This is a genomic window from Intrasporangium zincisolvens, from assembly GCF_034724055.1.
Taxonomy (GTDB): Bacteria; Actinomycetota; Actinomycetes; order Actinomycetales; family Dermatophilaceae; genus Monashia; species Monashia zincisolvens.
Genome location: NZ_JAWIIL010000004.1, coordinates 169,089 through 282,956 on the forward strand (window position 1 = coordinate 169,089; position 113,868 = coordinate 282,956).

106 protein-coding genes (2 of these 106 running past the window's edge) are annotated in these 113,868 nt (G+C 72.8%); 52 read left to right on the top strand and 54 right to left on the bottom strand.

From position 1 onward, the window contains the following. The 3 genes from RY076_RS13050 to RY076_RS13060 all read left to right on the top strand — a co-directional run. Positions 1-139, top strand: the final stretch of a protein-coding gene (locus RY076_RS13050) for a nitroreductase family protein (protein WP_323098633.1). The gene continues 503 nt to the left of window position 1, outside the view; only the last 139 of its 642 coding nucleotides appear in the window; its start codon lies off the left edge, out of view; it ends in the stop codon at positions 137-139. Positions 140-200: 61 nt separating this feature from the next. Then, the gene (locus RY076_RS13055; RefSeq protein ID WP_323098635.1) at positions 201-2,666 is read left to right on the top strand and encodes a DNA gyrase/topoisomerase IV subunit A; all 2,466 of its coding nucleotides are present in this window, start codon (positions 201-203) and stop codon (positions 2,664-2,666) included. Then, positions 2,663-4,138, top strand: coding sequence for a sucrase ferredoxin (locus RY076_RS13060; RefSeq protein WP_323098636.1), 1,476 nt, complete (start codon positions 2,663-2,665; stop codon positions 4,136-4,138). Before RY076_RS13055 ends, RY076_RS13060 begins: the two co-directional genes overlap by 4 nt. Before the next feature lie 12 nt (positions 4,139-4,150). On the opposite strand, the gene RY076_RS13065 is transcribed toward RY076_RS13060, so the two are convergent. The 7 genes from RY076_RS13065 to RY076_RS13095 all read right to left on the bottom strand — a co-directional run bounded on the left by RY076_RS13065 (position 4,151) and on the right by RY076_RS13095 (position 11,908). Beyond that, complete coding sequence (locus RY076_RS13065; RefSeq protein WP_323098638.1) at positions 4,151-5,029, bottom strand: tetratricopeptide repeat protein; 879 nt, start codon at positions 5,027-5,029, stop codon at positions 4,151-4,153. Beyond that, the gene (locus RY076_RS13070) at positions 5,026-6,036 is read right to left on the bottom strand and encodes a VWA domain-containing protein (protein WP_323098640.1); all 1,011 of its coding nucleotides are present in this window, start codon (positions 6,034-6,036) and stop codon (positions 5,026-5,028) included. Before RY076_RS13070 ends, RY076_RS13065 begins: the two co-directional genes overlap by 4 nt. After that, positions 6,033-7,022: a vWA domain-containing protein gene (locus RY076_RS13075; protein WP_323098642.1), complete on the bottom strand. Its 990-nt coding sequence runs from the start codon at positions 7,020-7,022 to the stop codon at positions 6,033-6,035. The genes RY076_RS13070 and RY076_RS13075 overlap by 4 nt, the downstream gene beginning before the upstream one ends. Then, positions 7,013-7,495, bottom strand: coding sequence for a hypothetical protein (locus RY076_RS13080; protein ID WP_323098644.1), 483 nt, complete (start codon positions 7,493-7,495; stop codon positions 7,013-7,015). Before RY076_RS13080 ends, RY076_RS13075 begins: the two co-directional genes overlap by 10 nt. Further along, positions 7,482-8,369 (bottom strand): DUF58 domain-containing protein, encoded by an 888-nt coding sequence (locus RY076_RS13085; protein ID WP_323098645.1) that lies wholly within the window; start codon positions 8,367-8,369, stop codon positions 7,482-7,484. The genes RY076_RS13080 and RY076_RS13085 overlap by 14 nt, the downstream gene beginning before the upstream one ends. 17 nt (positions 8,370-8,386) lie before the next feature. Next, positions 8,387-9,403, bottom strand: coding sequence for an AAA family ATPase (locus tag RY076_RS13090; protein ID WP_413785779.1), 1,017 nt, complete (start codon positions 9,401-9,403; stop codon positions 8,387-8,389). A gap of 369 nt (positions 9,404-9,772) precedes the next feature. Further along, complete coding sequence (locus tag RY076_RS13095) at positions 9,773-11,908, bottom strand: DNA gyrase/topoisomerase IV subunit B (RefSeq protein WP_323098649.1); 2,136 nt, start codon at positions 11,906-11,908, stop codon at positions 9,773-9,775. A gap of 428 nt (positions 11,909-12,336) precedes the next feature. Here RY076_RS13095 and RY076_RS13100 point away from each other — a divergent pair, with 428 nt between their 5' ends. Together RY076_RS13100 and RY076_RS13105 are read left to right on the top strand one after the other, a co-directional pair. After that, positions 12,337-12,561, top strand: a complete 225-nt coding sequence (locus RY076_RS13100) for a DUF7455 domain-containing protein (RefSeq protein ID WP_323098651.1) — start codon at positions 12,337-12,339, stop codon at positions 12,559-12,561. A gap of 118 nt (positions 12,562-12,679) precedes the next feature. Beyond that, positions 12,680-13,132: a DUF456 domain-containing protein gene (locus RY076_RS13105; RefSeq protein WP_323098652.1), complete on the top strand. Its 453-nt coding sequence runs from the start codon at positions 12,680-12,682 to the stop codon at positions 13,130-13,132. A 190-nt stretch (positions 13,133-13,322) separates the two neighbouring features. Here the strand turns inward: RY076_RS13105 and RY076_RS13110 are convergent, their stop codons facing one another. The 6 genes from RY076_RS13110 to RY076_RS13135 form a co-directional block, all read right to left on the bottom strand. After that, positions 13,323-13,721, bottom strand: coding sequence for a DUF3040 domain-containing protein (locus RY076_RS13110; protein ID WP_323098653.1), 399 nt, complete (start codon positions 13,719-13,721; stop codon positions 13,323-13,325). A gap of 72 nt (positions 13,722-13,793) precedes the next feature. Continuing rightward, positions 13,794-15,053, bottom strand: coding sequence for a DNA polymerase IV (gene dinB / locus RY076_RS13115; protein WP_323098655.1), 1,260 nt, complete (start codon positions 15,051-15,053; stop codon positions 13,794-13,796). Between the two features lie 45 nt (positions 15,054-15,098). Continuing rightward, positions 15,099-15,863 carry a class I SAM-dependent methyltransferase gene (locus RY076_RS13120; protein ID WP_323098657.1) on the bottom strand — a complete coding sequence of 255 codons (765 nt, stop codon included), beginning with the start codon at positions 15,861-15,863 and terminating at the stop codon, positions 15,099-15,101. 72 nt (positions 15,864-15,935) lie between these two features. Further along, entirely contained in the window at positions 15,936-19,934 is a 3,999-nt protein-coding gene (locus RY076_RS13125) for a DNA polymerase III subunit alpha (RefSeq protein WP_323098658.1), read from the bottom strand. Then, the gene (locus RY076_RS13130; RefSeq protein ID WP_323098660.1) at positions 19,931-20,389 is read right to left on the bottom strand and encodes an SAV_6107 family HEPN domain-containing protein; all 459 of its coding nucleotides are present in this window, start codon (positions 20,387-20,389) and stop codon (positions 19,931-19,933) included. Before RY076_RS13130 ends, RY076_RS13125 begins: the two co-directional genes overlap by 4 nt. Before the next feature lie 59 nt (positions 20,390-20,448). After that, complete coding sequence (locus tag RY076_RS13135) at positions 20,449-20,844, bottom strand: DUF6504 family protein (RefSeq protein WP_323098662.1); 396 nt, start codon at positions 20,842-20,844, stop codon at positions 20,449-20,451. A 529-nt stretch (positions 20,845-21,373) separates the two neighbouring features. Here RY076_RS13135 and RY076_RS13140 point away from each other — a divergent pair. After that, a complete protein-coding gene (locus RY076_RS13140) occupies positions 21,374-22,093 on the top strand; it encodes a DUF4126 domain-containing protein (protein WP_323098663.1) in 720 nt (239 codons plus the stop codon). Between the two features lie 47 nt (positions 22,094-22,140). On the opposite strand, the gene metF is transcribed toward RY076_RS13140, so the two are convergent. Next, on the bottom strand, positions 22,141-23,049 hold the full coding sequence (gene metF / locus RY076_RS13145) for a methylenetetrahydrofolate reductase [NAD(P)H] (protein ID WP_323098664.1): 909 nt from the start codon (positions 23,047-23,049) through the stop codon (positions 22,141-22,143). 105 nt (positions 23,050-23,154) lie between these two features. On the opposite strand from metF, the gene RY076_RS13150 reads away from it, so the two are divergent. After that, positions 23,155-24,261, top strand: a complete 1,107-nt coding sequence (locus tag RY076_RS13150) for a polyprenyl synthetase family protein (RefSeq protein WP_323098665.1) — start codon at positions 23,155-23,157, stop codon at positions 24,259-24,261. Positions 24,262-24,328: 67 nt separating this feature from the next. Here the strand turns inward: RY076_RS13150 and RY076_RS13155 are convergent, their stop codons facing one another. Beyond that, complete coding sequence (locus tag RY076_RS13155; RefSeq protein WP_413785780.1) at positions 24,329-24,655, bottom strand: Rv2175c family DNA-binding protein; 327 nt, start codon at positions 24,653-24,655, stop codon at positions 24,329-24,331. A gap of 397 nt (positions 24,656-25,052) precedes the next feature. Between RY076_RS13155 and RY076_RS13160 the strand changes: the two genes are divergently transcribed. The 3 genes from RY076_RS13160 to RY076_RS13170 all read left to right on the top strand — a co-directional run bounded on the left by RY076_RS13160 (position 25,053) and on the right by RY076_RS13170 (position 29,138). Further along, positions 25,053-26,084, top strand: a complete 1,032-nt coding sequence (locus RY076_RS13160; protein WP_323098667.1) for a LysM peptidoglycan-binding domain-containing protein — start codon at positions 25,053-25,055, stop codon at positions 26,082-26,084. Positions 26,085-26,203: 119 nt separating this feature from the next. Then, a complete protein-coding gene (pknB, locus tag RY076_RS13165; protein WP_323098669.1) occupies positions 26,204-28,228 on the top strand; it encodes a Stk1 family PASTA domain-containing Ser/Thr kinase in 2,025 nt (674 codons plus the stop codon). Positions 28,229-28,235: 7 nt separating this feature from the next. Next, positions 28,236-29,138, top strand: coding sequence for a DMT family transporter (locus tag RY076_RS13170; RefSeq protein WP_323098670.1), 903 nt, complete (start codon positions 28,236-28,238; stop codon positions 29,136-29,138). An 18-nt stretch (positions 29,139-29,156) separates the two neighbouring features. Here the strand turns inward: RY076_RS13170 and RY076_RS13175 are convergent, their stop codons facing one another. The 6 genes from RY076_RS13175 to RY076_RS13200 all read right to left on the bottom strand — a co-directional run bounded on the left by RY076_RS13175 (position 29,157) and on the right by RY076_RS13200 (position 36,433). Beyond that, entirely contained in the window at positions 29,157-30,845 is a 1,689-nt protein-coding gene (locus tag RY076_RS13175; protein ID WP_323098672.1) for an alpha/beta hydrolase, read from the bottom strand. Positions 30,846-30,996: 151 nt separating this feature from the next. Continuing rightward, positions 30,997-32,052: a threonine aldolase family protein gene (locus RY076_RS13180; RefSeq protein ID WP_323098673.1), complete on the bottom strand. Its 1,056-nt coding sequence runs from the start codon at positions 32,050-32,052 to the stop codon at positions 30,997-30,999. Positions 32,053-32,065: 13 nt separating this feature from the next. Continuing rightward, entirely contained in the window at positions 32,066-33,502 is a 1,437-nt protein-coding gene (locus RY076_RS13185) for a class II 3-deoxy-7-phosphoheptulonate synthase (RefSeq protein ID WP_413785774.1), read from the bottom strand. A 46-nt stretch (positions 33,503-33,548) separates the two neighbouring features. Further along, positions 33,549-34,211 (bottom strand): response regulator transcription factor, encoded by a 663-nt coding sequence (locus RY076_RS13190; protein ID WP_323099222.1) that lies wholly within the window; start codon positions 34,209-34,211, stop codon positions 33,549-33,551. Between the two features lie 74 nt (positions 34,212-34,285). After that, positions 34,286-35,512 carry a MacS family sensor histidine kinase gene (gene macS / locus RY076_RS13195; protein ID WP_323098674.1) on the bottom strand — a complete coding sequence of 409 codons (1,227 nt, stop codon included), beginning with the start codon at positions 35,510-35,512 and terminating at the stop codon, positions 34,286-34,288. Positions 35,513-35,515: 3 nt separating this feature from the next. Continuing rightward, complete coding sequence (locus RY076_RS13200) at positions 35,516-36,433, bottom strand: lysophospholipid acyltransferase family protein (RefSeq protein ID WP_323098675.1); 918 nt, start codon at positions 36,431-36,433, stop codon at positions 35,516-35,518. A gap of 222 nt (positions 36,434-36,655) precedes the next feature. Here RY076_RS13200 and RY076_RS13205 point away from each other — a divergent pair, with 222 nt between their 5' ends. After that, complete coding sequence (locus RY076_RS13205) at positions 36,656-37,306, top strand: hypothetical protein (protein ID WP_323098676.1); 651 nt, start codon at positions 36,656-36,658, stop codon at positions 37,304-37,306. On the opposite strand, the gene RY076_RS13210 is transcribed toward RY076_RS13205, so the two are convergent. From RY076_RS13210 to RY076_RS13225, 4 genes are read right to left on the bottom strand one after another with little or no spacing between them, the layout of a single operon-like run. After that, positions 37,303-38,016, bottom strand: coding sequence for an endonuclease/exonuclease/phosphatase family protein (locus RY076_RS13210; protein ID WP_323098677.1), 714 nt, complete (start codon positions 38,014-38,016; stop codon positions 37,303-37,305). The genes RY076_RS13205 and RY076_RS13210 overlap by 4 nt on opposite strands. Before the next feature lie 52 nt (positions 38,017-38,068). Beyond that, a complete protein-coding gene (locus RY076_RS13215) occupies positions 38,069-39,046 on the bottom strand; it encodes an ROK family glucokinase (protein WP_323098679.1) in 978 nt (325 codons plus the stop codon). Next, complete coding sequence (locus tag RY076_RS13220) at positions 39,043-39,513, bottom strand: hypothetical protein (RefSeq protein ID WP_323098680.1); 471 nt, start codon at positions 39,511-39,513, stop codon at positions 39,043-39,045. Before RY076_RS13220 ends, RY076_RS13215 begins: the two co-directional genes overlap by 4 nt. 6 nt (positions 39,514-39,519) lie before the next feature. Beyond that, positions 39,520-39,963 carry an SRPBCC family protein gene (locus RY076_RS13225; protein WP_323098681.1) on the bottom strand — a complete coding sequence of 148 codons (444 nt, stop codon included), beginning with the start codon at positions 39,961-39,963 and terminating at the stop codon, positions 39,520-39,522. Between the two features lie 202 nt (positions 39,964-40,165). On the opposite strand from RY076_RS13225, the gene RY076_RS13230 reads away from it, so the two are divergent. Beyond that, on the top strand, positions 40,166-41,956 hold the full coding sequence (locus RY076_RS13230; protein WP_323098682.1) for an AMP-dependent synthetase/ligase: 1,791 nt from the start codon (positions 40,166-40,168) through the stop codon (positions 41,954-41,956). Positions 41,957-41,988: 32 nt separating this feature from the next. Here the strand turns inward: RY076_RS13230 and RY076_RS13235 are convergent, their stop codons facing one another. After that, entirely contained in the window at positions 41,989-43,320 is a 1,332-nt protein-coding gene (locus tag RY076_RS13235) for a hypothetical protein (RefSeq protein WP_323098683.1), read from the bottom strand. A gap of 55 nt (positions 43,321-43,375) precedes the next feature. Next, positions 43,376-43,699, bottom strand: a complete 324-nt coding sequence (locus RY076_RS13240) for a hypothetical protein (protein ID WP_323098685.1) — start codon at positions 43,697-43,699, stop codon at positions 43,376-43,378. Between the two features lie 181 nt (positions 43,700-43,880). Here RY076_RS13240 and RY076_RS13245 point away from each other — a divergent pair, with 181 nt between their 5' ends. After that, positions 43,881-45,647, top strand: coding sequence for a DEDD exonuclease domain-containing protein (locus RY076_RS13245; protein WP_323098686.1), 1,767 nt, complete (start codon positions 43,881-43,883; stop codon positions 45,645-45,647). Positions 45,648-45,667: 20 nt separating this feature from the next. Then, positions 45,668-45,952, top strand: a complete 285-nt coding sequence (locus RY076_RS13250; RefSeq protein WP_323098687.1) for an Lrp/AsnC family transcriptional regulator — start codon at positions 45,668-45,670, stop codon at positions 45,950-45,952. 30 nt (positions 45,953-45,982) lie between these two features. Here RY076_RS13250 and trpD read toward each other — a convergent pair whose 3' ends face one another. Both trpD and RY076_RS13260 read right to left on the bottom strand, forming a co-directional pair. Beyond that, positions 45,983-47,038, bottom strand: coding sequence for an anthranilate phosphoribosyltransferase (gene trpD / locus RY076_RS13255; protein ID WP_323098689.1), 1,056 nt, complete (start codon positions 47,036-47,038; stop codon positions 45,983-45,985). A gap of 4 nt (positions 47,039-47,042) precedes the next feature. Next, complete coding sequence (locus tag RY076_RS13260) at positions 47,043-47,513, bottom strand: PleD family two-component system response regulator (protein ID WP_323098690.1); 471 nt, start codon at positions 47,511-47,513, stop codon at positions 47,043-47,045. A gap of 214 nt (positions 47,514-47,727) precedes the next feature. On the opposite strand from RY076_RS13260, the gene ctaE reads away from it, so the two are divergent. From ctaE to RY076_RS13290, 6 genes are all read left to right on the top strand, one after another. Beyond that, a complete protein-coding gene (gene ctaE, locus RY076_RS13265; RefSeq protein ID WP_323098691.1) occupies positions 47,728-48,390 on the top strand; it encodes an aa3-type cytochrome oxidase subunit III in 663 nt (220 codons plus the stop codon). An 82-nt stretch (positions 48,391-48,472) separates the two neighbouring features. Then, on the top strand, positions 48,473-49,279 hold the full coding sequence (gene qcrC / locus RY076_RS13270; protein WP_323098692.1) for a cytochrome bc1 complex diheme cytochrome c subunit: 807 nt from the start codon (positions 48,473-48,475) through the stop codon (positions 49,277-49,279). A 49-nt stretch (positions 49,280-49,328) separates the two neighbouring features. Further along, on the top strand, positions 49,329-50,432 hold the full coding sequence (gene qcrA, locus RY076_RS13275; protein ID WP_323098693.1) for a cytochrome bc1 complex Rieske iron-sulfur subunit: 1,104 nt from the start codon (positions 49,329-49,331) through the stop codon (positions 50,430-50,432). Next, positions 50,429-52,192 carry a cytochrome bc1 complex cytochrome b subunit gene (gene qcrB / locus RY076_RS13280; RefSeq protein ID WP_323098694.1) on the top strand — a complete coding sequence of 588 codons (1,764 nt, stop codon included), beginning with the start codon at positions 50,429-50,431 and terminating at the stop codon, positions 52,190-52,192. The genes qcrA and qcrB overlap by 4 nt, the downstream gene beginning before the upstream one ends. Before the next feature lie 209 nt (positions 52,193-52,401). Then, the gene (locus RY076_RS13285; protein ID WP_323098695.1) at positions 52,402-52,986 is read left to right on the top strand and encodes a DUF2231 domain-containing protein; all 585 of its coding nucleotides are present in this window, start codon (positions 52,402-52,404) and stop codon (positions 52,984-52,986) included. Positions 52,987-53,206: 220 nt separating this feature from the next. Further along, entirely contained in the window at positions 53,207-53,560 is a 354-nt protein-coding gene (locus tag RY076_RS13290; RefSeq protein WP_323098696.1) for a metallopeptidase family protein, read from the top strand. Between the two features lie 351 nt (positions 53,561-53,911). Here RY076_RS13290 and RY076_RS13295 read toward each other — a convergent pair whose 3' ends face one another. Genes RY076_RS13295 through ctaC form a run of 3 tightly spaced genes read right to left on the bottom strand, consistent with a single transcriptional unit; the run spans position 53,912 to position 56,988 of the window. Beyond that, on the bottom strand, positions 53,912-54,313 hold the full coding sequence (locus RY076_RS13295) for a cytochrome c oxidase subunit 4 (protein ID WP_323098698.1): 402 nt from the start codon (positions 54,311-54,313) through the stop codon (positions 53,912-53,914). 3 nt (positions 54,314-54,316) lie between these two features. Continuing rightward, a complete protein-coding gene (gene ctaD / locus RY076_RS13300) occupies positions 54,317-56,074 on the bottom strand; it encodes an aa3-type cytochrome oxidase subunit I (RefSeq protein ID WP_323098699.1) in 1,758 nt (585 codons plus the stop codon). After that, positions 56,071-56,988: an aa3-type cytochrome oxidase subunit II gene (gene ctaC, locus RY076_RS13305; protein ID WP_323098700.1), complete on the bottom strand. Its 918-nt coding sequence runs from the start codon at positions 56,986-56,988 to the stop codon at positions 56,071-56,073. The genes ctaD and ctaC overlap by 4 nt, the downstream gene beginning before the upstream one ends. Positions 56,989-57,137: 149 nt before the next feature. On the opposite strand from ctaC, the gene RY076_RS13310 reads away from it, so the two are divergent. Together RY076_RS13310 and RY076_RS13315 are read left to right on the top strand one after the other, a co-directional pair. After that, entirely contained in the window at positions 57,138-58,376 is a 1,239-nt protein-coding gene (locus tag RY076_RS13310; RefSeq protein WP_323098701.1) for a cysteine desulfurase family protein, read from the top strand. Then, entirely contained in the window at positions 58,373-58,645 is a 273-nt protein-coding gene (locus tag RY076_RS13315) for a sulfurtransferase TusA family protein (RefSeq protein WP_323098703.1), read from the top strand. The genes RY076_RS13310 and RY076_RS13315 overlap by 4 nt, the downstream gene beginning before the upstream one ends. A 31-nt stretch (positions 58,646-58,676) precedes the next feature. Here RY076_RS13315 and aat read toward each other — a convergent pair whose 3' ends face one another. Together aat and RY076_RS13325 are read right to left on the bottom strand one after the other, a co-directional pair. Beyond that, the gene (aat, locus tag RY076_RS13320) at positions 58,677-59,351 is read right to left on the bottom strand and encodes a leucyl/phenylalanyl-tRNA--protein transferase (protein WP_323098704.1); all 675 of its coding nucleotides are present in this window, start codon (positions 59,349-59,351) and stop codon (positions 58,677-58,679) included. 64 nt (positions 59,352-59,415) lie between these two features. Next, positions 59,416-60,402, bottom strand: a complete 987-nt coding sequence (locus RY076_RS13325; protein WP_323098705.1) for a carbohydrate kinase family protein — start codon at positions 60,400-60,402, stop codon at positions 59,416-59,418. 96 nt (positions 60,403-60,498) lie between these two features. On the opposite strand from RY076_RS13325, the gene RY076_RS13330 reads away from it, so the two are divergent. Continuing rightward, positions 60,499-60,693 carry a hypothetical protein gene (locus RY076_RS13330; RefSeq protein ID WP_323098707.1) on the top strand — a complete coding sequence of 65 codons (195 nt, stop codon included), beginning with the start codon at positions 60,499-60,501 and terminating at the stop codon, positions 60,691-60,693. Positions 60,694-60,805: 112 nt separating this feature from the next. Here RY076_RS13330 and erpA read toward each other — a convergent pair whose 3' ends face one another. From erpA to RY076_RS13350, 4 genes are all read right to left on the bottom strand, one after another. Beyond that, positions 60,806-61,183, bottom strand: a complete 378-nt coding sequence (erpA, locus tag RY076_RS13335) for an iron-sulfur cluster insertion protein ErpA (protein ID WP_323098708.1) — start codon at positions 61,181-61,183, stop codon at positions 60,806-60,808. A 186-nt stretch (positions 61,184-61,369) separates the two neighbouring features. Then, complete coding sequence (locus tag RY076_RS13340) at positions 61,370-62,533, bottom strand: glycerate kinase family protein (protein ID WP_413785775.1); 1,164 nt, start codon at positions 62,531-62,533, stop codon at positions 61,370-61,372. Between the two features lie 46 nt (positions 62,534-62,579). Further along, complete coding sequence (locus tag RY076_RS13345; RefSeq protein ID WP_323098711.1) at positions 62,580-63,764, bottom strand: S-adenosylmethionine:tRNA ribosyltransferase-isomerase; 1,185 nt, start codon at positions 63,762-63,764, stop codon at positions 62,580-62,582. Then, the gene (locus RY076_RS13350) at positions 63,761-64,516 is read right to left on the bottom strand and encodes an SDR family NAD(P)-dependent oxidoreductase (protein WP_323098712.1); all 756 of its coding nucleotides are present in this window, start codon (positions 64,514-64,516) and stop codon (positions 63,761-63,763) included. The genes RY076_RS13345 and RY076_RS13350 overlap by 4 nt, the downstream gene beginning before the upstream one ends. Before the next feature lie 128 nt (positions 64,517-64,644). Here RY076_RS13350 and nadA point away from each other — a divergent pair, with 128 nt between their 5' ends. The 3 genes from nadA (at position 64,645) to RY076_RS13365 (ending at position 68,012) form a co-directional block, all read left to right on the top strand. Beyond that, entirely contained in the window at positions 64,645-65,847 is a 1,203-nt protein-coding gene (nadA, locus tag RY076_RS13355) for a quinolinate synthase NadA (RefSeq protein ID WP_323098714.1), read from the top strand. A 5-nt stretch (positions 65,848-65,852) separates the two neighbouring features. Continuing rightward, positions 65,853-66,674: a metallophosphoesterase family protein gene (locus RY076_RS13360; protein WP_323098715.1), complete on the top strand. Its 822-nt coding sequence runs from the start codon at positions 65,853-65,855 to the stop codon at positions 66,672-66,674. Between the two features lie 72 nt (positions 66,675-66,746). Continuing rightward, on the top strand, positions 66,747-68,012 hold the full coding sequence (locus RY076_RS13365; RefSeq protein WP_323098716.1) for an amino acid permease: 1,266 nt from the start codon (positions 66,747-66,749) through the stop codon (positions 68,010-68,012). An 83-nt stretch (positions 68,013-68,095) separates the two neighbouring features. Here the strand turns inward: RY076_RS13365 and RY076_RS13370 are convergent, their stop codons facing one another. Then, on the bottom strand, positions 68,096-69,460 hold the full coding sequence (locus tag RY076_RS13370) for a dipeptidase (RefSeq protein ID WP_323098717.1): 1,365 nt from the start codon (positions 69,458-69,460) through the stop codon (positions 68,096-68,098). A 95-nt stretch (positions 69,461-69,555) separates the two neighbouring features. Between RY076_RS13370 and RY076_RS13375 the strand changes: the two genes are divergently transcribed. From RY076_RS13375 to RY076_RS13385, 3 genes are all read left to right on the top strand, one after another. Continuing rightward, complete coding sequence (locus RY076_RS13375; protein ID WP_323098718.1) at positions 69,556-70,362, top strand: methyltransferase domain-containing protein; 807 nt, start codon at positions 69,556-69,558, stop codon at positions 70,360-70,362. Positions 70,363-70,459: 97 nt separating this feature from the next. Then, on the top strand, positions 70,460-71,047 hold the full coding sequence (locus RY076_RS13380; RefSeq protein ID WP_323098719.1) for a protein-L-isoaspartate O-methyltransferase family protein: 588 nt from the start codon (positions 70,460-70,462) through the stop codon (positions 71,045-71,047). A gap of 62 nt (positions 71,048-71,109) precedes the next feature. Then, the gene (locus tag RY076_RS13385) at positions 71,110-71,697 is read left to right on the top strand and encodes a DUF3043 domain-containing protein (protein WP_323098720.1); all 588 of its coding nucleotides are present in this window, start codon (positions 71,110-71,112) and stop codon (positions 71,695-71,697) included. A gap of 88 nt (positions 71,698-71,785) precedes the next feature. Here RY076_RS13385 and RY076_RS13390 read toward each other — a convergent pair whose 3' ends face one another. Both RY076_RS13390 and RY076_RS13395 read right to left on the bottom strand, forming a co-directional pair. Further along, complete coding sequence (locus RY076_RS13390; RefSeq protein ID WP_323098721.1) at positions 71,786-73,144, bottom strand: serine hydrolase domain-containing protein; 1,359 nt, start codon at positions 73,142-73,144, stop codon at positions 71,786-71,788. Beyond that, positions 73,141-73,356 (bottom strand): hypothetical protein, encoded by a 216-nt coding sequence (locus RY076_RS13395; protein ID WP_323098722.1) that lies wholly within the window; start codon positions 73,354-73,356, stop codon positions 73,141-73,143. Before RY076_RS13395 ends, RY076_RS13390 begins: the two co-directional genes overlap by 4 nt. Before the next feature lie 305 nt (positions 73,357-73,661). Between RY076_RS13395 and RY076_RS13400 the strand changes: the two genes are divergently transcribed. Genes RY076_RS13400 through RY076_RS13425 form a run of 6 tightly spaced genes read left to right on the top strand, consistent with a single transcriptional unit; the run spans position 73,662 to position 79,360 of the window. Further along, on the top strand, positions 73,662-74,399 hold the full coding sequence (locus RY076_RS13400; protein ID WP_323098723.1) for an SCO2322 family protein: 738 nt from the start codon (positions 73,662-73,664) through the stop codon (positions 74,397-74,399). Between the two features lie 19 nt (positions 74,400-74,418). Beyond that, the gene (locus RY076_RS13405) at positions 74,419-75,495 is read left to right on the top strand and encodes an energy-coupling factor transporter transmembrane component T (protein ID WP_323098724.1); all 1,077 of its coding nucleotides are present in this window, start codon (positions 74,419-74,421) and stop codon (positions 75,493-75,495) included. After that, entirely contained in the window at positions 75,492-77,120 is a 1,629-nt protein-coding gene (locus RY076_RS13410) for an ABC transporter ATP-binding protein (protein WP_323098725.1), read from the top strand. Before RY076_RS13405 ends, RY076_RS13410 begins: the two co-directional genes overlap by 4 nt. After that, entirely contained in the window at positions 77,117-77,989 is an 873-nt protein-coding gene (locus tag RY076_RS13415) for an ECF transporter S component (RefSeq protein ID WP_323098726.1), read from the top strand. The genes RY076_RS13410 and RY076_RS13415 overlap by 4 nt, the downstream gene beginning before the upstream one ends. Beyond that, positions 77,986-78,576: a bifunctional adenosylcobinamide kinase/adenosylcobinamide-phosphate guanylyltransferase gene (locus RY076_RS13420; RefSeq protein WP_323098727.1), complete on the top strand. Its 591-nt coding sequence runs from the start codon at positions 77,986-77,988 to the stop codon at positions 78,574-78,576. The genes RY076_RS13415 and RY076_RS13420 overlap by 4 nt, the downstream gene beginning before the upstream one ends. Continuing rightward, on the top strand, positions 78,569-79,360 hold the full coding sequence (locus RY076_RS13425) for an adenosylcobinamide-GDP ribazoletransferase (RefSeq protein ID WP_323098728.1): 792 nt from the start codon (positions 78,569-78,571) through the stop codon (positions 79,358-79,360). The genes RY076_RS13420 and RY076_RS13425 overlap by 8 nt, the downstream gene beginning before the upstream one ends. A gap of 68 nt (positions 79,361-79,428) precedes the next feature. Here RY076_RS13425 and gcvT read toward each other — a convergent pair whose 3' ends face one another. After that, entirely contained in the window at positions 79,429-80,547 is a 1,119-nt protein-coding gene (gene gcvT / locus RY076_RS13430; RefSeq protein WP_323098729.1) for a glycine cleavage system aminomethyltransferase GcvT, read from the bottom strand. A gap of 231 nt (positions 80,548-80,778) precedes the next feature. Between gcvT and RY076_RS13435 the strand changes: the two genes are divergently transcribed. Beyond that, on the top strand, positions 80,779-82,260 hold the full coding sequence (locus RY076_RS13435; RefSeq protein ID WP_323098731.1) for a leucyl aminopeptidase: 1,482 nt from the start codon (positions 80,779-80,781) through the stop codon (positions 82,258-82,260). 94 nt (positions 82,261-82,354) lie between these two features. Here RY076_RS13435 and RY076_RS13440 read toward each other — a convergent pair whose 3' ends face one another. Then, a complete protein-coding gene (locus RY076_RS13440; protein WP_323098732.1) occupies positions 82,355-82,543 on the bottom strand; it encodes a DUF5302 domain-containing protein in 189 nt (62 codons plus the stop codon). A gap of 132 nt (positions 82,544-82,675) precedes the next feature. Continuing rightward, the gene (locus RY076_RS13445; protein ID WP_323098733.1) at positions 82,676-83,023 is read right to left on the bottom strand and encodes a hypothetical protein; all 348 of its coding nucleotides are present in this window, start codon (positions 83,021-83,023) and stop codon (positions 82,676-82,678) included. Between the two features lie 178 nt (positions 83,024-83,201). Here RY076_RS13445 and lpdA point away from each other — a divergent pair, with 178 nt between their 5' ends. Genes lpdA through RY076_RS13460 form a run of 3 tightly spaced genes read left to right on the top strand, consistent with a single transcriptional unit; the run spans position 83,202 to position 87,411 of the window. Continuing rightward, positions 83,202-84,581 (top strand): dihydrolipoyl dehydrogenase, encoded by a 1,380-nt coding sequence (gene lpdA, locus RY076_RS13450; RefSeq protein WP_323098734.1) that lies wholly within the window; start codon positions 83,202-83,204, stop codon positions 84,579-84,581. A gap of 31 nt (positions 84,582-84,612) precedes the next feature. Beyond that, positions 84,613-86,466: a 2-oxoglutarate dehydrogenase, E2 component, dihydrolipoamide succinyltransferase gene (gene sucB, locus RY076_RS13455; RefSeq protein ID WP_323098735.1), complete on the top strand. Its 1,854-nt coding sequence runs from the start codon at positions 84,613-84,615 to the stop codon at positions 86,464-86,466. A gap of 39 nt (positions 86,467-86,505) precedes the next feature. Beyond that, entirely contained in the window at positions 86,506-87,411 is a 906-nt protein-coding gene (locus tag RY076_RS13460) for a TIGR01777 family oxidoreductase (RefSeq protein ID WP_323098737.1), read from the top strand. On the opposite strand, the gene RY076_RS13465 is transcribed toward RY076_RS13460, so the two are convergent. Continuing rightward, positions 87,389-89,056, bottom strand: a complete 1,668-nt coding sequence (locus RY076_RS13465; RefSeq protein WP_323098738.1) for a serine/threonine-protein kinase — start codon at positions 89,054-89,056, stop codon at positions 87,389-87,391. The two genes, RY076_RS13460 and RY076_RS13465, sit on opposite strands and share 23 nt — an antisense overlap. A gap of 95 nt (positions 89,057-89,151) precedes the next feature. Continuing rightward, positions 89,152-90,225 (bottom strand): Gfo/Idh/MocA family oxidoreductase, encoded by a 1,074-nt coding sequence (locus RY076_RS13470; protein WP_323098740.1) that lies wholly within the window; start codon positions 90,223-90,225, stop codon positions 89,152-89,154. A 57-nt stretch (positions 90,226-90,282) separates the two neighbouring features. On the opposite strand from RY076_RS13470, the gene lipB reads away from it, so the two are divergent. From lipB to RY076_RS13495, 5 genes are all read left to right on the top strand, one after another. Then, positions 90,283-90,960: a lipoyl(octanoyl) transferase LipB gene (lipB, locus tag RY076_RS13475; protein ID WP_323098741.1), complete on the top strand. Its 678-nt coding sequence runs from the start codon at positions 90,283-90,285 to the stop codon at positions 90,958-90,960. A gap of 116 nt (positions 90,961-91,076) precedes the next feature. Then, complete coding sequence (locus tag RY076_RS13480) at positions 91,077-92,039, top strand: ABC transporter ATP-binding protein (RefSeq protein WP_323098742.1); 963 nt, start codon at positions 91,077-91,079, stop codon at positions 92,037-92,039. After that, entirely contained in the window at positions 92,036-93,124 is a 1,089-nt protein-coding gene (locus RY076_RS13485) for an ABC transporter permease subunit (protein ID WP_323098744.1), read from the top strand. Before RY076_RS13480 ends, RY076_RS13485 begins: the two co-directional genes overlap by 4 nt. Positions 93,125-93,239: 115 nt before the next feature. Then, positions 93,240-94,265, top strand: coding sequence for a lipoyl synthase (gene lipA, locus RY076_RS13490; protein ID WP_323098745.1), 1,026 nt, complete (start codon positions 93,240-93,242; stop codon positions 94,263-94,265). Between the two features lie 5 nt (positions 94,266-94,270). Next, positions 94,271-95,002 (top strand): DUF4191 domain-containing protein, encoded by a 732-nt coding sequence (locus RY076_RS13495; RefSeq protein WP_323098746.1) that lies wholly within the window; start codon positions 94,271-94,273, stop codon positions 95,000-95,002. Positions 95,003-95,129: 127 nt separating this feature from the next. Here the strand turns inward: RY076_RS13495 and RY076_RS13500 are convergent, their stop codons facing one another. Then, the gene (locus RY076_RS13500) at positions 95,130-95,612 is read right to left on the bottom strand and encodes an RDD family protein (RefSeq protein ID WP_323098747.1); all 483 of its coding nucleotides are present in this window, start codon (positions 95,610-95,612) and stop codon (positions 95,130-95,132) included. A gap of 177 nt (positions 95,613-95,789) precedes the next feature. Here RY076_RS13500 and glnA (RY076_RS13505) point away from each other — a divergent pair, with 177 nt between their 5' ends. Further along, positions 95,790-97,214 (top strand): type I glutamate--ammonia ligase, encoded by a 1,425-nt coding sequence (gene glnA, locus RY076_RS13505; protein WP_323098749.1) that lies wholly within the window; start codon positions 95,790-95,792, stop codon positions 97,212-97,214. Positions 97,215-97,452: 238 nt separating this feature from the next. Beyond that, positions 97,453-97,755: a hypothetical protein gene (locus tag RY076_RS13510; RefSeq protein WP_323098751.1), complete on the top strand. Its 303-nt coding sequence runs from the start codon at positions 97,453-97,455 to the stop codon at positions 97,753-97,755. 360 nt (positions 97,756-98,115) lie between these two features. On the opposite strand, the gene RY076_RS23665 is transcribed toward RY076_RS13510, so the two are convergent. Further along, positions 98,116-98,667 (bottom strand): excalibur calcium-binding domain-containing protein, encoded by a 552-nt coding sequence (locus RY076_RS23665; protein ID WP_413785776.1) that lies wholly within the window; start codon positions 98,665-98,667, stop codon positions 98,116-98,118. A 106-nt stretch (positions 98,668-98,773) separates the two neighbouring features. Next, positions 98,774-98,902: a hypothetical protein gene (locus RY076_RS13515; RefSeq protein ID WP_323098752.1), complete on the bottom strand. Its 129-nt coding sequence runs from the start codon at positions 98,900-98,902 to the stop codon at positions 98,774-98,776. Positions 98,903-99,168: 266 nt separating this feature from the next. On the opposite strand from RY076_RS13515, the gene RY076_RS13520 reads away from it, so the two are divergent. The 3 genes from RY076_RS13520 to RY076_RS13530 all read left to right on the top strand — a co-directional run bounded on the left by RY076_RS13520 (position 99,169) and on the right by RY076_RS13530 (position 101,241). Continuing rightward, positions 99,169-100,407 (top strand): FUSC family protein, encoded by a 1,239-nt coding sequence (locus RY076_RS13520; protein ID WP_323098753.1) that lies wholly within the window; start codon positions 99,169-99,171, stop codon positions 100,405-100,407. Between the two features lie 85 nt (positions 100,408-100,492). Beyond that, positions 100,493-100,867 carry a YidH family protein gene (locus RY076_RS13525; protein WP_323098754.1) on the top strand — a complete coding sequence of 125 codons (375 nt, stop codon included), beginning with the start codon at positions 100,493-100,495 and terminating at the stop codon, positions 100,865-100,867. Continuing rightward, positions 100,864-101,241 carry a DUF202 domain-containing protein gene (locus RY076_RS13530; RefSeq protein WP_323098755.1) on the top strand — a complete coding sequence of 126 codons (378 nt, stop codon included), beginning with the start codon at positions 100,864-100,866 and terminating at the stop codon, positions 101,239-101,241. The genes RY076_RS13525 and RY076_RS13530 overlap by 4 nt, the downstream gene beginning before the upstream one ends. An 87-nt stretch (positions 101,242-101,328) precedes the next feature. On the opposite strand, the gene RY076_RS13535 is transcribed toward RY076_RS13530, so the two are convergent. Continuing rightward, the gene (locus RY076_RS13535) at positions 101,329-101,733 is read right to left on the bottom strand and encodes a response regulator transcription factor (protein WP_323098756.1); all 405 of its coding nucleotides are present in this window, start codon (positions 101,731-101,733) and stop codon (positions 101,329-101,331) included. A 196-nt stretch (positions 101,734-101,929) separates the two neighbouring features. Between RY076_RS13535 and RY076_RS13540 the strand changes: the two genes are divergently transcribed. Further along, positions 101,930-103,390 carry an MFS transporter gene (locus tag RY076_RS13540; RefSeq protein ID WP_323098758.1) on the top strand — a complete coding sequence of 487 codons (1,461 nt, stop codon included), beginning with the start codon at positions 101,930-101,932 and terminating at the stop codon, positions 103,388-103,390. A 364-nt stretch (positions 103,391-103,754) separates the two neighbouring features. Continuing rightward, positions 103,755-104,768 carry a peptidoglycan-binding domain-containing protein gene (locus RY076_RS13545; RefSeq protein ID WP_323098759.1) on the top strand — a complete coding sequence of 338 codons (1,014 nt, stop codon included), beginning with the start codon at positions 103,755-103,757 and terminating at the stop codon, positions 104,766-104,768. Positions 104,769-104,940: 172 nt separating this feature from the next. Here RY076_RS13545 and RY076_RS13550 read toward each other — a convergent pair whose 3' ends face one another. The 4 genes from RY076_RS13550 to RY076_RS13565 form a co-directional block, all read right to left on the bottom strand. Then, a complete protein-coding gene (locus tag RY076_RS13550; RefSeq protein WP_323098760.1) occupies positions 104,941-106,224 on the bottom strand; it encodes an MFS transporter in 1,284 nt (427 codons plus the stop codon). Further along, the gene (locus RY076_RS13555) at positions 106,221-109,250 is read right to left on the bottom strand and encodes a bifunctional [glutamine synthetase] adenylyltransferase/[glutamine synthetase]-adenylyl-L-tyrosine phosphorylase (RefSeq protein ID WP_323098762.1); all 3,030 of its coding nucleotides are present in this window, start codon (positions 109,248-109,250) and stop codon (positions 106,221-106,223) included. Before RY076_RS13555 ends, RY076_RS13550 begins: the two co-directional genes overlap by 4 nt. Before the next feature lie 30 nt (positions 109,251-109,280). Next, positions 109,281-110,618 (bottom strand): type I glutamate--ammonia ligase, encoded by a 1,338-nt coding sequence (gene glnA, locus RY076_RS13560; protein WP_323098763.1) that lies wholly within the window; start codon positions 110,616-110,618, stop codon positions 109,281-109,283. 120 nt (positions 110,619-110,738) lie between these two features. Further along, the gene (locus tag RY076_RS13565) at positions 110,739-113,069 is read right to left on the bottom strand and encodes an immune inhibitor A domain-containing protein (protein ID WP_323098765.1); all 2,331 of its coding nucleotides are present in this window, start codon (positions 113,067-113,069) and stop codon (positions 110,739-110,741) included. Between the two features lie 254 nt (positions 113,070-113,323). On the opposite strand from RY076_RS13565, the gene panB reads away from it, so the two are divergent. Next, on the top strand, positions 113,324-113,868 hold the 5' portion of the coding sequence (gene panB, locus RY076_RS13570) for a 3-methyl-2-oxobutanoate hydroxymethyltransferase (protein WP_323098766.1). Its footprint extends 355 nt past the window's final position; 545 of the gene's 900 nt are visible here — the first part of the coding sequence; the start codon lies at positions 113,324-113,326; the stop codon falls past the right edge of the window.

The window sequence follows — 113,868 nt, forward strand, 5'->3', positions numbered from 1 at the left end:
CGCGCGCCGGATCGTCGGGGTCGTCTCGCTCGGCTACGTGGTCCCTGGGCCGAAGAGCCCGAGCCTGCGCCGGCACCGCCGGACCGGCTCCGAGGTGGCCCACTGGGGCCGTTTCGGCGTGGCAGGTGAGCCGACCTGATCGGCCTGCGGGAAGATGGGGCGTTCACCCGACAGCGGCACGGCAAGGAGCAGCACCCGGCATGGCGCGACGCACGACCACCACGCCTCCCCCTGAGGACTTCGAGGAGAAGATCGTCGGGATCGACGTCGAGGAGGAGATGCAGAACGCCTTCCTCGAGTACTCCTACAGCGTCATCTACTCCCGGGCCCTGCCCGACGCCCGTGACGGGCTGAAGCCCGTCCAGCGGCGGATCCTCTACGGCGCCAACGAGCTCGGCCTGCGCCCCGACCGCGGCCACGTCAAGAGCCAGCGCGTCGTCGGCGAGGTCATGGGCAAGTACCACCCGCACGGCGACCAGGCGATCTACGACGCCCTGGTCCGCATGGCGCAGCCGTTCACGCTGCGCCTGCCGCTCGTCGACGGCCACGGCAACTTCGGCTCGCTCGACGACGGCCCGGCAGCCGCCCGGTACACCGAGGCGCGGATGGCCGACGCCGCCCTGCTCATGGTCTCGGGACTCGACGAGGACACCGTCGACTACGTCCCGAACTACGACGACACCCAGCTGCAGCCGGGCGTCATGCCGGCCGCGTTCCCGAACCTGCTCGTGAACGGTGCCGCCGGCATCGCCGTCGGCATGGCCACGAACATGCCGCCGCACAACCTCGTCGAGGTCATCGGCGCCGCGCGCCACCTCATCGCGAACCCGACGTGCTCGCTCGACGAGCTGATGAAGTTCGTGCCCGGCCCCGACCTGCCGTGCGGTGGCAGGATCGTCGGGCTCGAGGGCATCCGCGACGCCTACCTCACCGGCCGCGGCAGCTTCCGCACCCGCGCCACGGCCCGCATCGAGTCGATCACCGCGCGCCGCAAGGGCATCGTCGTGACCGAGCTGCCCTACCTCGTGGGCCCCGAGAAGGTCATGGACAAGATCAAGGACCTCGTCCAGGCCAAGAAGCTGCAGGGCATCTCCGACCTCAAGGACCTCTCCGACCGCACGCAGGGCCTCAACCTCGTCATCGAGATCAAGAACGGGTTCAACCCCGACGCGGTCCTCGAGCAGCTCTACAAGCTGACGCCGATGGAGGAGAACTTCGGCATCAACAACGTCGCGCTCGTCGAGGGCCAGCCCCGCACCATGGGCCTGAAGGACCTGCTCAAGGTCTACGTCGACTTCCGCACCGACGTCGTCCGGCGGCGTACGTCCTTCCGGATGAAGAAGGCCCAGGACCGCCTCCACCTCGTCGACGGTCTGCTCATCGCGATCGTCGACATCGACGAGGTCATCCAGCTGATCCGCTCGTCCGACGACGCCGGCACGGCCCGCGCGCGGCTCATGGACGTCTTCGACCTGTCCGAGCTGCAGGCCAACTACATCCTCGAGCTGCAGCTGAGGCGCCTGACGAAGTTCTCGCGCATCGAGCTGGAGAAGGAGAAGGAGACCCTCGAGCAGACCATCGAGGAGCTCCGGGCCATCCTCGAGAACGACAAGCTGCTCATGAAGCTCGTCTCCACCGAGCTGGCCGACGTCGCCAAGTCGCACGGCACGCCGCGTCGCACCGTGCTGCTCGAGGGCTCCGGCCAGAGCGCGGCGGCCGCTGCCGCGTCGCCCCTCGAGATCGCCGACGACCCCTGCTGGGTGCTGCTGTCCTCCACCGGGCTGCTGGCCCGCACCGGGTCCGACGAGCCGGTCACCGCAGAGGGGTCGCGCTCCAAGCACGACGTCGTCGTCGGCGCCGTGCGCACCACGGCCCGTGGGGAGTTCGGCCTGGTCACCTCGGCTGGGCGCATGGTCCGCCTGTCCGCCCTCGACCTGCCGACGCTGCCGCCGACCAACGGCGCCCCGAGCCTGTCCGGTGGCGCGCCGCTCGCGGCGTACGTCGACCTCGGCAAGGGCGAGGAGCCGCTGACCATCGTGCCGATCGGCGCGGAGGCGCCGGTCGTCGCGCTCGGCACCGCGAGTGGCGTCGTCAAGCGGGTCACGCCCGATGCCCCCAAGAGCAACGACTGGGACGTCATCAGCCTCAAGGACGGCGACTCCGTCGTCGGTGCCGCCGTCGTCGATCGCGACGACCTTGACCTCGTCTTCCTCACGACCGACGCCCAGCTGCTCCGCTTCCCCGCGAAGTCCGTTCGCCCGCAAGGCCGCTCGGCCGGTGGCATGGCGGGCATCAAGCTGGGTGGCTTCGGCCGTGCTGTCTTCTTCGGCGTCGTTGACCCGACGCGCGAGGGCATCGTCGTGACCTCGGCCGGCTCGTCGGGAGCGCTGCCCGGCACCGAGGGCGGCTCGCTCAAGGTGACGCCGTACTCCGAGTACCCGGCCAAGGGCCGGGCCACCGGCGGGGTCCGCTGCCACCGCTTCCTCAAGGGAGAGGACACCCTCGTGCTCGCCTTCGCCGGCAACACCCCGGCCCGCGCCGCGGCGGCCAACGGCGTCGCCATCGACCTGCCACCGGCCGACGGCCGGCGCGACGGTTCGGGCGTCCCGACGAACACCGTCATCGGCGCCATCGCCGGTCCCCCGTCGGCGGGCCCGGCGTCGTGACGCCCCGCCCCGCCGACACGTCGGCCCCCGGACCGGAGGAGGAGCGCGGCGCCGCAGCGGTGCCCGACGACGCAGCCGAGGTGACCGAGTCGGCCGACACCGCCCAGCAGCCCGACGACACCGACGAGGACTCGGCTGCCGGCGCCGAGCCCGAGGGCCCGGCCACGATGGCCGACGCCACCGACACGGCGCCCGCAGGGCCGGACGGGCAGGAGCCGGGCGCCGAGGAGTCCCTGGCGCCCTCCGACGACGCCGAGTCTCCCGAGGACGACGAGACTCCCGAGGAGACCGAGGACGACGAGACTCCCGAGGAGACCGAGGACGACGACGATCCCGAGCACGCTGATGTCGTGGCCGCCGCCGAGAAGTCGGACGGGGCCGTGACGACTGCCGAGCCCGCGGCCGAGCCCGTGCCCGAGGACGGGCACGACGCCCATCCGGCCACGACGGGGCACGGTGAGCCCGCGAGCGACGCGTGCTCGGTCCTCTTCGACCACGACGGCACGAGCGCCTACGGAACGGCCGCACGCGCCCGGTTCTTCGTCGCCGTCGAGCAGCCCGGCCCGTGGGGCCGCGACGCCGCGCGCGAGTCGCACCTCGACCGCGAGCTCGGCGCCGAGCTCGACGCGCGCACCGCCCAGGCCGGCGGGCGGTTCATGCTCATCCGCAAGCCCGGTGGCCACCCCGCCAGCGACGCGCCCCGCACCGTCCTGCTCGCCCACGCCGGTGCCCGGCCGGCCGACGCATGGCTGCTGCGGGCGACCGTCACGAGCATCGGCGACCTGCTCGGCCTCGACTGGGGCGCCCTGGCGCGCGGCAGCCGGGCCATGGTGCGCGCGTCGCTGCCGGGCGCCGAGCCCGCCGAACCGACGCTCCTCGTGTGCACGAACGGCCGCCGCGACGTGTGCTGCGCCGTGAGGGGCCGTCCGCTCGCCGTCCACGCGGGTCGGGTGGCACCCGGGCGCGTCTGGGAGGTGTCGCACACCGGCGGTCACCGGTTCGCCCCGACCGCCGTGCTGCTGCCCTGGGGGCAGACCTACGCCCGGCTCGACGACCCGGCTGCGGAGTGGGTGCTCGGTGCCAGCGCCACCGACCACACCCCCGAGGAGCTGCTCGGGCCGCAGCACGACCGCGGTCGCTCCTCCCTCGAGCCGGCCGCCCAGTGCGCCGAGTCGCACGTGCGGGCCCTCCTCGGCGAGACGCACCTGCCCGCGCTCTGGGCCGGGGGCGCCGAGCCGCGGCCCGCCACGACCCGGCCCGACCAGCCCTCGGACGAGACACCGCCCGACGCCTGGCTCGTCCCGGTGACCCACGAGGACGGACGCGTGTGGCGCGTCCGCGTCGAACGTGCTGCCGGCGGGCTGTCGCGCCCGGAGTCCTGCGGCAAGAAGGCCGTGCCGGTCCACGAGTACCGCGTCACCGTCGTCGCCGGCCCCTCGCCCGCCGCGTCACTCGCCCAGCCACAGCCCTAGGAGGAAGGGCCTTCACCAGGGCTTGGGGTAGGTCTGGCCGCCGTCGCCGGGCTGGATCCGGTCGTCCTGGCCCTGCTGCTGGTTGCGCTCGATGGTGTTCTGGCGCTGCTGCTGCTGGAGGTAGTCCTGTTCCTCCTGGCTCGGCGTCTGGTTCGGGTCGGGCGTCGGGGTCGGCTGCGGCGTCGGGCCGGGCTGCGGCTGGTCCTCGTTGCCCTGCCCCTGGTCGGGTGGCGCGTCGGCGTTCTTCTGCTCCATCCGCTGCTGCGCCTGCTGCAGCTGGTCACCGGTCTGCCCGCCCTCGGGAGCGTCGCACAGCGGCGGCCGCTCCTTGGTGATGCGGATCCCCTTGTCGTAGAACTGCTTCCACTCGTCGGTGCGCTCACGGGCCTTGGCGTCGTCGCCAAGCGCCTCGTAGGTGAGGCCGAGGTTGACCCGCACCTTGCAGTCGTCGATCCCACCCTTGGGGACCAGCTCGAAGGCCTGCTCGAACCACGGGCGGGCCAGCGCGTAGTGGCCGGTCAGGATGTGCGCGTCGCCGACGGCGAACGGGGCCCGGAACTGCTCGACGACGTTGACCCAACCCTGCCGCTGCGCCCACGTCATCGTGCGCTCGGCGTCGCCGGCCGTGTACGCGTCGAGCGTGCGGTCGTGGACGACGTTGAGCGTCAGCAGGCGCGCCGCGACGAGGACGAGAAGCACGGCGACGGGCAGGGAGGCCAGCACGAGGCGGCGTCGGCGTCGCCGCACCTGGGGCGGTCGGGGCAGCAGGTCCGACCGCTCCCCACGGCCGCGCGCGCCACCCGGGAGCCGCGAGCGCAGAGCCGCCAGGCGTCCGCCGGGGCGAGGGGTGTCCTCGGGAGCGGGTACGGGTCGGTCGAGCAGCGAGGTCATGACCCCACCTCCTTGCGTCGGCGGGTCTGGGCCAGCGCTGCGGCGCCCGCGCCGACCTCCCACGCCGCGATCCCCGCGAGGCCGACAAGCGCGATCCAGTAGAGCTCGCGCCGAGCCGCGACCTTCTGCTTCTCCACCTGCTCACTCGTGCCGAACTGGGCGAGGTCGACGTCGGCGAGCGCCTCGTCGACCCCGTCGCCGGACTGCCGGTGCACGTACGGGACGCCGAGCTGCTCGGCGATCTGGCGCAGCGTCGGCTCGGAGATGACCGAGCGCGCGTCCTCCCCGGTCGAGGGGTCCTTGATGTAGGAGGAGCTGGAGTCGAACCGCGAGCGTGTCGACTTCATCCGGCCGCCGTCGCTCGTGCCGTAACCGAGCACGGCGCCGCCGTTGACGAGGGCGTGGTCGATCGCGAACGGCGTCGGCGGGTCGGGCGCGGTCTGCTCGCCGTCACCGAGGTAGTAGACGATCCGGCCGCGCTCGGGGGTGCGCTGCCGAGCCTGCTCGAGCAGCGTCTTGAGCCGGTCGTTCGCCTCCGTGACCGAGGACCCGTGCGAGTACTCCGACGGCTCGGGCATGAGCGTCTGGAGCGCGGCGTCGAGCGCGTTGGTGTCGGTCGTCAGGGGCAGCCGGACGCGGGTGGCCTGGTCGAAGGTCACGACGCTGTAGCGCGCCCCGGGCAGGCGTTCGGCGATGGCCGCGATGTCGGCGGCGACGCCGGCGATGCGGGGCTGGCCGTCACCGTAGTCCTCGGCGATGATGCTGCTCGTCGTGTCGACGACGAAGTAGACGTTGAGGTTGGCCGCCGTGGTGTCGACCTGGTCGCCCGGCACCCCGGGGCGCAGCGCCGCGAGACCGAGCAGGACGACCCCGGCGGTGAGGCGCCAGTGGGTGGCCCGCGACTCCCCCGGCGTCGCCCGGGACGACGGGTTCCACCACACGGCGGCCAGGCCCGCCACGACGAGGACGAGCAGGACCGGCCACGGGAGGACGGGCAGCAGGCTCACGTCGACCACCTCCGGCTCGCTCCCACGACCCCGACGAGCCCCACCCCGGCGAGGAGGATCGGCACGGTCGGGTTGTCGGAGTAGAGCGCCCGGGCCGCGGAGTCGATGATCGTGGCCTCCTGGGCCTGGACCGCGTCGACGATCCCCTTGATCGCCGCCGGGTCGCTCATCGGGTAGTACTGGCCGGCCGTACCCGTGACGACCTCGCGCATCTCGGCGGCCTCGTCGTCGGGCCCGTCCTCCTCCGGGTTGAGGCCGTAGACACGGACGCCCTTGGCCTTGGCCAGCTCTCCCGCCTCCGGGAGGTCGATGATCGGGCGCCCCGCCACGTGGTTGTCGGTGGCGAAGACGACCGAGCGGGCCCGCTGGAGGTCGACGCGGTCGAAGCTCGACACGCAGGTCGCGAGGCCGTCGCCGATGAGGGAGGTGCCGCGTCCGTTGAACGTGCCGGCGAAGAACGACTCCTGGTCGGGGTCGCCGCCCAGCGCGGCGGCCGCCGTGTCGAGCTCGTCGTTGATGAAGTCGTAGTCGTCGGTGAGCGGGAAGACCGTGGCGGCCGAGGAGTTGAAGATGACGAGGCCGATGCGCTCGCCCTCGAAGCTGCTGACGAGCGTCTTGAACGTGGCCACGAGCTCGGCGTCGTAGGCGGCCATCGACCCGGAGATGTCGAGGCACAGCATGATGTCGCGCGACCGGGTCTGCGGCTTGTCGATCGTCGCGTCGAGGGGACGCGCCGCCCCAAGCAGTGCCGCGCATGCGAGCAGGGCCGCGCTGCCGGTGAGCACGCCCATCCGGACCCGGTGGACGCGCAGGGCGTGGCGGAACTCCGGCAGCTCGGTCAGCGCCCGCGAGTTGGCCACGGCCGCCCCCGCGCGTGCGGCGCGACGCACCCGGAGCCGGTACACGGCGAGCGCGGCAGCCGCGACGACGAGCAGGCCGACGGTGAGTACGGCCGGCCACTTCAGGTCGAGGGAGGTCAGGCCCATCGCGCCACCACCTGCTTGGCCACCTCGCCGGCGCCGGCCACGGTCTGCGCCTCGTGCGGTGCGAACTCGCCCGGGTAGAGGCGACCCACGACGTGCGAGACGGGCGTGAACCGCTCCCCCGAGGCGGTGAGCTCGGTCAGGGTCATCGTCGGCGCGTGGACGCCGGAGACCTCCTGGACGAAGTGGCGCACGAGGACGCTCAGCTGCTGGTGGGCCCGCCGCTGGGTGATCTCGCCCGCCGCGGCCCGACCGAGGACGACGTCGATCTGGTGGGTGTAGTCGGCGCGCAGCCGGGTCAGCCGGTCGAGGGTGATCCGCGGCGGCACGACGACCCGGCGACGCCGCGTCGACCAGAGCACCCACGCGTACCAGAGCGCGACCAGCGCGAGGGTCGCGATGCCGAGCCAGAGCCACCGTGACGCGTACGGGTCCGGGGCGTAGAAGCCGGGCGGCGGCGCGTCAGCGGCGTGCACGACGCTGCCTCTCGAGCAGGGCGAACACCGTCGGCACGACCTCGTCGCTCGACCCGAGCCGGGCGTGGTTGATGCCGCGGCGGTCGAGCAGGGTGGCCGTGCGGTGCACCCGCTCCTGCACCGTCCGCGCGTACGCCGCCCGCACCTTTCGGTCGAGACGCACGAGCGTCGGCAGCGTGTAGGTGTCGGCGACGTCGTAGGTGGTGCGGTCGCCCTCGACGGCGGTCGGGTCGGCGTCCTCGACGGTGAGCCACAGGATCTCGTGCTGCACGTGGAGCCGGCGCAGGAGGTCGTCGAGAGCGGGGTCCAGGTCGCGGTCGTCGGAGACGACGAGCAGCACGAGCCGGCGACGCACGTTGCGCACGACCCACCGCAGCTGGGTCGCGAGGTTGCTCTGGTCGCCGTCGAGGCGGGTCGCGGCATCGACCGCGCGCAGGAGCAGCTCGAGGTGGGCCTCGCTCCCCCGCAGCTCGTGGGACACCGTCGTGGACGCCGTGCCACGCACGAGGCCCACGAGGTCGCCGTGCCGCTGGGCCAGGTAGCCGACGAGCCCGGCGGCCGCGATCGCGACATCCTTCTTCGTCTCGCCGCTGCGGGTCGTCGCGGCCATCCCCCGACCGGTGTCGACGACGAGCATGAGGTTCTGCTTGCGCGTGGCGACGTAGCGCTTGACGAGCGGCGACTGGTGGCGCGCCGTCGCCTTCCAGTCGATGTCGCGCACCTCGTCGCCGGGCACGTACGCCCGCAGGTCGTCGTAGTCGAGGCTGCGCGCGTGGAAGACCGACGCGTACTCGCCCTCCAGGAGGCTGCGCGACCTCCGGCGGGCGTGGACGAAGAGCTTGCTCTTCACCCGGGTCAGCAGCGTCGTCGGCATGGTGGCTCCCACCCCGGTCAGGGAGTGCGGATCCCGCCCACCATGGCGTCGATGACGCGCTCGACCGGCACCTCGTCGGCCGCGGCCTCGAACCCGAGGGTGACGCGGTGGCGCAGCACCCGGTGGGTCAGTGCCTTGACGTCGTCGGGGACCACGTGGTTGCGGCCGTCGATGAGGGCCCGGGCCCGCGCGGCGCTCGTGAAGGCGATGCTCGCCCGCGGGCTCGCCCCGAAGTCGACGTAGCCGGCCAGACGCGGCTCGATGTAGTCGCGCGGGTGGCGCGTCACGTACGTGACCCCGACGACGTAGTTGACGATCGCCGGGTCGATGTACACCCGTGACACGAGGCCCTGCAGCTGCTTGACGTCGTCGGTCGAGACGACCGGCGTGCCCGGTCGGGCGTACACCCCGGCGTCGATGCGCCGCAGCACCTCGGCCTCCTCGGCCGGCGACGGGTAGTCGAGGACGTCCTTGAGCATGAACCGGTCCAGCTGGGCCTCGGGCAGCGGGTAGGTGCCCTCCTGCTCGATGGGGTTCTGGGTCGCGAGGACGAGGAACGGGTCCGGCAGGGCGTAGCTGCGGTTGCCGATCGAGGTCTGCCGCTCCTGCATCGCCTCGAGCATCGCCGACTGGGTCTTGGCGCTGCTGCGGTTGATCTCGTCGAGGAGCACGAAGTTGGCGTGGACCGGGCCGAGCTGGGTCTCGAAGGCGCCGGAGTGCTGGTTGTAGACCTGCGTGCCGACGATGTCGCTCGGCAGCAGGTCGGGCGTGCACTGGATCCGGTGGAACCGGCCACCGACCGCCTGCGCGACGGTCTGCGCGGCCGTCGTCTTGGCCAGACCCGGCACGCTCTCGAGCAGCACGTGGCCGCCGGTGAGCAGGGCGATGAGCAGGGTCTCCTGCAGTCGGGCCTGCCCGACGACGCGGGCCGCGAAGGAGCCCGAGATGGCGCCGATGCGGTCGGCGGCCCAGCGCAGCTCGTCGGGCGAGAGGTAGCTCGTGGCCGGCACGGTGCGCTCCGGGGCCTCGTCGATGCGGGCCACCGCGACGTCCTCGTCGGGGACCGGCGGGCCCGCCGACAGGTGGTCGGGCTCGACCGGCGCGACCGGGTCGTCCTGCGCCGACGCGGTCGCGGAACCTGTGGCGTCGACCGGCACCTCGACGGTGAAGCTCTCCCCCTCGGTGCCCGCACCACCCTGCGAACGCCCGGCGGGACCCGCCCAGCGCTCGTCGCGCTCCGCGTCCACCGAACCGTCGGCACCGCCGTTGCCCACCATCGACACCCCTTCTCGACGACAACGCCGGAGGGAGCCCCGCCGGCACGCACATGGTAAGCACGCCACCCCGGGCGGCGTCCCGCGGACGCCCAACCCGGCGGCGTCCTCAGACGCCCCCAGGCGCCCTCAGGCGTCGATGCGCTCCCGGTCGACCTCGGACGCGGACCCGATGATGAAGTCCTTGCGCGGGGCGACCTCGTTGCCCATGAGCAGCTCGAAGACCCGCTCGGCGGCCTCGAGGTCGCGCATCGTCACCTTGCGCAGCGTGCGGTGGCGCGGGTCCATCGTCGTGTCGGCCAGCTGGTCGGCGTCCATCTCGCCGAGGCCCTTGTAGCGCTGCATCGGCTGCTTGATCTTCTTGCCCGACTTCTCGAGCCGGGCCAGGGTGCGGCGCATCTCGACCTCGTTGTAGGTGTAGATGAGCTCGTTCTTCTTCGCGCCCGCGTTGATGACCTCGATGCGGTGCAGCGGCGGCATCGCCGCGTAGACGCGGCCGGCGTCGACGAGCGGTCGCATGTAGCGGAAGAAGAGCGTCAGCAGCAGCGTGCGGATGTGGGCGCCGTCGACGTCGGCGTCGGTCATGATGATGACCTTGCCGTAGCGGGCCGCGTCGAGGTCGAAGCTGCGGCCCGAGCCGGCGCCGATGACCTGGATGATCGAGGCGCACTCGGCGTTCTTCAGCATGTCGGAGACCGACGCCTTCTGGACGTTGAGGATCTTGCCGCGGATCGGCAGCAGGGCCTGGAACTCCGAGCTGCGCGCCTCCTTGGCGGTGCCCATCGCCGAGTCCCCCTCGACGATGAACAGCTCGGAGCGCTCGACGTCGGTGGTGCGGCAGTCGCGCAGCTTCGAGGGCAGCGTCGAGCTCTCGAGGGCGTTCTTGCGTCGCTGTGTCTCCTTGTGCAGCCGCGCGCTGATGCGCGACTTCATCTCCGAGACGACCTTCTCCAGCAGCAGCGAGGCCTGGGCCTTGTCGCCGCGCCTGGTCGAGGTGAGGCGCTCGGTCAGCTCCTTCTCCACGACCTTGGCGACGATGGCGCGCACGGCGTTGGTGCCGAGGACCTCCTTGGTCTGGCCCTCGAACTGCGGCTCGGCGAGGCGCACCGTGACGACCGCGGTCATGCCGGCGAGGATGTCGTCCTTCTCCGGCTTGTCGTTGCCGACCTTGAGCCGGCGGGCGTTGACCTCGAGCTGCTTGCGGAAGACCTTGACGATCGACTGCTCGAAGCCGGCGACGTGGGTGCCGCCCTTCGGCGTCGTGATGATGTTGACGAAGGACTGCATCTTCGTGTCGTAGCCCTGGCCCCAGCGCAGGGCCACCTCGACGCCGCACTCGCGCTCGAGCTCGGTGGGCGTCATGTGGCCGTTGACGTCGAGCACCGGGACCGTCTCGGTGAAGGTGCCCGAGCCCTCCAGGCGCCACACGTCGGTGATCGGGGTGTCGGGGGCGAGGAACTCGACGAAGTCGGTGATGCCGCCGTCGTGCTGGAAGACGTCCTCGATCGGGCCCTCCTCGCCCGGCGTGCCCTTGAGCCGGCGGTCGTCGCGGATGACGAGCCGGAGGCCGGGGACGAGGAACGAGGTCTGCCGCGCGCGGCCGAGGATGGCCTCGTAGTCGAGCTCGGCGTCCTTGAGGAAGATCTGCCGGTCGGGCCAGAAGCGCACCCGCGAGCCGGTCACACCGCGCTTGGCCTTGCCGACGACGGGCAGCGCGCTCTTGCGCTCGTACGGCGTGAACGACGCCTCGGGCGAGTGCGGTGCGCCCTGGGCGTCGGTGAAGGTGCCGGGCTCGCCGCGACGGAAGCTCATGCCGTAGGTCTTGCCGCCCCGGTCGACCTCGACGTCGAGCCGTGCCGACAGGGCGTTGACGACCGAGGCGCCGACGCCGTGCAGGCCACCGGTGGCGGCGTAGGAGGCGCCACCGAACTTGCCGCCGGCGTGCAGCTTGGTGAAGACGACCTCGACGCCGGACAGGCCGGTGCGCGGCTCGATGTCGACCGGGATGCCGCGGCCGTTGTCGCGCACCTCGATCGAGCCGTCCGAGCCGAGGATGACCTGGATGTCGGTGCAGACGCCGGTCAGCGCCTCGTCGACGGCGTTGTCGATGATCTCCCAGAGACAGTGCATGAGGCCGCGCTGGTCGGTCGAGCCGATGTACATGCCGGGACGCTTGCGCACGGCCTCGAGGCCCTCGAGGACCTGCAGGTGACGCGCGGTGTAGTCGCCGTTGCCGGAGGGGGCGGGGCGGGAGGCGGAGGCCACGGGTGTCGGTTCTCTCTCGTTTCGTCGGACTGCTCGCCGGCGGCGGGAGGGGGCTTCACGGGGAGTCCACGGAGGGTCCACCGGTCCCGGCCGGCACCCTGCAGCCTAGCCACCATCGCCGACGACCCTTCGGAGGCTCGCGGCGACGGTCGCGGGCCCCTTGCGGGTATGGACCAGGCGCCGGCGGAGGGGGGCCGAACTGCGAGGCATCCGGACCGTCATCGGCTCCGAACCCTCGACAGTCCATAACGATCCGGGAATCTTGCGGGGCCCTTGCAGCCGAGCGTGCCATCGGGGAAGCATTCCGCGTGATTCACTGTTGGAACAGCCGCGAGGACGACGGGCAGCCGCAGGAGCCCCGAGCCTCGAGGACGCGGGACATCCCTCCGGGGAGGTCCCCGAGGAACAGAGAGAAGGCGAGCACTGAGATGACGACAGCACTGGCACCCGAGTTGACTGCAGCAGACCGCTGCGACCGGTGTGGCGCCCAGGCCTACATCCGCGCCCGCCTCGTCGGCGGCGGTGAGCTCCTCTTCTGCGCACACCACGGCCGTCAGCACCTCCCGGCGCTGGCGGACAAGGCCGTCGACATCCACGACGAGACGGCCCGACTGGTCGAGACGCAGGCCTCCGCCTCGGTCGACGAGCGCTGACCGGCAGGTCCGGAGCGCGGCAACGGAGCCCACGGACGCGATGCGTCCACCACACGTCCCAGCGGTCCCGACCGGCTGACCCGTGATCACCGAGACCAATCTCCTGATCCTCGTGGCCATGCTGGTCGGGACCGCTGGCGTCGTCGTGCCCGTGCTGCCCGGGCTCCTCCTGGTCTGGGGTGGTGTCCTGGCGTGGGCGCTGCTGCGTCAGGACGCGGCCGGCTGGGTCGTCCTCGCCGTGGCGACGGTCCTGCTCGCCGTGGGCATGACAGCCAAGTACCTCGTGCCCGGCCGGCGGATGACCAGCCGCGGCGTCGACTCGACGTTCGTGGCGATCGCCGCACTCGTGGCCGTCGTCGGCTTCTTCGTCATACCGGTCATCGGCGGACCGCTCGGCTTCGTCCTGACCGTCTACCTGCTCGAGCGCATCAAGCACCGCGAGCACGCGCGCGCCTGGTCGGCCACCCGCGAAGCCGTGCGCGCCGTCGTCACGAGCACCGGCATCGAGTTGCTGACGGCGGTCGGCATCCTCGTGACGTGGGTGGCGGGGGTCTACCTGACGCGTCCGTGACCGGGCGTCTCACTCGTGTCTCCCACACATCTCCCACGCATCTCCCACGTGGCGCTTCTCACACCGACGTCTCCGCGGACGCGCCTGACGTTCCGGACATCCCGGACCCGCGGACAGGGCGGGGACGTGCACGAAGGCCGCCCTCCCGACGGGATGGCGGCCTTCCGTTCGTGCGGTCGTCGCAGTGGTGTCACCACTGGTCGCGGCGACGCTTCTCCCAACGCTCCTCGAGGCGCTCCATGAAGGTGCCCTGACGCGAGCTCGCCTTCTGCCGCCCGGCGGGGCGCGGCTTGGGCGTGCCGTCGGCGTCGACGGCCGCGAGGCGCGTCTTCGAGGGCGTGATCGCGTAGACGATGCCGGCCACCATGATCGCGAAGCCGACGGCACCGAGCCAGATCGTGCTGCTCATGGCCGAGAAGACGACGAGCGCCAGGCCCGCCACGCCCGCGATGACTCCGGCGACGATCCTGCCTCGCCCGGCGCCACGCGACTTGGTCTTGCGGATCCGCGACGCGAAGCGCGGGTCCTCGGCATAGAGGGCCTCCTCCATCTGCTGGAGCAGGGCTTCCTCGTGTTCCGAGAGTGCCACTAGGCACCTCCCTGTGCGATCTCGACTGTCACCAATCGTATTCCGGCGACACCCGACTGGGGTCTCTTTCCCTCAGGATAGGTCCCGCGTCTCACGATGGGAACCCGAGGTCGGGTCACGCATGAGGCTGGCCGGCCGCACCGACCCGGCACCGAAGCGAGCGCTGGCCCGGTCGACCGCGCGGTCGGCGTCGCGCCACCCCTTCTCCGGCTCGTCGAGGCGGGCCTGGATGGGGGCGTTCTCGGTCGGGACGAGCCCCTCGAGCCGGACGCCGACGAGGCGGATGCGGGCCCGCTGGAGGCCGAGGCGGTCGTAGAGCTCGCGGGCGGTGGCGTAGATGTCGCGCGAGACGTCGGTGTGGTGGCGCAGGGTCTTGGCCCGCGTGATCGTCGTGAAGTCGGCGAACCGAACCTTGATCGACACGGTGCGCCCCGACATCCCGGCCGTCCGGGCCCGGGCCGCGGTGCGGTCGGCGAGGCGGAGCAGCTCGCGGTGGATGCGGACCGGGTCGTCGATGTCGTGGGCGAAGGTCTCGTCGGCCCCGATCGACTTCTCGCGGCGTTCCGGCACGACGTGCCGGGGGTCACGGCCCCAGGCGAGGTCGTGCAGGTTGCGGCCGGCGACGTCACCGAGGGCGCGTTGGAGGGTCTCGACCGGCGTGTGGGCGAGGTCGGCGACGGTGCGCAGGCCGAGCCGGTGCAGGTGCTCCTCGGTCTTGTCGCCGACACCCCAGATGGCCGCGACCGGCAGCTGGTGGATGAAGGAGACGACCTCCTCGCGCGGCACGACGATGAGCCCGTCGGGCTTGGCGAGGTTCGAGGCGAGCTTGGCGACGAACTTCGTCGGCGCCACCCCGACCGAGCACGTGATGCCCTGCTCGTCGGCGATGGTGTCGCGCAGCCGCTCGGCGATGGTGGCCGGGCTGCCGAGGCGCCGTATCGCGCCGGAGACGTCGAGGAAGGCCTCGTCGAGGGAGAGCGGCTCGACGGTGTCGGTGACGGTCGCGAAGGTGGCCATGACGGCCTCGGAGATCGCGGCGTAGCGCCGGTGGTCCGGCTCGATGACGACGGCCTGCGGGCACAGGCGCCGGGCCCGGGCCATCGGCATCGCCGAGGCGACCCCGAAGGCGCGTGCCTCGTAGGTGGCCGACAGCACGACCGAGCGGCCGCTCGCTCCCCCGATGATGACCGGCTTGCCGCGCAGGTCGGGCCGCGAGATGAGCGAGGCCGACGCGTAGAAGGCGTCCATGTCGACGTGCAGGACGGTGCACCCGGCGTCGTCGGGCGGTCGGCCGTCCGGACGCGTCGGAGCCGTGAACTGGCGGCGGCTCACCGGCGGCACCCCGTCCCGGCGGGCGCGTCGGCAGCGGCGGGCCCGTCAGTCGCGGCGGGCGACGACGTGCAGGGCATTGCCGAGCGTGCGGAGGAACTCGCGGCCGGGACCGGAGACGAGCAGCTCGTCGAGCTCGACGAGAGCCGCCCGGTCGGCGTCGGAGTCGACGAGGGAGGCCGGCACGAGGTGGCCGACGATGTTGGTGCCGCGGACCTGGACGTCGGTGAAGCCGGCCGCACCGAGCAGCGCCTCGAGCTGGTCGGCGTCGAAGCGGCGCGGGAGCGGGTCGGTGCCGCCCCACCGGCCGGACGGGTCGACGAGCGCGGCGCGGGCCTGGGCGAACTCGCCGGCGATCGCCTTGGCGAACACGACGGCGAGCCGGCCTGAGACGAGCAGCGACAGGACGCCACCGGGTCGCAGGGCCGCCGCGAGGGCGCGCAGCGTCGCGTCGGGGTCGTCGACGAACTCGAGGGTGCCGTGGCAGCAGGCGAGGTCGACGGAGTGGTCGGCGAGGACGCTGGCGAGGGTGTCGCCGTCGCCCTGGACGCCGGTGACCCGGTCGACGATGCCGGCCTCGCGAGCACGCCGGGCCAGGGCCGCGAGCGCGTCGGGGCTGGGGTCGACGACGGTGACGCGGTGGCCGGCCTCGGCGAGCGGGACGGCGACGCCGCCGGTGCCGCCCCCGAGGTCGAGGACGTCGAGCGGACGGCCGAGCCGGTCGGCGCACTCGCTCGCGATGCGTCCGACGGCGGACACGACGGCCGAGGGCCGGACTCCGCCGCGTCGCTGGGGGCGCTGCTCGTCGGGCACGGGGTCCTCCGGGGAACGTCGGTCGCGTGGTTGCGCAGGTGGTCGCGCGGGTGGTTCGTGTGCATCATCACCCTAGTGCCCCGAGCTTCCCGGGCTCGCGTGCCACAGCTTGCGCGGCGGGCCACCGACGCCACCGACGCCACCGACGCCACTCGGGTCGGTCGGGACGAGCCCCGCCGTGCCCCGGGCGCCGCGCACCTCCTCGCCCGCCGGGCGGATGTCGGCGTACGGCGACTGCCGGAAACCCGAGGCGTGGACGAGGACGCGCCGGCCCTCCGGAGTCTCGCCGACGCCGGAGCCCGGGCCCTCGAGCGCACCGGCGCGCTCCCACGCCGCGCGGTCGGCCTCCTCGAGGGCCGCGTGGACGGCCTCGACGCCGCCGGCGGTCCACGCCTCCTGCAGCGCGGACAGCTCCCACGCGCCGGTGGCCCGGATCGAGACGCCCCGCGGGCCGGTGCGCCGCACGAGGCCGCGGGCGAGGATGAGCCAGGAGTGGAACACCGTCGCGGCGTACGGGCCCTGGACGTCCTCGAAGAAGGTGAGGTCGGCCGGGCCGCTGGCGTCGTCGAGGGTGAGGAACACGACGCGGCGCCCGGAGCGGATCGGCGGGGTCTGGGTGGCGACCTTGACCCCGGCGACCCACACCTCGCGGCCGCTGCGACCCTCGAGCAGGTCACGGGCCCGGGTGACGCCGAGGGTGTCGAGCAGCGGGCGGTAGAAGTCGACGACGTGGCCCGACGCGTCGAGGCCGAGCACCTCGAGCTCGGCGCGGACCCGCTCGGGGCCGGTCATCTCGGGCAGGCCGCTCGTGGCGGTGAGCTGGGGCGCGTCGCCGAGGTCGAGGGTCAGCTGGGTGGCGAGGTGCTCGGGCACCCCCGCGGACGCCTGCGACTGGGCCGCCGCGAGGGCACGGATGTCACCGGCGGCCGACACCGACGTGACCCGCCCACGCGACCTGCCGGCGGCTGCGACCCGGCGACCGGACCGGCGCTGCGAGGAGGACCACCGGTCGAGCTCGGCGACGTGCAGGAGCAGGTCGCGCCGGGTGACCCGGCCCCGCCGACCCAGGCCGCTGCGGGCCCGGCGGGACAGGCCGCCCGCGTCGTCGAGACGTGACGGTCCGCCGAGGTCGATGCCGTGGATCGAGTCGAAGGCCCCGGCGAGGACGAGCCGCTCGGCGACCGGGCGCGAGACCTGGGCCCGCTGCCAGAAGTCGGACAGGCTCGAGTACGGCTGCCCGGCGACGACGCGGGCGACCTCCGCCTCGCTGATGCCGTGGACGTCGGCGAGCGAGAGACGGATGGCCTCGCCGCCGTCGTCGGTGCGCTCGTACCGGTACGTGCCGGTGGAGGCGTTGACGTCGAGGCCGAGGATCGTGACGCCGAAGGCGCGGGCGTCGTCGAGGATGAGCCTCTTGGGGTACATGCCGGGGTCGTGGGTGAGCACGCCGGCGAGGAACGCGGCCGGGTGGTGGGCCTTGAGGAAGGCCGACTGGTAGGTCGGCAGGGCGAAGGCGGCGGCGTGCGCCTTGCAGAACCCGAACGAGGCGAACGCCTTGAGGACCTCCCAGATGCGGTTGACGTCGGCGGGCGCGTAGCCCCGGGCCCTCGCGGCCGGGCGCCACCACGCCTCGATCCGCTCCTGACCGGCCGGCGTGCCGAGGGCGCGGCGCACCTCGTCGGCGTGGGCGAGGCTGACGCCGGTGGTCTCGGCGACGATCTTGAGGACCTGCTCGTGGAAGACGACGACGCCCTCGGTCTCCTCGAGCGCCGGGATGAGCGTCGGGTGCAGGTAGGCCGGCTCCTTCCAGCCCTGGCGGGCGTTGAGGAACGGCACGATCATGTCGCTCTTGACCGGGCCGGGCCGGAACAGCGAGATGTCGACGATGAGGTCCTCGAAGGTCCGCGGGCCGAACTTGCCGATGAGCTCGCGCTGCCCGGGGCTCTCGATCTGGAAGCAGCCGAGGGTGCGGGTGGAGCGGATCATCTCGAAGGTCGGCTCGTCGTCGAAGGGCACCTGCTCCTCGTCGTCGAGGTCGACGCTGACGCCGTCGACGCGCTCGACCTCCTCGACGGCGTGGGCCATCGCCGACTGCATCCGGATGCCGAGGACGTCGAGCTTGAGCAGGCCCATCTCCTCGACGTCGTCCTTGTCGAACTGGCTCATCGGGAAGCCGAGCCAGCTGGCCTCGACGGGCGTGCGGTCGAGCAGGCCGGAGTCGGACAGCACGACGCCGCACGGGTGCAGGGCGATGTGCCGGGGCAGGCCGTCGAGGCGCTCGACGATGTCGAACATCAGCTGCAGGCGTGGCACGTCGAGGCCGGACGCCCGCAGCTCGGGCAGCTCGGCGAGCGCGTGGCGCACGTTGCGGGCGGCGATGTGCGGGAACGCCTTGGCCATGGCGTCGATCTCGGGCGGCGGCAGGCCGAGCGCCGCCCCGGCGTCGCGGATCGCGTGGCGCACCCGGTAGGTGTCCATCATCGAGACGCACGTGACACGCTCGCCGCCGAAGTGCTCGAGGATGCGCTCGTAGATCTCGGTGCGGCGGGCCGACTCGACGTCGATGTCGATGTCGGGCAGCTCGGCGCGCAGCGGTGAGCAGAACCGCTCCATGAGGAGGCCGTGGCGCATCGGGTCGACGCCGGAGATGCCGAGCAGGTAGTTGACGAGCGAGCCGGCGCCGGAGCCGCGGGCCGCGACACGCACGTCCATCTCGCGGATGAGGTCGCACACCTGCGCGACGGTGAGGAAGTACGTGGCGTAGCCGAGGGTCTCGATGACGCCGAGCTCGTCCTCGAGGCGGTCGCTGACGGCGGTGAGCTCGGGCCCGGACCGGTCGGGGTAGCGGGTCGCGATCGACTCGCGGCAGCGGCGCGCGAGCACGTGCTGCGGGTTGGTGCCGGGACGGATGCCGAGGACGTCGGGCTCGGGCAGGTGCACCGAGCCGATGCCGAGGTCGGCGCGCGGGTCCTGGACGCACTGGGTGGCGAGGGACGTCGTGCGCGCGACGAGCTCGTGGGCCTGTTCGCGGGCCAGCGCCCCACCCCCGACGAAGCCGGGGCCGGACACCTGGACGACGTCGAGGGCGAGCGCGTGCATGACCGGTGTCGGCGCGAGGTGGCCGGCGGTCGTGACGCGGTCGAGGTGGCGGGTGTCGAGGGCGACGAGCCGGCGGGCGGCGTCGAGGACGTCGACGACGGCGGCGTCCTGGGGGTCGGCGTGGCGCACCGCCGCCGTGAGGACGGTGGGCACCCCGACCTCGCGGGCGAGGGCGAGCATCCGGCCGGCCTGGCCGAGGCTGCCTGGTAGGTGCTCCGGTCCGCCGTGGCAGACGAGCTCGACGACGACGGCCCCGGGCGGCAGCTGGGCGACCCACCGTTCGAGGGCTGCCCGGGCCTCGCCGTGGCGGCGGGCGAGGACGGCTCGGCCGACGTCGGAGTCGGGCCCGAGCAGGACGACGAGGGGCGCGGGCCCGGCGTCGGGGCGGGCGTGCTCGGCGTCGGGACGGGCGTGCTCGGCGAGGAGGCCTGCCGTCGTGACCGGTGTGCCGCGCTCGCCACGCAGGTGGGTGGCCGTGACGAGCCGGCACAGGGCCGCCCACCCGAGCCCGGGCGCGAGGCCGCCGGCCTGGCCGCGGGCCAGGACGGTGACGCGGGGCAGGCGCGGGTCGACGAGGGCGCCGCCACGGACCGGGGTGCGGACGTGCTCGGCCCGAGGCGGGCGACCGGCACCCGGCGGCTCGACCGCGAGGTCGACGCCGAGGACGGGCGCGAGGTCGTGCTCCATGCAGGCACGGACGAACTTGACCGCCCCGTAGAGGCCGTCGCGGTCGGTGAGTGCGAGCGCCGGCTGCCCCCAGGCGGCGGCCCGCTCGACGAGCTGGCGCGGCGTGGCGGTGCCGTAGCGCATCGAGTAGCCGCTCGCGACGTGCAGGTGGACGAAGCCGTCGCCGCCGCGAGCGGCCCTGACCGATGAGACCGATGAGACCGACGAGACCGATGAGACCGCCAGGCCCGTCGTGCCGATGGCCGTGCCGGTGGTGCTGGTGCTGGTGGTGGTCGTGCTCGTCATGCCCGGCTCGCACGGCTCCTCGACCCGGACGAGACCGGGGTGATGGTCCGTGGCAGCGGCACGGCGAGCGGCACCCCGAGCAGGTCCTGGACGATCTCGAGGAACATCTCGGCCTGGCGGAGCAGGTCGTCGGCTTCACGCGGTGCGATGTGGCCGCCGCGGTCGACGACGGACCGGCGCGCGGAGCACGCGGCGAAGAAGGCGGCCCACTCCCCCAGCTCGGGGGCGACGACGGGCAGCACCTGCCAGACGCTGCGGGGCCGGGACCGTGGCGTCGGTGCCGTGCGGGCCGCGACGAGGGCGGCGGCGGCGCGGAGGGCCCCGAGGTGGGCGTCGCGGTAGCGCTCGGTGGCCTCGCTCGCGCGGCAGGCCGACTCGAGGGTGTCCCTCGAGCGGTCGAGCAGGGTGAGCACGGCGATCGAGATGGGTGGGCGGTGCAGGGGTGCGGCGGCCACGGGTCGGCTCCTCTCTCTCATAGAGGCAGGTACGGGTGCAGAGGCGGGTGCGACGGACATCAGTCGGCGACCCGGACGAGAGACCAGTGGTCGCCACGCGGGGACGCGTCGTGGGCGAGGTCGTAGACCCCGGGCGTGAACGACCACCCCGGGCTCGCCTCGACCCGCCAGACGTGCTGCTCGCTCGCGGCCGCGACGAGCGTCTCGCCGGGCCGCACCTGCGACTCCTCGGCGTCGAGCGCGTCGTGCCACCAGGCCCGCCGCTCGCGCCACTGGGCGAGGACCTCGCGCACGACGTAGAGGCGGCCCTTCCAGATGAAGGCCTCGGGCCGCTCCCGGGCACCCGCGGCGGACCCCTCCTGCTGTCGGTCCCACCCGGACTGCCCGGACTGCCCGGACTGCCCGGACTGCCGAACCGGCTCGGACTGCTGCTCGGACCGGACCCTGACCTGCACGACATCACTGAACCTGCGCACCACGACACGTCTCCCTCGGACACGTCGAAGCGGGAAATCACGACCCAGGCCGCCCGCGCCCCACACGGACAGCCGACACCCCAACCGACGACTGGACTGAACGATGATCGTTCGAACATCTGTTCGAACACCATCAGCGTAACCCCTGCCGCCGACACCGTGTCAAGGCGGTCGACGCCCCGCCGACGACCCAGCCGGCGACCCGCCGACGACCCGCCCGGTTCCGGCTGGTCCGTCCCTTTCGACCGGAGCTGAGTACCAGTGCTCAGGAGCCCCGCGACGGGCTCGGCCAGAGTGGGAGCACACCACGGGCCCGGTCCGTGGCCGGAAGGGCGCAGGGGTCCCGTCCGTCCACGCCCCGGGCCCGTCCTGCTGCCGCGAGACCCGCCGCCCGCCTCCCCTTGCGCCGGCCCGGGGAATACGGGAGCGTCGGCAGCGTTGGACCGGTGCTCGGCCCTCGGCCGGGCACGACCGGACACCGGCCGACCGGCAGACAGCAAGGAGTCACGTGGGCGCCGAGCTCATCCCCATGGCCTTCACCACCGGGTGGGGCAGCGGCATCAACGCCTACGCGGTCGTGCTCGTCCTCGGGATCGCCGACCGCTTCCTCCACGTCGGGCAGATCCCCGACGCCCTGGGCCGCACCGACGTCCTCGTCGGCGCCGCGATCCTCTTCGTCCTCGAGCTCGTCGCCGACAAGATCCCCTACGTCGACTCGGTGTGGGACTCGGTCCACACCGTCGTGCGCCCGGCCGTCGGCGCGACGATCGGCTACCTCATCGGCCACGAGACCGCAGGCCTCGCCGCCGCGGTCGGTGCCGCCACCGGCGGCGTCACGGCGCTCGTCTCGCACGGCGTCAAGGCCGGGCTGCGCGGCATCATCAACACCTCGCCCGAGCCCGCGAGCAACATCGTCGTCAGCACCGGCGAGGACATCACGGTCACCGGCGTCACGGCCCTCGCCATCGCCCACCCGTGGGCCGCGGCGACGATCGCGCTGCTGCTCCTGGCCGTCGGCGCGTTCATCGTGTGGAAGCTCGCGGGGCGCCTGCGCCGGCTCAAGCGCCGCTACGACGCGTGGGGCGAGCGCGTCGGGATCGCCACCCCGACCGGACGCGGCGCACCCACCGACGACGCCGCCCCACCGGGCGTCCGGCCTCCCCGGCGTCGGGCCGACCCGACGCGCCCGCTCCCGACGGACGACGCGGAGCGCGGGCGCCCCGGCTGACGTGCTGACGAGCTGACGAGCTGACGAGCAAACGTCCGCTGGTGCCGTCAGAGCCGGCCGAAGACCTCGAGCGTGGCCGAGGACCGGTTCATGGTGATGAAGTGGATGCCGGGCGCGCCCTCGTCGAGGAGGCGCTGGGCGAACTCGGTGGCGATGGCCATCCCCTCGGCGCGCACGCCCGCAGCGTCCTCGCCGTGCCGGTCGAGGCGGTCGGTGACGGCCCTCGGCATCGGCTGGCCCGCGAGCTCGGCCATCCGGACGACCTGGCGCGCGTTGGTGATCGGCATGATCGCCGGCACGACGGGCAGCCGCGACCCGCGTCGGGCCAGCTCGTCGCGCAGCCGCAGGTAGTTGTCGACGTCGAACACCATCTGGGTGATGGCGAACTCGGCCCCGGCCCGCTCCTTGCGGACGAGGGTCTCGACGTCGTCGGCGGGGTCGGCGGACTCGGGGTGGCCGTCGGGGAAGGCGGCGACGCCGACGGTGAAGTCGCCGAGCCCGCGCACGAGGCCGACGAGCTCGTCGGCGTGGTCGAGCCCCTCGGGATGGGCCACCCACGGCCGGCCGAGCCCGCCCTGCGGGTCGCCGCGCAGCGCGAGGATGTTGCGCACCCCGGCCGAGGCGTACGCCCCGACGATGCCGCGCAGCTCGGACACCGAGTGCCCGACGCACGTCAGGTGCGCCATCGGCGTCAGCGTCGTCTCCTCGAGGATCCGCTGGGTCAGGCGCACCGTGCGGTCGCGGGTGCCGCCGCCGGCACCGTAGGTGATCGACACGAAGCTCGGCGAGATCTTCTCGAGGCGCCGGACGGCCTCCCACAGCTGCACCTCGGCGGCGTCGTCCTTCGGCGGGAAGAACTCGAAGCTGAAGGTGGGGGTGTCGGCGGCGATCATCGCCGGGATGGACCGGGTGAACCGCTCCGCCCGTGCCATCGAGGATGCCGTGCCGTGCGCCATGCCGCTCACCCTAGGCGCCCGCCGTCCGCGGCGTGCGGCCTGTTCACGGGACGGTCGCGCGCCCGCGTAGGCTGACCACGAATCCCGACTCGCTCGACTCGCTCGATGGAGGAGCCCGTGCAGACCCCCACCGACCTCGACGTGCTGCGCCGTCGGGTGCAGCAGGCGATCGACGGCCAGGTCACGGGAGCCACGACGGCGCTCGCGGCCATCGGCGAGGAGACCGCGCCGCTCGTGACGGCCGTCTCGGGCCTGCTGTCCGGCGGCAAGGGCCTGCGCGCCGGGTTCCTCTACTGGGGCTACCGCGCCGCGGGCGGCGCCGACTCCGACGCCCTGGTGCGCCTCGCCGCGAGCATGGAGTTCTTCCAGGCCGCGGCCCTGCTCCACGACGACGTCATGGACCGCAGCGACACCCGACGCGGCAAGCCGTCGGCGCATCGCTCGGTCGCCACGCTGCACACCGACCACGGCTGGTCCGGCGACTCCGACCGGTTCGGCGAGGGCACGGCGATCCTCGCCGGCGACCTCTGCCTCACGTGGTGCGACGAGCTGTACGCCTCGTGCGGCCTGCCCGCGCCCGAGCTGGCCCGCGGCCGCGCCCTCTTCGACCTCATGCGCACCCAGCTCATGGGCGGCCAGTTCCTCGACCTGCTCGAGTCGGCCCGCGGCTGGGACGGCCTCGACCTCGACGCACGGGTCGCCTCGGCGCGCAAGGTGATCCGCTTCAAGAGCGCCAAGTACACGATCGAGCACCCGCTGCTCATCGGCGCCCTCGTCGGCGGCGCCCCCGACGAGGCCCTCGGCGCGCTGTCCGACTACGGTCTCGCGCTCGGTGAGGCGTTCCAGCTGCGCGACGACCTCCTCGGCGTCTTCGGTGACCCCGAGGCCACCGGCAAGCCCGCGGGCGACGACCTGCGCGAGGGCAAGCGCACCGTTCTCGTCGCCCACGCCCTCGACGCCGCGTCCGGGCCGGACCGTCACCTCGTCGAGTCGCTCCTCGGCCGCGACGACCTCGACCTCGCCGGCGTCGAGCGGATCCGGTCCGTACTCGTCGGCACCGGCGCCGTCGACCGTGTCGAGGCGCTCATCTCCGAGCTCGCCGACGCGTCCCGCGGCGCCGTCGCGCGGGCCCGGGCCACCGGAGTCCTCGAGGACGCCGCGCTCGACGTCCTCGAGGGACTCGTCGAGGTCTCGACCGCGCGCCACGCCTGACCGGAGGCACCGCCACAGCTCAGGCGTGGCGTGGCCGACACGCGTCAGTGCGCCGACGCGTCAGGGCTCAGAAGGCGAGCTCCTGGGCGCGCCGGCGGATCTCGGTCTTGTGCCCGGCGCGGAGGGCGTCGATCGGCGCGCCCTCGACGGGCAGCGTCGGGTCGGGGGTGAAGAGCCACTCGATGATCTCGTCGTCGTCCATGCCGCCGTCGGCGAGGACGGTGAAGGTCCCCCGCAGCTCGGGGCGGGGGCCGGTCTCGTCGATGAACTTGGCCGGGACCGAGGTGACGCGGCGCTCACCGACGCGCACGGCGATGACCTCGCGGTCGGCGATGAGGCGCCGCACCTGCGACAGCGGCACGCCGAGCCGCTCGGCGACGTCGGGGACGGTCAGCCACTCCCCGACGAGGTGCTCGAGTCGCTCGAGGGCGCGGGCGTCGGTGGTGTCGCCGGAGTCGGCGGCGGTGTCGGGGTTCGGGCTCTGGCTCACGTCGTCAGAGTCTGCCACCCGTGGCCGGTGTCGCGACACGGCCCGGGGGCGTGAGCGCCTCGCCCGGCGGTCCCACACCCCATGTCCTCGAACGCGGCTTCTGTGCACTTCGTCGGAATTACACCCGTGTATTTATACTTTAGCGCTCAATTATGGAATCACCATGCGCTACCGTCACACACGTCACACCACTCACAGTCGTCGCACCACCCCCCCGAACTCGTACGCCTGAGCACCACCAGCCCCTTCCCGAGTGCCCCTCCACACGTCCTTGCAACCGGGCCCAGGAAAGGACCACCCCATGCCCTTCGCCGACGTCGCCGCGCTGGCGCAGCCGCCCCACGCCGTCGTCGTGCCCGTGAGCACGACGCCGTGGAAGACGATCGCCGTTCGACCCGGCGACACGCTGTGGCACCTCGCCATCGCCCACCGCACGACGGTGCGAGCGCTCGTGGACAAGAACCGCCTGGCCGCCGGTGGCAGCCTCATCCACCCCGGCCAGAAGCTCCTCGTGCCCGGCTCCCCCGCCACGGCCGCGGCGCCGAAGCCGGCCACCAAGCCCGCGCCGAAGCCCGCCCCCAAGCCGGCCACCAAGCCGGCGCCGAAGCCCGCCACGAAGCCGGCGCCCAAGCCGTCCGGCACGACCACGCCGACCCCGTCGGTCCCTGCCGGCGGCCTCGTCCACGTCGTCGTCCGCGGCGACACGATGTCGGGCATCGCCGCGCGGTACAAGGTGTCGCTGACCAAGCTGCTCGCCGCCAACAAGCTCAAGGACGCCGGCGTCATCTACATCGGCCAGCGCATCGTCGTGCCCGGCGTGACGAGCGCCCCGGCTCCGGCGACGCCCGCCCCGGCCCCGACCCCGCCGAGCGGCTACACGACGCCGACGAAGACACAGCAGGCCGTCGCCGCCAGCAAGGCCGAGCTGGCCGACCGCGACGTCCCGAGCCGCACCGAGACCTCCGACCTCATCCGGGCCACGGCGACCCGCAACGGCGTCGACCCCAAGCTCGCCCTGGCGATCGGCTGGATCGAGTCCGGGTGGTACCAGCGCGCCGTGTCCTACACCGACGCCGTCGGCGTCATGCAGCTGATGCCCATCGCCGGGACGTGGGCCTCCCAGCTGGCCGGACGCTCGCTCGACCGCTACGACACCCAGGACAACATCACCGGCGGCGTGCTCATCATCCGCGCCCTCATGGCCACGGCGGACTCCCGTGAGCAGGCCATCGCCGCCTACTACCAGGGCCTCTACTCCGTGCGTACCAAGGGCCTCTACGAGGACACGAAGAAGTACGTCGCAAACGTCCTTGCGGTCTACGACCGCATGTGACGCTCCCACCCCCCGGGAGCCCCCAGAAGACCGCGGCCCCGCACATCCATCCCCACGGGTGTGCGGGGCCGCGGCTCGCCTGCACGGGATGCGGCCGTGCAGCCCGTAAACTCCTGCCCGTGACGTCCAGCGTGGCGGACGCCCTCGTCGGTCGGGTGATCGACGGCCGGTACCGCATCCTCTCCCACCTCGCGGACGGAGGCATGGCCTCCGTCTACGTGGCGCTCGACGGACGCCTCGACCGCGAGGTCGCGGTCAAGATCATGCGCCCGGGGCTCGCGGTCGACGACGTCTTCGTCGAGCGGTTCCGCAGCGAGGCGCGCTCGGCCGCGCGGCTCAGCCACCCCAACGTCGTCGCGGTCTTCGACCAGGGCGAGGACCACGGCGACGTGTTCCTCGCGATGGAGCTCGTCGAGGGCAAGACGCTGCGCGACGTCATCCACGAGGAGTCGCCGCTCACGGCGCGCGAGGCCCTGGCGATCCTCGAGCCGATCCTGCTGGCCCTGCGCGCCGCGCACACGGCCGGGATGATCCACCGCGACGTCAAGCCCGAGAACGTCATCGTGCGCCACGACGGCGAGGTCAAGGTCGCCGACTTCGGCCTGGCCCGGGCCATCACCAACCAGACCGCGACGAGCCAGACCGGCGTCCTGCTCGGCACCGTGTCCTACCTCTCGCCCGAGCAGGTAGAGCGCGGTCAGGCCGACGCCCGCAGCGACGTCTACGCCGCGGGTCTGCTCCTGTTCGAGATGCTGACCGGCCGCAAGGCGGTCACCGGCGACACCCCGATCCAGATCGCCTACCAGCACGTCCACGGCTCGATCCCGTCGCCCTCGACGCTCGTGCCGACCGTGCCGCAGTCGCTCGACGACCTCGTCGCGCGGGCCACCGCGCTCGACCCCGACCACCGCTTCGACTCGGCCACGGAGTTCGTCGCCGCCCTGCGCCACGTGCGTCGCGGCCTGACTCCCATCGAGCTCGACCGACGCGGCGGCGCGAGCAGCGGCGACACCGCCGGCCTGCCCTCCAGCGGTCCCGCGCCCCGCCCGGGCGACCCGGTCGAGGCTCGCGACGGCGGGGTCATCGACGCCGTGACGGGGGCCGTCGCCGCCCCTTCGACGCGTCGCGACGCCGCATCGCCCACCGACCGCACCGACCGCACCGACCCTCCGCAGCGTCCGCGCCTCGCCGGGCTGCCCGTCCATGAGGACGGCCCCGTCATCGAGCGCACCACCGCGATGCCGCTGCAGCGCCGCCGGCGCTCGCGCTGGCCGTGGTGGCTCGCCGCCGCCCTGCTCGTGCTCGGTGGCGCCGGTTCCGGCTGGTGGTTCACCGCCGGCCCGGGTGGCACGACCGTCGTGCCCGGCCTCGTCGGGCAGCCGGTCGCGCAGGCGCAGGCCGGCCTCGCGGCCGCGTCGCTGTCGATGGACGAGCAGGACGAGTTCTCCGAGACCGCCGCCAAGGGCACCGTCCTGCGCGTCGAGCCCGCCGCCGGCACCGAACTGTCCAAGGACTCCACGATCCGCGTCGTCGTGTCCAAGGGCCAGGAGCGCTACACCGTCCCCAAGCTCGTCGGCACCAAGGCCTCCGAGGCCGCGGGCGTCCTCGGGCCGCTGACGCTCGCGATCGGCGACACGAAGCAGCAGTGGAACGAGACCGTCGCCAAGGGCCGGGTCATCTCCCAGTCGCCCGACCCCAGCGCCTCGGTCAAGCGCGGCACGCGTGTCGACCTCGTCGTGTCCAGGGGCCCAGAGCCGATCAAGGTCCCCAAGGTCGCCGGCACCCCGTTCGACGCCGCGTCCGCGAAGCTGGGCGGGCTCGGTTTCGTCGTGCGCCGGGGCGCCGACGTCAACAGCGACTCCGTGCCCGCGGGCAGCGTCGTGAGCCAGGACCCGGCGTCCGGCACCCTGCACCGTGGCGACACCGTGACGCTCGTCGTGTCCAAGGGTCCGGTCATGGTCCAGGTCCCGAACGTCGTCGACCAGCCCGACGCGGCGGCCGAGAAGGCGTTGACCGACCTCGGGTTCAAGGTCGAGAAGCAGTACCCCTTCGGCGACCTCTTCGAGAAGAAGGTCCGCGCGCAGGACCCGCCCGCCGGGGCCACGGTGCCCAAGGGCAGCACGATCCACCTGACGATCGTCTGAGGCTCCCGTGCGGCCCTCGGCGCGCTCGCGCCTCGCGACGATCCTGCTCGTGTCCCTGACGGCCGTCTGGGGCTCGACGTTCTTCCTCATCCGCGACCTCGTCGCCCACGTTCCGCCGATCGACTTCCTCGCCGTCCGCTTCGCCATCGCGGCCGTCGTCATGGTCGTCCTCTTCTGGCGTCCGCTCCGGGCCCTCGACCGGCGTCAGGTGCTCGTCGGCGTCGGGCTCGGCGCCCTCTACGGCCTGGCCCAGATCGCCCAGACCGTGGGCCTGGCCACGACGCCCGCGTCGGTGTCCGGCTTCGTCACCGGCACCTACGTCGTCCTGACGCCGCTGCTCACGGCGGTGCTGCTGCGCGAGCGGGTCTCGGGCTCGACGTGGCTCGCCGTGGGCCTGGCCACCGCCGGTCTCGCCCTGCTGTCGCTGCGCGGGCTCACGGTCGGGCCCGGCGAGGCCGTGACGCTGCTGTCGGCGCTGCTCTACGCCCTGCACATCGTCGGCCTCGGCCGGTACAGCGCCTCGGAGGTGGCCACCGGGCTGTCCGTCGTGCAGATGGTCGTCATCGCCGTCATCTGCGGGGTCGGCGCGGTGCCCGGCGGCATCGTCCTGCCGCAGACGCCGGGCCAGTGGGCCACGGTGCTCTACATGGTCGCCTTCGCGAGCATCCTCGCCCTGTGGGCCCAGACGTGGGCCCAGGCCCACCTGCCGGCGACCCGGGCCGCGATCGTCATGACGATGGAGCCGGTGTTCGCGGCGTCCTTCGCCGTCGCCCTCGGCGGCGAGTCGCTGACCTGGCGCATGGTCGTCGGGGGCGCCCTCGTGCTGACGGCCATGTACGCCGTCGAGATCGTCGCGACGCGCCGGCGTCCCCGCGAGCTGCCCGCCGAGGCCTTGCACCACGAGGTCTGACGGCCGGACGAGGCCCCGTCAGTCGACGTGGGCCACGGCCTCGCGCACGGCCGTCAGGACGGCCGGCGTGATCCCCTCCGGGCGCAGGACCGCGTTCCACGCGTCGGCCTGCTCCTCGGTGTACTTGTGGCCGAACCCGCCCGGCACGCCCGTTGAGAAGGGGAGGTCGGCGGTGACCTGCCAGAACGTCACGAACGGGATCCACACCATGTCGAGCGTGTCCGTGCCGGGCGGCTCGCCGACCCAGTCCGGCTCGCTGAGGATGAGGTTCGGGCTCCACCAGACGATCGGGTCCGACGCGTGCATGAGGTAGAGCACGCGGTTGCCCTCCCAGGGCCGGCCGTCGGGTGGGATGTCGGCGCTCGCGTCGCTGGCGAACCGCACCGTGCGCCCGTCCTTGTAGACCGGCTGGATCTCCGGGCTGCCGGAGTCACGGTCGTCGCTGAACTCACGGAACAGGGTGTTGAAGTTGGGCGGGCCGACGAAGACCGTCCCGACGGTCCGGTTGCGCAGGTCGAACTCGCCGCTGAAGGCGGTCTCCCCACCGAAGGAGCCGAGGCTCTCCCCCGCGACGTAGAGCCGGGGCCGGTGGTCCTGCGGCAGGCCGATCCAGTGCTCGTAGACCGCGTCGAACAGGGCCCGTCCGGCCTCCCGGGCCTTGGACTGGTCGACGAGGTAGGAGATCCACGACGGCAGGTAGGAGTACTGCATCGCCACCGCCGCCGAGTCGCCGCTGAGGTACTCGAAGCTGTCGATGAGCGCAGGGTCCACCCAGCCGCTGCCGGTCGTCGTGATGACGACGAGGTCCCTGCGCTCGAAGCCGCCCGCCCGGACGAGGTCGTCGACCGCGAGGCGGGCGCGTGCCTCGGCGTCGCCGGCCGACTCGAGGCCCGCGTAGGTGCGGATGGGCTCCTTCGCCGGACGGTGGACGACCGACTGGATCTGGGCCGCCGACGGACCGGACGCGGCGAACGTGCGGCCCTCGCGCCCGAGGGTGTCCCACGGCACGACCGACCCGGGCCCGCCCGAGCGAAGCGCCGTCGTCGGCTGCGTCACTCCCTCCTCGGTGATCCCGTTGCGCACGGAGAACATCTCGTCGGCCGCGGTGCGCAGCCCGTCGAGCAGCAGCCCCGTGACGAGCAGGTACACGACGGCTGCGGCGAGGCCCCAGCCGACGACGTTCGCCGCGCGCGGGCCGATCCAGCGCCGGAGCAGCCGGGCCAGGCGGCGGTAGAGCGCCCGCACGCCGCGGCCGGCCGCGAGCAGCAGGCCGAACAGCACGAGGGCGACGAGCGGCGACAGGACGACCAGGACGATGTCGTACTCGTCGATGCCCATGATGCGGCGGATCTCGGACTGCCAGTACTGGCCGAAGCCGAACGCGACGGCGAGCAGGACGCCGCCCGCGACGAGCGACCTGCGCCACGAGCCCGACCGGGGCGTGCGGACCGGCCGGTCGGCGAAGGCGCGCCAGATCCAGGCGACGAGCACGCCGAGCCCGTAGCCGATGGCGCCGGTGATGCCGCAGACGATGCCCTGCAGGAGCCCACCTCGGGGCAGGAGCGACGGGGTGTAGGACACCGCCGCGAAGACGACGGCGCCCCAGCAGCCGGGAAGGGTCAGGTGGGCCCAGCGCACCAACCGGTCGAGCACGCCGGTGGGACGCGCCGTCGGCGGCGTCGGGGCGGATGCACCCGCGTCCGACATGTGCTCATCCGGATCTGTCTGGCGCACCACGGCGACCTCCTGGACGTCCAGGTCTGTCCCTGACTGCCCCAAACGTAGGTCTCGGACACGTGACACACTCCGCAAACGCGGAAGAGTCACCCTGGACGTATGACCCGCGCCGGTCGGCGCCTCAGCGCGTCGGCGGGTGGCGCAGCAGGCCGGTGAGGACGTCGGTCGCAGCGTCGGTGGCGGCGTCGTCGACGTCGAGGTGCCAGACGAGGCGCACCGCACCGGGGCCGACCGCGTACGTGCGCACCCCGGCGTCGAGGGTGGCTGCGACGAAGGCGGCGGACGTCCACCCGGCGGCCGCGACGTCGACGATGACGATGTTCGTCTCGACGCTCGCGAGGTCGACGGAGCCGGGTGCCGCCTCGGCCATCGCCTCGGCGGCCCGGCGGGCTCGCGCATGGTCGTCAGCGAGCCGTTCGACGTTGTGCTCGAGCGCGAACAGCCCTGCAGCAGCGAGGATCCCGGCTTGGCGCATGCCTCCACCGAACCGCTTGCGCCAGATGCGCGACTCGGCCATCGCGTCGGCCGAACCGACGAGGACGCTGCCCACCGGTGCGCCGAGGCCCTTGCTGAGGCACACCGACACGGTGTCGAACTCACGGCCGTAGTCGGCGACCGGCACGCCGGACGCGACGTGGGCGTTGAAGAGCCGCGCCCCGTCGAGGTGCATCGCGACCCCGCGCTCGCGCGTCAGGGCCCGCGCCCGGCGGATCTGCTCGAGCGACTGCACGGTGCCGCCGCCGAAGTTGTGGGTGTTCTCGACGACGAGCAGGGCGCTGTTGACCTGGTACGGGCCCGCGCCGGTGACCATGAGGGCGGCCGGGTCCTCGGCCCGGAACCGCCCGCGCTCGGACACCCACGTGCGCGAGGTGATGCCCGAGAGCACCGCCGCCGCGCCGAGCTCGGCCCGCACGACGTGCGCGAGGGAGTCGGCGACGAGCTCCTCGCCCGGGCGCACGTGCAGCCGGATGCCGAGCTGGTTGGCCATCGAGCCGGACGGCGTGAAGAGCGCCGCCTCGTGGCCGAGCAGGCCGGCGACCCGCTCCTCGAGGGCCCGCAGCGTCGGGTCCTCGCCGAAGACGTCGTCGCCGACCTCGGCCGCGGCCATGGCGGCCCGCATCGCCTCGCTCGGTCGCGTCAAGGTGTCGCTGAGCAGGTCGGCGCGCAGGGCCGTCACGGTCGGGGCCACCTCAGGCCTGGCTGAGCATCTCGGCGACGAGGAACGCCAGCTCCAGGGACTGCTGGTGGTTCAGGCGCGGGTCGCACACCGACTCGTACCGCTTCTCGAGGTCGGAGTCGATGATCTTCTCGGCGCCACCGAGGCACTCGGTGACGTCGGTGCCGGTCAGCTCGACGTGGATCCCGCCGGGCACCGTACCGAGGGACTGGTGCACCTCGAAGAAGCCGCGGACCTCCTCGACGATGTCCTCGAAGTCGCGCGTCTTGTAGCCGGTCGAGCTCTCGAAGGTGTTGCCGTGCATCGGGTCGCAGATCCACGTCACCGTCGCGCCCGAGGCGGTCACCTTGTCGACGATCGCAGGCAGCGCGTCGCGGATCGTGCCCGCGCCCATGCGCGTGATGAACGTCAGGCGGCCCGGCGTGCGGTTCGGGTCGACCTTGTCGATGAGGCGCAGCACCTCGTCGATGTCGGCCTTGGGCCCGAGCTTGACGCCGATCGGGTTGCTGATGCGCGAGACGAAGTCGACGTGCGCGCCGTCGAGCTGGCGGGTGCGCTCGCCGACCCAGACGAAGTGGCCCGACGTGTCGTACAGGCGCCCCGACCGGGAGTCGATGCGCGTCAGCGGGCGCTCGTAGTCGAGCAGCAGCGCCTCGTGCGCCGCGAAGAACTCGACGGTGCGCATCGCGTCGAAGTCGGCACCGCAGGCCGCCATGAAGCGCATCGCCTTGTCGATGTCCTTGGCGAGCTTCTCGTAGCGCTGGTTGGCCGAGTTGGCGACGAAGCCGCGGTTCCAGTCGTGCACGTGGCGCAGGTCGGCGAAACCGCCGGTCGTGAACGCGCGCACGAGGTTCAGCGTCGCCGAGCTCGCGTGGTATGCGCGGACGAGCCGCTGCGGGTCGGGCACACGGGCCGTCTCGTGGAAGGCGAAGTCGTTGACCATGTCACCGCGGTACGCGGGCAGGGTGACGCCCTCGCGGGTCTCGACGCCGGACGAGCGCGGCTTGGCGTACTGGCCGGCCATCCGGCCGACCTTGACGACCGGCACCGACGCGCCGTAGGTCAGGACGGCGGCCATCTGCAGGATCGTCTTGATGCGGTCGCGGATGTTGTCGGCCGTCGCGGACGCGAACGTCTCGGCGCAGTCGCCGCCCTGCAGGACGAAGGCCTCCCCGACGGCGGCCGAGGCCATCCGCGCGGTGAGGATGTCGCACTCGCCCGCGAAGACGAGCGGCGGATACGACGCGAGGGTCTCGATCACCTCGGAGAGCGCAGCCGTGTCGGGCCACGAGGGCTGCTGCCCGGCCTCGAGCTCGGTTGCTGCCGCCGTGAGGGCGGCGAGGGCCTCGGACCCGTTCGCGGGTTCGAGACCGACATCGGCGGTGACGGTCCTCATGTTCACCCGATCAGGGTAGACGGCACGCGCCCGTGCTCCGTGCCGGGTCCGCATCCCGATACCTCCACCCGCACGGCGTCGGGCCCTGCGCCGCTGTCCGTCACTCCCCCGGTTCGGGTCGTCCCTCGAGGTCGAGGCCGCGCTCCATCGCGAACCGGACCAGCTCGACGCGGTTGTGCATCTGCAGCTTGCCGAAGATGTTCTGCACGTGGTTCTGCACGGTGCGGTGCGACAGGAACAGCGTCGCGGCGATCTCCTTGTAGCCCATGCCGGTCGCGACGTACTTGAGGATCTCGGTCTCGCGGTCGGTCAGCTCGGGCACCTCCCGCTCGGGGCTGGCCGAGCTGCGGGCCCGACGGAACTCGCCGAGGACGAGCCCTGCCAGACCCGCCGTGAAGACGGGGTCGCCCGCGGCGGTGGCTCGCACGGCGGCGAGGAACTCCTCCCGGCCGGCGCTCTTGACGAGGTAGCCGAGCGCTCCGGCCTTGACGGCCTCGAGGACGTCCTGGTGGTCGCCGGACGCCGACAGGATGAGCACGCGCGTCGGCACCCCGGCCGCTGCCAGGGCGGCGCACACCTGCGACCCGCTCAGCCCGGGCAGGTTGAGGTCGAGGACGAGGACGTCCGGCACGGTGGCCCGGGCGCGGGCCACGGCCGATCGCCCGTCGTCGGCGGTCGCGACGACCTCGAACCCGGCGTCGGCGAGGTCGCGGGCGACGGCGTCGCGCCACATCGGGTGGTCGTCGGCGACGACGACGCGGATGCGCGCCGCACCGTCCGGGTTCGGGTCGGATGTCCGGTCGCGCGTCGGGTCGGGCGGCGTGGCAGCGTCGTCGCTCACGGTGCTCCTCGTCGGTCGTTCCGGCCGCGTCGGGCGGGCCGGTCGGGTCGGTGGGAGGGGTGGGAGGCCCGGCGCGGGACGCGCAGCTCGACGGTCGTGCCGCCCGCCGGACCCGAGGTGATGACGGCGCCGCCGCCGAGATCGGTCAGGCGCCCCCTGATGCTCGAGGAGACGCCGAGTCGGCCCTGGCCCACGGCCTCCTGGAGCCGGGCCTCGCTGAGGCCGCGCCCGGAGTCGCGGATCGTCACGGCGACGTCGCGGCCGTCGTCGTCGAGCAGCACCCAGGCGCGGGCACCCTCGCCGGCGTGCTTGCGGACGTTGTCGAGCGCGGCCTCCACTGCGGCGACCACCTCGTCGGCGACGCGTCGGGGCAGCAGCACGGGGTCGGCGGGCGACACGAGCTGGACGTCGTCGGTCTCGACGTGGCGCAGCAGGGTGCGCAGGTCGGCGTCGCCGCTCACGGCGCGGCCCACCTCCGAGAGGTCGGTCTGGCTGACGAGGGTGCGCAGGATGCGCTCCTGCTCGCCGGCCATGGCCCCGAGCGTGGCCGACTCCCCGCCGAGGTCGGTGGCGCGTCGGTGGATGAAGGAGAGGGTCTGCAGGACGCCGTCGTGCACGGTGCGCGCGAGGCGGTCGCGCTCGGCCCGGGCGGCGTCGAGGCGCATGGCCTCGGCGAGGGCGGAGTGGCTGTCCCGGGCGAGGTCGACGCAGTACCCGATGCACCCGCCGAGGAGCAGCCCGAAGATCGAGTTGGACACGGTGTTCGCGGTGGGCTGCACGACCTCGACGAACGAGCTCGCGGCGACGAGGCACGCCGCCGCGACACCGCCGCGCCAGCCGCGCAGGATCGCGAAGCCGACGACGGCGGCCGAGGGCCAGATCGAGGGCAGCGTCTTCGCGCCGGCGGTGATGACCTCGGGCGTGTCGACGAGCCGGGTGGCGAGGATGGCGCCGCATCCGATGGCGAGCTCGACGGTATAGGCGCGGACGGTGCGCATCGGCCGGACGGTCTGCACGGCGGTCCAGCCCGCGAGCACGCCGAGCACCACCACCGCCACGGACAGGTGGGCGACCCCGGCGCGTCGCTCCCACACCGAGTACACGGCGTAGACGAGGGCGAGGATCCGGAACACGTCGACGGCGCGCCACAGGCCGCGCACGACGACGTGCTCGTGCAGGGCCGGGCCCACGGGCGCCTCGGACCCGCCGGTCGCGACGGACATGGGTCAGGAGGCCGCCACGACAGGGCCGCCGTCCTCGTCGGAGTCTGCGTCCTCGTCGGAGGCGCGGCCGCTCTCGGAGCCGTCGGTGCGGTCGGTGTGCGACGACGCCCCAGCCGTCGCGGCGCGCACCACGCGCTCGTTGCCGTCGGCCCCCTCGGCCGCGTCGAGCGCCTGCTCGAGCTCTGGCGCGGCGCTGCCCGGCTTGGCGGCCTCCTGCAGCTCGCGGGCCTTGGCCTTGGCGGCGGCGACGAGGCGGTCCTTCATCGACGTCGCGTACATGTCGACGTACTCCTGGCCGGACAGCAGCATCAGCTCGTACATGACCTCGTCGGTGATCGAGCGCAGGACGAAGCGGTCGTCCTCCATGCCCTCGTACCGGGAGAAGTCGAGGGGCTTGCCGACGCGCACACCGATGCGCATGATCCGCGGGATGACCTTGCCCGTCGGCTGGGCCTTGTCGGCGCCGATCATCGCGATCGGGATGACGGTGACCTTGCCCTCGAGGGCCATGCGCGCCATCCCGGTGCGGCCGCGGTAGAGGCGGCCGTCGGGCGAGCGGGTGCCCTCGGGGTAGATGCCGAGCAGCTCGCCGCGGCGCAGCACCTTGAGGCCCGAGTTGAGGGCCGCGTTGCTCGCCTTGCCGCCCGAGCGGTCGACCGGCAGCTGCCCGACGCCCTTGAAGAACGCGGCGGTGAGGCGGCCCTTGAGGCCGCGGCCGGTGAAGTAGTCGCTCTTGGCCAGGAAGGTGACCCGGCGAGACACGACGAGCGGCAGGAAGATCGAGTCGGAGAAGGACAGGTGGTTCGAGGCGAAGATCGCCGCACCCGTCTCGGGGATGTTCTCCTCCCCCTCCACCCAGGGGCGGAAGAGGAGCTTGATGATCGGCCCGATGACGACCATCTTGAGGAACCAGTAGAACACCCGCGCACCCCTCCTGACTGTGACCGCTCGAACTCTACGGCACTCGCGCACGCACAGCGCCGCATGCGAGGATCATGAGGTCCAGCCGCACCGTCGCCAGGAGCCCACCGTGCCGGTCCCCACCGAGGTCGCCGCCACCCCACGCGGGGCGTCCTGGTCGCGCCTCCCGCGGCGCAGCGCCGCCGTCGTCGTCCACCTCGCCGCAGGGATCGGGAGGCTGTCGTGAACGACCGGGACCTCGACGACGAGTTCGCACGGATCATCGCCGGCTGGGACGCCGAGGCACCCGACCCGCTGCCGCGCCGCACACCGACCGCCGACGCGGATGCGACGGAGGCGCCGGATGTCCCGGACGCCACCGGCGACGCCACCACCGGCACGGCGAGCACGGCGAGCACAGACGCGCCGGTCCCCACCGACGACGTCCTCACCGACCCTGCGTCGAACCCCGCGCCCGCCGCGGACCCGGCCGCGCCCGGCGGCTCGGGCAGCCCTGCGGGCGCGGGCGGTTCGGACGTCCTCGACCTTCCGATCGCCTCGACGACATCGCACGTCTGGCGCGGTGGCCCGCCGAAGCGTGACGACGCCGACGCGCTCCTGGACCGGGTCGGCACCGACGAGCCCGACGACGACCACTTCGTGCCGCCCTCGGAGATCGACCTGCCCTCTGCCGAGACCGACCCGATGTTCTGGGCCATCGTCGGCGGCCTCGTCGGTGGTCCGCTCCTGCTGCTCTACGTCCTCTTCTTCGACCGCGACGGCAGCGGCTGGTGGGTCGTCACGGCGCTCGCGATGATCGTCGTCGGCTTCGTCCTGCTCGTGCTGCGCGGCGGCACCGAGCGCGACCCGTTCGACGACGGCACCCGCGTCTAGCCCTCCACGCCCTTCGGCACGAGATCGACCCAGAGGGGCCGGTGGTCCGACGCGACGGCGACGTCCGCGGCAATGGCCCGCTCCAGCGCGTCACGCCCACCCGGACGGTGCGGATCGCCCGGATCGCTCGGATCGCTCTGTGCCGCAACGAGATCCGGTACGGCCAGCACCGCGTCGATGGCCACCGACGGCGAGGCCGCGGGGAACGTCGGCTCGTCCGGGAGCACCGGAGGCCAGTGGCGTGTCAGCACGCGGCGCGCGTCACCCTCCGGTCCCTCGTTGAGGTCGCCGGCTACGACGCTGCGGGCCGGCAGCGTGGCGACGAGGTGCTCGGCGTGGCGCACCCGCTCCCCCGACCTCAGCCCGAGATGGATGCTCACGACCGTCACGGACGCGTCGGGCGGCCAGCCGTCAGGGGTCACCGTGACACCCGCCCAGCCGCGCGTCCGGTCCGGGAACCGCGTCCGCAGCCGTCCATGAGGGGAGGCGACCACCGCGACCCCCGGAGCCGTCAGGACGCTGGTTCCTCCGGTGCCGAATCTGCCTCTGCCCCAGTGCATCCCGCACTCCTGGGCGAAACGGGGCAGGCGCACCTCGGTGGTCAGCCGGCGTGGCACCTCCTGGAGGCACAGGACGTCGGGCGCCACCGCACGCACGACCCGGGCGGCGGCTCGACGGTCGTCGAGGAAGTCGCGGACGTTGTACGACATGACGCGCAGGGGCCGGACCCGCCCGGCCCCCGTATCCGACGTCACTGCGGAGTCACTGCCCGGTGCGCGCCAGCTCCGCCGCGCCGATGAGGCCGGCGTCGCTGCCGAGGACCGCCCGCACGATCCGCGCCTCCGGGCGGTAACCGCGCCCGGGCAGCTGGCGACGGAAGGCGTCGCGCGCCGGCCCGATGAGCATCTCGTCGGCCGCACTGACTCCCCCGCCGATGACGAACAGACCGGGGTCGAAGGCGGCGGCGAGGTTGGCCATCCCCACGCCCAGCCACTCGCCGATGTCCGCGAGCAGCTCACGGGCCGTGGCGTCCCCGTCACGGGCGGCTTCGGTGATGAACGGCCCCGTGAGGGCGCCCTTGTCACCACCCAGGCGCGCCAACAGGTCGACGACAACGGGCGAACCAGCCTCGATCATGGCCCGCGCCTCGCGCACGAGGGCGTTGCCGCTCGCGTACTGCTCCCAGCAGCCGCGGTTGCCGCACTCGCAGCGAGCGCCCTGGGGGACGACCTGCATGTGGCCGAACTCGCCGGCGATGCCGTACCGACCACGTTGCACCCGGCCGTCGATGATGAGGGCGCCACCGATGCCGGTGCCGAGCGTGATGACGACGACGTGCGACTCCCCGCGCGCCGCGCCGAACGTCGCCTCGGCCCACGCCGCGGCGTTGGCGTCGTTGTCGACGGTGATCGGCAGCTCGATGCGACCGGCGAGCGCGTCGCGCAGCGGCTCGTTGCGCCACGACAGGTGGGGTGCGAAGACGACGGTGGCGCGGTCCTCGGCGACGAACCCCGCCGCACCGATGCCGACCGCGACGACGTCCTCGCCGCTGTCGGCGCGCACCTGCGCGAGGAGGTCCTCGACCGCCTCGACGATGGTGTCCTCGACGACGCGCGGCGAGGTCGAGCGGTGCGGCGTGTCGCGCCGGACGCGGTGGGAGATGCGTCCCTGCTCGTCGACGACGCCGCCCGCCACCTTGGTGCCGCCGATGTCGATGCCGATCGCGAGTCCGGTGCTCACTCGGGCGTTCCCTTCCCGTCGTCGCCTGCCGCACCCGCGGCGCGGTCGCGGCGCTCGCGCTGAGCCGTGGCGAGGTCGCGCAGTGCAGTGGCGGCCAGCCCCACGACGTCGGCGAAGCGCTCGATGGCGTCCGGCTCGATCCGCTGGACGAAGGCGATGAGCTGGCAGACGGGGCAGACGGCGCACGCCGCCGGCGTCCGACCCCCGCAGGTGCACTCGTGCGCGTCGGCGCCGGAGGTCTCGCCACGGTCACCGGCCGGAGCCGAGCGGCTCGAGGCCGACGCGCCTTCCGGGCCGGTCTCGTCCGTCGCGTCGTCCGTCGCGTCGTCCGTCGGCTGGTCCGCTGCGGCACCCGCGCCGCCCCAGCCCCGGGAGGAGAGCAGGTCGACGAGCAGCGCGGCCTCCTCGGCGACCGAGCCGGTGGCGTCGCTGCGCGGCTCGCGCGTGTCGGTGTCCTCTGGCGTCACGGTCGATCAGGCCTCGACGCGCTTCTTCAGCTCCTTGAGGGCGGTGTCGACGATGACCTTCTCCGCCTTGCGCTTGAGCAGCCCGATCATGGGGACCTTGACGTCGACGGCGAGCCGGTAGGTGACGCGGGTGCCGTCGCCGTCGGTCGAGAGTGTGTACGAGCCGTTCATCGCCTTGAGCACCTGCGCCGAGACGAGGGACCACGACACGACACCGGTGCCGTCCTCGACGACGTCCCACTCGTAGTCGAGGACGTAGGTGTCCTTGATGGCGCCGGCGTCGAGCGTGAACTCCACCTGGTCGGCCCAGCCGTCGCCCTCCTCCGCGAGCACCCGGACGTCCTTCACCTCGCCCGCCCACTCCGGATAGGCCTCGAAGTCGGCGATGACGTCGAGCACCTCGCCGGGCGGTGCGGCGATGACGATGGAGGACTCGGTGCGATCGGCCATGCGCCGAAGGCTATCGCGCCGGGGGACGCGGCCCCGTGTGCCGCCGCGGGGCGTCGTGGGAGGATGGCGGCGACGGCGCGTCCGTGCTCGTGGACGCGCCGGCCCGACCGGGTCTCCGGTGCTGTGACGACGGCGACGTGGCCATCACGGTTACCGCTCGGTAGTGTCTGTCGCAGCCCGGCCCCGGCCAACAGGAGTGTCAGTGAAGGACAACGTCGTCGCACCGCTCGCCCCCGTCACGACGGAGGGGAGCCTCGCCCAACTGCCCCGTCGCAACGCGACCGAGGCGCCGAACGAGACCGCGTTCTCGATCAAGCGCCCGTCCGGCGGGTGGGGCCAGGTCAGCTGGACCCAGTTCGCCGACGACGTCGACGCCGTCGCGCGTGGCCTCGTCGCGGCCGGGGTGCAGCCGGGCGACCGCGTCGCCCTCATGTGCCGCACCCGCTACGAGTGGACGCTCGTCGACTTCGCCGGGTGGGCGGCAGGGGCGGCCGTCGTGCCGGTCTACGAGACGTCCTCCGCCGAGCAGGTGCAGTGGATCCTGTCCGACTCGGGCGCCCGCTTCGTCGTCGTCGAGACCCCGGCCCACGCGTCGGTCGTCGAGCAGGTGCGCGCCGACCTTCCCGGCCTCGCCGACGTGCTCGTCATCGACGACGGAGCCCTCGACGACCTGCGTGAGCGCGGCCGCGACGTGCCCCAGACCGACCTCGACGCCCGCCGCGACGGGCTCGACCGGAGGTCGGTCGCGACCATCATCTACACGTCCGGCACCACCGGCCGTCCCAAGGGCTGCGAGCTGACCCACGGCAACTTCCTCGACCTCGCCGAGAACGCCATCGGCAAGCTCGGCCAGGTCGTCCTCACCGACAACGCGTCGACGCTGCTCTTCCTGCCGCTCGCGCACGTCTTCGCCCGCTTCATCGAGGTGCTCTGCGTCGCCGGCAAGGCGCGCATGGGCCACTCGTCCGACATCAAGACCCTCCTCGACGACTTCGCCGGCTTCCAGCCGACGTTCGTCCTCGCCGTGCCCCGCGTGTTCGAGAAGATCTACAACTCCGCCGAGGCGAAGGCCTCCGGCGAGGGCAAGGGCAAGATCTTCCTGCGGGCCGCCACCGTGGCCATCGCCTACAGCGAGGCCCTCGACGAGGGCGGACCAAGCCTGTCCCTGCGCCTGCAGCACGCGCTCTTCGACCGGCTCGTCTACGGCAAGCTCCGCGCCGCGATGGGTGGCCAGGTGCGCTACGCCGTGTCCGGCGGCGCGCCGCTCGGCACCCGCCTCGGCCACTTCTACCGTGGCATCGGCGTGCTGATCCTCGAGGGCTACGGCCTGACCGAGACGACGGCGCCGGTGGCCGTCAACACGCCCGATAAGGTGAAGATCGGCACCGTGGGCTACCCGCTGCCGGGCTGCGGCATCCGCATCGCCGAGGACGGCGAGGTGCTCCTCAAGGGCGTCGGCGTCTTCACGAGCTACCACAACAACCCCCAGGCCACGCAGGAGGCGATCGTCGACGGCTGGTTCCGCACCGGCGACGTCGGCGAGCTCGACGACGACGGCTACCTGCGGATCACCGGTCGCAAGAAGGAGATCCTCGTGACGGCGGGCGGCAAGAACGTCGCCCCGGCCGTGCTCGAGGACCGCCTCCGCGCCCACCCGCTCGTGTCGCAGTGCATCGTCGTCGGCGACCAGAAGCCGTTCGTCGGGGTCCTCATCACGATCGACGAGGAGATGTGGCCGGGCTGGGCCAAGACCCACGGGCTCGAGGACGTCACCATCGAGCAGGCGCGGACCCACCCGAAGGTGCTCGAGGCGCTCCAGGCGGCCGTCGACCGGGCCAACCAGGCGGTGTCGCGCGCCGAGTCGATCCGCAAGTTCGCGGTGCTCCCCGGCGACTTCACCGAGTCCAACGGCTACCTGACGCCGTCCCTGAAGCTCAAGCGCGCCGTCGTCATGAAGGACTTCGCCGAGGACGTCGACAAGCTCTACGCCTGATACCCGGCGCAGGAGGCGTCGGCCCCGACGCGTCAGCCCTGGCGCAGCAGGGTCCGCAGGCGCGCCTGCCACCACCGCACCAGGGCGGCACGGTCGGTGCCGAGCTCGGCGCGCAGGGCCCGGTCGGCGACGGCATCGGGGTCACCGACGGCGTCGGCCGGCACCGCCAGGCCACCTGCCGCGGCACGGTAGAACTTCACGACCCCGGCCGTGCCGTAGCGGTCGGCGAGGGTGCGCAGCACGAGCAGGCTCTCGCCGTAGGCGACGGGGAGCCGCCCCGTCGAGGGGTCGAAGGCGGAGTCCGCGGGCAGGCCCTGCGGGAGCCCGTCCGCGCGGGCCGCGTCGAGGGCCGGGGCCACCACCGTGGCCTCCGGGAGGTCGACGGCGCGGTACCCGACGAGCTCGGCGAACCCCTCCGACAGCCACAGGGGCACCGGCCGTGTCGTCGAGGAGCGCACCGTGGCATGCGTCAGCTCGTGGGTCATGACGACGTCACGTCCGGCGGGACGCAGCGAGTCCCACGGGCCGGGAACGACGACGATCCGGTCGGCGCCGGCAGGGCTGCCCGCGACGAGCGGCCCGTCCGTCGCGGCCGCGACGCCCTCGAGGTCGCTGGCCTGGCGGCCCAGGAGCCGGGCCGCGTCGGCGTCGGTGGCCGGTGCCACCCAGACCGCGGGCCGGGACCGTCCCCAGACCGCGGCGACCCGCGCGCCCGCAGCGACGGCGCGGCGCTGCACCTCGGCGACACGGCCCGCGGAGCCGACGGCGAGCACGAGGGCGCGGTCGGTGCGCCGGACCACGAGGCCGGGCAGGTCCCACGGCTGCGGCCGGTCGGCAGGCCGCGAGGCCACGACCGTGACCGCCGCGGGATCGGCGGGGTCGGCCCTCACCGTCAGGTCGAGGTCGAAGGTTCGCGGCGCGGTGTCGAAACCCTCGAGCCGGTACGTCGAGGTGACCCTCACGTCCCAGTCGACCTTCGTTCCGCGCGGCGCCGGGACCGGGGCGCTGCGCTCGCGGACCCCGGCCACGGTCACGTCGCCGGCGCGCATGGCGACCATGCGCGCCAGGACCGCCGTCTGCGCCGCGCGCAGCCGGGGGTCGCCCGCGTCGAGGTCGGCGAGCCACGCGGCGCGGTCGCCCCTGCCGGCCGCCGCGGCGCGTCGCTCGGCGAGGGCCTGGACGGCGCGTGCCCGGGCACCCGCCCACGCCTCGGGCGTGACGTCCGCCGCGGCCGTCTCCGAGGCGACCGCGGCCGTCGTGCTCGTGGACCGGGTCGTGGCCACCGCTCCCCCGTCGGGTGACGAGGAGCAGGCGGCGGCCGTCGCGACGAGGACGCCGGAGGCGACCACCGCGACGAGTCGCACGCTCCCGGCCCTCACCACCGCGCCATCGTGGCACGCGGGGCTGGGTGCCGAGCCGTCAGCCGGCGTGGCGCGCCCGGTCGGCCGCCGAGGGCAGCGGGTCGAGCACGGCGCTGGCGGCGTTGGCCGTCGCGGTCGTGACGAGGCCGGCGCCGAGCAGCGCCGAGACGGCACGGCGTTCGGCGCGGTCGAGCGGCGCGGTGCGCACCTCGTCGTCGGGGGTGTCGGGCACCCGGTGCTGGTGGTGCGCCCGGGTGGACGCGGGACCGGGAGCCCGCACGGGGCGCGGCACCGTCACGATCGGCAGGGCCGACAGCGCGGTCACCATGCAGTCCGCGCAGTGGACGCCCCGGACGGGGCAGGTCTGGCAGTCGACGAGCATTCTTGGCCACCCTTCTGTCTCTCGTTGCGATGTGTCACCGGACACGCTAGGAGCCACCACCGACACCCCGCCCCACGACGTCGCGGCCACGGCACGCGGCGTGCGGAAGTCCCACGGCCGCAAGGGCGTTGCCCGGCCTGCCTCCGCGGTGATGTCGGCACCGACCCCTACCGTCGATGCCATGCACTCCTTCCAGGCCACGTTCGACGACCTCGGCACCCCGCTGGCCGGCGTCACGTTCGTCGTCGTGGACCTCGAGACCACCGGCGGTTCGCCGGCGCAGTGCGGCATCACCGAGATCGGCGCGGTCAAGGTCCGGGGCGGCGAGGTCCTCGGGGAGTTCCAGACCCTCGTCAACCCGGCCGAGCCCATCCCGGCCTTCATCTCGGTCCTCACCGGCATCACCGACGGCATGGTCGCCGACGCCCCGCGCATCGACACCGCCCTGCCCGCGTTCCTCGAGTTCGCCGCGGGCAGCGTCCTCGTCGCGCACAACGCCGGCTTCGACATCGGCTTCCTCAAGTCGGCGGCGTCGCTGACCGACAACCCGTGGCCCGGCTTCACCGTCCTCGACACGCTGCAGCTGGCCCGCCAGCTCGTCGTGCGCGACGAGTCGCCGAACCACCGGCTGTCCTCTCTCGCACAGGTCTTCGGCTCGCCGACGACCCCCGACCACCGCGCCCTGCACGACGCGCGCGCCACGGTCGACGTGCTGCACGGGCTCATCGAGCGCGTCGGCAACCTCGGCGTGCACACCCTCGAAGAGCTCGCCAGCTACACGTCCCGCGTCACGCCGGCGCAGCGGCGCAAGCGCTTCCTCGCCGACCCGCTGCCCAGCGCGCCCGGCGTCTACCTCTTCAAGGACGCCCAGGGCCGCGTCCTCTACGTCGGCACGAGCCGCGACATCCGCACCCGAGTCCGCACCTACTTCACGGCGTCCGAACAGCGCAGCCGGATGGCCGAGATGGTCCGCCTCGCCCAGGCCGTGCACCCCGTCGTGTGCCAGACCTCCCTCGAGGCGCAGGTCCGAGAGCTGCGGCTCATCGACGAGCACCAACCGCGCTTCAACCGCCGGTCCAAGGACGGCCGGCGCCTCTCGTGGGTCAAGCTGACCAACGAGCGATTCCCCCGCCTGTCCATCGTGCGGCGGGTGCGAGACGACGGCGCCCACTACATCGGGCCGTTCCGCTCGCGCGCCACCGCCCAGGCCGCCGTCGACGCCGTGCACGAGGTGGTGCCCCTGCGCCAGTGCACCGGCCGCCTCGCCGGTGGTCGCGGCTCCGCGTGCGTCCTCGCCGACATGGGCCGTTGCGGTGCGCCGTGCACCGGGGCGCAGACCCCCGACGAGTACGCCGTCGTCGCCGCGGGGTGCGCCTCCATCTTCACCGGCGACGCCCGCCCCGTCGCCGACCGGCTCCGGGCCCGGCTCGAGGAGCTCGCCTCGCAGGAACGTTTCGAGGACGCCGCCCGCGTCCGCGACCGCTTCCTCCAGCTCGTCCGCGGGGCTGCGCGCGCGCAGCGCATCACCCCGCTGACCCGCTCCCCCGAGATCGTCGCGGCCCGGCGCAGCGACGCCGGCGGCTGGGAGCTCGTCGCCGTCCGCCACGGTCGCCTCGCCGGCACCGCCGTGAGCCCGCGCGGCGCCGACCCGATGCCGTTCGTCCGCTCGATGCAGGCCACCGCCGAGGTCGTCGAGGCGCCGACGCCCGAGCGGCCCGCCGCCCTCACCGAGGAGACCGAGGTGATCCTGCGCTGGCTCGAGGCCCCCGGCGTGCGCATCGTCGAGCTCGACGGCTCGTGGACGTGCCCGGTCGGCGGCGCCGGGGCGGTCCGGCTCGAGCTCGAGCCGGCCGTGGCGTCGGCCCGCGACGCCGTCGGCTTCGACCACGACGTCCCGGCCCCCACCGCGTCGGGGCACCGGCGCCACGGCCTGCGCCGCGCCGGCTGACGACGGCTAGGGTGTCTCCCGTGATCACCGCCATCGTCATGATCAACTGCGAGGTCGACCGGATCCCCGAGGTCGCCGAGGCGATCGCGAACATCCCCGCCGTCTCCGAGGTCTACTCGGTCACCGGCGACGCCGACCTCATCGCGATGGTGCGGGTGCGGGCCCACGAGGAGTTCGCCGACGTCATCGCCGACCGCCTCAACAAGGTCGAGGGCGTCGTCGGCACGTCGACGCACATCGCCTTCCGCACCTACTCGGCCCACGACCTCGAGGCCGCGTTCAGCCTGGGCCTCGAGGGCGACTGACGCGACGCCGCTGACGCTGCTCGCCGCCGGTCAGCCTCGGGTCGCCGCGACCCAGCGCTCGACGACGCGCGTCGCCGAGCCGTCGTCGATCGCGGCCGCCGCACGCTCCATCGCGGCGCGCAGGTCGGCGTCGAAGTCCTCCTGACGCGCGCCGGAGTCGGGCCGGGTCAGGGCCAGCGCGATGCCGGCGTTGAGCAGCACGGCGTCGCGGACCGCACCCGTCGCGCCCGCGAAGACCTCGCGGACGACACCGGCGTTGTGCTCGGCGTCGCCGCCACGCAGCGCCTCGATCGGGTGCAGCGACAGGCCCAGACGGGTCGGGTCGACGACGCGGTCGCCGACCTCACCGTCGCGCACCCACCACACGGTCGTCGTCGTCGACACGGTCACCTCGTCGAGGCCGTCGTCGCCGCGGAACACGGCGGCGTCCTTGCCCCGGCCGGCGAAGACGCCCGCCAGCAGCGGGGCCATCCGCGCGTCGGCGCAGCCCACGGCAGCGTAGGTCGGCTGCGCCGGGTTGGTCAGCGGGCCGAGGAAGTTGAAGGCCGTGCCGATGCCGAGGTCGCGGCGCGGGACGGCCGTGTGCCGGAAGCCCGGGTGGAAGGTCTGGGCGAAGCAGAACGTGATGCCGGCCTCGTGGGCGACCTCGACAACGCGCTCGGGGGTCAGCGACAGGTCGATGCCGAGCGCCTCGAGGACGTCGGCGGAGCCGGACGACGACGACGCGGCGCGGTTGCCGTGCTTGACGAGGCGCACCCCGGAGGCCGCGACGACGATCGCCGACATCGTCGAGATGTTGACGGTGTGGGCGCGGTCGCCGCCGGTGCCGACGATGTCGACGCTCGGGCCGGGCACCTCGATGCGACGGGCGTGGGCGAGCATCTGCTCGGCCAGGCCCTGCATCTCCTCGATGCTCTCGCCCTTGGCGCGCAGGCCCATGAGGAAGCCGGCCACCTGGGCCGGGGTCGCCTCGCCGGCCATGATCTGGTCCATGGCCCACGCGGCCGTGCCGCGGTCGAGGTCACGCCCGGCGATGAGGTCGGCGTAGACGGAGGGCCAGCTCGTCGTCGTCGCGTCCGAGGTCATGCGCTCAGGCGCTGGTGGCGCCCGCGCGCGCGAGGGTCGTCACGGCGGCCGTCAGCGCGATCGGGTCGAGCGGGTGCGGCACGGCGAGGTCGGCCTGCGACCACGCGGCCAGCCAGCTGTCCTGGGGCCGGCCGGTGAGCACGATGATCGGCGGGCACTCGAAGATCTCGTTCTTCAGCTGACGCGCCAGGCCCAGGCCGCCGACCTTGGCGGCCTCGCCGTCGAGCACGAGGATGTCGAAGCGCTCGCCCTCGACAGAGCTGATGACCGCGTCGGCCGTGGCGCACTCGTGCCAGCGGACCACCTCGACGTCCTTGGCGGGACGACGGCCGACGGCAGCCCGGACGGCGTCGCGCGTCGTGAAGTCGTCGCTGTAGAGCAGGACGCTGACGCGCGCCACCCGGGGCGTGCCGGCCGTCGACGCCACGACGTCGGTGGAGGTGCCCTGGGCTGCGGTGTCGTTCGAGGCGGTCATGCGGCAGATGCTACCGGCCCGCACACGCGCGGCCGCAGGACCCTCCCGCCGGTCGGGACGCCGTCCCGTGCCGCCCGCCGGGCGGTGGCTCGGCGGGCGAACCGGACGTATCGCGCCCTCCCCCTCGGCGACGTGTCGGAATGGTCACGAATCCTCGACAGGGCGGTCGCAATCGGGGGGGTCGCTCGCCACCCCCGACATGAATGTGGGAATAATGTCCAACGTGGCGACAGCATCAGCAGTTCCTTCCAGCGCAGTAGCGAACCCGGCCGCTCACGGCCCGGCGACCCGCCCGAACATGGTTGCCGTCGGCACCATGGTCTGGCTCTCCAGCGAGCTCATGTTCTTCGCGGGTCTGTTCGCGGTGTACTTCCAGCTCCGCTCCGTCCGGGGCGACCTCTGGGCCCAGCAGACCGAGAAGCTCAACCTGCCGTTCGCGAGCGTCAACTGCCTCGTGCTCGTCATCTCCTCGGTGTGGTGCCAGCTCGGCGTCTGGAAGGCCGAGCGTGGCCACAAGGCCCGCACCGGCCGCCTCGTCGACATCAAGAACTGGGGCATGCGCGAGTGGTACGTCCTGACCTACCTCTTCGGCGCGTTCTTCATCGCCGGCCAGGTCATGGAGTACGCCGAGCTCGTCAGCGAGGGCGTCACGCTGAGCTCCGACGCCTACGGCTCGGTCTTCTACATGGCGACCGGCTTCCACGGTCTGCACGTGACCGGCGGCCTCATCGCGTTCCTGCTCATCATCGCCCGCACCTTCACGACGCGTCGCTACACCCACGCCAACGCGACCGGCGCCGTCGTCACCTCGTACTACTGGCACTTCGTCGACGTCGTGTGGATCGCGCTCTTCGCCACGATCTACATCCTGCGCTGACCCCACCGCCTCCGAAACCCTTCCGGCGCATGCCCCCTCGCACCACTCCGACCGTGACCCCCTTGGACGACAGGAAGACACAGTGAAAGCCTTGGCCGCCCGACGCCGACACCCCGCCGCGATCGCGGTGCTGCTGCTGCTCGGCCTGCTCGTGACCGGGGGCGCCTACTCCTTCCTCGCCCCCAAGGACGCCAACGCGGCCGCGTCCGTCGCTGCCGACACCGTCGCCGAGGGCAAGGACCTCTTCCTCGCCAACTGCGCCAGCTGCCACGGCCTCAACGCCCAGGGCACGAAGTCCGGCCCCTCGCTGGTCGGGGTCGGCGCCGCGTCCGTCGACTTCCAGGTCGGCACCGGCCGCATGCCGCTCGCCGGCCCGAACATCCAGGCCCCGGTCAACAAGGTGAAGTTCTCGCAGGAGCAGATCAGCGCCCTCGCCGCCTACGTCGCCTCGCTCGGCTCGGGCCCGGCCGTCCCGGACTCGAAGTACACGACCGTCATCGAGCCCGGCTCCGCCGAGGACAACAAGGCCATCGCCGAGGGCGGCGAGATCTTCCGCGTCAACTGCGCCATGTGCCACAACTTCGCCGGCGCCGGTGGCGCGCTGACCCGCGGCAAGTACGCGCCGTCGCTGCAGGAGACCACCCCGACGCACATCTACGAGGCCATGCTCACCGGCCCGCAGTCGATGCCCGTCTTCAACGACACCAACCTGACCCCCGAGGCCAAGCAGAAGGTCATCTCCTACCTCAAGGCGCAGGAGAACGAGACCAACGTCGGCGGCCTGACGCTCGGCAACCTGGGCCCGGTCTCCGAGGGCCTCTTCGCGTGGGTCTTCGGCCTCGGCATCCTCATCGCCTGCGCCGTCTGGCTCGGCAAGAAGGCCGCATGAGCACCCACTGCATCGTCCAGATCACGCACGACGACAGGACCACCACCCGATGAACGACAACGAGACGACGGACACCGGAGCGGGCAGCGCGCTCGCCCACGGTTCCGAGTCGGGCGCCGTCGAGCGCCACGCCGACGCCGCAGCGGACCTCTTCGAGAACCCGGGGCTGCCGCCGCACGTCCACCGCGCCGCCGACGACGACCCCGCCGCCGCCAAGCGCGCCGAGCGCCAGGTCGCGACGCTGTTCGGCCTGTCGATGCTGGCCACGCTCGTCTTCCTCGTCAGCTACTTCGCGATCCCCGACGAGGCCACGTTCTTCTTCCCGGGCATCGGCAAGGCCAAGACGCAGAACGTCGTCCTCGGCCTCTCGCTCGGGTTCGCGATCTTCCTCATCGGCATCGGCGCGGTCCACTGGGCCAAGACGCTCATGTCCGACGAGGAGATCGTCGAGGAGCGCCACGTCCAGGCCTCCACGACGCAGCAGCGCGCCAAGGCCGTTCAGGTCGTGTCCGCCGGCGTCGAGTCGACGCAGATGAACCGCCGCCCCGTCCTGAAGTACACGCTCGGCGGCGCGCTCGGCCTCTTCGCCCTCCCCCTCGGCCTGCAGGTCGCCGGCTCGCTCGGCCCGGTCACCGTCGACGAGCTCAAGCACACGATCTGGGACCCGAAGGACAACGGCGGCAAGCCGATCCGCCTCATGCGCGACCCGGAGATGACGCCGATCCGCCTCGACGAGGTCACCCTCGGATCGGTCTTCCACGTCATGCCGGAGACCCTTCAGAAGTACATCGACGAGGGCAAGCACGTCCTCGAGGCCAAGGCCAAGGCAGCGGTCATCCTGATCCGCCTCGAGCCTGACCTGATCAAGGTGCAGAAGGCCAAGGACTGGGGCGTCGACGGAGCCGTCGCCTACTCCAAGATCTGCACCCACGTGGGCTGCGCGGTCGGCCTCTACGAGCAGCAGACGCACCACCTGCTCTGCCCCTGCCACCAGTCGACCTTCGACCTCACCGAGGACTGCGCCGTCATCTTCGGCCCGGCCAAGCGGCCGCTGCCGCAGCTGAAGATCACCGTCGACGACGCCGGCTACCTCGTCGCCCCCCAGGGCTTCCTCGAGCCCGTGGGACCGAGCTTCTGGGAGCGTGCACGATGAGCACCATCAACGAGTCCCGTCCCGCCGACGCGCTGCGTTCCGGCGACCGTCAGGCCGACGCCGAGGCGTCGGCCACCAAGCCGCTCGGCGGCATCGCCGGCTGGGTCGACGACCGCGTCGGCGCCGCCAAGGGCGTGTCGTTCCTGGCCAAGAAGGTCTTCCCCGACCACTGGTCGTTCATGCTCGGCGAGATCGCGATGTACTCGATGATCGTCTGCCTGCTGACCGGCGCGTTCCTGACGTTCTGGTTCGTCCCGAGCGCCAGCCAGGTCGTCTACGACGGCTCGTACGTGCCCCTCCAGGGCGTGACGATGTCCGACGCCTACCGCTCGACGCTCGACATCTCGTTCGACATCCGTGGCGGGCTGCTCATCCGACAGATCCACCACTGGGCGGCGCTGATCTTCGTCGTCTCGGTCTTCGTGCACATGGCGCGCGTCTTCTTCACCGGCGCCTTCCGCAAGCCGCGCGAGATCAACTGGGTCTTCGGCACCATCCTGTCGATGCTCGCCTGCATCGAGGGCTTCGCCGGCTACTCGCTGCCCGACGACCTGCTCTCGGGCACCGGCATCCGCGCGATGAACGGCTTCGTCCAGTCGGTGCCGGTCATCGGCTCGTACATGAGCTACTTCATCTTCGGCGGCGCGTTCCCGGGCGAGGCGATCATCCCGCGCCTCTACTCGGCGCACGTCCTGCTCATCCCGGCGATCCTCGTCGGCCTCTTCACGGCGCACATCCTGCTGGTCTTCGTGCACAAGCACACCCAGTTCCCGGCGCCCGGCCGTACGAACAACAACGTCGTCGGCTACCCGCTCCTGCCGGTGTACATCGCCAAGGCCGGCGGCTTCTTCTTCATCGTCTTCGGTGTCATCGCCCTCATCTCGGCGGTCGTGACGATCAACCCGATCTGGGCCTACGGCCCGTACGACCCGTCGCCGATCACGGCCGGCTCCCAGCCCGACTGGTACATGGGCTTCGCCGACGGTGCGCTGCGTCTGCTCCCCGGCTTCCTCGAGTTCGTCTCGTGGGGCAACTTCACGTGGAGCATGAACATCTTCCCCGGCTCGATCCTGCTGCTGCCGATCATGTGGACGATCATCGGCGCCTACCCGTTCGTCGAGGCCTGGGTCACCGGTGACAAGCGCGAGCACCACCTGCTCGACCGCCCGCGCAACGCCCCGACGCGCACGGCCGTCGGCATCGCCGGCATCACGATGTACGTCGTGCTCTTCTTCGCCGCCGGCAACGACCTCATGGCGATCAAGCTGCACCTGTCGATCAACGACATCACGCAGACGCTGCGGGTGCTGTTCTTCGTCGGCCCGGTCATCGCCTTCATCGTCACCAAGCGGATCTGCCTGAGCCTGCAGCGGGCCGACCAGCAGAAGGTTCTCCACGGCCGTGAGACCGGCACCATCTGGCGCTACGCCGACGGTCGCTTCGAGGAGATCCACGCACCGCTGACGCCCGAGGAGCGGTGGGTGCTCGTCCAGCACGAGTCCCCCGAGCCCCTGGCGCTCACGGCGGGCAAGGACGCCAACGGCGTCGACAGCCCGATCGCCCGCAAGGAGCGGCTGCGCGCGAAGTTCTCGCACTTCTACTTCAGGGACCGCGTCGCCCCGGTCACGCCGTCCGAGCTCGAGGCCGCGCACCACGACCACGGCGGCCACGCCGCCGCCCCGGCGGGCGAGCACGAGGCCATCGAGGCCGGTGCGGGCAGCGAGCGCGAGACGATCAAGGCCGACCGCCACCACGACTGAGGCCACCGTCCTGCCGCCCGACGCACCGCGTCCGGTTCGCCCGAAGGCCCCGACCCGCACCGGGTCGGGGCCTTCGGCGTCCCCGCCGCAGCACCGGTCCCGACGCGCCGACCGCACCCTGCTCTGAGAAACTTCTCAGAACCGGACGAAAGGGTCTGCTCGGGTGACCGGCGCTCCCGGTGCCCTCCCCCACCTCGAGAGGTACATGCATGCTCGACACGATCTTCGGCCTCCCCGTCCATCCGCTCGTCGTCCATGCGACGACCGTCATCGTTCCCTCCGCGGCCGTGGCCGTCCTCCTCGCCGCGGTGTGGCCTCGGTTCCGTCGCTGGGCCGGCTGGCTCCCGCTCGCGCTGTCGGTGCTCGCCGTCGTCCTGACCCCGCTGTCGACCCAGTCAGGCGAGGCCCTCGAGCGCCGCGTCGAGCACAGCGACCTCATCGAGCAGCACTCGGAGCTGGCCGACGGCCTCCTCCCCTGGGTCATCCTCCTGCTCGTCGGCGCCGCAGCGCTCTACGTCGTCGCGCGCCGCGAGCGGGCAGCCGCCGCCGACGCGACCGACGGGGCGACCGATGGCGCGACGGCACCGGCCCCGCCGGTGGCGGCCGAGCGCGTCGCGCCCGCGGCGGTGCTGCCGCGCTGGCTGCTCGTCGGCGCGGCCGTGGTCGGCCTCGTCGCCGCCCTCGGCACGTCGGTGCAGGTCGTCCGCATCGGCCACAGCGGCGCCCAGGCCGCCTGGTCCGACTCCGTGTCGCAGACGCCCGCCCCGCAGGGCGGCGACGGCGACGGCAACTGAGGGCGGGCGTGCCCTGACCTCGCCGACGAAGCGTCCTGCGCCCGCACTCGTCCCGTAGGACCCCCACGACACCGGAGACGGCCCGTGGAGGCGCTCAGCGCGCTCCACGGGCCGTTCTGCGTGCGTGGAGCGTCCCCTCGGGCTTCCGTCTGCCGCCGCGGCACTCCGGTGCTGCTGCGGCCGCGACGGTGCGGGCCACCCGCCGTGCGAGACTGCTGCCGTGCAGCACCTGTCCGAGGCGGAGTTCGAGCAGGCCGTCGGCGACGCCCTCGACACCATTCCCGAGGACCTGGCCCGAGCCATGGACAACGTCGTCGTCCTCGTCGAGGACGAGCCGCCGGCGCACGACGCCGAGCTGCTCGGCATCTACGAGGGCACGCCGCTCACCGAACGCGGCGAGTGGTGGTCGGCCGGCTCGCTGCCCGACCGGATCACGATCTTCAAGGGGCCCCTCGAGCGGATGTGCACCGACCTCGAGGAGCTGCGCGAGGAGATCGCGGTCACCGTCGTGCACGAGGTGGCCCATCATTTCGGCATCGACGACGAGCAGCTGCACGAGCTCGGCTGGGGCTGACCTGTCTCGTGCGGTGGACACTTTGCCCCTGCCCGGGGGCACCTGCCCTTTACGGCCCCGCCCGGAGGATCTACGGTCGTAGGACCGACCACCGATCGGATGGAGGTGCAAGCGAGGATGTTCTCTCCCACACGATCGCACCACGAGCCCGAGGGTCCGTGACGCACGTGGCCAACACGAAGGGGAGGGTCCTGCGCCCTCCCCTTCGTCATGTCCTGGACCAGATATCCCGACCAGATGTCCTGACCCGATGTCCTGACCCGGATGTGCGCCGCCGCCGGGACGCGGAACGGGCCCGGTCGCCAGTGGCGACCGGGCCCGTTCCGGTGTCTGCGGGTGTCTGCGGCTGCCTCAGATGGAGTACTCGCCCGAGAAGGACTCGAACACCCAGAGGACGACCGCGGGGATCGCGAAGAACACGCCGATGATGAACAGCCACCAGCCGATCGCGAGCCCGGCGAACATGATCGCGCCGGAGGCGCCGAGCCACAGCGGCGTCCAGGAGCTGGCGACGAAGTAGCCGTAGTTTCCCTCGGCCTCCTCGATCTCGCCGCTCGCGTTGTCCTCGGGACGCAGCGGCAGCTTCTTGCCGGTCATCCAGAAGTAGAAGCCGGACAGGGCGAAGAGGGCACCGGTGAGGACCAGGGCGGTGACGCCGATGGGCTCCTCCCACTTGGACCAGAACCCGTAGATCAGCGTGACCGGGACGAAGAAGATGAACAGGTAGACCAGCAGCTTGGTCTCGACGCGCATCGGTCAGTCCTCACGCTTGTCGGTACGGGCGGGGGTGGTCTCGTGCTCGACGTCGGCCGGGCCCATCACCTGCGTGAGGGTGCCCTGGTCGGCCACCGGCCGGACGCCCGCGGCGGCCTCGGGGTGGTGCAGGTCGAACGCGGGGCGCTCCGAGCGGATGCGCGGCAGCGAGGTGAAGTTGTGCCGCGGCGGCGGGCACGAGGTGGCCCACTCGAGCGAGGCACCGTAGCCCCACGGGTCGTCGGACTCGACGAGCGGAGCCTTCCGCCAGGTCTTCCAGACGTTGTAGATGAACGGGATCATCGAGGCGCCGAGCAGGAACGCACCGCAGCTCGAGACGATGTTCGCGGCCTGGAAGCCTTCCTCCGGCAGGTAGTCCGGGTAGCGACGGGCCATGCCCTCGATACCGAGCCAGTGCTGGATGAGGAAGGTCGTGTGGAAGCCGATGAAGAGCATCCAGAAGTGGATCTTGCCGAGCCGCTCGTCGAGCATCCGGCCGGTCAGCTTCGGCCACCAGAAGTAGTAGCCGGCGAACATCGCGAACACGACGGTGCCGAACACGGTGTAGTGGAAGTGCGCCACGACGAAGTAGCTGTCGGACAGGTGGAAGTCGAGCGCCGGGCTGGACAGGATGATGCCGGTCAGGCCGCCGAAGAGGAACGTGACGAGGAAGCCCATCGCCCACAGCATCGGCGTGGCCATGACGACCTTGCCGCCCCACATCGTGCCGATCCAGTTGAAGAACTTCACGCCGGTCGGGACCGCGATGAGCATCGTCATGACGGCGAAGAAGGGCAGGAGCACCTGGCCGGTGACGTACATGTGGTGCGCCCAGACGCTGGCCGACAGGGCCGCGATGGCGATCGTGGCGAAGACGAGGGTCTTGTAGCCGAAGATCGGCTTGCGCGAGAAGACCGGCAGGACCTCGCTGATGATGCCGAAGAACGGCAGCGCGATGATGTACACCTCGGGGTGGCCGAAGAACCAGAACAGGTGCTGCCAGAGCATGGCACCGCCGTTCTCGGCGTCGAAGATGTGCATCCCGAAGCGTCGGTCACCACCGAGGGCGAACAGCGCCGCGGCGAGGATCGGGAAGACGATGAGCACGAGCAGCGACGTGATGAGCGCCGTCCACGTGAAGATCGGCATCCGGAACATCGTCATGCCGGGCGCGCGCATGCACACGATCGTCGTGATGAAGTTGACGGCGCCGAGGATCGTGCCGAAACCGGCGAGCGCGAGGCCGAAGACCCAGAGGTCGCCGCCGAGGCCGGGGCTGTAGGACACGTCCGACAGCGGCGCGTAGGCGAACCAGCCGAACGCGGCCGCGCCCTGCGGCGTGAAGAAGCCGGCCGAGGCGATGAGGCCACCGAAGAGGTAGAGCCAGTAGGCGAACATGTTCAGGCGCGGGAACGCGACGTCCGGGGCGCCGATCTGCAGCGGCATCAGCGCGTTCGTGAAGCCGGCGAAGAGCGGCGTCGCGAAGAGCAGCAGCATGATCGTGCCGTGCATCGTGAACAGCTGGTTGAACTGCTCGGGGTTGTCGACGACCTGCAGACCCGGGGCGAACAGCTCGGCCCGGATGAACAGGGCCATGATGCCGCCGAGCAGGAAGAAGACGAACGAGGTGATGAAGTAGAGGTTGCCGATGACCTTGTGGTCGGTGGTGGTGACCCACTTGACGAAGGTCTGGCCCTTGAGGCGCGGACGCGGGGTGGCGGCCGGGACCGAGGCCTCACGGTTGAGGGTTGCGGACGTCATTGGTTGCTCCCAGTACGAGCGGGTGCGGGGATCTTGTCGGCGTCGGCGGGCACCATGTGCTCACGGCTGACGTCGACGGGCACGAGGCCGCTCTGGCCGATGTCGGCGAGGTGCTTCATCTGCTGGTCGTACTCATCCTGGGTGACGACCTTGACCATGAACAGCATCTGCGAGTGGTAGGCGCCGCAGAGCTCGGCGCACTTGCCCTGGAACTCGCCGGTCTGCGTCGGGGTCAGCGCGAAGGTGTTCGTCTTGCCCGGGAGCATGTCCATCTTCATCATGAACGACGGGATCCAGAAGCTGTGGATGACGTCGCGGGCGTTGAGGATGAACTGGACCCGCTTGTTGACCGGGAGGTAGAGCACCGGCATCTGGGCGCGCTTGCCCGTGCTGCCGTCGAGCTCGGTGTGGACGCCGCTCTCGTGGACGTTCGCCGCGATGTAGTTGAAGTCCCAGCTCCACTGCTTGGCGACGACGCTGATCTGCAGGTCGGGCTTCTTGCTCGTCGTGTCGATGAGCGCGGCCTCGTCGCGGGCGGTGTAGAAGAAGAACACGGCGACCATGAAGACCGGGACCACCGTGTAGAGCAGCTCCATCGGCACGTTGTACCGGAGCTGAACCGGGAGGGTCTCGTCGCCCTTGCGCTTCCGGAAGCGGATGGCGGCGTAGAGCATGAGGCCCCACGTGATGGCGCCGACCGCGAGGACGGCGATCCAGCTGCCGACCCAGAGGTCGGTGACCGTCCTGCCGCTGTCGGAGACCGCCTCCGGGAGGAACCCGTTGGAGAGCTGACCCTGACAGCCGGCCAGCGCGAGACCGGAGACCGCGGCCACCGCCGCGACCCGGAACGCCCTGCGTCCCCGTCCTGCCGAGGTCACCGCCGGCGTGGCCGGGGTGTCGTCGTGCTCAGGCACCAGGTGCACCTTTCTTGCCGTTCGTGTGCGCGCCGGGCGCGCCACTGAGCGCTTCCCGTCATCCGTCCGCGGGCAGCCTCTGCCCACATCCCCGAACCCTACCGCCCTGCCACAGACGTTGTCCGGCAGGGTACGGCTAACGTTGCGGCGTGGTCAGTCACGATCCGGGCACGAACCCTGGACCCGCTGGGCAGGTCGGTGAACACGTCGGTGGGACGGCCACCACGCCCCCCGCGCGGCGCCTCCTCGACGCCGCCGCCGGGCCCCTGCACCCGACCGCCCGCGACACCCTCGTCGCCGCCGTGGACGCCGGTTGGGCCGACCCGGCCCGCCTGCACTCCGAGGGACGCCGGGCACGGGCCCTGCTCGACCGCTCGCGCGAGGTGGTGGCCGCCGGTCTCGGGGTGCGTCCGGGCGAGGTGAGCTTCCTGCCGAGCGGGCCCGCGGCGATCTCGCGCGCCGTCGAGGGGATGCTGCACGCCGCGCGCCGGCGCGGGGCGCGCACCGTGGCCTCGGCGGTCGAGCACTCCGCGGTGCTCGTGCCCGCCCGGGCCCGCGCGTCGTCGGTCGATGACCCGACCCTGCTCGCCGAGGTGCCCGTCGACGCGCTCGGCCGCGTCGACCTGGACGCGTGGGCGGCGGCCGTGGCGGAGCCCGGCACCGTCGTCGCGGCGCTGCAGAGCGCGAACGGGGAGGTGGGCACGCGCCAGCCGGTCACCGACGCATACGAGGCGTGCCGGCGGGCCGGCGTGCCCCTCGTCGTGGACGCGTCGGCCTCGCTCGGGCGCGACGACGTGCCGGAGCACTGGGACGTCCTCGTGGGCGACGCCCGCACCTGGGCCGGTCCCCCGCTCGGCGTGCTCGTGGTCCGCGAGGGCGTGCGCTGGCACTGGTCGGGGGCCCGGGCCGACGTCGAGCACGGCCGCACCGACGTCGTCCCGTGGGTCCCGGTGGCCCTCGCCGCCGCCGAGGCGTGGCAGCAGACGCAGGCGACGCGCGTGCCGGACGCCGCCACGACCTCGCGGCTCGTGTCGCGGGTCCGCGACGCCGCGGCCGGCGTGCCCGACACGCAGGTCGTCGGCGACCCGGTCGACCGCCTCCCCCACGTCGTGACGTTCTCCAGCCTCTACGTCGACGGCGAGGTCGTCGTCGGGGCCCTCGACGCGGCCGGGTTCGCCGTGGCCAGCGGGTCGGCGTGCACGTCGAGCACGCTCGAACCGAGCCACGTCCTCTCGGCCATGGGCGTGCTGACGCACGGCAACGTCCGGGTCACGCTGCCACTACCGGCCGTGTCGCCGGGCGTCACCGCTGACGTCGACGCCTTCTGTGCCGCGCTGGCCCCGACGGTCGCCGCGGTGCGGGCCAGCCTCGGGGTGGGCGACCTGTGAGCCACTCCCCTGACTCCACGGAGTCGCCCGAGACGGCGGACGTCGTCGACGCCCGGGGCGAGCGCTGCCCGCTGCCGGTGATCCGCCTGGCCCGGCTCGTGCGTGACGACCCCACGCCTCGTGTCGTCACGGTCCTCGCGACCGACCCGGCCGCCGCGCACGACGTGCCCGCCTGGTGCCGGATGCGGGGGCACCGGTTCGTCGGCGCACGCGACCGCGCAGACCACACCGCCTACGACGTCGAGGTGCTCGCGCCCGAGACTCCCTGATCACCGGTCAGGGCGTCGGTCGGCACGTCGGTCAGCGCCAGGGCTCCGGCAGGGGCGCCCGCAGCGCGTCGGGCAGCATCGCGAGGTACTCGTCGCGGGTCACCTCGAGCACGCCGAGCGTGGCCAGGTGCGGCGTCTGCCACTGGACGTCGACGACCCGGCGCGGGTCGCCGTCGGCGCGGAGCAGCTCGCACAGGCCGACGAGGGCCACCTTCGAGGCGTCGGTGACGTGGTGGAACATCGACTCCCCCGCGAACAGCCCGCCGATCGCGACGCCGTAGAGGCCCCCGACGAGCCGGTCGTCCTGCCACGTCTCGACCGAGTGCGCCCAGCCGGCCCGGTGCAGCTCGGTGTAGGCGCGCGCGATCTGGGGCGTGATCCACCGTCCCTCGCGGTCGGGTTCGGCGCACGCCGCCACGACGTCCTCGAACGCCGTGTCGACCCGCACCTCGAACCGGCCCCGGGCCTTGCGCAGCGATCGGGTCACCCGCAGGCCGTCGGGGCGCAGGACGCCGCGCGGGTCGGGCGACCACCAGCCGATCGGCTCGGCACCGTGGTCGCCGATACCCATGGGGAAGACCCCGATCGAGTACGCCTCGTAGAGCGTCGGCACCTCGAGGTCGGCGCCGATGCCGATGAGGTCCTCGCCGGGCGGCACCCGGTCGAGGGCGAAGTCCCAGGCGGTGGGCGGGGGCGGGGTGGGCACGGGTCCGCTCGTGGGTTCGGGGGGCGTCGGGGGTCTCGTCGGGCTAGCCGTCAGCGTCCGGCCGTCACGGGCGCGGGCACCGGATGTGCGGACCGATCTCGTCGGCGGACTCCGCGCCGTACGCGTCGGCGAGCCGCTCGAGGAAGCGCGACTGGGACAGCGCGTACTCCTGAGTGCCGATGGTCTCGATGACGTACGTCGCGAGCATCGAGCCGAGCTCGGCGCACCGGCGGACGGGCAGGCCCGCCCCGAGGCCGGTGATATAGCCGGCACGGAAGGCGTCACCGACACCGGTGGGGTCGGCCTTGCGCACCTCGCGGGCGATGCCGACCTCGACCGGCTCCTCGCCCCGGACCCGGACCGTCACGCCGTCCTTGCCCCGGGTCTTGACCTGCACGCGGACGCGGTCGGCGAGCTCGTCCTCGCTCCAGCCTGTCTTCTGGCAGGCGAGGTGGCTCTCGTACTCGTTGGTGAACAGGTAGTCGGCGCCGTCGATGAGGCGCGCGATGGTCGGGCCGTCGCAGAACGCGAGCTGCTGGCTCGGGTCGGCCGCGAAGGGGATGCCGCGGCTGCGGCACTCGTCGGTGTGGCGCAGCATCGCCTCGGGGTCGTTGGCGCCGACGACGACGAGGTCCAGGCCGCCGACCCGGGAGGCGACCGGGGCCAGCTCGATGTCGCGGGCCTCGGACATCGCGCCGGCGTAGAACGTCGCGATCTGGGCCATGTCCTTGTCGGTGGTGCAGATGAAGCGGGCCGTGTGCTGCGACTCGGAGTAGTGCACCGACGCGCAGTCGACGCCGTGCCGCTCGAGCCAGGACCGGTAGTCGGTGAAGTCCTCACCCACCGCGCCCACGAGGATCGGGCTCTGGCCGAGGTTGGCCATGCCGAAGGCGATGTTGGCCGCGACCCCTCCCCGCCGCACCTGGAGGTCCGAGGTGAGGAAGGACAGCGAGATCTTGTCGAGCTGCTCGACGACGAGGGAGTCGGCGAAGAGTCCGTCGAAGGTCATGAGGTGGTCGGTGGCGATGGAACCGGTGATGGCGATCTGCACACGGAGAACCTAGCGTGACTGGGGACGACCGGGGCGCGCCGCACCTACTTGCCGGTACCCCTGTGCCCGCCCCCGAGCCGGAACTAGCGTTGGTGCATGGATACGGCGCTGGAGTTCCCCTCCCCCAGGGACGAGCTCGACTCGGGCAGCGTCTCCGAGCTCGTGATGGACTGTCGGGACCTCGACCTCCCTCACACCGCTCCGCGGGCCTGGCAGCCCCGGCACGTCGACATCGAGGTGCCGGACGACGCGGAACGGCTCATACGGGGTCTCGACGACTACGGCAGCTAGCCGGCTGACGTGGACGGCGCCGGACATCGCGAAGGGCCCGACCGGTGCGGTCGGGCCCTTCGGCGGTCCTGCGGGTGCCGGCGAGGGCCGGCGCCTCGTGCGGCGCTGCGACTCAGCTGAAGGAGTCGCCGCAGGCGCAGCTGCTGCCCGCGTTGGGGTTGTCGATGGTGAAGCCCTGCTTCTCGATGGTGTCGGCGAAGTCGATCGTGGCGCCCTCGAGGTAGGGGCTGCTCATCCGGTCGACGACGACCTCGACACCGTCGAAGTCGCGCACGAGGTCACCGTCGAGGGTGCGCTCGTCGAAGTAGAGCTGGTAGATCAGGCCGGAGCAGCCGCCGGGCTGGACGCCCACGCGGAGGCGGAGGTCGTCGCGACCCTCCTGCTCGAGGAGGCTCTTGACCTTGGTCGCCGCGACGTCCGTGAGGACGACACCGTGGGCGGGAGCCTCGGTCTGGGCCTCGGCGGGAGAAGCGTTCGTCTCGACACTCATGTGCTGGTCCTTCGCGTCGTGGTGCACGGGTCAGGAGTGACAACCCGTGGCGCGCCGGAAGTGTTCCCGGCTCGTCAAGGATACGTCGAGGGGGCCCGTGCGCACGCAACCCGGCCCCCGGCAGGTGCCCACGATGCGGACGCGCCGTGCTGCGAAGGCGTCCGTGAGCGGGCGCGTCGGCGGCCCTCAGCGGGCCGGCGACCACGTCCGCGCGACCCGGGCCACCCGGGCGGCGAGGCTCGCTGCGGGGTCGGCGAGCGAGCCGGCGACGTCGGCCGGCTTCTCGGCCACGGGGTACACCCCGGAGAGCCCGGCCGCCATGGCCTCGCGGCGCCCGACGACCGCCTGTCCGGGCACCGCGACCGCGGGAATCCCCACCGCGGCTGCCGCCTCGGCGACGCCGACCACGACCTTGCCCTGCAGGGACTGCCAGTCGAAACGCCCCTCGCCTGTGACGACGAGGTCGGCCGCGGCGACGAGCCGGTCGAAGCCGACGGCCTCGAGCACCGCGCCGACGCCGGACGCGTGCCGCGCCCCGAGGAGGAATAGGGCGTAGCCGAGCCCGCCGGCGGCACCGGCGCCGGGCTCGCGCTCGGAGCGGATCGCCGTGCCGGTGAGCAGGTCACGCGCCGGCGGGCGCACCCGCGCCACGACGCTCGCGAAGTGACCGAGCGCGTTCTCGAGGCGCTGCGCGTCCTCCTCGCTCGCTCCCTTCTGCGCCGCGAAGACGGCGCTCGCGCCCTTGAGACCGAGCAGCGGGGAGTCGACGTCGCTCGCGACGACGAGCTCGACCCCGCGCAGCCGCGCCCGGGCGGCGTCGAGGCCCGCGACGTCGTCCGCGTCCACCGCGGCGAGGGCGAGGCCCCCGCGGGCGAGGCGTTCGCGCGGGCCGGCGCCGAGCGCGGCGAGCAGCCCCGCGCCGGCGTCGTTGGTGCCCGAACCGCCCAAGCCGACGACGATCCGTCGGGCCCCCGCCTCGAGGGCGGCGAGGACGAGCGAGCCGACCCCGAACGTGGTGGTGCGCGTCGGGTCGCGCTCGTCGGGGGCGAGCAGGTGCAGGCCGGCGGCCTGGGCCGACTCGACGTAGGCCGTGCGACCGGACGGCTCGTCGACGAGCAGGACCGTCGCGGGCACCTCGCGCCCGAGCGGGTCGGTCGTGACGACGCCGAGCACCTCGCCGCCGAGCGAGGCCGCGAGCACGTCGACGAAGCCGGGGCCGCCGTCCGAGAGCGGCACGAGGGTGAGCGCGTCGTGCGGGGCGCTGCGCGACCAGCCGTCGGCCATCGCGGCCGCGGCCTGCGGGGCGGTCAGCGTGCCGGTGTAGCAGTCGGGCGCGAGGATGACGTGCACGCGACGCATCCTCCCACCCGCCCGCCGCGGCCCCGGCCGGGGTGCGTCAGGGCCGGCGCGCGGGCAGGAAGAGGCCGGCGTCGCCGAACTCGTGCCAGCCGTACCGGTGGGCGAGGGCCTCGTCGTAGGCCGCCTGCGTCAGGGCCGGGCCGGCGACCGACTCGACGAGCAGCAGGTGCGAGGCCTCCGGGTCGTGCCAGCCGGTGACGAGACCGCCGACGACGCGCACCGGACGGTCGGGCCCGATGACGAGGTCGGTCCAGCCCTCGGCGGCGTGGACGGTGCCCGACGCGTCAGTGGCCGACTCGAGCGCCCGCGTCGCGGTCGTGCCGACGGCGACGACGCGTCCGCCCCGGCTCCGCGCGTGGTCGACGAGCGCGGCGGTGGCGTCCGGCACGCAGAACCACTCGGGCTGCGGCGCCTCGCCCGCCTCCTGCGAGGACACCCCGGTGTGCAGCAGCACCGGGGCGACGAGGACGCCGGCGGTGACGAGTCGGGTCACGAGGTCTGCCGTGAAGGGGCGGCCGGCACTGGCCATCTCTGCGCTGCCCGGGACCCTCGCGAACACGGTCTGGTAGGCGGCGAGGGGGTACCGGTGGGCCAGGTACCCGTACGCGATCGGCCGGCCGACCCGGTCGAGCCCGGCGAGCAGCTCGCCGACGTCGTGGGCCGCGGACGGGTCGTCGGTGCCGGACGCGTCGGTCGCGAGGACGGCCGCGCGCCAGAGGCGGTTGCCCTCCCCCGTGGGCGAGGACCCGTCCTCCGGGTAGGGCGCCTCGAGGCGCAGCCCAGCCCGCAGCACCGTTGACGCCGGCTGCGTCGATGCGTCCGTGCCGCGGGGTGCGAGGTCCACCTCCACGACGTCGCCGACGGCAGCGTCGAGGAGAGGCGCCGACGCGTCGGGCGACGTGCGCAGCTCGACGACGGCGGTGCTCTCGTCGAGGGCCGTGGCGACGTGGAGGACCACGGGCCCTCGGCGCTCGAGCTCGGCATCGACCTCACGGGCGCAGGTGGCCGACGTGTTGACGACGAGGACGTCACCGGGATGCAGGTGGTCCCCGATCCGGTCGAACCCGGTGTGCGTGACCGTCGGCCCCGCCGGGGTGCCTTCGGCGACGAGGAGCCGGACGGCGTCGCGGCCGCCGGCGCGTTCCTCGGGTGGGGTGGCGGCGGTGAGGTCGCCGGTCGAGCGGAAGTGGGTGGAGGGGGCGTGGCGCAGCAGCGTCGTCACCGGGCCACCACCCGGCCCGCGTCGGGCGTCCCGGCCGCCGCCACGACGTCGGCAGCGACGAGCCGGCCGCTCGGCGGGCGCGTGTCCAGGAGTGCCAGCACCGCCGGCACCGCGACCTGCTCGGGCAGCGGCCGGTCGCTGATGTCCTCGCCCGGGAACGCGTCCTGGTGCATGCCGGTGCGCATGTCGCCGGGGTCGAGCGCCCAGGCCCGCACGCCGGGCACCTCCTCCCCCAGCGTCAGGGTGAGGTGGTCGAGCGCCGCCTTGGAGGCGCCGTAGGCACCCCACGTCCCGTAGTGCCCGACGGCGGCGTCGGACGAGAGCGTCAGGACGGCGCCCGTGGCCTGCTCGAGGTCGGGCAGGAGGGCGCGGACGAGCTCGTGCGGGGCCAGGACGTTGACGGCGAGGACCGCGGCGAGGTCGTCGCCCGTCACCTCGCGCAGGCCGCGCATCGGGAGCGGGCCGAGGGTGCTGGCGTTGGCGACGAGCAGGTCGAGGCCGGCTCCGTCGCTGGTGGTCCGCACGGCGTCGACGACGTCGCGGCGGTGCACGGCGTCGGAGACGTCGCCGGCCACGCCGACGACGGCACCGGCCCTCGCGCCCGACGCACCGGAGCCGATCTCGGACACCGTGCGGTCGAGATCGGCCGTCGTGCGGGCCGTGAGGACGAGGGACCAGCCCCGGTCGGCGAGGGCTGCGGCGAGGGCGCGGCCGAGACCGCGGCTGGCGCCGGTGACGAGTGCGATGGGCATCGGGATCTCCTGGTTCGTGGTCGAGAGCCACAGCGTCAGACATCAAGTGAGCTTGAGGTCAAGAGGCGACCCGTCCACGGCGTCGGGCCCTGGCACGACAGCCGCGCGCCGCGGCATACGATCTGGGCATGACGACGGCACCGGCACCGCTGCCCCTCCTCGTGCTCGGCCAGGGCACCGACCTGCACACCGAGCGCGGCGTGGAGTGCCCGGGCGACCTGCCCGCGCCGTCCGACCCCGGACTGGTGGAGCGCGCCCGTGCGGCGAAGGCCGCGCTCGGGGACCGCGTCTTCGTGCTCGGGCACCACTACCAGCGCGACGAGGTCATCGAGTTCGCCGACGTCACCGGCGACTCCTTCAAGCTCGCGCGCGACGCCGCGGCCCGGCCCGACGCGCCCTACATCGTCTTCTGCGGCGTGCACTTCATGGCCGAGTCGGCCGACATCCTCACGAGCGACGACCAGACCGTGATCCTGCCCGACCTCGCCGCCGGGTGCTCGATGGCCGACATGGCCGCGATCGCCCAGGTCGAGGACTGCTGGGACCAGCTCGCGGCAGCCGGCGTCGCCGAGCAGACGATCCCCGTCACGTACATGAACTCCTCGGCGGCCATCAAGGCGTTCACCGGCCGGCACGGCGGCACGATCTGCACCTCGTCCAACGCCCGCACTGCCCTCGACTGGGCCTTCGAGCAGGTGGGCGGCGTCGGGCTGGACGGCGGCGGCACCGGCAAGGTGCTCTTCCTGCCCGACCAGCACCTCGGCCGCAACACGGCGGTGCGCGAGCTCGGCCTCTCCCTCGACGACTGCGTCGTGTGGGACCCGCACCGCCCCAACGGCGGCCTGACGCGAGAGCAGCTCGAGGCCGCCCGGATGATCCTCTGGCGCGGGCACTGCTCGGTGCACGGGCGGTTCTCCGTCGAGGCCGTCGAGGTGGCCCGCCGGGACATCCCCGACGTCAAGGTCATCGTGCACCCCGAGTGCCGGTACGAGGTCGTCGAGCTCGCCGACGAGGTCGGCTCGACCGAGAAGATCATCCAGACGATCGCCGCCGCGCCCGACGGCACGTCGTGGGTCGTCGGTACCGAGCTCAACCTCGTGCGCCGCCTCGCCGCGCAGTTCCCGAACCAGCGGATCGCCTTCCTGGAGAAGAACGTCTGCTACTGCTCGACGATGAACCGCATCGACCTCCCCCACCTCGTCTGGGCGCTCGAGTCGCTCGTCGAGGGCCGCGTCGTCAACCCGATCCGCGTCGACCCGACCGTCGCCGCCGAGGCGCGCGCCGCGCTCGACCGGATGCTCGCCCTGCCCGGCAAGACCCACAAGGACTGACGCGGATGCGGCCACCGCTCGACCGCATCGCCATCGTCTCCGACGTCCACGGCAACGTCACGGCCCTGGAGGCCGTCCTCGCCGACATCGAGGCGCGCGGCATCACCCGCGTCCTCAACCTCGGCGACGTCGTGGGCAAGGGACCGCGCGGCTCCGAGGCGATCAAGCGCACCCGCGAGACGTGCGAGCTGACCGTCCGCGGCAACTGGGACTCGCTCATCGGCGACTGGGAGGGCTACGTCGGCCGGGGCGACGTCCCAAGGTTCGAGGCCGGCCAGTGGACGCGTGACGAGCTCACCGACGAGGACGCCGCCTGGCTGTCGGGGCTGCCCAACGCCCACGACCTCGTCATGAGCGGCAAGCGGATCCGCCTCTTCCACGCCTCGCAGACGAGCGAGTTCGTGCGGGTGCGCTGGGAGCACACGATGGATGAGTTCCGCGGCATGTTCACCAACACCGACTTCACCGGGCCCTGGGCGCCCGCCCTGCCCGGGCACCCCGCGGACGCGTGGCCGGAGGGGACGACACCCGACGTCGTCGGCTACGGCGACATACACGGCACCTACCTCGAGGTCGACGAAGGACTCCAGCTCTTCAACGCCGGAGCCGTCGGCAACCACCTCGACGACCCCACCGCGCCCTACTGCATCCTCGAGGGCGTCACGGACTCCCTTGCCCCCCAACCTTTCTCGATCCAGTTCGTGCGCGTGCCGTACGACATCGAGGCGGAGGTCGCGGCCGCCCGTGACCTCGGCATGCCCGGCGCCGAGGCGTACGCCCTCGAGCTGCACGAGGGCATCTACCGCGGCCGCGGCTCCGACTCCTGACTGCGCGTCGAGGACGCCTTCGAGGCCTGCGGTCGACGCCCGTCGCGGCCCGTTCTCGACGTGCGGTCGCCGGTGCCACCCGTGCTCGTCATGCGGATGCTCGGCGAGATGGCCACGGCCAACCCGGACACCGGCTCGTTCTCGACGTACGCCGACCGGGCGCTCGGCCGCTGGGCCGGCTTCTCGGTCGGCTGGCTCTACTGGTGGTTCTGGGTCCTCGTCATCCCGTGGGAGTCGATCGTCGCCGGGCAGATCGCCCACGGGTTCTTCCCGGGCGTGCCCGAGTGGGCGTTCTCGGCCGGCATCCTGCTCGTGCTCGTCGCGACGAACCTCGTGTCGGTCACCAGCTACGGCGAGTTCGAGTTCTGGTTCGCCCTCGTCAAGGTCGTCGCGATCGCGGCGTTCATCGTCGTCGGCGTGCTCGCCATCGCGGGCGTCCTGCCCGGCGACGGGGCGTCGGGGCTGACCCAGCTGACCGCGCACGGCTTCGCGCCCAACGGCTGGAACGCCGTCGTCACGGCGATCGCCATCACGATGTTCTCGTTCATGGGCACCGAGATCGTCACCATCGCGGCCTCGGAGTCCGGCGACCCGGTGCGCGGCATCCACCGGGCGACCAACTCGGTGATCTGGCGCATCGGCACCTTCTACCTCGCCTCGATCTTCATCGTCGTCGCCCTCGTGCCGTTCCCCGTCTTCGCGGCCGGGAAGGGCTCCGGCGGCCACGAGATCGGCACCTACGGCGAGGCCCTGACCGCCATGGGGATGGCGCCCGACACCGCGTACACGATCGTCAACGTCATCGTCCTCACCGCGGTCTCCAGCTGCCTCAACTCGGCGCTCTACACCGCCTCGCGGATGGTCTACTCGCTGGCCGTCCGGGGCGACGCGCCGGCGTCGTGGGCGCGCACGAGCCGCACCCGCGTGCCGGCCCGGGCCGTGCTCGCCTCCACGGCCGTCGCGGCGCTCTGCCTCGTGCTCCACTACGGAGCGTCGGGCACCGGGCTGTTCGACTTCCTCCTGCTGACCTCGGGAGGCATCGCCCTCGTCATCTACCTCGTCATCGCGGCGTCGCAGCTCGTGCAGCGCCGCCGGGCCGACGCCCGCGGCGAGCGTGCCCCCGTCCGGATGTGGGCCTTCCCGGCCCTGACGTGGGCCACGATCGCGTTCATCGTCGTCGTCATGGCGGTCATGGCGTTCGGGCCCTCCAGCCTCGAGCTGTACTGGACGCTCGCGCTCAGCGCCGCCACCGTCGCCGCGGGGCTCATCGTCCAGCGACGACACCACGGCCGGCTCGGCCGGCTGGACGCCGACGACGAGCCCGCCCGCGCGCACTGACGCGAGCGCAACGGGCAGGTACGACGAAGGGGGCGGACGCCACGGCATCCGCCCCCTTCGTCGTGGGCCCGGTGGCCCGGTCCTCAGCGCGGCATGGCGCCCAGGCGGGCCAGCAGGAGGGCCTCCGCCTCGCAGACGCGCGCGAACTCCTCGAGGTGCAGCGACTCGTTGGCGCCGTGCGCGCGGGTGTCGGGGTCCTCGACGCCCGTGACGAGGATCGCGGCGTCGGGGAAGCGTGCGGCGAAGTCGGAGATGAAGGGGATGGACCCGCCCACGCCCATGTCGACCGGGTCGACGCCCCACGCGTCGGAGAAGGCGGCGCGGGCCTGGTCGTAGACGGGCCCCTCGGCGTCGGCCGCGAAGCCGGAGCCGTGCTCCTCCAGCTCGACGGTGACCTTCGCGCCCCACGGGGCGTTCTCGAGCAGGTGCGCGCGGAGCAGCTCGAACGCGGCGAGGGGCTCCTGCGTCGGGGCCAGACGCATCGACACCTTGGCCGCGGCGCGCGCGGCCAGCGTGTTGGACGCCTTGTCGACCGAGGTGACGTCCATGCCGATCGTCGTGATCGACGGCTTGTTCCACAGCCGCGTCAGGATCGAGCCGGTGCCGATGAGCTCGACGCCGTCGAGCAGGCCCGACTCCTCGCGGAAGCGCGCCTCGTCGTAGTCGAGCTCGGCCGCCGTGCCCTCGTCGAGGCCCTGGACAGCGACGTCGCCCCGGTTGTCGTGGAGCGTCCCGAGCAGCCGGATGAGTGCGGTCACGGCGTCCGGGGCCGCGCCACCGAACATGCCGGAGTGCACCGAGTGGTCGAGCGTCTCGACGCGGACGACGGCCCGGACGCCACCGCGCAGCGTCGTCGTCAGCGCGGGCTCGCCGATGGCCCAGTTGCCGGAGTCGGCGATGACGATGGCGTCGGCGGCGAGGCGGTGCCCGTGCTTCTCGAGGATCGCCGGCAGCGACGCGGAGCCGTACTCCTCCTCGCCCTCGACGAAGACCGTGACGCCGACCGGCAGGTTGCCGGCGTGGGCCCGCAGGGCGGCGACGTGCGCCATCACCCCGGCCTTGTCGTCGGCGGCGCCGCGGCCGTAGAGGCGGCCGTCGCGCTCGGTGGGCTCGAACGGCGCACTGTCCCAGTCGGCGTCGTCGCCGGGGGGCTGCACGTCGTGGTGGGCGTAGAGCGTGACGGTCGGGGCTCCCTCGGGCCCGGCGAGGTGGCCGATGACGGCCGGGCGGCCGCCCTCGACGACGACCTCGACCTCCAGCCCCTCGCGCCGGAGCAGCTCGGCGACAGCCTCTGCGCTGCGCGCGACGTGGCTCTGGTCGAAGCTCGTCGCGGAGACGCTCGGGATCCGCACGAGGTCCTCGAGGTCGGCCCGCACCTGTGGCATGAGCTGGGCCACGCGGTCGCGGATGGCGCTGATCTGGTCCTGGGAGAGCACGTCGTCGGTCACAGGCCGACCCTACCGACCGCCGGAGCGCGCTTCGCGCCGGCCGACGCCGCGGGTGGCCGCGCGGGCCGGACGCGCGTCGGTTAGGTTCTGGCGCCGTGGGAACGAACGCCTTCACGCCGGGACAGGGCCCGTGGCTGCACCGGCTGGGCAACCTGCGCAACGTCGTGCGCCAGGAGATGGTGACGCGCCAGCTCGCCGCGCACCTGCCCCGAGGGCCCCTGCGCGTGCTCGACGTCGGCGCCGGACAGGGCACGCAGGCACTGCGCCTCGCCCGGCTCGGGCACAGCGTCACGGCCGTCGAGCCCGACGCGCGGATGCGCGCGTCCTTCGAGCAGGCCGCCGCCTCGCTCGAGCCCGGGCAGCGCGACCGCGTCACGCTCCTCGCCGGCGACCTCGCCTCCCTCGCCAGCGTCACCCGACCCACCGCCTACGACGTCGTCATGTGCCACGGCGTGCTCATGTACCTGCCGGAGAGCCGGTCCGCGATCGCCGCGCTCGCGCGCCGCACGGCGCCCGGCGGGATCGTGTCGATCGTCGCCCGCAACGGCGCAGCGATGGCGTGGCGGCCCGCCGCGCGCCGCGACTGGGCCGGCGCCGCGGCACTGCTCGACGAGATCGACGAGGCGCGTGCCGAGGGCCGGGATGCTCGCTACCGCAACGAGATCGGTGTCGACGCGCGCGCCGACACCCTCGAGTCGCTGACGGCCGACTGCGCGGCGAACGGCCTCGCCGTCCAGGCCTGGTACGGGGTGCGCGTCGCCTCGGACACCGTCCCGGTCGACGAACCGGCGCCCGACGCCCAGACCCTCGGAACGCTGCTCGACCTCGAGGAGCGGCTCGGCCGCACCGACCCCTACCGCGCGCTCGGCACCCTGCTCCACGTCGTCGCCGCGCCCGCCTGACGCGCCACCACGCGCCACCACGCGCCGGTCCGACCCGAGGCCCGGCCCGGCGACCGTCCCCGTCGACCGGGGCGGACGTCGGTGGTTGACTCGGTGGATGGATCGGGTGGACCGGGCCTTCGAGGCGGTGCCGCGGACCGGGTTCCTGCCCCGCGCCGCGCGCTGGCGGGCCGGCCACGACGGCCCCATCCTCATCGGGTACGGGCAGACGAACTCGCAGCCGCGGACCGTCGCCGACATGCTGCGCCTGCTCGACGTCCACCCCGGCCAGCGCGTCCTGGACGTCGGGGCCGGCTCGGGGTGGACCACGGCGCTGCTCGCCCACCTCGTCGGACCCGACGGCGTCGTCGTCGGCGTCGAGCTCGAGCCCGACCTCGCGGCCTGGGGCGGCGACAACCTCGCCCGGTGCCACGCGCCGTGGGCCTCGATCGCCGTCGCGGAGCCCGGGGTGCTCGGACGGCCCGACCGCGGCCCCTACGACCGCATCCTCGTGTCGGCCGAGGCGGCCTCGCTCCCCCGGGCCCTCGTCGACCAGCTGGCCGACCCCGGCCGGATGGTCGTCCCCGTCGCCGGCACGATGCTCCTCGCGGAGCTGGTGGACGGCGTCGTGACGACGAGCGGGCACGGTCGGTACCGCTTCGTGCCCCTGCGGGAACGACGGGAGGGGACGCTGGGACACGAGTGAGGCGTGCGCCGGGCGGGGTGGACGATTCCGGACCAGCCCCGACCCTCGCCTAGAGTGGTCCCGTGTTCGGACGCAAGAAGACCCTCAACGACGAGCTCGCCTCCTCCTCCACCGCGGTGCAGGACTCCGAGGCGCGCCCCGGCGCCAAGAACCGGCCCACCCCGAAGCGCCGTGACCAGGAGGCCCTCAACAAGCGTCCGCTCATCGTCACCGACCGCAAGGCCGCCGGCAAGCAGGACAAGACGGCCCGCCGCGAGGCGATGGCCACCCAGCGAGCGGGCATGCTCGCGGGCAACGAGAAGTACCTCCCGGCCCGCGACAAGGGCCCGCGACGTCGCTTCATCCGCGACACCGTCGACGCCCGCTGGAACATCGGCGAGTTCATGCTGCCGGTGATGCTCCTCGTGCTGCTGCTGAGCTTCGTGCGCACGACGTGGACGCTCATGCTCGTCTTCGTGCTCGTCTACGGCCTCATCCTCGTCGCGATCGTCGACGCCTACCTCATGTGGCGCCGCACCCGCACGAAGATGGAGGCCAAGTTCGGCGGCGCCGAGAAGGGCGACGCCTGGTACGCGATCATGCGGGCCTTCCAGATGCGCCGCACCCGGATGCCCAAGCCGCAGGTCGCCCGCGGCGAGCAGCCCCGCTGAGGCTGCCGAGAACGAACCCGAGAGCCCTCGGACGCCGACCGGCGTCCGAGGGCTCTTCGCGTGGTGGTCCGCGACGCGTTGGTGCAGGTCAGTGCTGCAGGTCGGCGAACGCGAGCGGCTCGCGGGTGACCGCGTACGTCGCGAAGTAGAGCTTCTCGACCGACCCGTCGGCGGCGCGCACGACCTCGAGCACCTCGCCGCGCTCGCGCCCGGCCGCGGCGCGGTAGCGGTCCGGGCCCTCCGGTTCGAAGCGGGTCTCGGACAGGGCGTCGTCCTCGGACAGGCGCGACCACAGCCGGCCCTCCCGCACGAAGAACGTGATCGGCGACCCCTCCGACCACCACAGGCCGAGCAGCTCCTCGAGCTCGGGCCGCGGGGTCTCGGGGACCCACGCCGGCGCGAGCGCGGGCTCGGTGTCGAGGACGGCCTCGACGAGGTCGGTTGCGAGGGCGAGCGTCAGGGCGCCCGACGTGCAGTTGGCGAAGACGACCGCCCCGACGGCGTCGCGACGCCGGACGCGCAGGCCGGTGAGGTAGCCCGGCATCGCGCCGCCGTGGCCGACGTACACCCGGTCGCCACGCCGGCCCATGCCGAAGCCGAGCCCGTAGGCGCCGGACCAGCCGTCGACGTCGGTCATGATGAGCGGCCGGCACATCTCCTCGACCGTCTCGGGGGCGACGACCCGCTCGTCGGGGCTCGCGACGTAGGCGGCGTACCGCGCCATGTCGGCGACGGTCGACCACAGGCCGCCGAGCGGGGCCGTGGCGTTGAGGGTGAAGAGCGGCTCCTCGGTGGCGGTGCCGCGGTACGGGTCGACCTGGTAGCCGCGGGCCCGGTCGGGTGTCGGGGCCAGGCCGGTGCGGGTCATGCCGAGGGGCGCGAGCACGCGATCGCGCACGACGTCCTCCCAGCCACGGCCGGTGACGGTCTCGACGACGTGCCCGAGCAGGCCGTAGGCGAGGTTGGAGTAGTGGAAGGCGTGATGGGCCGGCAGCACCTGCTCGGCGTCCTCGACACCGGCGAGGAACGCCTCCTTCTCCGGCGCCGACAGCGACTCCCAGATGTTGCCGACCGGCTCGCGCTGCAAACCGGACGCGTGGGCGAGCATCTGCCGCAGCGGGACCCGCGCGTGGCGGGTGCCCGGCAGGTAGGTGCCGAGCTCGTCGTCGAGGGTGAGCAGGCCGTCGTCGCGCAGCGCCATGACGGTGAGGGCGGTGAACGTCTTGGTCACCGAGCCGATCATGAACTGCGTGTCGTCGTCGGCCGGGCGCGACGCGTCGCCGAGCTCGGCGGAGCCGACGTGCCCGGACCACACGAGCACGCCGTCGCGCACGACACCGGCACTGACGCCGGGCGAGCGCCACGTGCGCTGCGCCGTCGTGACGCGTCCGAGCAGGTCGCGGGACAGACCCTCCGACAGCGTGCCGGGGACGACCGGTGCGCTCACTCGGCGGCCCGCAGGCTCATCGGGCCGTAGACGACGGCACCGGCCTCGCGCAGCGTCACCGACTCGACACCGTGTCCGAGCAGGTCGCGCCACGTCTCACCGAGGTAGTTCTCGGCGTCGCCCTGGGTCGGGAAACCGGTCGTGGCCAGCCCCTCCCCCTCCATCGGCTCACCGTGCGCGTCGAGGTACAACCAGGACCAGTCTCCGCTCATGCCCGTCACCCTAGACGCCCACCGGACGCCGACTGACGCCGACGGGGCCTGGTCGTTTGACGCGTGGCCCGGGCGCGTGCCACGGTTCGCCTAACCGATGGACGTCGGGGCAAGCCGGTGCGACTCCGGCGCTGACCCGCAACCGTGACCCGGAACTGCGCCCCACAGGGGCGTCGCGCCGGCAGCCGGAAAACCCACGCCCGTCCGGCTCCCAGTCAGTCTGTCGTGGAATGCGGACCGGAGTCACCGAGGACGGCTCAGTTGGTTCGGGGCCCGGCACGGTGTCCGACCGCAAGGAGGAAACCGTGTCCACCGTTGCCCGCACCCCGCTCCGGGTGCTGCTCGCCGTGCTCGTCGCCGCGGCCGTCACCATGCTCACCACCGGGCCCGCTCAGGCGGCCGCCTACCGGTTCTGGGGCTTCTACCAGCTCTCGAACGGCCAGTGGACATTCGCGCAGAAGGGCTCGGACCAGACCGTGCCCGCCGACGGCAGCGTCGACGGCTGGCGCTTCGCGGTCGGCGACGAGAGCTCGACCCGGCTCCCGCGCGCCGTGCTCACCTTCGACGCCATCTGCGCCTCGACGCCTGCCGTGTCGGGCTCCAAGCGCGTCGGCGTCGTCGTCGACTACGGCCGCCCGGCCGACGCCGAGGACGCCGCGACGCCCCCGGCTCCCCAGGCTGTCTGCGCGGTCGTGCCCACGACCGCGACGAGCACCGACGTGCTGGCCAAGGCCGGCGAGCTGCGCATCGAGAAGGGCCTCGTGTGCGCCGTCGCGGGCTACCCGGCAACCGGCTGCGGCGGCCCCGTCAAGCAGGTCAGCGCCGAGGCGAAGGCCGCGGACACTCCGGTGACGATCGCCGCACCCGCCGCGTCGGCGAGTGCGACGCCCGCGGCCGGCGACACCAACGTGCCCGGGACCCCCGTGAGTGCGGCACCGTCCTCGACCGGCACGACGGTGGCCTGGGTCCTCGTCGCGCTCGTCGTCCTCGCGCTCGCCGGCTACCTCGTCGTCCGGTCGCGGCGCTCGCGCTCCGACGCCTGAGGCGGGTGACCCGACGGCGATGCGACCCCGTGCGCGGCTCCTGCACCCCGCAGCCTGGTGGCTGTGGGGGCTCGGGCTCGCCACGGCCGCGTCCCGCACGACGAACCCGGCAGTGCTGCTGCTCGTCATCGCCGTCTGCGTCCTCGTCGTCACCGAGCGTCGCGACCCCGCCACCCCGAACCCGCTGCCGGGCTTCCTCGCCATCGCTGCCGTCGTCCTCGCGTTTCGCGTCTTCATGACCGCGCTGCTGGGCAACGGTGTCCACGGCGAGGTCGTCATCGTGACCCTGCCGCGGGTGCCGCTGCCGGACTGGCTCTCGGTCATCCGTCTCGGCGGGCCGGTCACGCTCGAGGCGCTGCTCTTCAGCCTCTACGACGCGCTGCGCCTCGCCGCGGTGCTCGCCTGCCTCGGCGCCGCCAACGCCCTGGCCACCCCGCGCCGGCTGCTGCGCTACCTGCCGGCCACGCTGTACGACGTCGGCACGGCCGTCGTCGTCGGCCTGACCTTCGCCCCGCAGCTGCTCGCCGACGCGCGCACCGTCCGGTCGGCGCGCGCCCTCCGGGGCCGGGACGCCCGCAGCCTGCGCGAGACGGCCCGCCTGACCGTGCCGGTGCTCGAGACCGCCTTCGAGCGCTCGCTCGGGCTCGCCGCGTCGATGGAGTCGCGGGGTTACGGCCGCGCCGTGCACAGCAACAGCGGCACGCGTCGGCTCGCCAGCGGCCTGGCCCTGCTCGGCCTCGTCGGCGTCCTCGGCGGCCTCTACGGGCTCCTCGACGCGTCGGCCGGCGGGGCGCTGGGGCTGCCGCTGCTCGTCGTCGGCGTCGTGCTCGCCGCGAGCAGCCTCGTCGTGGGGGCGTCGCGCGAGGGCAGGTCGGGCCACCGCCGCGACCGCTGGGAGTGGCCCGAGACCCTCACCGTCGTGGCCGGCGCCGTGCCGGCCGTGGTCCTCGTCGTGGCCGGGCTGCGCGGCTGGGACGGCGTCACGCCCACCCAGCGCGCCGCGCTGCCGGCCGTGCCGATCCTCGCCGTCCTGGCCGTGCTCGTCGCGGCCCTGCCGGCGTGGCTGACGCCGCGCCCCCGGGAGGTCATGCCGTGATCAGCTTCGAGCACGTCAGTGTCACCTACGCGGGGGCCGAGGCCCCGAGCCTCGTCGACGTCACCCTCGAGATCCCCGAGGGCGAGCTCGTCCTCGTCGTCGGCCCCACCGGCAGCGGCAAGTCGACCCTGCTGCGCACGGTCAACGGCCTCGTCCCGCACTTCAGCGGCGGCACCCTGAGCGGGCGCGTCGTCGTCGACGGCCTCGACACGGCCGCGCACCGGCCCCGCGACCTGGCCACCGTCGTCGGCCTCGTCGAGCAGAACCCCTCCTCGACGTTCGTCACCGACGTCGTCGAGGACGAGATCGCCTACGGCATGGAGACGATGGGCCTGGACCCCACGACGATCCGCCGTCGGGTCGAGGAGACGCTCGACCTCTTCGGCCTGACACCGCTCCGGGCCCGCGCCCTCGGCACCCTGTCTGGCGGCCAGCAGCAGCGCGTCGCGATCGCCGCCCTCTTCGCCGCCGGGCCGCGCGTACTCGTCCTCGACGAGCCGACGTCGGCCCTCGATCCCGTTGCGGCAGAAGAGGTCCTGGCCTCGCTGCACCGCATCGTCCACGACCTCGGCGTCACCGTGGTGCTGGCCGAGCACCGCCTCGAACGGGTCGTGCACCACGCCGACCGCGTTCTCCTCGTCGACGACGGCCACGTGTCCGAGCTGCTCGACCCGGCCGAGGCCATGGCGCTGTCGCAGATCTTCCCACCCGTCGTCGGGCTGTCCCGGCTCGCCGGGTGGACGCCGACGCCGCTGTCGATCCGCGATGCCCGGCGTCGGGCCGCGTCGCTGCGCGAGACGCTCGGCGCGCGCACCCCTCCGGACCACCCCGTGCGGTACGCGGGCTCCGTCGCGGGCGGCGCGGCGCTCTCGCTGGAGCGCGTCGCCGTGCGACGCGCCGGACGCGTCGTGCTCGACAGAGTCGACCTCGAGGTGGCGCGGGGGTCGGTCACGGCCCTCATGGGCCGTAACGGCGCCGGCAAGTCGACCCTGCTCGGCGCGGTCGCGGCGCAGCACCGGCTCGCGGGTGGGCGGGTCCACGCCGGGGCCGGCGGCGACGACCCGCACGCCCTCGCTCCCCGCGACCGGGTGCGCGTCGTGGGGCTCGTGCCGCAGCAGCCCGAGCTGCTCCTCTACGCCGACTCCGTGGCCGCCGAGTGCGCTGCGGCCGATGCCGACTTCGGCGTCCCCAAGGGCACCGCCGCCGCCGTCCTGTCCCGCATCGCCGACGGCATCGACGCGGACACGCACCCGCGCGACCTGTCCGAGGGGCAGCGTCTCGAGCTCGCCCTCGCCGTCATCCTCGCCGGAAGCCCCGAGGTGCTCCTGCTCGACGAGCCGACGCGCGGCCTCGACTACGGGGCCAAGCAGCGGCTGTGCGGCGTGCTCGCCGGGCTGGCGGCGAGCGGCACGACGGTCCTGGTCGCGACACACGACGTCGAGCTCGCGGCCGAGGTCGCCGACCGCGTCGTCATCCTCGCCGACGGCGATGTCGTCACCGACGGCCCGGCCCGCGACGTGCTCGCCTCCTCCCCCGCCTTCGCCCCGCAGGTGACCAAGGTGCTGCTCCCGCAGACCTGGCTCACCGTCGGCGAGGTGGCCCGGGCCCTCGGGCGGACGGCGTGACGACCGGCGCCCCCGCCTCGCGCGCGGTGCGGACGCCCGTGCCGGCGTCGCGACGCGTCATCCCCCTGCGCTGGCCCGCTGTTCTCGCCGTCGCCGCCGTCGGCCTGGTCGGCCTGGCCGCCTTCACGTGGCCGTTCTTCGCACCCGGCCAGGTGGCGACCGACCACGGCAACGACGCGCCGTGGTTCTTCGCCGTGCTCCTCGGCCTGCTGGCCGTCGTGTGCCTGGCCGAGGTGACGGCCGGACGGCTCGACGCCAAGACCGTCGCCGTGCTGGGTGTCGCCGCCGCCGCCGGTGGCGCGCTACGGCTGCTCAGTGCCGGCACCGCTGGCCTGGAGCCGATGTTCTTCGTCGTCATCGTCGCCGGGCGCGTGCTCGGGCCTGGCGTCGGGTTCGTGTCGGGTGCCCTCGCGGTCACCACCGGTGCCCTCATCACCGGAGGCGTCGGGCCGTGGCTGCCCTTCCAGATGGTGTGCTCGGGCGCCATCGGCCTCGGCGCCGGGCTGCTGCCCGTGCCTGCCGGGCACCGCGCCGAACGATGGGCGCTGGCGGGCTACGCGCTCGTCACGGGACTCGGCTACGGCGTGGTCATGAACCTCTGGTTCTGGCCCTTCCTCGGGGCGAGCGCTCCGGTCGGCATGGGCTTCGTGCCCGGTGCGCCCCTGGCCGTCAACCTCCAGCACTACGCCGTCTTCTACGTCTCGACCTCGCTCGCGTGGGACCTGCCACGCGGCCTGCTCAACGCGGCGCTCGTGGTCGCGGCGGGGCCGGCCCTGCTGCGGGTCTTCCGGCGTGCCGCACGACGCGCGGCCTTCGACGCCCCGGTGCGTTTCGAACCGCGTCGGGACTCCGTCGGGGGGTCGCCGTGACGCGTCGGGCCGCGAGCACGACGATCGTCACCGGCCCGGTCCGCAGCGGCAAGAGCCGGCACGCCGAGGACCTGCTCTCGGGGTACGGCGACGTCACGTACGTCGCCACGGGGCCCGTCCCCGGGCCCGACGACGTCGAGTGGCGCGAGCGTGTCGAGGCGCATCGCGCCCAGCGGCCCGACACGTGGCGCACGGTCGAGACCGACGACGTCGCCGGCGTCCTCGCCACGGCGAGCGGCCCGGTCCTCGTCGACTGTCTCGGCACGTGGCTGACGAGCGTCGTGGACGCCGTCGGCTGGGACGACCTGGACGCTGCTGCGACCGAGGTGCGCCGACGCGCCGCCGTCCTCGTCGAGTCGCTTTGTGCCGCAACGGTCCCCGTCGTGGTGGTCACCAACGAGGTCGGCTGGTCGCTCGTGCCGACGACGGCCTCGGGTCGCTTCTTCCAGGACGAGCTCGGCCGGTTCAACGCGGCCGTGTCGGCCGTGGCCGCGCAGGTCCACCTCGTCGTCGCCGGGCGCGTCCTCGACCTCTCGCAGGCGCCCGTCGTGCCTTCTCATCCCGGGCCGCGGACCCTCGATGCGTGACGCCTGGCGCCTCGCCTTCGGCACCTTCACCGCCCTGCGCGTGCCACCCCCGGCGTCGGTGGGGCCGCGCGAGCTGTGCCGGGCCCTGCTCCTCGCGCCGGTCACCGCGCTCGTCTACGTCGTCGCCTGGGTGGCCCTCGGGGTCGCGGTCCTGCTGGGCGCCGTCCCGGCCGCGGTCGGGTCCGTGCTCGCCCTCGTCGTCGTGGCCCTCGGGTCACGGGCCTTCCACCTCGACGGCCTGGCCGACCTCGTCGACGGCCTGACCTCGGGCCACGACCCGGCGCGCTCCCTGGAGGTCATGCGGCGCGGCGACACCGGGCCCGCGGGCGCGGCAGCCCTCGTGCTCGTCCTCGGCCTCGACGCGGCGGCACTGACCTCGCTGCTGCCCACGGCGGTCGGCGTCGCCCTGGCCGCCGTCGCGCTCGTGGGCAGCAGGGTCGCGCCGGCCGTCTGCGCGCGGAGCGGGGTCCTCGCGGCACGGCCGGAGGGGCTGGGGCGGTCGGTCGCGGGCACCGTCAGCCGTGGCGCCCTCGTCGCGCTCGTCGCCACCTGCACCGTGGTCGGCGCTCTCGCCACCGCCCTCGCTGCCGAAACGCAGCCCGGAGTCGGCGTCGGTGCCGCGGTGGCCACCGTGCTCGGCGCGGCCACCGGGGCGCTCGTCGTGCGTGCCCACGCCGTGCGACGCCTCGGCGGCGTCACGGGAGACGTCGTGGGCGCCGCCGTCGAGGTGTCCCTCGCGACCGCGCTCGTCGTCGCGTCGGTCGCCGTGCGCCTCACGTCCTGACCTGCTGGTGACGAGAGAGTGCCCACCCGACCAGAGGGTCGAGTGGGCACTGTCTCCTGCTGCGGGCGTCAGGCCTCGCGGACCTGGACCTGCACGAAGGGGGGCTTCACGACCGTCGCCTCGACGGCGCGGCCGCGCACGTCGACCGACACGGTCGTGCCGTCGGCGACGTCGGGGGCCAGCAGCGCGAGCGCGATGCCCTGCTTGAGCGTCGGCGAGAACGTGCCCGAGGTGACCTCACCGACGGTCTCGCCGTCGCGGCTCACCTCGCAGTGCGCCCGCGGGATGCCGCGACCGGTGACGAGCAGGCCGCGGGACAGCCGCGTCGGGGCCGCCTTCTCGGCGACGAGCGCGTCCTTGCCCCAGAAGGCGTCCTTCTTCCAGCCGACGGCCCAGCCGGCACGAGCCTGCACGGGCGAGATGTCGAGCGAGAGGTCCTGGCCGTGCAGCGGGTAGCCCATCTCGGTGCGCAGGGTGTCGCGGGCGCCGAGCCCACAGGGCAGGCCCTCGAACGGCTCGGCCGCGGCGACGAGGGCGTCCCAGAGCGCGGGCGTGTCGTCCCAGCGGGGCACGAGCTCGTAGCCGCGCTCGCCGGTGTAGCCGGTGCGGCAGACGATGACCGGGCGACCCTCCCACTGCGCCTCGACGAACGACATGTAGTCGTGGCCGGTGGGCAGGCCGAGCGACTCGAGCACCTCGTCGCTCTTCGTGCCCTGGACCGCGATGACGCCGTACTCACGATGCCGGTCGGTCACCTCGATGCCCTCGGGCGCGGCCGCGCGCAGACGGCGCACGACCTCGGCGGTGTTGGCGGCGTTGGGGATGAGGAAGACGTCGTCGTCGGCCCGCAGGTAGGCGATGAGGTCGTCGACGACGCCACCGGACTCGTCGCAGCACAGTGTGTACTGGGCGGACCCCGGCTCGATGCGGCGCAGGTCGTTGGTGAGGCACGCGTTGACGAAGTCGGCGGCGCCCGGGCCCGACACGGTTGCCTTGCCGAGGTGGCTGACGTCGAAGATGCCGACGCGCTCGCGCACCGCGGTGTGCTCGCGGACGACGCCGCCTCCCGGGTACTCGATCGGCATGTCCCAGCCGCCGAAGTCGGCCATCTTCGCGCCGAGGGCGACGTGGCGGTCGTGGAGGGGCGAGGTGAGCGGGGAGGTCGTCCCCGACGGCGCTGTCGTCATGCCGCTCAACCTACCGCCCGGGCGTCACCGGCCCCCGCCCGCCGCCTCCTGCGAGGACGCGGGGTCGCGGCTCGTTATCATCGGCGCCGTCGCCACCGGATGCCGAGACCACACGACGGGCCGTGCGCCGGGGCGGCACCAGGACGCGCGCACCCGTGCGGCGCCCGCCGACCATCGTCGTCGCACCACGCCCGTGGACCGACCGGCACCACCGTCCAAAGGAGGCCCCCCGTGGCCCAGCTGACCATCTCGAACCGCTCGGCCGCCGACACCGCCGGTGACGCGCTCGTCGTCGCCCTCGTCACCGGCGACGACGGCGCGACCCTCGCCCCGGGCCACGACCTGCCCCGCAAGGCCGTCGCCCACCTGACCTCCGCCGTCACCGAGCTCGAGCTGGCCGGCAAGGTCGGCGAGGTCACGACGCTGCCCGCGGTCCCGGACGTCAGCGCCCGCCTCGTCGTACTGGCCGGGGTCGGCGCCCTGACGGCCACACCCGACGCCGGAGCCCTCGAGGACGTCCGCCGGGGCATCGGCGCTGCTGCGCGCGCTCTCGCCGCGAAGAAGAAGGTCGTCGTCGCGGTCCCCGGCACGTCCGTCGAGGTCGTCGCCGCCACCGCCGAGGGCGTCGCGCTCGGTGCCTACACGGTGTCGAAGGTCGGCTCCGAGTCCGCCTCGGCCGACAAGCAGCCCGCCTTCGCCCTCGTCGGCCCCGGTGACGCCGCCTCGCGCCGCGTCGTCAAGCGCGCCGCCGCGCTCGGCACGGCGATCGCCTACACCCGCGACCTCGTCAACCTCCCGCCGAACCTGCTCTACCCCGAGACGTTCGTCGACTCGCTGGCCGAGCGCGTCAAGGGCTCGAAGGTCAAGCTCAAGTCCTACGACATGAAGGCGCTGCGCGCCGGTGGCTTCGGCGGCACCGTCGGCGTCGGCCAGGGCTCGGTCAACGACCCCCGCATCGCGGTGCTCAGCTACTCCCCGTCGCGCCCGAAGGCCTCGATCGCCTTCGTCGGCAAGGGCATCACCTTCGACTCCGGCGGCCTCTGCATCAAGCCCGCGGGCGGCATGCTGACGATGAAGTGCGACATGGCCGGGGCCGCCGCCGTCGCCGGCGCCGTCCTCGCGATCGCCGAGCTCGGCCTGCCGATCGCCGTCACCGGCTACCTCGGCCTCGCCGAGAACATGCCGAGCGCGACGGCCCAGCGCCCGAGCGACGTCGTGACGATGCGCGGCGGCAAGACCGTCGAGATCCTCAACACCGACGCCGAGGGACGCATGGTCCTCGGCGACTGCATCGCCCTCGCGTCCGAGTCGACGCCCGACGCCATCGTCGACATCGCGACGCTGACCGGCGCCCAGGTCATCGCCCTGGCCGACACCGCGGCCGTCATGGGCAACGACGACGCCTTCCGCACCCGGGTCCTCGACGCCGCCCAGGGCGCCGGCGAGGCGATGTGGCCCATGCCGCTGCCCAAGGAGCTGCGCGGCGGCCTCGACTCGGCCAACGCCGACCTCGCCCACAAGGGCGGCCCGGAGGGCGGCATGCTCACGGCCGGCCTCTTCCTCGGCGAGTTCGTCGGCACCGGCATCCCGTGGAGCCACATCGACATCGCCGGCCCGGCCTACAACGACAAGGCCCCGAACGGCTACTCCCCCAAGGGCGGCACCGGCTTCGGCGTCCGCACCCTCGTGGGGATCGCCGAGTCCTACGCCTGACGCGTCCCGGCGGCCCGCACGTGCAGGAGGCCACGTCCCCCATAGGGACGTGGCCTCTGCCGTGTCGGTGTCGCTGGCTGTCGCTGGCTGCCGGTCAGCCGCCGGACTTGCGGCGGAACATCTGCTGGTTCTTCGCCGGTCCGTGCGCGCCGTGCACCTTCGAGCGGTCGTGGTCGTCGGAGACGTCCTTGCCGCCGTGGGCGTGCTTCTTGTCGAGGGCGGCCCGGAACTTGGCCTTCATCTCCTCGTCCGGGCCCACCGGGGCGCCTTCCTGCTTCGACATTCGAGTCCTCCTGGATGCGGGGCGGGACGCGCCGGAACGGCACGGTGCGGACGTCTCAACCCTGTCAGCAGGACCGACGCGGGTCCACCCCTTTGCCCGGCGCGTCGCGTCGGGCAGCGCGTCGGGCGTCCGTCAGGCGTCGCCCTGGCGCTTGCGGGTGTTGTACTCGCGCATGCGGTTCGGGTAGCCGGTGTGGTTGACGTCGTAGGCCGGGACACCGAGGCGTCGGGCCAGCTCGAAGGCGTCCTTCGGGGTGCCGACGGCGCGCCGGGTCCACTCGCCGTCCCAGGCGATGAGCACGACGGTCGTCGTCGTGACGCTCGTGGCCGGCTCGACGTAGGCCTCGACGCCGCGACGCGTCTCGGCGAAGGTGCGCAGATGGGTCTCGACGGCCTTGCGGTCGATGTCCATGGCGGGGCCGTCCGACCGCCCGAGGCGCGCGGACACCTTGCCCCCGGAGCGTCGCGAGAACCAGCCCATGGCGGCACTGTACGTGGTTCAGCCATGCCTACAGGCAGGTCCGAGCCGTGTCCGGGGTGAGTCCGAGGTGAGAGCCCCGGCAGGCGTGACCTGCCTGTGACGTCCCTCGGGATCAATGACAAGATGCTCTTGCACCCACACCCCCGGGTGCCCACCACATCTGAAGGAGCGCACCCACATGTCGGCTGACGCCGCAGGCGACTACGACGTCGTCATCCTCGGTGGGGGCTCGGGCGGATATGCCTGCGCCCTCAGGTCGGCAGAGCTGGGGCTCTCCGTGGCCCTCGTCGAGAAGGGCAAGCTCGGGGGCACGTGCCTCCACGTCGGGTGCATCCCGACCAAGGCCCTCCTGCACGCCGCGGAGGTCGCCGACACGGCGCGCGACGGCGCACACTTCGGCGTCAAGACCACCTTCGAGTCGGTCGACATGTCGGGCGTCAACTCGTACAAGGACGGTGTCGTCTCCCGCCTGTACAAGGGCCTGCAGGGCCTCGTCAAGGCCGCCAAGATCGAGTACGTCGAGGGCTCAGGCGTCCTCGACGGCCCGAACACCGTCGTCGTCGGCGACCGCCGGATCACCGGCCGCAACGTCGTGCTCGCCACCGGCAGCTACCCGCGCACGCTGCCCGGCCTCGAGATCGGCGGCCGGATCATGACGAGCGAGCAGGCCCTGACCATCGACCACGTCCCGGCGCGCGTCGTCGTGCTCGGTGGCGGTGTCATCGGTGTCGAGTTCGCCTCGGTCTTCAGGAGCTTCGGCTCCGAGGTCACCGTCGTGGAGGCGCTCCCCCGCCTCGTCGCGGCCGAGGACGAGGCGATCAGCAAGCAGCTCGAGCGCTCGTTCCGCAAGCGCAAGATCGCCTTCAAGACGGGCGTCCGGTTCACCGGCGCGACGCAGTCCGGCGACGTCGTCACCGTCTCGCTCGAGTCGGGCGAGACCATCGAGGCAGACCTGCTGCTCGTCGCCGTGGGCCGTGGCCCGGTCACCGAGGGCCTCGGATTCGAGGCCGCCGGCGTCACCGTCGACCGCGGTTTCGTCCCCACCGACGAGCGCCTGCGCACCGGCGTCCCCGGCGTCTACGCCGTCGGCGACATCGTGCCGGGCCTGCAGCTGGCCCACCGCGGCTTCGCCCAGGGCATCTTCGTCGCCGAGGAGATCGCGGGCGTGGCCCCGGCGGTCATCGTCGAGAGCGGCATCCCCCGGGTCACCTACTGCGACCCCGAGATCGCGAGCGTCGGCCTCACCGAGGCCCAGGCACGCGAGGCGTACGCCGAGGTCGAGACCTACGAGTACAACCTCGGCGGCAACGGCAAGTCCCAGATCCTCGGCACGCAGGGCTTCGTCAAGCTCGTGCGCGAGAAGGGCGGCCCGGTCGTCGGGGTCCACATGATCGGCGCACGGATGGGCGAGCAGGTCGGCGAGGCGCAGCTCATCGTCAACTGGGAGGCGCACCCCGAGGACGTCTCCGGTCTCATCCACGCGCACCCCACGCAGAACGAGTCGCTCGGCGAGGCACACTTGGCCCTGTCGGGTAAACCGCTGCACGCACACGCTTGAGCCAGTAACTGGGAAGAGGAGAGAACACGTCATGTCAGAACGCGTGACCATGCCGGCCCTGGGTGAGTCCGTCACCGAGGGAACCGTCACCCGCTGGCTGAAGAATGTCGGGGACAGCGTCGAGGTCGACGAGCCGCTCCTCGAGGTCTCGACCGACAAGGTCGACACCGAGATCCCGTCGCCCGTCGCGGGCACCCTGCAGGAGATCCTCGCGCAGGAGGACGACACCGTGCCGGTCGGCGCCGACCTCGCCGTCATCGGCGACGGTGCGGCCCCCGCCGCCGGCGGCGACGCCCCAGCGGCGCAGGAGGCCCCGCAGCAGCAGGCCCCGCAGCAGGAGCAGCAGGCCGCCCCGGCGCCCGAGGCACCGAGCACCGACCAGGAGCCTCAGGCCGCCACGAGCGAGCCCGAGGCCGCGCAGGCCGAGCAGCCGCAGGCCGCGGCGTCCTCGTCCGGGGGTGGCGAGGGCCAGACGGTGACCATGCCGGCGCTCGGCGAGTCCGTCACCGAGGGCACCGTCACCCGGTGGCTCAAGGCCGAGGGCGACGAGGTCGCCGTCGACGAGCCCCTCCTCGAGGTCTCGACCGACAAGGTCGACACCGAGATCCCCTCCCCCGTGGCCGGCACCCTGACCAAGATCCTCGTCGCCGAGGACGAGACCGTCCCCGTCGGCGGCGACCTCGCCGTGATCGGTGGCGCCCCCGCGGCGGCTCCCGCCCAGGAGACCCCGAAGCAGGAGACCCCGAAGCAGGAGGCTCCTGCACCGGCTGCTCCGGCGCAGGAGGCCCCGAAGCAGGAAGCCCCCGCGCAGGCTGCGCCCCAGGCGCCCGCCCAGGCGGAGGCCGAGTCGGCCGAGCAGCAGGCTGCCGGCCTGCCGGCCGACGCCGAGCGTCCCGCAGCGCAGCAGTCGCCCGAGGGCTCCGCGCCCGCCGCGTCGCCCTCGCGCGACGACGCCGCCGCCTACGTGACGCCGCTCGTGCGCAAGCTCGCGCAGCAGCACGGCATCGACCTCGGGTCGGTCACGGGCACCGGCGTCGGTGGCCGCATCCGCAAGCAGGACGTCCTCGACGCCGCCGAGGCGGCCAAGGCCCCGGCTCCCGCGGCCCCGGCTCCTGCCGCGTCGGCTCCGGCCCCGGCCGCAGCCCCGTCGGCACCCGCCACGGGCGCGGCGGTCTCCCCGAAGCGCGGCACGCGCGAGAAGATGAGCCGCCTGCGCAAGGTCATCGCGGCCCGCATGGTCGAGTCGCTGCAGGTGTCGGCCCAGCTGACGACCGTCGTCGAGGTCGACCTCACGAAGATCGCCCGTCTGCGCGCCAGGGTGAAGGGCGACTTCGAGGCCCGTGAGGGCACGAAGCTCAGCTTCCTGCCGTTCCTGGCCCTGGCCGCCACCGAGGCGCTCAAGGCCCACCCGATGGTCAACGCGAGCATCGACGGCGACGAGGTCGTCTACCACGGCACCGAGAACCTCTCGATCGCCGTCGACACCGACAAGGGCCTCATCGTCCCGGTCGTCAAGAACGCGGGCGACCTCAACATCGCGGGCCTCGCCCGGGCCATCGCCGATGTCGCGGCGCGCACGCGCAGCAACAAGATCACGCCCGACGACCTCGCCGGTGGCACCTTCACCATCACGAACACCGGCAGCCGTGGTGCGCTCTTCGACACCCCGATCATCAACCAGCCGCAGGTCGCGATCCTCGGCACCGGTGCCATCGTCAAGCGTCCCGTCGTCGTCACCGACGCCGACGGCGGCGAGACCATCGCGATCCGCTCGATGATGTACCTGGCGCTGTCCTACGACCACCGCATCGTCGACGGCGCGGACGCCGCTCGCTTCCTCGGCACGATGAAGGAGCGTCTCGAGGAGGGACGCTTCGAGGCCTGAGTCGGGCGATCGCCCCGCAGCGCCCATAAGGTGTGAACCATGACGAAGCGCGTCGCCATCACCGGCTCGTCCGGACTGATCGGCGGCGCGCTTCGTCGTCACCTCGAGGCCCGTGGCGACGAGGTGGTCAGGCTCGTGCGGCGCGATCCCTCCGGCCCCGGCGAGGTGCGGTGGGACCCCTCGCGCGGTGAGCTGGATCCCGTGGCACTCGAGGGCGTCGACGCCGTCGTCAACCTCGCCGGTGTGGGCATCGGCGACAAGCGCTGGGACGCCGCGTACAAGCGTGAGGTCGAGCGCAGCCGCACCGACGCCACGGGGACGGTCGCGCAGGCCCTCGCCCGGGCGCGCGGCCGGGGTGCGAACCCGCGCCTGGTCAACGCGTCGGCGGTCGGCTACTACGGCGACCGTGGCGACGAGGTGCTGACCGAGACGAGCGCCCCGGGCGGCGACGTCCTGGCCGGCATCGTGACGCGGTGGGAGGCCGCCGCCGACCCGGCCCGCGAGGCGGGGGTGCCGGTGGCGTGCGTGCGCAGCGGACTCGTCATGAGTCCCGACGGCGGCGCCTTCAAGCCGGTGCTGCTCCTCGCACGGCTCGGCCTCGCCGGGCCGATGGCCAGCGGCGACGAGTGGTGGCCGTGGATCACGCTCGTCGACGAGGTGCGCGCCATCACCCACCTGATCGACCAGCCCCAGCTCACCGGGGCGTTCAACCTCGCGGCGCCGGGGTCGGCCCGGCAGGGGGAGATCGCCAAGGCCATCGCCGCGGCCCTGCACCGGCCCGCCGTGCTGCCCGCGCCGCGCCTGGCCCTGCGGGCGGTCGTCGGTGAGTTCGCCGACTCCATCGTCGCCAGCCAGCGGGTCGTGCCCGAGGCCCTGCTGGGGGCCGGGTTCACCTTCGAGCACCCGGACCTCGAGGCCGCGGTCAGCTGGCTGGTGCGCGGCTGATCGACTCGATCCGCCACCCCTGCGCCGGACGCACGAGGTGGAAGTCGAGCAGATCACCCTCCTCCGGCGCTCGCGCCGCCCGGGCGCCGGCGTCGGTGACCACCGTGTAGGCGGTCCAGTCGACGCGAGCGCGTACGACAGCGGTCGGCGAGCCGGGGGCGGCGGGCGCGAGACCCGAGGCGGCAGCAGGCACGTACGTGGCGGTGGCCACCTCGAGCCGCAGGCCCTCCCACCGTGTTCCGGTCGAGCGCAGCGTCTGCACGACCTGCCGGTCGGAGGTCCAGCTGGGTCCGCCGGCGCGGTGCACCGCCGCGAGTCCGGCGACGTCACGACCGACGAGCGCGCGCGTGCGGGCATCCCCGAGGACCTGCATCAGCTCGGCGGCGTGGTCGGCCGGCGCGGTCGGCGACCGGAGCAGCGCAACCGGGTCGGGGGCCGGGCGGTCGGCCCCGGTCGGCGCGACGCGCGTCGTGACCGCGGGCGCGGGCGGTGTCGTGGGACGCGTCGTGGGCCGCCCGCCGGCGGGTGACGGGGCCGGCGACGCAGGCCCCGCGGTGGCCGCGACGACGGTCGTTCCGGGCACCTCGGGGCGGTCACCGCCCGCACCATCACGCGAGGCGACCGCCCAGCCCGCCAGGCCCACGGCCACGACAGCCGCACCCACGAGCGCGACGAGCGGACGGCGCAGGGCGCGGACCACCCGCTGCGGCGCCACCGGCGTCAGGACGGACCCGACCGCCGACGCGACGCCTGCGCCCGACAGCCAACGCGGCCGACGTCGCCGGTGAGGTTCGCTCGCCGGGGCCTCGTCACGGGCCTGCGCGCGCAGGCGGTGCGTCAGCGCCGAGGCGAGGTCGGCGCTGAGCACAACCTCCACCGGGTCGGCGGCTGCCGCCTCGTAGAACAGCCGGGCGAGCGTGTCGGACGAAGGACGCTCACCAGGGTCGGGGTCGATGCACGCACCGATGGCGTCGGCCAGCTGTTCCCCGACGTGGGAGGCCACGACGTCGCGGTCGAGGCGCAGCATCGTGTCGGGCGCGCCGTTGCCCGTGGCGCAGAACCAGGCCAGGGCGCCGAGCGCGTACACGTCGCTCGCCTCGGACGGCGGCGCGCCGGCGACCACCTCGGGAGCGACGAATCCCGACGTGCCCCAGACCTGCTCGTCGACAACGCCGGCAAGGCGCGCCGCGCCGAGGTCGAGCAGGACCGGCCGGCCGTCGGGGGTCACGCTGACGTTCGCCGCCGAGATGTCACCGTGCAGGCCGCCGGCGCGGTGCAGCGTCGCGACCGCGTCGCACAGGGGCGTCAGGACGGTGACGATCTCACCCGTCCGGAGGTGACCGCGGGCGTCGACCATCGCAGCGAGGGCCACGCCGTCCACGCGGTCGAACACGAGCGCCTCACGGCCGTCCTCGAGCGGGACGACCGACCGCAGCGCCACGAGGTGCTCGTGGCGGACTGCGAGGAGCACCTGCTGCTCGGCGACCGACCGCTCCGACACGGCGCCGTCGTGCGGCACCTTGACCGCGACCCGGCGGCCCGACGCGTCGACACCCGCCCACACGACCGCGGACCCGCCGGCACCGATGACGGCGTCGAGCCGGTGGCCGGGGACCTCGGGCGTCTCGTGCTCCTCGTCGCTCACCCGGTCATCGAAGCAGAGCCGCCGACGGCGCCGCGGGCGTCGTCCACAGGGCCGCGGCCGGCCGGGTGAGGGCTCGGGTAGTGCTTGGTCGGCCCTCAGTCGGGGCTCTGGCCCGGGGTCACCACGTCGACGACGCGTCGGTCGCGGGCGCTCACGCGGGCGGCGTCGATGACGGCCAGCACGTGCACGGCGTCGCGCGGGTCGACGGGCATCGTCGCCTGCGGGTCGGAGGTCGCGAGGGCGCCCACCACGGCCCGGTAGAAGTCGGCCTGGTCGGCGTCGGTGACCACCGGGCCCGGCTCGCGCTCGTCGCCGCGCACGACCCAGCCGACGGCGTCGCCCTCGTTGAAGAACTCGGTGAAGGAGCTGACGTCGTCGAACTGCTTGCCGATGACGTACGCGCCGGCCGACCCGTTGACCCGCGCACGCGGCCCGGGCGCCCCGTTGACCGAGCTCGAGATGACGTGGCTCACGACACCCGAGGTGTGGCGGCACGCGAGGAAGGTGTCGTCCTCGCCGACGGTCGTGCGGGCATCGAGCTCGGCGTACACCGACTCCACCTCCCCGTGCAGCAGCACCGCCTGGTCGACGAGGTGGCTGTGCAGGTCGAGCAGCAGCCCGCCGCCCTCGTCCGCGCCCACCTGCTCGCGCCAACGCTGCTTGGGCACGGGCCGCCAACGGTCCCAACGGTATTCGGCGCGCCAGATGTCACCCACGAGGCTGTCGTCACGCACGATGCGCAGTGCCGCCAGCTCGGGGTCGAAGCGTCGGTTGTTGAAGACGGTGAGAGGCACGCCGTGGTGGGCGGCGAGGTCGACGACGCGCAGGGCGCTGCTCGCGTCGACCGCCAGGGGCTTGTCGACGACCAGTGGCAGCCCGGCCTCGATGACGGCCTCGGCCTGCTCGCCGTGCACCCCGCTCGGCGAGGCGAGCACGACGAGGTCGAGGTCGACGCCGAGGAGAGCCTCGAGGTCGGGAACGACGTCGGCCTCCGGGTGGTCGGCCCGCACCTGCTCGGCCCGTTCCGCGCTCGACGTCGACACGGCTGCGAGCGTCAGACCGGCCCGCGTCAGCAGCGGCGCGTGGATGCCGCGCCCGGCCGATCCGTACCCGACGAGTCCGACCCGGAGAGAGCGGTGGGGGCGGGCGGCGGGGTCGCTGTCGGGCATGCGACCACCCAACCACACCGGCGCGGACGCCCTCGCCGTGCGGCGTACGCTGACGCCATGCGTTTCGTGCACCTGGGCCTCGACCCCGACTTCGTCGACTACGAGCAGGCCTGGCAGGTGCAGCGCGACACCCACGCCAAGGTCGTCGCCGGCGAGGAGCCCGACACCGTCTACCTGCTCGAGCACCGCGCGGTCTACACGGCGGGCAAGCGCACCGAGCCGCACGAGCGACCCAAGGACGGCACGCCAGTCGTCGACGTCGACCGCGGCGGCAAGATCACCTGGCACGGCCCCGGCCAGATCACCGGCTACCCGATCGTGCGGCTCCCTGCCCCCATCGACGTCGTCGGCTACGTCCGCGCCCTCGAGGAGATGATGATCCGCGTCTGCGCCGACTTCGGCGTCGAGGCCGGCCGCTCCGAGGGCGAGAGCGGCACGTGGATCGCCGCCGACGACCGCGGCCCGCGTCGCAAGATCGGCGCCATCGGCATCCGTGTCAGCCGGCAGGTGGCGATGCACGGGTTCGCCTTCAACTGCGACCCCGACCTGTCGTGGGGCGAGGTCATCGTCCCGTGCGGCATCCCCGACGCCGGCGTCACGTCGCTGTCGGCCGAGCTGGGACGGCGCGTCCCCGTCACGGAGGTGCTCCCCCACGTCGAGAAGCACCTCGCCGACATCCTGCCGACGCTGCGGCCGAACCGACGCGCCCTCGCCGGCGCGACCGAGGGCGCCTGACCGACGCGTCCGACCCCCGTCTGACCGACGCCGGACGCGCGGCGCCTGACCTCGCCCGCCGGACGCGTCCGGCCCCCTAGGGTGTGCTGCACCAGCCGGTCCACCCAGGGGGTTCGATGGACGTCGCCGTCCGCACCGTCAGCTTGCGCAAGACCTACCTGAGCCGAGGCGCGCGACGCGTGGCCGTCCAGGGCCTGTCGATGGCCGTGCCGCTCGGCGGGGTGCACGGGTTCCTCGGGCCCAACGGCTCGGGCAAGACGACGACGATCCGCATGGTCCTCGGTCTCGCCCGGGCCGACTCGGGCACAGCGGAGGTGTTCGGCGAGCCGGTGCCCCGCCGGCTGCCGCACGTCATCGACCGGGTCGGCGCCATCGTCGAGTCGCCGAAGTTCTTCCCCGCCTTCACGGCCCGACGCAACCTCGAGCTGCTCGCCGGGGGCATCGGGGCGCCGCGCCACCGCGTCCAGGAGGTCCTCGAGGCCACCCACCTCGGCGACCGGGGACGCGACCGCTACGCCGGGTTCTCGCTCGGCATGAAGCAGCGCCTCGCCATCGCAGCGACCCTCCTGAAGGACCCCGACCTGCTCATCTTCGACGAGCCGACCAACGGCCTCGACCCGGCCGGCATCCGCGAGGTGCGCGACACGATGAGATCCCTTGGCGCACAGGGCAAGACGGTCCTCGTGAGCTCGCACATCCTCGCGGAGGTCGAGCAGGTCGCCGACACCGTCTCGATCATCGGCCACGGCCGTCTGCTCGCGGAGGGCCCGGTCAGCGAGATCCTCGGCGGGGCCGGCACCTCCCAGGTGCGCGTCGGGGTCGCGTCGCCGGAGCGGGCCGAGCAGGTGCTGCGCGAGGCGGGGTTCACCGCGACCCGTGACGGCGAACACCTCCTGGTCGGCGCCGAGGACCCCTCCTCGGTCACCCGGGCGCTCGCCGGGCACGGCCTGTACGTCAGCGAGCTCGTGCCGGTCCGGCCCGACCTCGAGTCGGCGTTCCTCGCCCTCACCGCCGACGAGGGCCTCGGGAGCGAGGCCGACCGGGAAGCCGGCGGCGACACGAAGGGAGCCACGGCATGAGCGAGACGCTCCTGTCCCCCGACGCACGCCCGCGCTCGGACGTGCGCCCCACGGGCACGTCGTTCGCCGGGCTGGTCGGCGTCGAGCTGCGCCGTCTCTGGTGGCGTCGCCTCACCAAGGCCGTGCTCGCCGGCGTCGTGCTCTTCGTCCTCGCAATGGTCTACAACGCTTACAACTCCTCGACGCCGGAACGGCTCGCGCAGCAGCTCGACCAGTACAGGATCATGCTCGAGGACAACAAGCGGCAGCAGGCGGAGATGAAGGACCAGCTGCCGCAGATGATCCAGGACTGCGAGGCCCAGCAGACGCAGGAGCGCCAGGCCAGCAACGACCCCACCCTCGACCTCGGCTGCTCCACCATCGGCACGATCCAGGGCCCGACCCTCGAGGAGATGGGCATCGTCGTGCCCCTCGCCGACTCGATCACCGAGGCCGCGATGGAGCCGCTCGTCTCCGTGCTCGGATTCCTCGTGCTCATCCTCATGGGCAGCTTCGTGGCGGCGGAGTTCACGACCGGGTCGATGGCCAGCTGGCTCACCTTCAAGCCGCGCCGGGTGCAGGTCGCGGCCAGCAAGCTCGTGGCCGCCGCCATCGGCGCCACGGCGCTCGCCGGGCTCTCGGTGGCGCTGCTGGCCCTCGGGGCGCGGATGGTCGCCACCGTCAACCGGCCTGGCTCGGACCTCCAGCTGCCCGACCCGCCCCCGCTCGACGAGTCGCTCGGGCAGCTCGTGCTGCGCGCCGTCGCCCTCGTGCTCGTCGCCGGCGTTCTCGGCGCGGCCCTGGGCCTGCTCATCCGGCACACGGCCGCGGTCGTCGGCGTCCTGCTCGGCTACGTCGTGCTCGTCGAGGGCTTCGCCGTGCACGCGCTGCTCCAGGGACGCCTCACCCCGTTCGCCGTGGTGCCGAACGCCTTCGCGTTCCTGCAGAAGGGCTACGCGTACATGGCACAGACGTGCACCGCCGATCGGTGCACGTACGCCGAGCAGAGGGTCGGCTACACGCACGGCTGGGTCTACCTGCTCGTGGTGGCCGCCGCCGTCGTCGGTGCGGCCGTGCTCACCTTCCGGCGTCGCGACGTGAGCTGACCTCCGCCACCGATGCCGAGGCGTCGGGGCCGCCCACAGGGCACGGGCGTGGTCGGGAGCGTCGTTCGGGAGGCGTAACCTGTCCGCAGCAGGAAGTCCCGACCAAGGAGCCCGTGTGTCTGTCGTTCCCGACGGCCGTCGTCTGCTGCGCGTCGAGGCGCGCAACGCCGAGACCCCCATCGAGCGCAAGCCCTCCTGGATCCGCACGACCGCCAAGATGGGCCCGGAGTACACGGCCCTGCACTCGATGGTGAAGTCCGAAGGACTGCACACGGTGTGCCAGGAGGCCGCTTGCCCCAACATCTTCGAGTGCTGGGAGGACAAGGAGGCCACCTTCCTCATCGGTGGCGACGTCTGCACCCGGCGCTGCGACTTCTGCGACATCGCCACCGGCCGGCCCACCTCGCTCGACCTCGACGAGCCCCGACGCGTCGCCGAGTCGGTGCGCCAGATGGGCCTGCGCTACTCGACCGTCACCGGCGTCGCCCGTGACGACCAGCCCGACGGCGCCGCCGGCCTCTACGCCGAGACGATCCGCCAGATCCACCTGCTCAACCCGAACACGGGCGTCGAGATCCTCCCGCCCGACTTCGGCGCCAAGCCCGAGCTCGTCGGCCAGGTGTTCGACGCGCGCCCGGAGGTCTTCGCGCACAATCTCGAGACGGTGCCGCGCATCTTCCGCCGCATCCGCCCGGCGTTCACCTACGAGAAGTCGCTCAAGGTCCTCTCGATGGCCCGTGAGGCGCAGCTGGTCACCAAGTCCAACCTCATCCTCGGCATGGGCGAGACCGACGCCGAGATCGAGGAGGCCATCCGCGACCTGCACGACGCCGGCTGCGACATCCTGACGATCACCCAGTACCTGCGCCCGTCCAAGCTGCACCACCCGATCGACCGCTGGGTCAAGCCCGAGGAGTTCGTGCACTGGTCCGAGGTCGCCGAGCAGATGGGCTTCAAGGGCGTCATGGCCGGCCCGCTGGTGCGCTCCTCGTACCGCGCCGGGCGACTCTGGGCCACCGCGATGCGCAAGTGGGGACGCGAGATCCCCGCGCACCTGTCGCACCTCGCCGAGGCCGCGGAGTCCCCCGCCCGCCAAGAGGCGGCGTCGTTGGTGGCCCGCGCCCAGAGCGCCGTATCCTGAGCACCATGGCACGCAACAAGGACGGCGCCTCGAGCGCGCCCACGGACAAGAAGCCGGGACGGCTGTCCCAGATCCGCGACGTCTACCGCGCGGCGCACGCGACGGACCCCACCATCGGCTGGTGGATGCTCCTGTCGTTCCTCGTCGTCCTCGGCGTCCTGCTCGTGGCGGGCCTGCTCCTGCACATGACGATCATCTTCACGATCTTCGGTGTGCTGTTCGGCATCCTCGCCGCGACCATCGTCCTGAGCCGGCGTGCCGAGAAGGCCGCCTACTCCCAGATCGAGGGCCAGGCCGGCGCCGCCGGCGCGGCCCTCACCTCCATCCGACGCGGCTGGTACACCGACCGCGAGCCGGTGGCCGCCGACGTCGCGCGAGCCGGTGACATCAGCTCCGCCGCCATGGTCTACCGCGCCCTCGGCCGACCGGGTGTCGTGCTCGTCGGCGAGGGCCCGACCGGACGCGTCCAGAAGCTGCTCGTGGCCGAGAAGAAGCGCGTCGAGCGTGTCGCCCCCGGCGTCCCGGTCACGACGATCCGCGTCGGCACCGGCGAGGGCGAGGTCCCGCTGCCCAAGCTCGCGAGCAAGGTCCAGCGCCTCAAGCCGCAGATCACCAAGGACGAGATGGCGATGGTCAACAAGCGCCTCAAGGCCATCGGCGGCCTGCGCGCCCCGCTGCCCCCGGGCGTCGACCCGGCCCGCGCCCGCATGGACCGAAAGGCGCTCCGCGGCAAGTGACGCGGCACGTGACCTGGCTCGTGTCCAGCACGTGACCCACTGAGGCAAAAGAGCAGCTCGTCCCCTGCGGACGAGCTGCTCTTTGCGATGTCGGGGGACGAGCTGCCCTTCGCTGCTCCCCCGGTGGTCAGCGGGTTCGGACGATGACGGTGTTGGGGACCTTGTCGTGCAGGCCCCGCCCGTCGCGGTCCCAGACGATCGCCGGGATGAAGAGGCACAGCAGGACGGTGCGGACCAACGCCTGCACCGGGTGGACGCGGTCTCCGGACAGCGAGCGGACCTGGAGCCCGGCGACCCGGTGCCCGATCGTCGTGCCGAGCGTGCCGACGAGCAGCAGGTTCATGACGGCGAAGATCCCGAGCACCACGAAGTTCTGGCTCCCCGTCGCCGGCGGGACGGAGAAGGGCAACGGCACCCCGAACAGCCCGCGCGCGATGAGCGTCGCGAGGGCCCAGTCGACGAGGACGCCGACGAGCCGGATGCCGAAGCCGGCCACCGACCCGACGCCGCTCGGCGGCAGGCCGAGCGCCCGTCCGCGCCAGTCGTCGGGCTGCTGCGTGCGCTCTCGCGGGCCCTGCAGCCACGAGCCGAAATCCTTGCGGTCCACCACGGCAACAGCGTAACGAGACACGGGCCACGGCCTTTGCCCGGGCCTGTCCATCCGTAACACCGGCGAAACATTCGGGTCATGGCAGGGAAACTGCGACTCGCTAGGGTCGTTCCCGACAGCACGAGGCCGTCGCCCTGCCTTGCCCGGCGACGACCTCGCCCCACATCAGGAGGTTGGATGTTCAGCTCAGCTGACGAGGTCCTTGCGTTCATCAAGGACGAGGACGTCAAGTTCGTCGACATTCGGTTCTGCGACCTGCCCGGCGTCATGCAGCACTTCAACGTGCCGGCTGAGTCGGTCGACGAGGACTTCTTCACCGTGGGCCAGATGTTCGACGGGTCCTCGATCCGCGGCTTCCAGGCGATCCACGAGTCCGACATGAAGCTCGTGCCCGACCCCGCCACGGCGTTCATCGACCCCTACCGCGTCGAGAAGACGCTGGTCATGAACTTCTCGATCCTCGACCCGTTCACGGACGAGCGCTACAGCCGCGACCCGCGCAACATCGCGAGCAAGGCCGAGGAGTACCTCAAGTCGACCGGCATCGCCGACACCGCCTACTTCGGCGCCGAGGCCGAGTTCTACGTCTTCGACGACGTGCGCTTCGAGACGAAGCAGAACGCCGGCTACTACTTCATCGACTCCGTCGAGGCCGCGTGGAACACCGGTCGCGAGGAGGAGGGCGGCAACAAGGGCTACAAGACCCGCTACAAGGGCGGCTACTTCCCCGTCTCCCCCGTCGACCACTTCGCCGACTTCCGCGACAAGATCTGCCTCGAGCTCAAGGAGGTCGGTCTCAACGTCGAGCGCAGCCACCACGAGGTCGGCACCGCGGGCCAGATGGAGATCAACTACCGCTTCAACACGCTGCTGCACTCCGGCGACGACCTCATGAAGTTCAAGTACGTCGTCAAGAACTCGGCGTGGAAGCAGGGCCACACGGCGACGTTCATGCCGAAGCCGCTCTTCGGTGACAACGGCTCGGGCATGCACACGCACCAGTCGCTCTGGAAGGACGGCGAGCCCCTCTTCTACGACGAGCGCGGCTACGGCGGCCTGTCCGACCTCGCCCGCTGGTACATCGGTGGCCTGCTCAAGCACGCGCCGTCGCTGCTCGCGTTCACGAACCCGACGGTGAACTCCTACCACCGCCTGGTCCCGGGCTACGAGGCACCGGTCAACCTCGTGTACTCGGCCCGCAACCGCTCGGCCTGCGTGCGCATCCCGATCACGGGCACCTCGCCGAAGGCCAAGCGCATCGAGTTCCGCGTGCCCGACCCGTCGGCCAACCCGTACCTGTGCTTCGCGGCGCAGCTCATGGCCGGCCTCGACGGCATCAAGAACCGCATCGAGCCGCCGGAGCCGGTGGACAAGGACCTCTACGAGCTGCCGCCCGAGGAGCACGCCGCCATCCAGCAGGTGCCCGGCTCGCTGCCGGCCGTGCTCGACGCGCTCGAGGCCGACCACGAGTACCTGCTCCAGGGCGACGTCTTCACCGAGGACCTCATCGCCGCCTGGATCGAGTACAAGCGCAAGAACGAGGTCGACCCGATCCGCTTCCGCCCGCACCCGCACGAGTTCGAGATGTACTTCGACATCTGAGCCACGTAGGAATCTGACCTGCAGAAACGCCGCGAGGGTGGCGTTCTAGTCCGCGCCCGCTCCGCAAGATGCAGAGTTCGCGAGTCCGCTCGTGCTGCCAGCACCCCCGCAACGGCAGCGCGGGCGGACTCGTCTGCGTCCGGCCACATGTGGCCGTAGGTGTTCAACGTCATCATGGCGCTCGCGTGCCGCAGGCGGCGCTGGACGGCCTGGTCAGCGCGCCACCGAGGGTCACTCGGTGCCGGAAGAACCCGATGCCTCGCCCGACTCTCCCTTCGCCGGTTCGAGGCGAGGATGGCGCAGCTGCGGCAGCGACCGTGACGCGCGCCAGGTGGGCATCAGCCCGAGCGAAGAGCTCGAGCGTGATCGCCGGTCAGAAGTGCCCGCCGACGATGATGTTCGGCGTCCCTTCCGTGAAGCCGCCCGGATCGTCCTTGCCGCATCGGGTGCAGCGGCGGAACTGCCCACCGGTAGGAGCGTGCTCGGTCCGCCATTTGTGATGGAGATTGAGGCGACAGAGCAAGGGCTTGCGCGATCGTGAGCCTGCAGCGGTCATGTTCTACTCCGGTTCACCCGGCCGCGCCTTCACCGGCGTTCGGGGTCCTATCGGTAACGGATCTTCAAGTGATGGTTCATGGCGCGGATACGACCAGGGGTTGTCGGCCTTGTCGCGCATCTGCTTGGTCCACCGCAGCTCCTGAGCCCGCAGCGCTGGCAGACCAGCATGTCCTTGTCGCCGGGCTTGGTGCGGAACATGTGCCCCATGACCCGGCAGGAAGTTCCTGAATCCCACCTTCTGAGTCTCCTCGCCAGCGGGCGACCTCGCATGGGTTCTGTGTGCACGGTGGTCGTTGGTCGTGCCCGGCTGGGGCGTTGACCGGGCGTGGGCCAGCGAGTGCGGCTACTCGCAGGCGATACCGTCACCCTCACGGTCGAGCTTGCGGGAGTACCCTGGCTCCCCGCGTGGATCGAGGCGGCGCCGGCAGCGCGGGCAGCCGTGCAGTTCGGGCAGTAGACGTGCCCCGTGGCTGCAGGGGCTGGCGTGGTACTGGCGGCAGGCTTCGGGGTCACGCCGGGTGGGGGGCTCGCGGCCGACCTCGGAACGGTCGAGCCGACCGTGGGTGCGGTCGTGGCGGTAGATGCCTGCGCGTCGGTGGGGAGCTGCTGGCAAGGGCAGGTGGACAGGATGCGGGCGATGGCGTCGCGCTCGGGAGCGTTGACCCACAGGTGGTACTTGGCCTTGATCGCGATCTGCCGGGCCACGTGGGTGCAGCGGAAGCTCTTGTTCGGGCGGGAGCCACGAGCGGCGTTCGAGGCGCCCTTCTGCATGTTCAGGTGCCGGGGTCAGACGTCGAACAAGGTTCAGCGACATCTGAGCCGAGCGCCGCTGGTCCACAGCGACATCCGCGAAGGGCGTCCGACCTGCCTCGTGCCTGCTGGCACCTGGCAGCATCGGGTGCCCTTTCCGTCGGCCTCGCACATCGCGTTGAGCGCACGCGACCGGGCCTCGATCGACGCGTTCCACGACGCGGCGCTGGCCGCGGCGCCTGCCGGGGGCGTCAGGGCTCGAGGTCGGCAGGCTCGACGCGCGTGGTGGTGCCCGGACTGAACGTCCGCGACTCGACGACCTGGAGGGCGAGCAGGAGCCCGCCGAAGAGCAGTGGAGTGGTGAGCAGCAGTAGGCTCATGAGGGTTCCTCGTGTGGACGGTTGCGGACGTCGGTGCGACTGGTTGGTCGTCCCCACCCGAGGAGACGTCGTCCCCCACGGCGTACCCGGTGACCGGGCTGGGCAACCACCGGGACGGCCCTAGGCAACCACCGCCGACCGAGCCGGCCTGGTGGGTATGGTCGCGGTCGCCAGCAACCACGTGCGGACGGGGCCGCACCCTCACGAGGATGCCTGATGTCCCCTCACCCTCCCCTCCCTTCGTGTCGGTGCGCCCGGGTGCGCCCATGAGTGACTGGCGCGCCGACGCACGAGTCCGCGTCCGCGCGTTCGGCACGGCCCTGCACCGGGCCGGGCCGGAGCGCGATGCCCTGCTCCTGCTGCTCAAGGCCGCCCTTGCGGCGGTGCTGGCATGGCAGTTCGCCCTGCACGTGCTGGACAGCCCGATCCCCTTCTACGCCCCGATGGCGGCCCTGCTCGTCGTCGACCGCACGATGGTGCGCTCGATCGCGGGCAGCGCGCAGCGTGTCGCTGCGGTGGTGCTCGGGCTCGGGGTCGCGTGGCTGGCGGCGACGTGTTTCGGCGCGACGTGGTTCACGGTGTTCGGGGTGACGCTCGTGGCCCTCGTCATCAGCCGCTGGTCGCGGCTGGGCACGCACGGCTCGCAGGTCCCCTCGATGGTCCTCCTGTCACTGATCACCGCCGGCGGGACCGACGAGCAGTTCACCTACCTGACGATCGTCGAGACCATCGCCGGAGGCATCATCGGCGTCGCGACCAACGCCGTCGTGCTCACCCCGCTGCACCTGACGAAGCCTCGTCAGCGGGTCGCCGCGCTCGCACGACAGGTGCGCGAGCTGCTCGGCGACATCGCCACCGGGCTCGACGGCGAGTGGGACGCCGACTCCGCGCGCCGCTGGTACCAGCGTGGCAACGAGATCACCGACAAGGCGCCGCTCGTCATCGACGACATCGAGACCGGCCGTGAGAGCACCCGGTTCAACCCGCGGGCGAACCTGCGCCCGGCGATGCCGGACTGGGAGGGCTACGCGCACACCGTGGCCGCGCTGCGTCGCTGCCTCTGGCACGTGACCGGGGTCGCGCGCACCCTCGTCGACACCGCGGACCCCGACCGCGCCCAGCCGGTGCCCTCCCCCACCTTCCTCGGCCGGTACGCCGATGCCCTGCGCGCCACCGGTCGCGCGGTGAGCCGACTGGGGCGGAGCGACGACGGCGACGGTTTCGACGCGGCCGTGGAGCAGGCACGTGCCGTCCTCGTCGAGCTGCGCGACGAGGTGCGCGAGACACCGCTCGACGATCCCGACCAGTGGCCGGTGTACGGCTCGCTCATCAGTGACGCGCTGCGGGCCCTCCAGGAGCTCGAGGACGCGCGCGGGCGCGCAGCGGTGCCGATGCCCGGCCCCGTGCCACGGCCGGTGCAGCGGGGCGCCCTGTTCGGTCTGGTGCCCCGACGGCGCGCCGACGAGGCGGCTCCGCCACGCGGGCCCGGGGACGGCACGGGATGATCCTGGGAGGATGCCCGGGCCGGCTCGGCCTCGGGTGCACGCCGCGACCAGGGGCGGTGCCGATGGACGACCAGGAGGAGGCCCGGTGACGCAGGACCGCGACCCGCGCGAGCGATTCCCCCGCTCGGTGTACGCCGACGGCGAGGAGCCCGACCCGAGGTTCAGTCTCGCCAACGAGCGGACGTTCCTCGCCTGGATCCGCACGGCCCTCGCCTTCATCGCCGCCGGGCTCGCCATCGAGGCGCTGCAGGTGCCCATCACGCAATGGCTGCGCGCGGTCATCGCCGTGGTCCTCGTGCTCGCCGGGCTCGCCGCCACGGCTCAGGCCTGGCTCGCGTGGACCCGTACCGAGCGCGCCATGCGACGCCGGACGCCACTGCCGTCATCGGGCCTGAAGCTGCCGATCGTGCTGATGCTCGGCCTCGTCGCCCTCGGGGTCCTGGTCGGCGTGCTGCTGTGACCGCACCGCCCGCCGTTCCCGGTGACCGCGGTCTGCAGCCCGAGCGGACATCGCTGGCCTGGCGGCGCACGGCGCTGTCCGTGGCGGTGGGCTCGCTCGTCGGGCTGCGTGTCCTGCCTCCGCACCTGGGCGTCCTCGGCTACGTCGCGTGCGCCCTCGGCCTCGTCTGGAGCATCGACCTGTCCCTGACGTCGGTGCGGCGCTACCACCGGGCCGACGCCACGGTGCGGGCGTCCGAGTCGCCCCGCACCGACACGGACGCCTCGATGCCGCCCGTGCCGCCGGCTGGCGCGGACGTCGCACGCACCACGGCCGCCACGGCGCTGGTCGCCGCCCTCGCGCTCGTGTGCGTCGTCCTCATCGCCACGAGCTGACGCCCAGCACTCGCGTGGCGGTGTCGCCGATCCGACGCGCGTCGGCCGGACGGTACACGTCGGGACCGCGCCTCGGGGCCCGACGCGTCAGCGGCGGCCGGCGACCAGTCCGTTGACCCGGTGCAGCAGCTCGCGCGGGCTGAACGGCTTGACGACGTAGTCGTCCGCCCCGATGGCGAAGGCGGTGTCGACGTCGTGGTCGCGCGCCTTGGCCGTGAGCATGAGCACCGGGGTCGTCGGTCGCTCGCTCCCCCGGATCATCCGCAGCACGTCGATGCCCGACAGGCCCGGCATCATGACGTCGAGGACGACCATGTCGTGCGGGTCGGCCGAGAAGGCCTCCCAGGCGGTGATCCCGTCCGGCACCTGCTCCACCTCGTAGCCCGACTCGGACAGCTTGAGCCCCACGATGTCGAGGATGTCGGCGTCGTCGTCGGCGACGAGGATGCGGGTGCGGCGACCCGGGTCGGCCGGCGGGTTCGGGTCGCTCACTGCAGTGTTCCTCCGTCGTGGGGGCGGGCGCGGCGGCAAGCACCACCGGCACGGCGCGGGTCGTCGGCCCCGCCGCCAGGTCCTTTATAGGCACAAAACGGTCAGTCGGCCAGCAAACACCCCAGACCTGACCCGACGTGCGTCCGGCTCGTGGACGCAGGGTCGGGCCGTCGCCGCCGCGGGTACGTCTCCTGCCGTGAACGAACCCGTCGTCGACCCACCCGGCGCCCCGCCGTCCGTGGTGGAGCACGCCGGCCTCCCGGACCCGCGCCGCTGGAAGGCGCTGTGGGTCTGCCTCGTAGCGGGGTTCATGACGCTGCTCGACGTCAGCATCGTCAACGTCGCCCTTCCCTCGATCCACACCGGCCTGGACGCCTCGCCCAGCGAGCTGCAGTGGGTCGTGTCGGGCTATGCCCTCACCTTCGGCCTGACGCTCGTCCCCTCCGGCCGCCTCGGCGACGCCCTCGGGCGGCGGAGCGTCTTCGTCGTGGGCGTCGTCCTCTTCGGCCTGGCCAGCCTCGCCTGCGGCCTCGCCCCGACGAGCGCTCTCCTCGTGGCCGCCCGGCTCGTCCAGGGCGCCGCCGGCGGCATCCTCAACCCGCAGGTCTCGGGCCTGATCCAGCAGCTGTTCCGCGGCGCCGAGCGCGGCAGGGCGTTCGGCCTCCTCGGCGCGACCATCGGCATCTCGACGGCGGTGGGCCCGGTCACCGGTGGGCTCATCCTCGACCGGCTCGGCGCGGAGCACGGCTGGCGCTGGATCTTCTTCGTCAACCTCCCCGTGGCCCTCGCCGCCGTCGTGCTCGCGCGGCGATGGCTGCCCGATCCCCCGGCGCGCGACCGCACCCGCCGCCTCGAGCTGGACCCGGTCGGGGTCGTCCTGCTCGGGGCGGCCGTGCTCGCTCTCCTGCTGCCGGTCGTCGAGACCGGTCACGGGGCACGGTCGGTCTCCTGGTGGGTGGCGGCCGCGGGCCTGGCGCTGCTCGGCGCCTTCCTCCTCTGGGAACGTCGCGAGGCGCGGCACGGTCGCGAGCCGGTCGTCGACCTGCACCTCTTCGGCGTGCCCGGCTACGCCGCGGGTGCGACGGTCGGCACCATCTACTTCGCCGGCTTCACCGGCATCTTCTTCGTCCTGACGATCCACTTCCAGCAGGCGCTCGGCTACTCACCGCTGCTTGCGGGGCTCGCCGTCACGCCGTTCGCGGCGGGGTCGGCGGTGGCCTCGGCGCTCGGCGGGCGGCTCGTCTCGCGGTGGGGTCGCTCGCTCGTCACGGCCGGGCTCGCCGTCGTGCTCGTGGGGCTCGTCGCGACCGACGTCGTCCTCGGCGCGGTCAGCGGCGCGGCGTCCGGGTGGGCGCTGGCCGGTCCGCTGCTCGTCGCCGGCATCGGCAGCGGCTTCGTCATCTCCCCGAACGTCACACTCACCGTCGCCGACGTCCCCGTCGCGCGGGCAGGCACCGCCGGTGGCCTGCTGCAGACCGGGCAGCGGATCGGCACCGCGGCCGGCATCGCCCTCGTCGGCTCGGTGTTCTTCGCCTCGACGCCGCCGGACGCCGGTGTGGCCCTGCGGGTGGCCGCGGGCCTCGTCGCGGTGGCGCTGGTCACGAGCTCCGTCGACGTCGCGGCCCGGCGTCGCGCCACCGGGCCGCCGACGCGCTGACGCCACGGCGACGCGTCAACCGGCCACGTGGCGCCCTGTCGCGGCCCCGCGGCCTCCGTCGCCGCAACAGGCGACCACATGGCGGCCTGCCGCGGCGATGCCGGCCACCGACCGTGCGGCCCCGCGGCAGGACCCGACGCCTCGGGCAGGGGTGCACGGTCACCACGACATTCCGCGTTCTCGAGACACGAAACAGTCACAAAAGGAATACTTCGGACAGTCGTCGCTCCGCGCACCGAGAGCCACCCCCCCCGGTTCTCCTGCGTCCGGACGCACTTGCGGGGCCTGACGACACCACCCCTCGCGCCAGACGAGCCCGGTTCCCCACCGGGCCGATCCCGCACGCAGTTGGAGACCCACCCGCATGTATCCCACCACGACGCACCACCCGTCCCCCACCTCGACGACCACGAACCGGCGTCGCCCCGTCCGCGCCCTCGTCGCCGTCGCTGCGCTCGTCGCCGCGGTCCTCGTGCCCGCGCTCGCGTCACCGGCTCGGGCCGGCGACGCCACCGTCCCGCCCATCCCGAGCGGCCTCCCCGCCGCCATCGAGGGCCTGTCCCCGTACGTGCCGAACACCGGCTGCGACCTGCGCAACCGCACCGGCACGCTCAAGCTCGGCAACCTCATCAAGGCGACCTACGCCAACAGCTACAGCACCCTGCGCACGTGCACCGGAGCCACCAAGCCCAACTCCGAGCACTTCGACGGCCGCGCGCTCGACACGTTCTTCAACGTGCGCAACACGGCGCAGCGCACCGACGCCAGCGCCCTGCTGACGTGGCTGCTCGCCACCGACGACAAGGGCAACACGTTCGCCAACGCCCGCCGCCTCGGCGTCATGTACATCATCTGGAACAACAAGATGTGGAGCTCGTACCGCACCGAGGAGGGCTGGCGCCCGTACCTCAACTGCGCGACGACACCCGCCCCGTCGGCCGACACGAACTGCCACCGCAACCACATCCACCTCACGCTCTCCTGGGAGGGCGCGATGGGCCGCACGTCCTTCTGGACCAAGCGGGTCGCCACGGTCGACTGGGGCCCCTGCCGCCCGAGCGACCTCAACTGGTCGGCCGGCTACTCGACCGTCAACGCCCGACGCTGTGCGAGCTACCCCGCCGTCAAGGCCCCGACGGGCGCGAGCGCGCTGCTCAAGGAGCTGGTGCCGCGCTCGGGCCTGGTCCTGCGCCCGGGGATGTCCGGCGCTGCCGTGACGACGCTGCAGAAGGCCATCGGGGTGTCGCCCACCGGCAGCTTCCTGTCGACGACGACAGCCCGCCTCAAGTCCTGGCAGCAGGCGCACGGCCTCGGCGCCAGCGGCGTCGTCTACCACTCGACGTGGCGGGCGCTGCTCAAGGCCAACGGGATGCACTGACCCGAGACGCGTCGACCCTTCAGGTCGACCCGATGGCCATCGACCCGCTCGGCGCCCCGCCGGGCGGGTCGATGCGTCCCCGGCCCAGGGGTGTGGACGCGTCCGGCGCGGGGGATGCCGACGCGTCCGGCTCGTCCCCGCAGGCGCGTCAGGCGGCGCGTCAGGCGGCGCGTCAGGCGGCGTGGGACGAAGGCGCGTAGGCACGCTCGACGGCGTGGCGCACGTGGCGGTGCGGCCACGAGATCGCAAGCACGACGATGAGCACGAGGCAGACGCCTGCGCAGATGGCCACGCCCGCAACGGCGCTCGTGTGCGCACCGACCCAGCCGGCGGCGAGGAAGGCGACGCCGGCAGCGGCGATCGACACCGAACCGGCGAGGGAGAAGATGCGCCCGCGCAGCTCGGGCTCGGTGACGAGGGCGAAGGTGGCCTGGAGCGGCACCATGAACGCCTGGCACATGCCCGAGACGACGAAGAGCGCGGCCACGACGGCGATCGGGGGGTGGAACGCGGTGGCGATGAGCGGGAGCGGCATCGCGAGGGCGAGAGGCACGATCGACCGGTTCTGCTGGTGCACGTCACGGCGGCCGATCAGGACGATGCCGATGATGGCCCCGACGATGGGCGAGGCCATGAGGACGCCACCCCAGCTGGCCCACCCGTACTGGGCGGCGATCGGGATGGCGAGGGCCTCGGGTGCGCAGATGCCGATGCAGGCCACCGCGCTGAGCATGACGAGCCGGGCGAGGACGGGGTGGCGTGCGAGGTCGCCGGCGGCGGAGCCGAGGTCGTTGACGAAGCCGCGCAGGCCCTTGCCGCGCCCACCCGAGACGGGCCGCAGCTGGACGACGACCGCGATGACCATGGCGGCCGCGACGAACGTCAGCAGGTCGATGAGCAGACCGGTCTCGGCCCCGACGAGGGCGACGATGCCGCCACCCAGCGCGAGGCCGATGGCCTGGTTGGTCTGCTCGGCCATCGCCCCGAGGCCGATGGCCCGGGCGTAGGTGCGGCGGTCCTCGAACAGGTCGGTCAGGAGCACCATGTTCGAGGCCACGGAAGCCCCGCCGACGAGCTCGAGCACGAAGAGCACCCCGAAGACCGCCGGCAGGTTGACCCCCGCGCTGCCGACGAGGAGCCACATGAGCACGACGACGCAGGCGGCGCGGAGCAGGTGCGACCAGATGAGCACCAGCTTGTACGGGAACCGGTCGACGACCGGCCCGACGAGGCTGCGCCCGAAGAAGGAGGGCACGAGGCTGACGGCCAGGGTGGTCGCCGTCGCGAGCGGGGACTTCGTCAGCTGGAAGACGACCGCGGCGATGGTCACGCGCGCGATGTAGTCGCCCCACATGGACAGCGCGTTGGCGAGGAACACCGGCAGGAACCGCGGGGTGCGCAGGACCGCAGCGTACGAGGGCACGCCGGTCTCGGACTCGCCTCCGCTCGGTCTCACGGGATGACGCTACCCCGAGGTGGGGAGTCGTAAAAGTTGAAATCGGTGGCGTGGCGACATCTCCTCGCGACCCGCCGCCACAGCTCCCAGAGCTCGGCCCCGTCACCGGCCGGGCGGCCCATGATCCGCCCCATGCCGTCGGCGTCGCGCACGTCGGACGGGACGCTGTCGATGGGCCGTCCGCGCCACAGGACCCCGGCGTTGCGCAGCAGCACACCGAGCCGCCACGCCTCGCGCAGGGCCCGTGCGTCGTCGGCCCCGACGAGGCCCTCGGCGGCGAGGGCCTCGAGCGCGGCCATCGTGCTCGTGACCTGCAGCGAGGGGTGGTCGTGGGCATGGCGCAGCTGGCCGAGCTGCACGGTCCACTCGACATCCGTGAGGCCGCCGCGCCCGAGCTTGATGTGGGTGCGGGGGTCGGCGCCGCGCGGCAGCCGCTCGCTCTCGACGCGCGCCTTCATCGTGCGGATGTCGCGCACCTGGCCCTCGGAGAGGCCGCCCTCGGGCCAGCGCAGCGGGTCGATGAGCGCCCGGAACGCCTCGGCGAGCTCGTCGGAGCCGGCCACCGGCGTCGCCCGCAGCAGCGCCTGGAACTCCCAGGTCAGTGCCCACCGCTCGTAGTACGTGCGGAAGGAGTCGAGGCTGCGCACGAGGGGCCCGTTCTTGCCCTCGGGCCGCAGGTCGGCGTCGAGGCCCAGCGCCGGGTCGGCGCCGTTGCCGGAGAGCAGCTTGCGCAGGTCCTGGACGACGGCCGTGGCGCGGGCCTGGACGTCGGCCTCGGCGCTGCCGTCGACCGGCCGGTGCACGAACATGACGTCGGCGTCCGAGGAGTACCCGAGCTCGCCGCCGCCGAAGCTGCCCATGCCGACGACGAGGATCTCGCCCCCGATCGGGCCGTTCTCCCGCTCGGACTCGGCGACGACCGCCTCGAGGGACACCTGGACGGTCGCAGCCGTGAGGTCGGTGAGCGCGGTGCCGACCCCGGTGAGATCGACCTCGCCGACGAGGTCGGCCAGCACGATCCGGAGCAGCTCGTGACGACGGATGGCCCGGACGGCAGCCACCGCGTCGCCCGCGGACTCGCGCCGCCGGGCGGCCGAGCGCATCGTCGCCTCGATGGCGGCGCGCCCCCGTGGCCGCAGCCCGTTGGGGTCCCCGAGGATCGACACGCTCTCCGGTGAGCTGACGAGCAGGTCTGCGGCGTAACGACTTCGAGCCAGGCAGTGCGCGAGCCAGTCGGCGGCCCGCCCCTCGTCGCGGAGCATCTTGAGGTACCAGTGCGTCGTGCCCAGCTCGTCGGACACCCGTCGGAACGACAGGAGGCCGGCATCGGGGTCGGCCTCGTCGGCGAACCACGAGAGCATGACCGGCAGCAGGGTCCGCTGGATGGCGGCACGCCGGCTGACACCGGTGGTCATGGCCTCGATGTGGCGCAGGGCCCCGGCCGGGTCGCGGAAGCCCAGAGCCGCGAGGCGCTGCCTGGCGGCCTCGGCACTGAGTCGGGCGTCGGTGGGGCTCAGCTTCGCCACCGCGGCCAGCAGCGGCCGGTAGAAGAGCCGCTCGTGCAGCCGGCGCACCTCGCGCGCAGACGCCTGCCGGTCGGAGACCACGGCCTTCTCCGGGTGCGTGCGGTGGCCCATCGACCGGCCGAGCCGGCGCAGGTCGGGCTCGGTCACCGGCATGAGGTGCGTGCGGCGGAGACGGTACAGCTGGATGCGGTGCTCGAGGCAGCGCAGGTGCCGGTAGGCGCGGTCGAGCACCGCGGCGTCGTCGCGACCGACGTAGCCGCCGCGGGCCAGGGCTGCCAAGGCCTCGAGGGTCGTGGCCGAGCGCAGCGACGGGTCGGTGCGGCCGTGGACGAGCTGGAGCAGCTGGACGCTGAACTCGACGTCGCGCAGGCCGCCGGGTCCGAGCTTGAGCTGGCGTTCGGCCTCGCCTGCGGGGACGTGCTGCTCGACGCGTCGGCGCATCGCCTGCACGTCCTCGACGAAGTGGTCGCGGCTCGCGGCCTCCCACACCATCGGGGTGATCTCGGCCTTGTAGCGCAGACCGATCTCCTTGTCCCCCGCGGAGACCCACGCCTTGAGCAGAGCCTGGAACTCCCAGGTCTTGGCCCAGCGCTCGTAGTAGGCCTTGTGGCTGCTGATGGTGCGCACGAGCGGGCCCTGCTTGCCCTCGGGGCGCAGCGCGGCGTCGACCGGCCACAGGGTGCCCTCGGGCGTCGGGGCCGAGCACGCGCGCATCGTCGCTGTCGCGAGGGCCGTGCCGACGCGCAGGGCGGTGTCCTCGTCGACGCCGTCGGCCGGCTCGGCCACGAAGATGACGTCGACGTCGCTGACGTAGTTGAGCTCTCCCCCACCGGTCTTGCCCATGCCGATGATCGCGAGGCGACAGGCCTCGTGGCCGTCGCCGTACTCCTCGCGGGCGATGGCGAGCGCGGCCTCGAGGGCGGCCTCGGCGAGCTCGGCGAGGGCCTCGCCCACCGTCGGCATCATCGTGAGGGGGTCGGGCGTCGTCAGGTCGAGGGCCGCGATCCGGATGAGCCCGCGCCGGTAGGCGATGCGCAGGCACTCCTCCGCCGGACGGTCGTCGGGCCGGTCGGTTACGGCGCCGACGAGCTCCGCGCGGATCTCCTCCCCGCCGACGCGTCGGGCCCGGGCCGCCTCGACCCAGTGCTCGGGGTGGCGCACGAGGTCGTCGACGAGGGCCGTCGAGCCGCCGAGCACGGCCGTGACGCGGTCGCGGCCGGCACCTGCGGTGGCCAGCTCGCGGGCGAAGGCACTGATGCCCCAGTCGGGGTCGTCGGGGAGCCGGGCCAGGGACTCGGCGACGCGGACGAGGCCGAGGAGCCCCTCGTCGGGGTCGGCGGTGTCGCCGATCGACGCGATGAGGTCGTCGAGCTGCCCGTCAGGTGTCGCGGCCCGCAGGGGCGTGAGCGCGCGGTCGTCGAGGAGCCCCGCGGCCCGGGCCGGGTCGGCGAAGCCCAGCCGCGCGAGCGCGCCTGTGGTCGTGGTCGTGCGCGATGACATCGGTGTCGGGTCAGCTCGCTTCGGGTCGCGTCAGAGGCGGGGCAGGTAGCGGTCGAGCTCGAACTGGCTGATGTCATGCCGGTAGTCGAGCCACTCCTGACGCTTGTTGCGCAGGAAGAAGTCGAAGACGTGCTCCCCGAGGATCTCGGCGACGAGGTCGCTGCTCTCCATGACCTCGAGAGCCCGGCCGAGCGAGGCCGGCAGCGGCTTGATGCCCATGGCACGACGCTCGGCGTCGGTGAGGCTCCACACGTCGTCCTCGGTCTCCGGCGGCAGGTCGTAGCCCTCCTCGATGCCCTTGAGGCCGGCCCCGAGCAGGACGGCGAAGGCGAGGTACGGGTTGCAGGCGGCGTCGAGCGAACGCACCTCGACGCGCGTCGACTGGCCCTTGTTCGGCTTGTGCATCGGCACCCGGACCATCGCCGAGCGGTTGTTGTGGCCCCACGTCAGGTGGGCCGGCGCCTCGCCCCCGCCCCAGAGGCGCTTGTAGGAGTTGACCCACTGGTTGGTGACGGCGGCGATCTCGGCGCCGTGGGTGATGAGACCGGCGATGAACTGACGCCCCACCTTGCTCAGCTGGTACGGGGCCCCGGCCTCGTAGAACGCGTTGGAGTCGCCCTCGAAGAGCGAGAGGTGGGTGTGCATGCCCGAGCCCGGGTGCTGCGAGAACGGCTTGGGCATGAACGTCGCGTAGATGCCCTGCGTCAGCGCGACCTCCTTGACCACCGTGCGGAACGTCATGATGTTGTCGGCCGTGCTCAGGGCGTCGGCGTAGCGCAGGTCGATCTCGTTCTGCCCGGGCGCACCCTCGTGGTGGCTGAACTCGACCGAGATGCCCATGTTCTCGAGCATCGTGATCGCGGCGCGCCGGAAGTCGTGGCCCGTGCCGTGCGGCACGTGGTCGAAGTAGCCGGCGTCGTCGACGGGGACGGGCCGGCCCTGCGCGTCGCGCCCCTGCTCGAGGAGGAAGAACTCGATCTCGGGGTGGGTGTAGAAGGTGAAGCCGAGGTCGGCGGCCCGGGTCAGCGCGCGCTGGAGAACGTGCCTGGGGTCCGCGTTGCTCGGGGACCCGTCGGGCAGCTGGAGGTCGCAGAACATGCGCGCCGTGCCGGGCGGGTCGCCGCGCCACGGCAGGATCTGGAACGTCGAGGGGTCGGGCTTGGCGAGCATGTCGGCCTCGTAGACACGCGTCAGGCCCTCGATGGCCGAGCCGTCGAAGCCGATGCCCTCCGCGAAGGCTCCCTCGAGCTCGGCCGGCGCGACGGCGACGGACTTGAGCGTGCCGAGGACGTCGGTGAACCAGAGCCGGACGAACCGGATGTCACGCTCTTCGATCGTGCGAAGCACGAACTCTTCCTGACGGTTCATGTGTCGATCCTGCCCCATGGGTGTTACGCCGATGTGAAGACACTCGCACCGCAAGACGCGGCACGCGAACGGGCCCCCGGGGGAACGTCCCCGGGGGCCCGCGCGTCAGGCGAGCTCAGCTCACTTGAAGGCGACCTTGACCTGCAGCTCGTTGCCGCCGTCACGGGTCTTGGTGACCGTCATCGTCGTGCCCGAGCCGGCCACCTTGGTGGACGCCCACGGGTTGGCTGCCGACCAGTAGCGGTTCGGGTCGGAGTCGTCGAACGTCGGGATCGCCGGCTGCGAGGGAACCTCGGTGGCGACACCGTTGCGGTGGAAGGTGACCGCGTCGGTCGCCTCCTGCCCGAACGTGGCGTCGAACGGCTGCCGGCGGTTGCCGAGCATCGTCTTGGTGCCGTTGGCGTTGTTCAGCATGATCGGCGCCGGACGGGCGTCGACCGGCAGGACCTCGCCACCACCGGGGTGGGCGCTGGTGTTGTTGTCGCCGTACTCACCGTTGGCGAACCAGACGAGCATGCCGTTCTGGTACGGGAAGCGCTCCACCCAGTCGGGCTTCGTCGTGCCCCAGCCGAAGTTGTACGGGCCCGTCTTCAGCGTCTTGTCGTAGCCGCTGTAGGTGCGGTTCTCCGCGAGGTAGAAGTCCTGCACCTGCTTGGAGGTGGTGCCGTCGATGATGGCGAAGCCACCCTTGGCGACCCACGCACCGGCGCCGGCCTCGACGTCGTCGACCGGGCCGGCCACGCCGTCCTTGGTCACGGTGATGTCGTCGACGAACGCCTCGCTCGAGACGCCGCCGTCGGTGGCGACGCGGTAGCGGAACTGGATGTTCTGGCCCTTGTACGCCGACAGGTCCCACGTCTTCTGAGCCCAGCCGAACACGTCGTTGACCGGCGTGCCGACCTGCGCCCAGGTGGCGCCGTTGTCGGTGGACACCTCGCCGTAGAGGTAGTCGTAGTCCTTCTCGAGGTTGCCCTGGACCCAGGCGCTGATCGAGGCCGAGGTCGTGGCTCCGGTCAGGTCGACCGGACGGGTCAGCGTCGAGTTGAGGTTGTCACCGAAGCCGCTCCACCACTCCGCCTTGCCGGAGTGCGGCGTGTTGCGGTCGGAGGTCACGGTGCGCTCGGGCATCGGGACGACGACGGCCTGGACCGAGCCGCTCTTCGTGGCGAGGTCGGCCTGGCTGAGCTTGACCGTGGTGTCCTCACCGAAGGGGACGGTCTTGTAGTCGAGCCAGCCGAGCTGCAGCTTCTCCCACGGGCCCATGTAGCCGGGCGTCGTGCCGATGGAGTCGGTGCCGTGGTTGAGCCACGAGCCGCCGCTCATGAGGGTCCAGAAGGCGGTGCTGTTGTCGCCGCCGGCCGTGTCGTAGAGGTCGGGCAGGCCGAGGTCGTGGCCGAACTCGTGCGAGAAGACGCCGAGGCCGCCGTTCTCGGGCTCGGTCGTGTAGTCACCGATCCACATGCCGGAGTTGCCGAGCGGCACGCCACCGAGCTTGTTGAAGTCGGGACCGGAGACGCCGGCCTGGTTGGAGTAGGCGTACCAGCGGTGCGACCAGATGGCGTTGACGCCCTGGGCTCCGCCGCCGGCCTCCTCGCCCTCACCGGCGTGGATCGCCTGGAAGTGGTCGATGTAGCCGTCGGGCTCGTTGAAGTTGCCGTCGCCGTCGTAGTCGTAGCGGTCGACCTTGTCGAACTGCGCGAGGTACGCCTTGATGTCGGCGTCGCTCTTGCCCGCGGCCTTCTGGGCGTTGTACCAGGCGGTGGCGGTGTCCTTGATGTAGTTCCAGTAGCCGTCGGCGTCGTTCTTTGCGCCGTAGCGGGCCTCGTTGTACGGCACGGAGACCCAGTCGGAGACGTCGCCCTTGGCGAGGAAGCGGCCGTTGGACTGCTTGAGGTAGAAGTCCTTGAACGACTCGCCGTCGCCGAACATCATGTCGAGGTAGTGGTTCCGGTTGAAGTCCGGGATCCAGTACGTCGAGTTGTCGTCGGTGCTGTTGCCGTCCCAGTTGCGGTCCGGTTGCGGGATCTGGTTGTGGACGGGGCCGGGCGTGGCGTCGAAACCGGTCTTCGTCTGGGTGCCGAAGTCGGTCAGGATCGTGAAGATGTCCTCTTCGCGGTTGACCGGGTAGTTGACGTACTTCGACTTCTTCGGCTTGCCGTGCTTGTCCGTGCCCTTGCCCTTGACCTCGATGACGCGGTTGCCGTTGATCGTCGTGGTCGTGGCCTCACCCTTGACGAGCTTGGCGACGGCGTCCTTGCGGGCCGCGGCCTGCGCGTCGGCGAGCGGGTTGGGCAGGTTGTCCGGCTGCGAGGCCTGGGCGGCAGCGGGGTCTCCGCTGACCGGGGCCTTGGCGACGGGCGTTGCCTGAGCCTGCGTCGGGGCCGTCAGGCCGGTGAGGACGAGCGCCCCCACGGCCAGCCCCGAGACAGCACTCCACTGGCGCTTGTTCAAGAATCTGTCCTCCTGGTCACAGAAGCGCCGTCCATCCGGCGCCTCGCGTATAAGAACACAGATCACCGACAATATGGCCGTCAGAGGTCGAGGAAACGAAAAAACTTGTGGCACAAGGATGCTCGGAGTAAAGAACGTAAAATCTTCGTAAAGAGAACCGCATCTCGTCTTGGCATCGGAAAGACAATCCGATAGGGGTCACAGGCGTCACAGCGGCCCCAGACCGTGGAAACACCGGCCGATATGCTCGCGCCATGAGCGCTGACGCCCCCGAGGAGCCGAGCCCCTACGGGTCCGGCACCCGCGAACCCGCTTCGAGCGGCACGACCGGCACATCCGGCACGTCCCCCGGACCGCGTCGGGTCCGCATCCCGCACCTGCACGCCATGAAGGCCGAGGGCCGTCGCTGGGCGATGCTCACCGCGTACGACATGTACGCGGCGCAGATCTTCGACGAGGCCGGCATCCCGGTTCTCCTCGTCGGCGACTCCGCAGGCAACAACGTGTACGGCTACGAGACGACCGTGCCGGTGACCCTCGAGGAGATGGTGCCGCTCGTGCGCGCCGTCGCGACCGCCGCCCGGCGCGCCCTCGTCGTCGCCGACATGCCCTTCGGCTCCTACGGGGGCTCGGTCGAGCAGGGGTTCGCCAGCGCCGTCCGCCTCATGAAGGAGGGCCTGGCGCACGCGGTGAAGCTCGAGGGCGGCACCGCGATGGTGCCGCTCGTCAAGGCGCTGACCGACGCCGGCATCCCGGTCATGGCGCACATCGGGTTCACCCCGCAGAGCGAGCACCAGCT

What these genes read in the sequence shown, in the direction of transcription:
- RY076_RS13520 (WP_323098753.1), top strand. Translation starts at nt 99,169, where the DNA reads ATGAGTGACTGGCGCGCCGACGCACGAGTCCGCGTCCGCGCGTTCGGC.
- macS (WP_323098674.1), bottom strand. Translation starts at nt 35,512, where the DNA reads ATGTCCGTCGCGACCGGCGGGTCCGAGGCGCCCGTGGGCCCGGCCCTG.
- RY076_RS13405 (WP_323098724.1), top strand. Translation starts at nt 74,419, where the DNA reads ATGCGACCCCGTGCGCGGCTCCTGCACCCCGCAGCCTGGTGGCTGTGG.
- ctaE (WP_323098691.1), top strand. Translation starts at nt 47,728, where the DNA reads ATGTCCAACGTGGCGACAGCATCAGCAGTTCCTTCCAGCGCAGTAGCG.
- RY076_RS13515 (WP_323098752.1), bottom strand. Translation starts at nt 98,902, where the DNA reads ATGAGCCTACTGCTGCTCACCACTCCACTGCTCTTCGGCGGGCTCCTG.
- RY076_RS13085 (WP_323098645.1), bottom strand. Translation starts at nt 8,369, where the DNA reads ATGCCGACGACGCTGCTGACCCGGGTGAAGAGCAAGCTCTTCGTCCAC.
- RY076_RS13555 (WP_323098762.1), bottom strand. Translation starts at nt 109,250, where the DNA reads ATGTCATCGCGCACGACCACGACCACAGGCGCGCTCGCGCGGCTGGGC.
- qcrB (WP_323098694.1), top strand. Translation starts at nt 50,429, where the DNA reads ATGAGCACCATCAACGAGTCCCGTCCCGCCGACGCGCTGCGTTCCGGC.
- RY076_RS13065 (WP_323098638.1), bottom strand. Translation starts at nt 5,029, where the DNA reads ATGACCTCGCTGCTCGACCGACCCGTACCCGCTCCCGAGGACACCCCT.
- RY076_RS13225 (WP_323098681.1), bottom strand. Translation starts at nt 39,963, where the DNA reads ATGGCCGATCGCACCGAGTCCTCCATCGTCATCGCCGCACCGCCCGGC.
- RY076_RS13480 (WP_323098742.1), top strand. Translation starts at nt 91,077, where the DNA reads ATGGACGTCGCCGTCCGCACCGTCAGCTTGCGCAAGACCTACCTGAGC.
- RY076_RS13460 (WP_323098737.1), top strand. Translation starts at nt 86,506, where the DNA reads ATGACGAAGCGCGTCGCCATCACCGGCTCGTCCGGACTGATCGGCGGC.
- lpdA (WP_323098734.1), top strand. Translation starts at nt 83,202, where the DNA reads ATGTCGGCTGACGCCGCAGGCGACTACGACGTCGTCATCCTCGGTGGG.
- RY076_RS13055 (WP_323098635.1), top strand. Translation starts at nt 201, where the DNA reads ATGGCGCGACGCACGACCACCACGCCTCCCCCTGAGGACTTCGAGGAG.
- RY076_RS13395 (WP_323098722.1), bottom strand. Translation starts at nt 73,356, where the DNA reads ATGAGCGGAGACTGGTCCTGGTTGTACCTCGACGCGCACGGTGAGCCG.
- nadA (WP_323098714.1), top strand. Translation starts at nt 64,645, where the DNA reads ATGACGACGGCACCGGCACCGCTGCCCCTCCTCGTGCTCGGCCAGGGC.
- lipB (WP_323098741.1), top strand. Translation starts at nt 90,283, where the DNA reads ATGCGTTTCGTGCACCTGGGCCTCGACCCCGACTTCGTCGACTACGAG.
- metF (WP_323098664.1), bottom strand. Translation starts at nt 23,049, where the DNA reads ATGGCGCACGGCACGGCATCCTCGATGGCACGGGCGGAGCGGTTCACC.
- RY076_RS13360 (WP_323098715.1), top strand. Translation starts at nt 65,853, where the DNA reads ATGCGGCCACCGCTCGACCGCATCGCCATCGTCTCCGACGTCCACGGC.
- RY076_RS13545 (WP_323098759.1), top strand. Translation starts at nt 103,755, where the DNA reads ATGTATCCCACCACGACGCACCACCCGTCCCCCACCTCGACGACCACG.
- RY076_RS13240 (WP_323098685.1), bottom strand. Translation starts at nt 43,699, where the DNA reads ATGCTCGTCGACTGCCAGACCTGCCCCGTCCGGGGCGTCCACTGCGCG.
- RY076_RS13380 (WP_323098719.1), top strand. Translation starts at nt 70,460, where the DNA reads ATGGATCGGGTGGACCGGGCCTTCGAGGCGGTGCCGCGGACCGGGTTC.
- RY076_RS13125 (WP_323098658.1), bottom strand. Translation starts at nt 19,934, where the DNA reads ATGACGAGCACGACCACCACCAGCACCAGCACCACCGGCACGGCCATC.
- glnA (WP_323098763.1), bottom strand. Translation starts at nt 110,618, where the DNA reads ATGAACCGTCAGGAAGAGTTCGTGCTTCGCACGATCGAAGAGCGTGAC.
- RY076_RS13350 (WP_323098712.1), bottom strand. Translation starts at nt 64,516, where the DNA reads ATGCCCATCGCACTCGTCACCGGCGCCAGCCGCGGTCTCGGCCGCGCC.
- RY076_RS13075 (WP_323098642.1), bottom strand. Translation starts at nt 7,022, where the DNA reads ATGGGCCTGACCTCCCTCGACCTGAAGTGGCCGGCCGTACTCACCGTC.
- RY076_RS13160 (WP_323098667.1), top strand. Translation starts at nt 25,053, where the DNA reads ATGCCCTTCGCCGACGTCGCCGCGCTGGCGCAGCCGCCCCACGCCGTC.
- erpA (WP_323098708.1), bottom strand. Translation starts at nt 61,183, where the DNA reads ATGAGTGTCGAGACGAACGCTTCTCCCGCCGAGGCCCAGACCGAGGCT.
- RY076_RS13295 (WP_323098698.1), bottom strand. Translation starts at nt 54,313, where the DNA reads ATGCGCGTCGAGACCAAGCTGCTGGTCTACCTGTTCATCTTCTTCGTC.
- RY076_RS13485 (WP_323098744.1), top strand. Translation starts at nt 92,036, where the DNA reads ATGAGCGAGACGCTCCTGTCCCCCGACGCACGCCCGCGCTCGGACGTG.
- RY076_RS13105 (WP_323098652.1), top strand. Translation starts at nt 12,680, where the DNA reads ATGCTGGTCGGGACCGCTGGCGTCGTCGTGCCCGTGCTGCCCGGGCTC.
- RY076_RS13100 (WP_323098651.1), top strand. Translation starts at nt 12,337, where the DNA reads ATGACGACAGCACTGGCACCCGAGTTGACTGCAGCAGACCGCTGCGAC.
- RY076_RS13440 (WP_323098732.1), bottom strand. Translation starts at nt 82,543, where the DNA reads ATGTCGAAGCAGGAAGGCGCCCCGGTGGGCCCGGACGAGGAGATGAAG.
- RY076_RS13260 (WP_323098690.1), bottom strand. Translation starts at nt 47,513, where the DNA reads ATGACCGCCTCGAACGACACCGCAGCCCAGGGCACCTCCACCGACGTC.
- RY076_RS13285 (WP_323098695.1), top strand. Translation starts at nt 52,402, where the DNA reads ATGCTCGACACGATCTTCGGCCTCCCCGTCCATCCGCTCGTCGTCCAT.
- RY076_RS13175 (WP_323098672.1), bottom strand. Translation starts at nt 30,845, where the DNA reads ATGTCGGACGCGGGTGCATCCGCCCCGACGCCGCCGACGGCGCGTCCC.
- RY076_RS13185 (WP_413785774.1), bottom strand. Translation starts at nt 33,502, where the DNA reads ATGCGGACCCGGCACGGAGCACGGGCGCGTGCCGTCTACCCTGATCGG.
- RY076_RS13470 (WP_323098740.1), bottom strand. Translation starts at nt 90,225, where the DNA reads ATGCCCGACAGCGACCCCGCCGCCCGCCCCCACCGCTCTCTCCGGGTC.
- RY076_RS13210 (WP_323098677.1), bottom strand. Translation starts at nt 38,016, where the DNA reads ATGTCGTACAACGTCCGCGACTTCCTCGACGACCGTCGAGCCGCCGCC.
- ctaD (WP_323098699.1), bottom strand. Translation starts at nt 56,074, where the DNA reads ATGACGTCCGCAACCCTCAACCGTGAGGCCTCGGTCCCGGCCGCCACC.
- RY076_RS13245 (WP_323098686.1), top strand. Translation starts at nt 43,881, where the DNA reads ATGCACTCCTTCCAGGCCACGTTCGACGACCTCGGCACCCCGCTGGCC.
- gcvT (WP_323098729.1), bottom strand. Translation starts at nt 80,547, where the DNA reads ATGACGACAGCGCCGTCGGGGACGACCTCCCCGCTCACCTCGCCCCTC.
- RY076_RS13330 (WP_323098707.1), top strand. Translation starts at nt 60,499, where the DNA reads ATGGATACGGCGCTGGAGTTCCCCTCCCCCAGGGACGAGCTCGACTCG.
- RY076_RS23665 (WP_413785776.1), bottom strand. Translation starts at nt 98,667, where the DNA reads ATGCTGCCAGGTGCCAGCAGGCACGAGGCAGGTCGGACGCCCTTCGCG.
- sucB (WP_323098735.1), top strand. Translation starts at nt 84,613, where the DNA reads ATGTCAGAACGCGTGACCATGCCGGCCCTGGGTGAGTCCGTCACCGAG.
- trpD (WP_323098689.1), bottom strand. Translation starts at nt 47,038, where the DNA reads ATGACCTCGGACGCGACGACGACGAGCTGGCCCTCCGTCTACGCCGAC.
- RY076_RS13445 (WP_323098733.1), bottom strand. Translation starts at nt 83,023, where the DNA reads ATGGGCTGGTTCTCGCGACGCTCCGGGGGCAAGGTGTCCGCGCGCCTC.
- glnA (WP_323098749.1), top strand. Translation starts at nt 95,790, where the DNA reads ATGTTCAGCTCAGCTGACGAGGTCCTTGCGTTCATCAAGGACGAGGAC.
- RY076_RS13495 (WP_323098746.1), top strand. Translation starts at nt 94,271, where the DNA reads ATGGCACGCAACAAGGACGGCGCCTCGAGCGCGCCCACGGACAAGAAG.
- qcrA (WP_323098693.1), top strand. Translation starts at nt 49,329, where the DNA reads ATGAACGACAACGAGACGACGGACACCGGAGCGGGCAGCGCGCTCGCC.
- RY076_RS13150 (WP_323098665.1), top strand. Translation starts at nt 23,155, where the DNA reads ATGGAGGAGCCCGTGCAGACCCCCACCGACCTCGACGTGCTGCGCCGT.
- RY076_RS13425 (WP_323098728.1), top strand. Translation starts at nt 78,569, where the DNA reads ATGCGTGACGCCTGGCGCCTCGCCTTCGGCACCTTCACCGCCCTGCGC.